The organism is Propionispira raffinosivorans DSM 20765 (assembly GCF_000381065.1).
Lineage (GTDB): Bacteria > Bacillota > Negativicutes > Selenomonadales > Selenomonadaceae > Propionispira > Propionispira raffinosivorans.
Map to the genome: position 1 here is coordinate 57,672 of NZ_KB905845.1, position 103,856 is coordinate 161,527.

The 103,856-nt window shown below is 38.5% G+C and carries 100 protein-coding genes, 6 tRNA genes, 2 pseudogenes, 1 riboswitch and 1 other annotated feature (1 of these 110 only partly in view); of the genes and pseudogenes, 25 read left to right on the forward strand and 83 right to left on the reverse strand.

Going from position 1 to position 103,856, the window contains the following annotated elements; all coding sequences use genetic code 11:
* From thiF to F606_RS0107285, 11 genes are all read right to left on the reverse strand, one after another.
* Nucleotides 1-365, reverse strand: partial view of a sulfur carrier protein ThiS adenylyltransferase ThiF gene (thiF, locus tag F606_RS0107235; protein ID WP_019553218.1) — the 5' portion only. Its footprint begins 238 nt before the window's first position; only the first 365 of its 603 coding nucleotides appear in the window; it begins with the start codon at nucleotides 363-365; its stop codon lies off the left edge, out of view.
* The gene (gene thiH / locus F606_RS0107240) at nucleotides 362-1,465 is read right to left on the reverse strand and encodes a 2-iminoacetate synthase ThiH (protein ID WP_019553219.1); all 1,104 of its coding nucleotides are present in this window, start codon (nucleotides 1,463-1,465) and stop codon (nucleotides 362-364) included. Before thiH ends, thiF begins: the two co-directional genes overlap by 4 nt.
* 1 nt (nucleotide 1,466) lies before the next feature.
* Entirely contained in the window at nucleotides 1,467-2,252 is a 786-nt protein-coding gene (locus tag F606_RS0107245; RefSeq protein WP_019553220.1) for a thiazole synthase, read from the reverse strand.
* Nucleotide 2,253: 1 nt separating this feature from the next.
* The gene (gene thiS, locus F606_RS0107250; RefSeq protein WP_019553221.1) at nucleotides 2,254-2,454 is read right to left on the reverse strand and encodes a sulfur carrier protein ThiS; all 201 of its coding nucleotides are present in this window, start codon (nucleotides 2,452-2,454) and stop codon (nucleotides 2,254-2,256) included.
* Between the two features lie 81 nt (nucleotides 2,455-2,535).
* Nucleotides 2,536-2,645, reverse strand: a riboswitch (TPP riboswitch).
* A 61-nt stretch (nucleotides 2,646-2,706) separates the two neighbouring features.
* Complete coding sequence (locus F606_RS0107255) at nucleotides 2,707-3,825, reverse strand: Nif3-like dinuclear metal center hexameric protein (protein ID WP_019553222.1); 1,119 nt, start codon at nucleotides 3,823-3,825, stop codon at nucleotides 2,707-2,709.
* Nucleotides 3,816-4,505: a tRNA (adenine(22)-N(1))-methyltransferase gene (locus tag F606_RS0107260; protein WP_019553223.1), complete on the reverse strand. Its 690-nt coding sequence runs from the start codon at nucleotides 4,503-4,505 to the stop codon at nucleotides 3,816-3,818. Before F606_RS0107260 ends, F606_RS0107255 begins: the two co-directional genes overlap by 10 nt.
* A 161-nt stretch (nucleotides 4,506-4,666) precedes the next feature.
* Nucleotides 4,667-4,741 (reverse strand) — tRNA-Ile (locus F606_RS0107265).
* An 8-nt stretch (nucleotides 4,742-4,749) separates the two neighbouring features.
* Nucleotides 4,750-4,825: transfer RNA gene (locus F606_RS0107270), tRNA-Asn, on the reverse strand.
* A gap of 61 nt (nucleotides 4,826-4,886) precedes the next feature.
* Nucleotides 4,887-6,011, reverse strand: coding sequence for an RNA polymerase sigma factor RpoD (gene rpoD, locus F606_RS0107275; protein WP_019553224.1), 1,125 nt, complete (start codon nucleotides 6,009-6,011; stop codon nucleotides 4,887-4,889).
* A 55-nt stretch (nucleotides 6,012-6,066) separates the two neighbouring features.
* The gene (dnaG, locus tag F606_RS0107280) at nucleotides 6,067-7,857 is read right to left on the reverse strand and encodes a DNA primase (RefSeq protein WP_019553225.1); all 1,791 of its coding nucleotides are present in this window, start codon (nucleotides 7,855-7,857) and stop codon (nucleotides 6,067-6,069) included.
* A 337-nt stretch (nucleotides 7,858-8,194) separates the two neighbouring features.
* Nucleotides 8,195-9,190: a deoxyguanosinetriphosphate triphosphohydrolase gene (locus F606_RS0107285; protein WP_019553226.1), complete on the reverse strand. Its 996-nt coding sequence runs from the start codon at nucleotides 9,188-9,190 to the stop codon at nucleotides 8,195-8,197.
* A 133-nt stretch (nucleotides 9,191-9,323) separates the two neighbouring features.
* Between F606_RS0107285 and F606_RS0107290 the strand changes: the two genes are divergently transcribed.
* Nucleotides 9,324-9,803: an LptA/OstA family protein gene (locus F606_RS0107290; protein WP_019553227.1), complete on the forward strand. Its 480-nt coding sequence runs from the start codon at nucleotides 9,324-9,326 to the stop codon at nucleotides 9,801-9,803.
* Nucleotides 9,804-9,998: 195 nt separating this feature from the next.
* Here F606_RS0107290 and glyS read toward each other — a convergent pair whose 3' ends face one another.
* From glyS to F606_RS0107325, 7 genes are all read right to left on the reverse strand, one after another.
* Nucleotides 9,999-12,056 (reverse strand): glycine--tRNA ligase subunit beta, encoded by a 2,058-nt coding sequence (gene glyS / locus F606_RS0107295; protein ID WP_019553228.1) that lies wholly within the window; start codon nucleotides 12,054-12,056, stop codon nucleotides 9,999-10,001.
* Nucleotides 12,049-12,933, reverse strand: coding sequence for a glycine--tRNA ligase subunit alpha (gene glyQ / locus F606_RS0107300; RefSeq protein ID WP_019553229.1), 885 nt, complete (start codon nucleotides 12,931-12,933; stop codon nucleotides 12,049-12,051). Before glyQ ends, glyS begins: the two co-directional genes overlap by 8 nt.
* Nucleotides 12,934-13,357: 424 nt before the next feature.
* Nucleotides 13,358-14,113: a DNA repair protein RecO gene (gene recO, locus F606_RS0107305; protein WP_019553230.1), complete on the reverse strand. Its 756-nt coding sequence runs from the start codon at nucleotides 14,111-14,113 to the stop codon at nucleotides 13,358-13,360.
* A 1-nt stretch (nucleotide 14,114) separates the two neighbouring features.
* On the reverse strand, nucleotides 14,115-14,753 hold the full coding sequence (locus F606_RS0107310) for a DUF502 domain-containing protein (protein WP_019553231.1): 639 nt from the start codon (nucleotides 14,751-14,753) through the stop codon (nucleotides 14,115-14,117).
* 97 nt (nucleotides 14,754-14,850) lie between these two features.
* Nucleotides 14,851-15,741 (reverse strand): GTPase Era, encoded by an 891-nt coding sequence (gene era, locus F606_RS0107315; RefSeq protein ID WP_019553232.1) that lies wholly within the window; start codon nucleotides 15,739-15,741, stop codon nucleotides 14,851-14,853.
* A 58-nt stretch (nucleotides 15,742-15,799) separates the two neighbouring features.
* Nucleotides 15,800-16,267, reverse strand: a complete 468-nt coding sequence (ybeY, locus tag F606_RS0107320) for an rRNA maturation RNase YbeY (RefSeq protein ID WP_019553233.1) — start codon at nucleotides 16,265-16,267, stop codon at nucleotides 15,800-15,802.
* Between the two features lie 237 nt (nucleotides 16,268-16,504).
* Nucleotides 16,505-17,314: a hypothetical protein gene (locus F606_RS0107325; RefSeq protein WP_019553234.1), complete on the reverse strand. Its 810-nt coding sequence runs from the start codon at nucleotides 17,312-17,314 to the stop codon at nucleotides 16,505-16,507.
* A gap of 118 nt (nucleotides 17,315-17,432) precedes the next feature.
* Here F606_RS0107325 and F606_RS0107330 point away from each other — a divergent pair, with 118 nt between their 5' ends.
* A complete protein-coding gene (locus tag F606_RS0107330) occupies nucleotides 17,433-17,975 on the forward strand; it encodes a biotin transporter BioY (RefSeq protein WP_019553235.1) in 543 nt (180 codons plus the stop codon).
* Between the two features lie 80 nt (nucleotides 17,976-18,055).
* Here the strand turns inward: F606_RS0107330 and F606_RS0107335 are convergent, their stop codons facing one another.
* The 3 genes from F606_RS0107335 to F606_RS0107345 form a co-directional block, all read right to left on the reverse strand.
* Nucleotides 18,056-19,975 (reverse strand): LTA synthase family protein, encoded by a 1,920-nt coding sequence (locus tag F606_RS0107335; RefSeq protein ID WP_019553236.1) that lies wholly within the window; start codon nucleotides 19,973-19,975, stop codon nucleotides 18,056-18,058.
* A 108-nt stretch (nucleotides 19,976-20,083) separates the two neighbouring features.
* Nucleotides 20,084-20,536, reverse strand: coding sequence for a GNAT family N-acetyltransferase (locus F606_RS0107340; RefSeq protein WP_019553237.1), 453 nt, complete (start codon nucleotides 20,534-20,536; stop codon nucleotides 20,084-20,086).
* Nucleotides 20,537-20,772: 236 nt separating this feature from the next.
* Complete coding sequence (locus F606_RS0107345; protein ID WP_019553238.1) at nucleotides 20,773-22,296, reverse strand: YifB family Mg chelatase-like AAA ATPase; 1,524 nt, start codon at nucleotides 22,294-22,296, stop codon at nucleotides 20,773-20,775.
* Nucleotides 22,297-22,738: 442 nt separating this feature from the next.
* Between F606_RS0107345 and F606_RS0107350 the strand changes: the two genes are divergently transcribed.
* The 9 genes from F606_RS0107350 to F606_RS23145 all read left to right on the forward strand — a co-directional run bounded on the left by F606_RS0107350 (nucleotide 22,739) and on the right by F606_RS23145 (nucleotide 27,786).
* Nucleotides 22,739-23,050, forward strand: a complete 312-nt coding sequence (locus F606_RS0107350) for a hypothetical protein (protein ID WP_019553239.1) — start codon at nucleotides 22,739-22,741, stop codon at nucleotides 23,048-23,050.
* Nucleotides 23,051-23,264: 214 nt separating this feature from the next.
* Nucleotides 23,265-23,792: a nitroreductase family protein gene (locus F606_RS0107355; RefSeq protein WP_019553240.1), complete on the forward strand. Its 528-nt coding sequence runs from the start codon at nucleotides 23,265-23,267 to the stop codon at nucleotides 23,790-23,792.
* 297 nt (nucleotides 23,793-24,089) lie between these two features.
* Nucleotides 24,090-24,344 carry a hypothetical protein gene (locus F606_RS0107365; RefSeq protein WP_033368242.1) on the forward strand — a complete coding sequence of 85 codons (255 nt, stop codon included), beginning with the start codon at nucleotides 24,090-24,092 and terminating at the stop codon, nucleotides 24,342-24,344.
* A gap of 81 nt (nucleotides 24,345-24,425) precedes the next feature.
* Complete coding sequence (locus F606_RS0107370; protein ID WP_019553243.1) at nucleotides 24,426-24,854, forward strand: C-GCAxxG-C-C family protein; 429 nt, start codon at nucleotides 24,426-24,428, stop codon at nucleotides 24,852-24,854.
* Nucleotides 24,855-24,877: 23 nt separating this feature from the next.
* The gene (locus F606_RS0107375; protein WP_019553244.1) at nucleotides 24,878-25,396 is read left to right on the forward strand and encodes a hypothetical protein; all 519 of its coding nucleotides are present in this window, start codon (nucleotides 24,878-24,880) and stop codon (nucleotides 25,394-25,396) included.
* A 192-nt stretch (nucleotides 25,397-25,588) separates the two neighbouring features.
* Entirely contained in the window at nucleotides 25,589-25,945 is a 357-nt protein-coding gene (locus tag F606_RS0107380; RefSeq protein ID WP_019553245.1) for a hypothetical protein, read from the forward strand.
* A 242-nt stretch (nucleotides 25,946-26,187) separates the two neighbouring features.
* A complete protein-coding gene (locus tag F606_RS0107385) occupies nucleotides 26,188-26,697 on the forward strand; it encodes a hypothetical protein (protein ID WP_211210043.1) in 510 nt (169 codons plus the stop codon).
* A gap of 108 nt (nucleotides 26,698-26,805) precedes the next feature.
* Nucleotides 26,806-27,267, forward strand: coding sequence for a DUF805 domain-containing protein (locus F606_RS0107390; protein WP_019553247.1), 462 nt, complete (start codon nucleotides 26,806-26,808; stop codon nucleotides 27,265-27,267).
* Nucleotides 27,268-27,615: 348 nt separating this feature from the next.
* A complete protein-coding gene (locus tag F606_RS23145) occupies nucleotides 27,616-27,786 on the forward strand; it encodes a hypothetical protein (protein ID WP_019553248.1) in 171 nt (56 codons plus the stop codon).
* A gap of 191 nt (nucleotides 27,787-27,977) precedes the next feature.
* Here the strand turns inward: F606_RS23145 and F606_RS22235 are convergent.
* Nucleotides 27,978-28,855, reverse strand: a pseudogene (locus tag F606_RS22235) (IS1380 family transposase).
* Between the two features lie 108 nt (nucleotides 28,856-28,963).
* On the opposite strand from F606_RS22235, the gene F606_RS22240 reads away from it, so the two are divergent.
* From F606_RS22240 to F606_RS0107415, 5 genes are all read left to right on the forward strand, one after another.
* A complete protein-coding gene (locus tag F606_RS22240) occupies nucleotides 28,964-29,746 on the forward strand; it encodes a recombinase family protein (RefSeq protein ID WP_281166759.1) in 783 nt (260 codons plus the stop codon).
* Between the two features lie 269 nt (nucleotides 29,747-30,015).
* Nucleotides 30,016-30,399 (forward strand): hypothetical protein, encoded by a 384-nt coding sequence (locus F606_RS22245; RefSeq protein ID WP_019553250.1) that lies wholly within the window; start codon nucleotides 30,016-30,018, stop codon nucleotides 30,397-30,399.
* Nucleotides 30,400-30,427: 28 nt separating this feature from the next.
* On the forward strand, nucleotides 30,428-30,598 hold the full coding sequence (locus tag F606_RS23625; protein WP_245542095.1) for a hypothetical protein: 171 nt from the start codon (nucleotides 30,428-30,430) through the stop codon (nucleotides 30,596-30,598).
* 8 nt (nucleotides 30,599-30,606) lie between these two features.
* A complete protein-coding gene (locus F606_RS23630; RefSeq protein ID WP_245542096.1) occupies nucleotides 30,607-30,810 on the forward strand; it encodes a magnesium chelatase subunit ChlI family protein in 204 nt (67 codons plus the stop codon).
* 185 nt (nucleotides 30,811-30,995) lie between these two features.
* Nucleotides 30,996-32,225, forward strand: coding sequence for an ArsB/NhaD family transporter (locus F606_RS0107415; RefSeq protein WP_019553252.1), 1,230 nt, complete (start codon nucleotides 30,996-30,998; stop codon nucleotides 32,223-32,225).
* Nucleotides 32,226-32,757: 532 nt separating this feature from the next.
* Here the strand turns inward: F606_RS0107415 and F606_RS0107420 are convergent.
* The 5 genes from F606_RS0107420 to F606_RS0107440 form a co-directional block, all read right to left on the reverse strand.
* Nucleotides 32,758-34,023 carry a TolC family protein gene (locus F606_RS0107420; protein WP_245542097.1) on the reverse strand — a complete coding sequence of 422 codons (1,266 nt, stop codon included), beginning with the start codon at nucleotides 34,021-34,023 and terminating at the stop codon, nucleotides 32,758-32,760.
* A gap of 53 nt (nucleotides 34,024-34,076) precedes the next feature.
* Entirely contained in the window at nucleotides 34,077-34,541 is a 465-nt protein-coding gene (locus F606_RS0107425) for a universal stress protein (RefSeq protein ID WP_019553254.1), read from the reverse strand.
* Nucleotides 34,542-34,546: 5 nt separating this feature from the next.
* Nucleotides 34,547-37,639 (reverse strand): efflux RND transporter permease subunit, encoded by a 3,093-nt coding sequence (locus F606_RS0107430; protein WP_019553255.1) that lies wholly within the window; start codon nucleotides 37,637-37,639, stop codon nucleotides 34,547-34,549.
* Nucleotides 37,636-38,739, reverse strand: a complete 1,104-nt coding sequence (locus F606_RS0107435) for an efflux RND transporter periplasmic adaptor subunit (RefSeq protein WP_019553256.1) — start codon at nucleotides 38,737-38,739, stop codon at nucleotides 37,636-37,638. The genes F606_RS0107430 and F606_RS0107435 overlap by 4 nt, the downstream gene beginning before the upstream one ends.
* Nucleotides 38,740-38,903: 164 nt before the next feature.
* Nucleotides 38,904-39,521 carry a TetR/AcrR family transcriptional regulator gene (locus F606_RS0107440; RefSeq protein ID WP_019553257.1) on the reverse strand — a complete coding sequence of 206 codons (618 nt, stop codon included), beginning with the start codon at nucleotides 39,519-39,521 and terminating at the stop codon, nucleotides 38,904-38,906.
* A gap of 531 nt (nucleotides 39,522-40,052) precedes the next feature.
* Between F606_RS0107440 and F606_RS22250 the strand changes: the two genes are divergently transcribed.
* The 3 genes from F606_RS22250 to F606_RS23340 all read left to right on the forward strand — a co-directional run bounded on the left by F606_RS22250 (nucleotide 40,053) and on the right by F606_RS23340 (nucleotide 42,150).
* Entirely contained in the window at nucleotides 40,053-40,505 is a 453-nt protein-coding gene (locus F606_RS22250; protein WP_019553258.1) for a MarR family winged helix-turn-helix transcriptional regulator, read from the forward strand.
* 345 nt (nucleotides 40,506-40,850) lie between these two features.
* Nucleotides 40,851-41,483, forward strand: coding sequence for a hypothetical protein (locus tag F606_RS20740; RefSeq protein WP_019553259.1), 633 nt, complete (start codon nucleotides 40,851-40,853; stop codon nucleotides 41,481-41,483).
* 217 nt (nucleotides 41,484-41,700) lie between these two features.
* Nucleotides 41,701-42,150, forward strand: coding sequence for a hypothetical protein (locus F606_RS23340; protein ID WP_169558421.1), 450 nt, complete (start codon nucleotides 41,701-41,703; stop codon nucleotides 42,148-42,150).
* 473 nt (nucleotides 42,151-42,623) lie between these two features.
* On the opposite strand, the gene F606_RS0107460 is transcribed toward F606_RS23340, so the two are convergent.
* The 16 genes from F606_RS0107460 to lepA all read right to left on the reverse strand — a co-directional run bounded on the left by F606_RS0107460 (nucleotide 42,624) and on the right by lepA (nucleotide 57,932).
* Nucleotides 42,624-42,911: a hypothetical protein gene (locus F606_RS0107460; protein ID WP_019553261.1), complete on the reverse strand. Its 288-nt coding sequence runs from the start codon at nucleotides 42,909-42,911 to the stop codon at nucleotides 42,624-42,626.
* 274 nt (nucleotides 42,912-43,185) lie between these two features.
* Nucleotides 43,186-43,683: a hypothetical protein gene (locus F606_RS0107465; RefSeq protein WP_019553262.1), complete on the reverse strand. Its 498-nt coding sequence runs from the start codon at nucleotides 43,681-43,683 to the stop codon at nucleotides 43,186-43,188.
* A 6-nt stretch (nucleotides 43,684-43,689) separates the two neighbouring features.
* A complete protein-coding gene (gene floA, locus F606_RS0107470) occupies nucleotides 43,690-44,688 on the reverse strand; it encodes a flotillin-like protein FloA (protein WP_019553263.1) in 999 nt (332 codons plus the stop codon).
* An 18-nt stretch (nucleotides 44,689-44,706) separates the two neighbouring features.
* Nucleotides 44,707-45,366 carry an NfeD family protein gene (locus tag F606_RS0107475; protein WP_019553264.1) on the reverse strand — a complete coding sequence of 220 codons (660 nt, stop codon included), beginning with the start codon at nucleotides 45,364-45,366 and terminating at the stop codon, nucleotides 44,707-44,709.
* 272 nt (nucleotides 45,367-45,638) lie between these two features.
* Nucleotides 45,639-46,091, reverse strand: a complete 453-nt coding sequence (locus F606_RS0107480; protein ID WP_019553265.1) for a GatB/YqeY domain-containing protein — start codon at nucleotides 46,089-46,091, stop codon at nucleotides 45,639-45,641.
* Nucleotides 46,092-46,113: 22 nt separating this feature from the next.
* Nucleotides 46,114-46,293, reverse strand: a complete 180-nt coding sequence (rpsU, locus tag F606_RS0107485) for a 30S ribosomal protein S21 (protein WP_019553266.1) — start codon at nucleotides 46,291-46,293, stop codon at nucleotides 46,114-46,116.
* An 89-nt stretch (nucleotides 46,294-46,382) separates the two neighbouring features.
* Nucleotides 46,383-46,733: a histidine triad nucleotide-binding protein gene (locus tag F606_RS0107490; RefSeq protein WP_019553267.1), complete on the reverse strand. Its 351-nt coding sequence runs from the start codon at nucleotides 46,731-46,733 to the stop codon at nucleotides 46,383-46,385.
* Nucleotides 46,734-46,837: 104 nt separating this feature from the next.
* Nucleotides 46,838-48,130 (reverse strand): tRNA (N(6)-L-threonylcarbamoyladenosine(37)-C(2))-methylthiotransferase MtaB, encoded by a 1,293-nt coding sequence (mtaB, locus tag F606_RS0107495; protein ID WP_019553268.1) that lies wholly within the window; start codon nucleotides 48,128-48,130, stop codon nucleotides 46,838-46,840.
* 3 nt (nucleotides 48,131-48,133) lie between these two features.
* Nucleotides 48,134-48,877 (reverse strand): 16S rRNA (uracil(1498)-N(3))-methyltransferase, encoded by a 744-nt coding sequence (locus tag F606_RS0107500; protein WP_019553269.1) that lies wholly within the window; start codon nucleotides 48,875-48,877, stop codon nucleotides 48,134-48,136.
* Complete coding sequence (gene prmA, locus F606_RS0107505; RefSeq protein ID WP_019553270.1) at nucleotides 48,874-49,818, reverse strand: 50S ribosomal protein L11 methyltransferase; 945 nt, start codon at nucleotides 49,816-49,818, stop codon at nucleotides 48,874-48,876. The genes F606_RS0107500 and prmA overlap by 4 nt, the downstream gene beginning before the upstream one ends.
* Nucleotides 49,819-49,975: 157 nt before the next feature.
* Nucleotides 49,976-51,121 (reverse strand): molecular chaperone DnaJ, encoded by a 1,146-nt coding sequence (gene dnaJ, locus F606_RS0107510; RefSeq protein ID WP_019553271.1) that lies wholly within the window; start codon nucleotides 51,119-51,121, stop codon nucleotides 49,976-49,978.
* Nucleotides 51,122-51,240: 119 nt separating this feature from the next.
* On the reverse strand, nucleotides 51,241-53,094 hold the full coding sequence (dnaK, locus tag F606_RS0107515) for a molecular chaperone DnaK (RefSeq protein ID WP_019553272.1): 1,854 nt from the start codon (nucleotides 53,092-53,094) through the stop codon (nucleotides 51,241-51,243).
* 64 nt (nucleotides 53,095-53,158) lie between these two features.
* Nucleotides 53,159-53,779 carry a nucleotide exchange factor GrpE gene (gene grpE, locus F606_RS0107520; RefSeq protein WP_019553273.1) on the reverse strand — a complete coding sequence of 207 codons (621 nt, stop codon included), beginning with the start codon at nucleotides 53,777-53,779 and terminating at the stop codon, nucleotides 53,159-53,161.
* Nucleotides 53,780-53,863: 84 nt separating this feature from the next.
* Nucleotides 53,864-54,889 (reverse strand): heat-inducible transcriptional repressor HrcA, encoded by a 1,026-nt coding sequence (gene hrcA, locus F606_RS0107525; protein ID WP_019553274.1) that lies wholly within the window; start codon nucleotides 54,887-54,889, stop codon nucleotides 53,864-53,866.
* Nucleotides 54,890-54,993: 104 nt separating this feature from the next.
* Nucleotides 54,994-56,133: a radical SAM family heme chaperone HemW gene (gene hemW, locus F606_RS0107530; protein WP_019553275.1), complete on the reverse strand. Its 1,140-nt coding sequence runs from the start codon at nucleotides 56,131-56,133 to the stop codon at nucleotides 54,994-54,996.
* Nucleotides 56,134-56,135: 2 nt separating this feature from the next.
* The gene (gene lepA, locus F606_RS0107535) at nucleotides 56,136-57,932 is read right to left on the reverse strand and encodes a translation elongation factor 4 (RefSeq protein WP_019553276.1); all 1,797 of its coding nucleotides are present in this window, start codon (nucleotides 57,930-57,932) and stop codon (nucleotides 56,136-56,138) included.
* A 218-nt stretch (nucleotides 57,933-58,150) separates the two neighbouring features.
* Between lepA and rpsT the strand changes: the two genes are divergently transcribed.
* A complete protein-coding gene (gene rpsT / locus F606_RS0107540) occupies nucleotides 58,151-58,417 on the forward strand; it encodes a 30S ribosomal protein S20 (protein WP_019553277.1) in 267 nt (88 codons plus the stop codon).
* 135 nt (nucleotides 58,418-58,552) lie between these two features.
* Here rpsT and holA read toward each other — a convergent pair whose 3' ends face one another.
* The 5 genes from holA to ileS form a co-directional block, all read right to left on the reverse strand.
* Entirely contained in the window at nucleotides 58,553-59,581 is a 1,029-nt protein-coding gene (gene holA, locus F606_RS0107545; RefSeq protein ID WP_019553278.1) for a DNA polymerase III subunit delta, read from the reverse strand.
* A 102-nt stretch (nucleotides 59,582-59,683) separates the two neighbouring features.
* Nucleotides 59,684-62,071 carry a DNA internalization-related competence protein ComEC/Rec2 gene (locus F606_RS0107550; RefSeq protein ID WP_019553279.1) on the reverse strand — a complete coding sequence of 796 codons (2,388 nt, stop codon included), beginning with the start codon at nucleotides 62,069-62,071 and terminating at the stop codon, nucleotides 59,684-59,686.
* Nucleotides 62,068-62,640, reverse strand: coding sequence for a helix-hairpin-helix domain-containing protein (locus F606_RS0107555; protein ID WP_019553280.1), 573 nt, complete (start codon nucleotides 62,638-62,640; stop codon nucleotides 62,068-62,070). The genes F606_RS0107550 and F606_RS0107555 overlap by 4 nt, the downstream gene beginning before the upstream one ends.
* Nucleotides 62,641-62,819: 179 nt before the next feature.
* Nucleotides 62,820-65,297 (reverse strand): leucine--tRNA ligase, encoded by a 2,478-nt coding sequence (leuS, locus tag F606_RS0107560; RefSeq protein ID WP_019553281.1) that lies wholly within the window; start codon nucleotides 65,295-65,297, stop codon nucleotides 62,820-62,822.
* 69 nt (nucleotides 65,298-65,366) lie between these two features.
* Nucleotides 65,367-65,555: a binding site (T-box leader), on the reverse strand.
* A gap of 144 nt (nucleotides 65,556-65,699) precedes the next feature.
* Nucleotides 65,700-68,804, reverse strand: coding sequence for an isoleucine--tRNA ligase (gene ileS / locus F606_RS0107570; RefSeq protein WP_019553283.1), 3,105 nt, complete (start codon nucleotides 68,802-68,804; stop codon nucleotides 65,700-65,702).
* Between the two features lie 527 nt (nucleotides 68,805-69,331).
* Here ileS and lgt point away from each other — a divergent pair.
* From lgt to F606_RS0107595, 5 genes are all read left to right on the forward strand, one after another.
* Nucleotides 69,332-70,174 (forward strand): prolipoprotein diacylglyceryl transferase, encoded by an 843-nt coding sequence (gene lgt / locus F606_RS0107575; protein WP_019553284.1) that lies wholly within the window; start codon nucleotides 69,332-69,334, stop codon nucleotides 70,172-70,174.
* A gap of 114 nt (nucleotides 70,175-70,288) precedes the next feature.
* Nucleotides 70,289-70,364 (forward strand) — tRNA-Thr (locus F606_RS0107580).
* A 12-nt stretch (nucleotides 70,365-70,376) separates the two neighbouring features.
* A tRNA-Tyr gene (locus F606_RS0107585) sits at nucleotides 70,377-70,462 on the forward strand.
* A gap of 19 nt (nucleotides 70,463-70,481) precedes the next feature.
* Nucleotides 70,482-70,557: transfer RNA gene (locus F606_RS0107590), tRNA-Met, on the forward strand.
* A 9-nt stretch (nucleotides 70,558-70,566) separates the two neighbouring features.
* A tRNA-Met gene (locus tag F606_RS0107595) sits at nucleotides 70,567-70,643 on the forward strand.
* A gap of 110 nt (nucleotides 70,644-70,753) precedes the next feature.
* Here F606_RS0107595 and F606_RS0107600 read toward each other — a convergent pair.
* The 35 genes and pseudogenes from F606_RS0107600 to mce all read right to left on the reverse strand — a co-directional run.
* On the reverse strand, nucleotides 70,754-72,040 hold the full coding sequence (locus tag F606_RS0107600) for an S-layer homology domain-containing protein (protein ID WP_019553285.1): 1,287 nt from the start codon (nucleotides 72,038-72,040) through the stop codon (nucleotides 70,754-70,756).
* Nucleotides 72,041-72,125: 85 nt separating this feature from the next.
* Nucleotides 72,126-73,490, reverse strand: a complete 1,365-nt coding sequence (locus F606_RS0107605; protein ID WP_019553286.1) for a PTS sugar transporter subunit IIC — start codon at nucleotides 73,488-73,490, stop codon at nucleotides 72,126-72,128.
* A gap of 333 nt (nucleotides 73,491-73,823) precedes the next feature.
* Entirely contained in the window at nucleotides 73,824-74,660 is an 837-nt protein-coding gene (locus F606_RS0107610) for a MurR/RpiR family transcriptional regulator (protein WP_019553287.1), read from the reverse strand.
* Nucleotides 74,661-74,908: 248 nt separating this feature from the next.
* Nucleotides 74,909-75,811, reverse strand: coding sequence for a VirK/YbjX family protein (locus tag F606_RS20745; RefSeq protein WP_019553288.1), 903 nt, complete (start codon nucleotides 75,809-75,811; stop codon nucleotides 74,909-74,911).
* Nucleotides 75,812-75,982: 171 nt separating this feature from the next.
* Nucleotides 75,983-76,924: a chemotaxis protein gene (locus tag F606_RS0107620; RefSeq protein WP_019553289.1), complete on the reverse strand. Its 942-nt coding sequence runs from the start codon at nucleotides 76,922-76,924 to the stop codon at nucleotides 75,983-75,985.
* 357 nt (nucleotides 76,925-77,281) lie between these two features.
* Nucleotides 77,282-78,151, reverse strand: a complete 870-nt coding sequence (locus F606_RS0107625; protein WP_019553290.1) for a CvfB family protein — start codon at nucleotides 78,149-78,151, stop codon at nucleotides 77,282-77,284.
* Nucleotides 78,152-78,159: 8 nt separating this feature from the next.
* The gene (gene rsfS, locus F606_RS0107630) at nucleotides 78,160-78,510 is read right to left on the reverse strand and encodes a ribosome silencing factor (RefSeq protein ID WP_019553291.1); all 351 of its coding nucleotides are present in this window, start codon (nucleotides 78,508-78,510) and stop codon (nucleotides 78,160-78,162) included.
* 26 nt (nucleotides 78,511-78,536) lie between these two features.
* The gene (locus F606_RS0107635; protein ID WP_019553292.1) at nucleotides 78,537-79,556 is read right to left on the reverse strand and encodes an LCP family protein; all 1,020 of its coding nucleotides are present in this window, start codon (nucleotides 79,554-79,556) and stop codon (nucleotides 78,537-78,539) included.
* Between the two features lie 7 nt (nucleotides 79,557-79,563).
* A complete protein-coding gene (gene yqeK / locus F606_RS0107640) occupies nucleotides 79,564-80,127 on the reverse strand; it encodes a bis(5'-nucleosyl)-tetraphosphatase (symmetrical) YqeK (protein WP_019553293.1) in 564 nt (187 codons plus the stop codon).
* Between the two features lie 111 nt (nucleotides 80,128-80,238).
* Nucleotides 80,239-80,853 carry a nicotinate-nucleotide adenylyltransferase gene (gene nadD / locus F606_RS0107645; RefSeq protein ID WP_019553294.1) on the reverse strand — a complete coding sequence of 205 codons (615 nt, stop codon included), beginning with the start codon at nucleotides 80,851-80,853 and terminating at the stop codon, nucleotides 80,239-80,241.
* 224 nt (nucleotides 80,854-81,077) lie between these two features.
* The gene (locus tag F606_RS0107655) at nucleotides 81,078-82,331 is read right to left on the reverse strand and encodes a glutamate-5-semialdehyde dehydrogenase (RefSeq protein ID WP_019553296.1); all 1,254 of its coding nucleotides are present in this window, start codon (nucleotides 82,329-82,331) and stop codon (nucleotides 81,078-81,080) included.
* 26 nt (nucleotides 82,332-82,357) lie between these two features.
* Nucleotides 82,358-83,485 (reverse strand): glutamate 5-kinase, encoded by a 1,128-nt coding sequence (proB, locus tag F606_RS0107660; protein WP_019553297.1) that lies wholly within the window; start codon nucleotides 83,483-83,485, stop codon nucleotides 82,358-82,360.
* 81 nt (nucleotides 83,486-83,566) lie between these two features.
* Complete coding sequence (gene yhbY / locus F606_RS0107665; RefSeq protein WP_019553298.1) at nucleotides 83,567-83,869, reverse strand: ribosome assembly RNA-binding protein YhbY; 303 nt, start codon at nucleotides 83,867-83,869, stop codon at nucleotides 83,567-83,569.
* Nucleotides 83,870-83,888: 19 nt separating this feature from the next.
* The gene (gene obgE / locus F606_RS0107670) at nucleotides 83,889-85,163 is read right to left on the reverse strand and encodes a GTPase ObgE (protein ID WP_019553299.1); all 1,275 of its coding nucleotides are present in this window, start codon (nucleotides 85,161-85,163) and stop codon (nucleotides 83,889-83,891) included.
* A gap of 140 nt (nucleotides 85,164-85,303) precedes the next feature.
* Nucleotides 85,304-85,594 carry a 50S ribosomal protein L27 gene (gene rpmA, locus F606_RS0107675; protein WP_019553300.1) on the reverse strand — a complete coding sequence of 97 codons (291 nt, stop codon included), beginning with the start codon at nucleotides 85,592-85,594 and terminating at the stop codon, nucleotides 85,304-85,306.
* A 7-nt stretch (nucleotides 85,595-85,601) separates the two neighbouring features.
* A complete protein-coding gene (locus F606_RS0107680) occupies nucleotides 85,602-85,922 on the reverse strand; it encodes a ribosomal-processing cysteine protease Prp (RefSeq protein ID WP_019553301.1) in 321 nt (106 codons plus the stop codon).
* A gap of 9 nt (nucleotides 85,923-85,931) precedes the next feature.
* On the reverse strand, nucleotides 85,932-86,243 hold the full coding sequence (gene rplU / locus F606_RS0107685) for a 50S ribosomal protein L21 (RefSeq protein ID WP_019553302.1): 312 nt from the start codon (nucleotides 86,241-86,243) through the stop codon (nucleotides 85,932-85,934).
* A gap of 147 nt (nucleotides 86,244-86,390) precedes the next feature.
* Complete coding sequence (locus tag F606_RS0107690) at nucleotides 86,391-87,833, reverse strand: Rne/Rng family ribonuclease (protein WP_019553303.1); 1,443 nt, start codon at nucleotides 87,831-87,833, stop codon at nucleotides 86,391-86,393.
* 18 nt (nucleotides 87,834-87,851) lie between these two features.
* Nucleotides 87,852-90,384, reverse strand: a pseudogene (locus F606_RS0107700) (TIGR03960 family B12-binding radical SAM protein).
* A gap of 145 nt (nucleotides 90,385-90,529) precedes the next feature.
* Complete coding sequence (rodA, locus tag F606_RS0107705; RefSeq protein ID WP_019553304.1) at nucleotides 90,530-91,633, reverse strand: rod shape-determining protein RodA; 1,104 nt, start codon at nucleotides 91,631-91,633, stop codon at nucleotides 90,530-90,532.
* Between the two features lie 163 nt (nucleotides 91,634-91,796).
* Nucleotides 91,797-92,075 (reverse strand): cell division topological specificity factor MinE, encoded by a 279-nt coding sequence (gene minE, locus F606_RS0107710; protein WP_019553305.1) that lies wholly within the window; start codon nucleotides 92,073-92,075, stop codon nucleotides 91,797-91,799.
* Between the two features lie 13 nt (nucleotides 92,076-92,088).
* Nucleotides 92,089-92,877 (reverse strand): septum site-determining protein MinD, encoded by a 789-nt coding sequence (gene minD, locus F606_RS0107715; RefSeq protein WP_019553306.1) that lies wholly within the window; start codon nucleotides 92,875-92,877, stop codon nucleotides 92,089-92,091.
* On the reverse strand, nucleotides 92,877-93,512 hold the full coding sequence (minC, locus tag F606_RS0107720) for a septum site-determining protein MinC (RefSeq protein WP_019553307.1): 636 nt from the start codon (nucleotides 93,510-93,512) through the stop codon (nucleotides 92,877-92,879). Before minC ends, minD begins: the two co-directional genes overlap by 1 nt.
* 101 nt (nucleotides 93,513-93,613) lie before the next feature.
* Nucleotides 93,614-95,398, reverse strand: a complete 1,785-nt coding sequence (mrdA, locus tag F606_RS0107725; RefSeq protein ID WP_019553308.1) for a penicillin-binding protein 2 — start codon at nucleotides 95,396-95,398, stop codon at nucleotides 93,614-93,616.
* A gap of 75 nt (nucleotides 95,399-95,473) precedes the next feature.
* The gene (mreD, locus tag F606_RS0107730) at nucleotides 95,474-95,968 is read right to left on the reverse strand and encodes a rod shape-determining protein MreD (protein ID WP_019553309.1); all 495 of its coding nucleotides are present in this window, start codon (nucleotides 95,966-95,968) and stop codon (nucleotides 95,474-95,476) included.
* Nucleotides 95,965-96,888, reverse strand: a complete 924-nt coding sequence (gene mreC, locus F606_RS20750; protein WP_019553310.1) for a rod shape-determining protein MreC — start codon at nucleotides 96,886-96,888, stop codon at nucleotides 95,965-95,967. Before mreC ends, mreD begins: the two co-directional genes overlap by 4 nt.
* Nucleotides 96,888-97,922, reverse strand: a complete 1,035-nt coding sequence (locus tag F606_RS0107740) for a rod shape-determining protein (RefSeq protein WP_019553311.1) — start codon at nucleotides 97,920-97,922, stop codon at nucleotides 96,888-96,890. Before F606_RS0107740 ends, mreC begins: the two co-directional genes overlap by 1 nt.
* 46 nt (nucleotides 97,923-97,968) lie before the next feature.
* Complete coding sequence (radC, locus tag F606_RS0107745; protein WP_019553312.1) at nucleotides 97,969-98,664, reverse strand: RadC family protein; 696 nt, start codon at nucleotides 98,662-98,664, stop codon at nucleotides 97,969-97,971.
* Nucleotides 98,661-99,227, reverse strand: coding sequence for a Maf family protein (locus F606_RS0107750; protein ID WP_019553313.1), 567 nt, complete (start codon nucleotides 99,225-99,227; stop codon nucleotides 98,661-98,663). The genes radC and F606_RS0107750 overlap by 4 nt, the downstream gene beginning before the upstream one ends.
* A gap of 25 nt (nucleotides 99,228-99,252) precedes the next feature.
* Entirely contained in the window at nucleotides 99,253-99,528 is a 276-nt protein-coding gene (locus F606_RS0107755; RefSeq protein WP_033368243.1) for a DUF4321 domain-containing protein, read from the reverse strand.
* A 248-nt stretch (nucleotides 99,529-99,776) separates the two neighbouring features.
* Nucleotides 99,777-101,054 (reverse strand): ArsB/NhaD family transporter, encoded by a 1,278-nt coding sequence (locus F606_RS0107760; RefSeq protein ID WP_026329299.1) that lies wholly within the window; start codon nucleotides 101,052-101,054, stop codon nucleotides 99,777-99,779.
* A 229-nt stretch (nucleotides 101,055-101,283) separates the two neighbouring features.
* Nucleotides 101,284-101,667 carry a biotin/lipoyl-containing protein gene (locus F606_RS0107765; RefSeq protein ID WP_019553316.1) on the reverse strand — a complete coding sequence of 128 codons (384 nt, stop codon included), beginning with the start codon at nucleotides 101,665-101,667 and terminating at the stop codon, nucleotides 101,284-101,286.
* A gap of 46 nt (nucleotides 101,668-101,713) precedes the next feature.
* Nucleotides 101,714-101,860: a hypothetical protein gene (locus F606_RS23345; protein ID WP_019553317.1), complete on the reverse strand. Its 147-nt coding sequence runs from the start codon at nucleotides 101,858-101,860 to the stop codon at nucleotides 101,714-101,716.
* Between the two features lie 14 nt (nucleotides 101,861-101,874).
* The gene (gene mmdA, locus F606_RS0107775) at nucleotides 101,875-103,404 is read right to left on the reverse strand and encodes a methylmalonyl-CoA decarboxylase subunit alpha (protein ID WP_019553318.1); all 1,530 of its coding nucleotides are present in this window, start codon (nucleotides 103,402-103,404) and stop codon (nucleotides 101,875-101,877) included.
* Nucleotides 103,405-103,460: 56 nt separating this feature from the next.
* The coding region (gene mce, locus F606_RS0107780) for a methylmalonyl-CoA epimerase (protein WP_019553319.1) at nucleotides 103,461-103,856 on the reverse strand (396 nt) is incomplete at its 5' end.

Consider the following 103,856-nt stretch of genomic DNA (forward strand, 5'->3'; position numbering starts at 1 on the left):
GGTTTATCAAATGCTTCTATTAAAATACTACAACCATGAAATAACTCGTTGATATTTGCTTCATCCACTTTTTTATGAATAATATTAAGTTCAAGATCCGGATTAATCTTATACAAAATTTCAGCCAAAGCTTCCACCTTTGCTGTTCCGACTTGCTCCAAAAAATAATTCTGCCTGTTTAAATTACTGGTTTCAATTTCATCCATATCAACGATCGTTATTTTTTTAAACCCCGATCGAACAAGCATACTAGCGCAATTTGAACCAAGTCCGCCAGCTCCAGCAATACCAACCGTAGTCCTTTGAATTTTAACAATTTGTTCAGTCGATAAATATTTTTTTAGGCCTGCCTCAAATGCATTCAATACAATCCCTGCCAATCTTTATAAACTGGTTGATAGCCTTCGCTGTAGAGCATCTGCGCCATATCCTCAATCGACCGCGTATCGGAAATATCAAACTGGCTTGAATCTTCACCTTTTGTATGTCCGCCAACAGCAGTGGTCACACCACCGGAAATTTTTGTCACACCAAGCTTCACCAAATGATCCCGCATCATGCGATTTTCTCTGGATGACAAAGTAATACCGCTGCGTGGCATAAATATACGATAAGCAGTAATATACTGAACAAGATTTACATCATTAACAATAACACGCGGTGGAAATCCGGCTGCACAAGGACGCATGCGCGGTGTCGACACTGCAACTTCCACATCTTTATAAACATGTTGCAAATAATCGGCGTGAACACCTGTAAAAAAAGCCTCTTTACGCCAGTCATTCAGCCCCAAAAGTGCTCCGATATTAACATTGCGCATTCCAGAGCGGCAAGCCCGCTCCGGTGCATCCAGGCGAAATTCGTAAATACTTTTCGGACCAGCCAAATGAAGTTCTTTGTATATCGAGCTATCATAAACTTCTTGGAACATTGTCATGCCATCCACACCAGATTGAACGGTTCTTACATATTCTTCTTCCGTCAGGGAATAGATTTCTACACTAATGCTCGTAAAAAATTTTTTAAGGACCTGTACTGCTGCTAAAATATAATCTACCGAACTATATTTTTGTGATTCACCGGTAAGAATCAGGATATGCTTGAGTCCCGTTTCCGAAATTTTCTTGGCCTCCGCTTCGACTTCCGCCATGGTAAGTTGTTTTCGTTCCAGCACATTATCATGGTTAAAGCCACAATAAACGCAAAGATTGTCACAATAATTCGCAATATACATCGGTGTAAAAAGCTGCATTACTTTACCAAAATTTTGGATTGTCATTCTCCGAGCACGCTGCGCCATCACCTCTAAATGACGTTCTGCTGCTGGTGACAATAGCGTTAAATAATCATAACGATTCAATTTTCCTTTACTTAAAACAGACAAAACATCCTGATCTTTTATTTTTGAAAAAAAATCCAGCAAATCCAGATCCTTATACTTTTCCATTTCTTGCAAAAAGCTCATTTCAAAGGACCTCCCCGTCATGTAAAAACCCGGTAAGCGGTGAAGATGCAGCCGCTCCACTCGGCATAACTCTCCCCAAACCAGCCAAATAAGCCATTCGCCCTGCCTGCACTGCTAACTTAAAGGCATGAGCCATAGCTGCCGGATCTGTCGCTACAGCAATCGCCGTATTGACTAAAACGCCTGCAGCTCCCATTTCCATAGCGGCAGCCGCCTCTGAAGGTCTGCCAATCCCAGCATCTACAATAATCGGCAGATCAATTTCATCAATCAAGATTCGAAGCAGTTCAACTGTTTGCAAACCACGGTTACTGCCAATCGGTGCACCCAGCGGCATTACCGCTGCCGCCCCAGCATCTACCAAACGTTTCGCACTCATTAAATCTGGACTCATATACGGCAAAACAATAAAGCCTTCTTTTGCTAGAATCTCTGTTGCTTTAATTGTTTCTTGATTATCCGGTAAAAGATACCGATTATCGGAAATAACCTCGATTTTAATCCAGTCCCCACACCCCATAGCTCGTGCCATATGGGCAATTCGAACCGCTTCATCCGCCGTTCTGGCACCTGAAGTATTTGGCATCAAAATACAATTTTCAGGAATGTAATTTAAAATATTTTCTGCTTCATAGTCACGATCCGCCCGGCGCAGCGCAACCGTAACAATCTGGGCAGCCGCTGCTTCTATCGCCGCTGGCATATCTTTATTGGAAGAAAATTTCCCTGTACCCATTAATAATCGACTCTGTATTTGTGTGTTGCCAATCGTAAATAGATCTCCCATTTCAGCCACCTCCTACAAAGGTAACAATTTCCAATCGATCTTGTGGACTTAAGATAATTTCATACCAATGTTTGTTTGCAATGATTGTACCATTATGTTCAACCACGACTTTTTTAGGCAAAAAACCTTTTCCCACCAAAAAATCACCTAAACTCATATTTTCCTGAATGATATTTTCTTTCCCATTTACTACAATTTCCATGTCAACACCAGCTCTCTTCGTATTTTCATGCCGCCTGAACATAGTGAGCAAAAATAACGCCTATCCATATAGGATAGGCGTATATAATACACATTTGCACTTCCTACGCGGGCATTATCCCGATCAGGTAACAGGTCAGGTGCTTAATAGCCCTTTCTCAGCCCATAACATGAGCTCCCTAGCAATCTATTGTGTTACACAAATTCTCTGTAACAAATTTAGTTTAACTCTTTTTTGCAACTACGTCAATCATCAAATCACAGTAAAAAAATCCCGACTCGTATCATCGGCGGTAATTTCAACCTGCCGGCCTTGTTCTTGCATACAAGAACGTAATCGTTCCGCTAAAACTTGCACCACAGGCATCTCTGTGCCAAAATGTCCAGCATCAATAAGGTGAATTCCCTGTTCAACTGCTTTTTGTGCTTCATGATATTTAACATCACCGGTAACAAATACATCCGCACCAGCATAGGCTGCTTTCCCGATAAATTCAGCCCCGCTGCCGCTGCACAGAGCTACTTTTCTGACGAGTTTATTGCCACTTTTCACAACACGTAATTGGTTTGTCGACAAGGCATTTTTTACCGTTTTAGCAAACTCATCAATAGTAGTGGGTTCGTTTAGTTCGCCAATTCGCCCCATACCTTCCACTTTTCTTTTATTTTTAAGTGAATATACATCATAACCCACCGATTCATAAGGGTGTACCTTCAGCATAGCCTTAACAACTTTATTTAAAATTTCAGCTGGCAAAATGGTCTCCAGACGAATTTCATTTACTGTTTCCAAAACACCACATTTTCCCTTAAACGGCTTTGCCTCAGTAAGCGGTAAAAATTGCCCCGCACCAATTACCGAAAAACTGCAATGTGAATAATTACCAATTTGACCTGCTCCAGCATTGCCAATTGCCGTCTGTACAACGTCCTTATACTCCACAGGAACAAATACAACTAGCTTGACAAGTTCTTCTTCATGGCTGATGTCTAAAGGCTTCACATTCTTCAAAAGTAAAAGTTCAGCCAAAACATCATTCACACCACCACTGGCAGTATCAAGATTCGTATGTGCCGCATATACAGCAATGTCATATTTCAAAATTCTGCTAAGCATGTGACCCAACGGAAGATCCGTTCGCAGATTTTTTATTGGTTTAAAGATTAGTGGATGATGCGCGATAATTAAATCATATTTTTCCTGCACGGCCCGCTCAATAACCGCTTCACTTACATCGAGACAAACCAATATTCTCTCAATATTTTGTGCCGGGCTGCCAATTAACAGCCCAACATTATCCCAGCTTTCAGCAAGAATACGTGGTGCAATCTTATCCATGATATCCATTACAACCTGACATTTTATAGACATTGCATTCGATCCTCCAATTCTTTTATTTTTTCTAAAACAAAGGAATATTTTTCACTTTGTTTTGCCTGTTCACTGTTTGCCATTCCCCTTAAAACACGTTTGCTTTGAAAAAGCAAATTTTCAATGTGCTGACGCAATAAAATATGGCGATTTTGCCAAAGCATTGGACCAATTTCCATTAAAAGGTCTTCTGGCATTGCCGTATACCCATGAACAGCATACATCACTTCATACAAGCGGCCTTCATCAAAAACAAGATCTTCCTCGTTGATTTTCCAGCCATTTTGGTAGAGCCATGAACGCAGAAGTGCTGCTCCATTCATCGGCTGCAAAACCACTCCTTTTAAATCAGCTGTAACACGGGGGCATTTGCTTAAAATATCAATCATCAAAGCTCCCCCCATGCCCGCAATCGTCAGCACATCAACTTCACCTGGCGACAAAACAGTAATACCATCACCAAAACGAACATCAATCTGTGACGATACTCCCGCCGCTAAAATTGTTTTTTGAGCCACCTGATAAGGTCCCGCATGTACATCACAAGCAAAGGCTTTATCCACAATTTTATTTTCTACCAACGAAATAGGCAAATAAGCGTGATCTGTGCCAATATCTGCCACCACTGAACCTTTGGGAACAAATTTTGCCACCGATAATAAACGCGGTCCTAAATTCATTATACTTCCTCCAAATTTTCAAATATAAAAAAATGCAAAGCAGACTCTGCTTTGCATCAAATGTATTACATTGATGGGTAATACCAAAATAAAACTGCTATGAAACCGCTTAATAAGCAGAAATACACGTAGCGAATCTATTACCCAAATTCTTTATAAAATGGTGGGCCCACCTGGGATTGAACCAGGGACCGACCGGTTATGAGCCGGTTGCTCTACCGCTGAGCTATAGGCCCTTAAAAAATGGCTCCTTGAGTAGGACTCGAACCTACGACCGATCGGTTAACAGCCGATTGCTCTACCAACTGAGCTATCAAGGAATATGCCAACATCAGCTATTATACAAAATGACATTTATCATGTCAAGAAAAATTTGTAAATTTATTCAAGAAAATCCTTTAATTTCTTACTACGACTTGGGTGGCGAAGCTTTCGCAAGGCTTTCGCTTCGATCTGGCGAATACGTTCTCTCGTCACACCAAAATTTTGTCCAACCTCTTCAAGCGTTCTTGCCCGACCATCATCTAGTCCAAAGCGCAGGCGAAGTACTTTTTCCTCGCGCGGCGTCAATGTTTCTAAAACCTCTTCCAATTGTTCCTTCAGTAACATAAAGGAGGCAGCTTCAGCTGGAGCCGGTGCATCCTGATCTTCAATAAAATCACCAAGATGGGAATCTTCTTCTTCACCAATTGGCGTTTCCAGCGATACTGGTTCTTGCGCAATTTTCATAATTTCGCGAACCCGTTCTACTGTAATTTCCATTTCTTTGGCAATTTCTTCTGGAGCGGGTTCTCGGCCAAGTTCTTGTAAAAGTTGACGTGATACCCGAATCAATTTATTGATTGTTTCAACCATATGCACAGGGATTCGAATCGTTCGCGCTTGATCGGCAATAGCCCTGGTAATGGCCTGACGAATCCACCAAGTTGCATACGTACTGAATTTATAGCCTTTATTATAGTCAAATTTTTCTACAGCCTTAATCAGTCCAAGATTTCCTTCTTGAATTAAATCAAGAAACAACATTCCACGACCAACATACCGTTTTGCAATGCTGACAACCAAACGAAGATTTGCTTCGGCCAGCCTGCGTTTTGCTTCTTCGTCGCCCTCTTCCATGCGTTTCGCTAAAAAGACTTCTTCTTCTGCGGTCAATAGAGGTACACGACCAATTTCCTTTAAATACATACGAACCGGATCATCAATACTGATACCTTCTGGAATGCTTAAATCAATTTCATTTTCATCGCCGTCAGTTTTGTCAAGTCCCTGAACATCCGTATCATCCGTGTGATCTGAATCAGCAATTTCATCGACAATATCGATACCTTTGCCCGTAAAGATCTCATACATATCATCGATTTCTTCTGGCGACAGCTCTTCACTTTGAAAAGCGTCAACAATTTCCGTATACGTAAGAACGGCACCGCGTTTTTTAGCTTTATTCAATAGCTTTTCAATTATTTCTGCACTGTGCGCCGACAAATGTTGTTTCTTTTCAGCCATTTACATACCTCCTTTCCGTATACTTACACTTATTAAATTTTCCCACTGCTTTAAATCATATTTTGTCAATTTCATTTTTTATTCGCTGACTTTCTGCAAGCTCCTGCACAAAGCCCTCATCCCCCATACGTTCTAATTCATCTGCCTTCAAGCGATGTTCTTCATATAATTTCCTTAAATATGCTAAATGAATTGTTTTTATGCAATCATCCAGTAACTGCAGTCTGTCCTCAGACTCCAATTCATCCAGCAGACAATGTGATAGTTCCGCATTGGCTTTTTCACTCAAATGCGAAGATGCTGTAAGATCATTGATTGTCTTCTTATTTTTGTAGCTGTCTGATAAAAATTGTATAATTTCGCGATGCATATCTGTTTGAAACTCATTCACCCTTAGCTGTGCATCCAAATAAGGCAGAATGCTAGTATCCATCCATACCGTATTGATAACATGACGACCAGCTTGAATTACGGCATTATCTACTTTTTTAGCAATCGTACGCATACTCGAATTTAATGGCTTTACCATTCGCGTACGAGCCAATCCTGAAGATTTGTGTATTTCACTGCGAATGGCTCCTTCATCAACACCTATAACTTGTGATATACGGGTAATATATGCATTCAATTCAACTGCATTATTCATCTCCGCCAATATCGGTGTGAGTTTTTCAACCACCGCTACTTTTCCTTCCAGTGTAGAATAGTCATGTTCACTAAAAGCTCGTTTCATTTGATATTCAACCAACGGCAATGCATCTTGAATCAACTTACGAAACTGTGTTGGTCCATGTTTACGGATATATTCATCTGGATCTTTTCCATCAGGAATTGAAATAACCCTTACATTTGCACCACTGCCACGAATAATAGAAAGAGCCCGAATCGTTGCATTTTGTCCAGCACTATCACTATCATAAGCAAAACGAATTTCTGGTGCATAACGAAGTATTTTTTTACATTGCTCCAATGTAAATGCTGTGCCCAAGGAAGCAACTACATTTTTAATCCCACTATTATGTGCTGTTATAGCATCCATATACCCTTCAACTACAATAACAAAACCGCTTTCTTTAATTGATTTTGCTGCTTGGTCAAGACCAAATAAAAGACGCCTTTTATTAAAAATAAGCGTTTCCGACGAATTTAAATATTTAGGCTGACTATCATCTAATACTCTGCCGCCAAACCCCACAACCCGACTGCGTTCATCGCAGATAGGAATGATAACCCTGTTGCGGAAGCGATCATAGACACCGCCTGATGATCGTTCTGCTGCCAAGCCGGATTCAATTAGCAGTTCATCGCTGATACCTCTTTTTTGAAATGCCTCAGACAATTTGCTCCACGACTGCGGTGCAAACCCCAATTTGAAATCTGCAATAATTTTCTCATTGATTCCACGCTGTAAAAAATATGTCTTGGCCTGTATACCATATTTCGTTTTTGTCAGGCAGGCATGGAAAAAATCTCGAGCCATTTCATGAACTTTATATAGTTTTGCTATTTCACGTTCTCTGATTACTTCCTGCTCGGTTTTTTCCCGTTGCGGCAATGGTATATTCAGCTTATTTGCTTGGAATTTGATTGCATCAAAATAAGATAAATTCTCAATCATCGAAATAAATTTAAAAACATTTCCGCCTGCATGGCAGCCAAAGCAATAAAAAAAGCCTTTCTCCGGCAGTACAGAAAAAGATGGTGTCTTTTCACTATGAAAAGGACAACAGCCCCAATATCGATTTCCCTTTTTCTTCAAAGCCACATATTCAGAAATTGCTGCTACGATATCAGATTCTGAGCGCACACGTTCAACAAAGTCATCATAAATCATATTGCCTTCCATTAAATTCACCTTTCATTGCGCTCTTCGATTTACTTATATGCTGTGAAAACATTCTTCTATTTCAAACAAAATATAAATACTTAAACCTAAATTCGCTAAGATTTTATATTTTCCTGCTTTTTTCAAACAACTTTCACAACTGCATATCTGTGAGTCTATATTTTTTAACCCAATATCTTGCGATTTCATCTTACTCATTGTTAAATATATTCAATATAAATCATCAATATCCTTTTTCCCTATTGACATTCTTTTATAATTTTGTTCTCAGCAAAAAAAAAGAACGATTTTTTAGCAAAATCATTCCCCACGATCTTTCAAAACAATCTGTTGGTTTTTATAAACGAATCGAGATTGGCGGCATAAAAATTTCATTAAATAACTGCACCGAATAACTATCTGTAAGGCCTGCTATATAATCAACAACTACAATTTGTTTACCCCAATTCTCTTCTCGATGCAAAAATTCTTTGGGCAAACGATCAAAATGCTTCATAAAATAAAGATAAAGCTGTTCAATGACAAAACCAGCCTGAGCACGCTCTTTGGCCAGAATATTCGAATGATAAATATTTTCAAACATAAAAGCTCGAAAGGTATTCATGACCTCAACGAATTCCGGTGACATAAAAATATCAGCTTGGTCAATCGATGAAACAATCATATCCGATACCATTGCTGTTATCATCTTAGACGGATCGATTCCTAACGTTTTTTTCACAACGGCCGGCAAATCTCCACTTTTCAACATTCCAGCCCGCATCCCATCATCATAGTCATGGCATAGATAGGCAATACGATCCGCTGTTTTAACAATACGGCCTTCCAATGTTTTCGGTGTTATTTTCCCTGTGTGATTCACAACCCCATCTTTAACTTGGACGGTAAGATTAAGACCTTTACCATCTCTCTCTAAATATTCAATCACACGCAAACTTTGTTCATTATGCGAAAAATGGCCCACTAAACGCTGCATCGTTTCTTCGCCAGCATGACCAAATGGTGTATGCCCTACATCATGAGCTAAAGCAATCGCTTCCACTAAATCTTCGTTAAGCTGCAAACCTCTGGCAATGGTTCGAGAAATTTGTGATACCTCTAAGCTGTGAGTCATCCGTGTACGATAATGGTCACCTGAAGCTATGTAAACTTGGGTTTTATGTTTCAAACGTCGAAAGGACTTCGCATGTAAAATACGATCACGATCTCGTTGATATTTCGTTCGAAACTGACAGTCAATCTCTAGAGTCACTCGCTTTGCTTCTTTACTCTTACTGGCATAGGGCGATAAAATATCATATTCAAGCTGCTCCGTTCGTTCACGTATATTCAACCTTTACACCTCCAATGTCTTTCTTTCATTATATAACATCTATTCTAAGAAAGAAAATTTTTAGTTCACTGTACCTATATTTTTGAAACCTAGATCTGTTATAATATAATCTGAGATAGAAAGGAGTCAATACATGAAATCAATTAAACTGTTTTTTCTTACCTTTACAATCCTAACATTGATGACGGCGGCAGCTTTTGCCAGCAAACCGACCATCACGTCTGATTCAAATTATCTTGATATTAATACAGGCAGATATATTCTTGAAGGCAATGTCCGCATCGCCACAGATTCTCGTATCATTACAGCCGACAAAGCACAAGTGAATATTTCTTCTTTTGAAGTATGGGGGCAGGGAAACATTACCGTTTTGCAAGATGATATTACCTTTACCGGCGATAGCGTTTACGTCAACGGCAGTAAAAAAGAAGCTTCCATTAAAGGAAATGTTGATCTCGAACGAAGTGGTTTATCGATCACAGCCGATTCTGTAACGTATAACTGGGATACAAAAATTGCTGAGTTTTATAATAACGTCAACGTAAATAACAATGGTCAACAATCTTCAGCTACGTATATAAGCTATAACGTAAAAGACAATGCTATTTTATAATATATAAGTTGCCTCTAGCCTATTAGGCTGCCATGAATGGGGGGATAGGGCATCGTTTGCTTCCTACGTAACGCCACGGAGCCCTATCCCCCATTCATGACGATTCCCATATAAAATCTTTAATGCAACTTAATGTTTATAGCAAAAAAGCTTCTCTGTAAAGCAGAGAAGCTTTTTTGCTATAAATATATCACGTTATACGATTTTACTAAAATCTGCCACATGACTTATCAGTTCCAATATGGATTTTAATAAAGCAAGGCGGTTGTTTTTGATTGTTTCATCTTTATCCATGACCATAACACCTGCAAAAAAGACATCAATCGGCGTTGTTAAGTCCATGAGTGCATCAATTGCCCCACTGTAGTCCTGTCCATCCACTAAGCTTTCAACAGCGTTTGCCGTAGATGTATAGGCTTGGTATAAAGCTTTTTCTTCCACCAATGTAAATAAAGATGAATTTATAGAAATCATCGATGCTTTTTTCGCTAAATTCGTAACACGCACAAATGCTTGAATTGCTTTCCCCATCGGTTCTTTGTCGATTTCGAGTGACAGTGCTTTTGCTTTTAAATATACACTGTAAACATCAAAAACACCACCGCTGATAACTGCATCAGCAATATCATAACGAATTTTCGCATCCGCTAAAACATTTTTAATCCGCAAACGTAAAAAATCCTCTACATCAACCAGCATTTTACTTCTTGTAGCTGCATCGGTAATATCAAACAAATCCAGCGAGCAATTCACTAGATCGGCTAAAGAAATTGTATACTTGGCATCAATTATAATATTAACCAGTCCCAAGGCCTGACGACGCAACGCAAATGGATCCTGTGACCCCGTTGGAATCAAACCGCGACTAAACGTTGCTACAATATTATCAATTTTATCCGCAATACTTACAATACGTCCCGCAGTACTTGGCGGCAAAGCATCCCCGGCAAAACGTGGTAAATAATGTTCATAAATGGCAGCAGCCGTTGCTTTCGTTTCACCTTCAAGCAAAGCATATTCCCGTCCCATAACACCTTGAAGTTCCGTGAATTCACAAACCATACCACTAACGAGATCGGCTTTGGCCAGTTTTGCGGCTCGAACAGAGGTCTCTATTTCAACAGCCGAAGCTCCAATTGCTTTGCCGATAAAATCTGCCAATTTCTCCAAACGAGTTGTTTTATCATAAATGCTGCCAAGACCTTCTTGAAATACAACTGTCTTTAATTTTTCTAAACGATCAACCAATTTCACTTTACGGTCTTCATCAAAGAAAAATTGTGCATCATCAAGGCGCGCCCGAAGCACACGTTCATTACCATGTTGTACCGTTTCCAAATGCTCACTGCCGCCATTTCGGACCGTAATGAACAGCGGCATGAGTTTCCCATCAGCTGCTAATACGGGAAAATATCTCTGATGTTCACGCATTGGCGTAATAACCGTTTCTGGTGGTAATAAGAGATATTTTTCAGAAAAGCTGCCACAAAGTGCAGTTGGATATTCTACCAAAAATACAACTTCTTCTAAAAGTTCTTCCGTTATATCAGCTTTTCCGCCTTTTGCAGCAGCTAATTCTTCAATTTGCTGACGAATCATACTGCGACGAATGACCTGATCCACAATAACAAATTGTTCTTTAAGCAATGTTTCATAATCCGCCGCCCGCGTAATCGAAAAATCGCCTTGACTTAAGAAGCGATGACCGCGTGAGATACGACCAGAAGATACGTTAGCAACCGTAAAATCAATAACAGCATCATCAAACAATGCCACAATCCAACGAATCGGACGAACAAATTTTACATCAAGATCTGCCCAATGCATATTTTTAGGAAAGTTCAACCCATTGATTAAATTTGGCAAAACTTCCGGCAGCAATGCTTCTGTATCGTGACCCTTTTCATGAACAATTGCATAAACATAACCATCTCTAACTTCAAGTGTCTTAACATCAACTTTTTGACCACGGGCAAACCCTTCACAAGCCTTGGTTGGATTGCCTTGCGCATCAAAGGCAATTTTTATGGAAGGGCCTTTATTTTCACTTTGGATATCTGCCTGTTTTATATTGAGGCCTTTCATTATAAGTGTCATACGGCGTGGGGTTCCAACCGTACGAATATCTTCATAGGAAATACGAAGATCTGTAAAAATCTTCTTTGCCGTATCGGCAATTTGCTGTAAAATTCCCGGCATAAAATGTGCAGGAACTTCTTCCGTACCAATTTCTAATAATAAATCTTTATTCATGCTCTTTACCTCCCTTTAGCAATGGGTAGCCAAGTTCCTCACGCTGTTTCAAATAACACTGTGCACAAAGTTTTGCCAAGTTACGAACTCTGCCAATAAATGCCGTACGTTCCGAAACACTAATAGCACCACGAGCGTCAAGAAGATTAAATGTATGCGAACATTTTAATACATAATCATAAGCAGGATGAACAAACCCAAGCATAATGATACGAATTGCTTCTTTTTCATATTTATCAAACAAATCAAACAGTAAATCTACATCGGCAAGTTCAAAATTATAGGTTGACTGTTCAACTTCGTTTTGATGAAATACATCCCCATACGTATAGCCTTCCGCCCATTCCAGTTCATAAACATTTTCCTTACCTTGAATATACATGGACAAACGTTCTAAACCATATGTAATTTCGACCGATACCGGCTTTACATCAACACCACCAACTTGTTGGAAATACGTAAACTGCGTGATTTCCATGCCATCGAGCCAAACTTCCCAGCCTAATCCCCAAGCTCCTAGTGTTGGTGATTCCCAGTTATCTTCAACAAAACGTATATCATGTTCTGCTGGATTAATCCCTAATTTAGCCAAACTTTCCAGATATAATTCTTGAATATTATCAGGCGATGGTTTCATAATCACCTGAAACTGATGATGTTGAAACAAACGATTTGGATTTTCACCATAACGACCATCAGCTGGACGTCTCGATGGCTCTACATAGGCTACATGCCAAGGTTCTGGACCTAAAACACGTAAAAAAGTCGACGGATTCATCGTACCGGCACCTTTTTCGATATCATATGCTTGTGTTAAAATACAACCCTGCTCAGACCAAAATTTTTGCAAGGTCAGGATTATTTCCTGAAATTTCATAAGAAAACTACCTCCTCATTCTTGTTTTGTGCTGCTTGTATCAGTGTATATTTGAAGATGAAACAAACAATGAATTGAATTCGTACGGTTTTGGGCAACAAAAAAACATCTCCATCCCGTAACACAAATGTTACAGGGACGAGATGTTATACCCGCGGTTCCACCCTGATTGGCTTTCGCCCACCTTCGTCTATTGTGAGTTTTACTGGCAAAATGCTTTCTTCTCACTGCTCCAAAACGCCGTTCACTCTTTTTTTAGCGGACTCACACCATCTCCACTTCGCTTTTAGTCAAGAGCTACTCTTTTTTTCATCGCATTCATCTCTATCATATCTTCAAAAGACTATTTTAGTGTAACAAATCACGCGAATCTTGTCAATCAACTTAACGAGCTGAAAAATATTATCGCCTGTCTTTTTTAACATTACATTTTTTTCGCCCCGGGAAGCATTGACAATTGATGAATAAAGGCCAGCGACTTCAATGGTTTTTCTAGCAGGTTTTGCAAATAAAGCAGTAATAACGTTTCTGCTAAAACCAAATCTCCTCCGCTTACACTAAAGACCGGCGGCTTAAGCCAATCAAGTTCCCGCAACTGATAAATAAACATTCGCAGTTTATCTGAAAATGCATCGGATCCTGGCGACTTGCAGTCACTACATAAAACGCCACGCTGTTCGAGTGAAAAAAATGCATCCCCTTTAATCGGTGTACCACAAACGACGCATGTATCAAAATTCAACTGATAACCCGTATAGTCTAAAAATTGATAAGCCACCGCCAGCGCTACAATGCGAGGATTGTGTTTGGAAAAAGCCGCATAGGCTTGTAATAACTTATCGAATATTTGTGGTTCAGGATGGCGTTCCGGACACAAACCCAAGACCAATTCAGCAACAAACGTCGCATACGCCATAGCATCTAAATCTTCGCGCAAAGCCTTAAAGGATAGTTTCATTTCACATTGCCGAACGATATCCAGCCGCTGTCCTTCCCCCAGCTGCACATCCAAATAACTAAACATTTGCATCCCGCCGGCAAGGGCGCTGCGCGGACGCCTGCAGCCATAAGCGGCTGCTTTTATAATTCCCAAATCTCTGGAAAAAAGAGTAACCATTTTATCCGCTTCACCCCAATTGTGGACGGATAAAATTATAGCATCTGTCTTATACTGCGCCATGTTATTTTTCTTCTATACCTTTCTTTTCAGCGTTTGCTTCCATATCTTCTACATAATTTTGTTCCGTGCCGTTACTTTTCGGCATCACAGCTCCAGCCGTCAGCATATATTGCAGCGCCGACTCGCCGCTGATATTCAAATAAACTGCATCTTTTTTCGGAACAAAGATATTGCTTCCCGATGTCATGTTAAGACTCCAGGGAATAAACACGCAGATATATTCATCGCCCAGTTGATTTTGCAGCTCTTTGGGTACATCCGCCATAACAAAGCCCATTGCCAAGACCCCGGAATGAGGATACGGCACCATAACAACATGATTGAATAAATTTTTCGATTCAAAAACTGCTGTAGACAAATGCTTAACACCATTATAAATAAGTTTTACAATAGGAATTTTATTCACAAGACTTTCGCCATAGCCGATTATTTTTTTCAAAACCCAATAAGATGACAGCCAGCCCACGAGAAGAATCATTGCCACAACCGTAATCAACCCTACTCCGGGAAAATAAACCGGCAAATAACGGCCAAGAACACCATCCGTAAAAGATAAGATCTCTGTAATAACAAAAATCGTAATAGCCAGCGGTACAATTAAAATCAGTCCATTAATAAAATACTTCGATAGTGGTTTCATTTGCCCAACTCCATTTTCATCATACAAAATGGGCTATTTCACATGTTTTTACTTATTGACAAATAAAACATATAAAAACAGCCCAGTCTACTTTATTTTATTCGAAACCAAAACTCTTCAGAGCACCATCTCGATTACGCCAGTCTTTTTTGACTTTGACCCAAAGATCCAGATAGATTTTCGACCCTAACAATGTTTCAATATCGCGACGTGCCAAGGCACCGATTTCTTTTAAAAGCGTACCTTTTGCACCAATGATGATACCTTTTTGCGAATCACGTTCTACGTAAATCGTAGCACGAATATAAACATCCTCATTTGACCGTGTTGTCATTTCATCAACATCCACCGCAATCGCATGCGGTATTTCTTCTCGGGTTAAAATAAGTACCTTTTCCCGAACAAGTTCCGCAACAATAAGGCGTTCAGGTTGATCTGTAACCATATCGCTTGGGTAATACTGCGGACCTTCTTCTAAATGTTTTTTGATTTCTACAAGTAAGCCATCTAAATTTGTTTTTTCTTTAGCGGAAATTGGCACAACACCAATGAATGGATATTTTTCTGTATAGCGCGAAATAATCGGCAAAACTTGCTGTTTTGTAATCTTATCAAGTTTATTGACTACCAAAATAACTGGTTTATTCGTTGCCTGTAAACGTTCTAGAATATATAATTCACCTGCACCCAAATCCTCTGTGGCATCAACCACAAATAAAATGACATCCACTTCTTTTAAAGTATTTTCCGCGGCATGCAGCATATATTCGCCTAATTTATGTTTTGGCTTATGAATCCCCGGTGTATCGATAAATATAATCTGTGCATCATCTTGCGTCAATACACATAAAATTTTATTTCGTGTTGTCTGTGGTTTATCGGACATAATGGCAATTTTTTGTCCAATTAAACTATTGATTAATGTTGATTTACCTACATTTGGTCTGCCAATAACCGCAATAAATCCTGATTTATGAATTTTTTCCATATGATCGCCTCTTCTTTTTCTTATATTTTAATGAAACATAGCTTTGCTTAGGCTGTAATTAAGATTCACGACCAATCCCCAATTTTGCCATAACGTAATCTTCTTCTTTTCGCATCTCAGCCCGATCAACTTCTTCCATATGATCATATCCTAAAAGATGCAACATTCCATGCACTGTCAAAAATGCTATTTCACGTTCAATACTATGCCCATATTCAGCCGCTTGTTCAGTGGCACGTTCCACCGAAACAATAATATCCCCCAGCATGTTGATACTAGGTCCATCAACAATATCCGGTTCCTCCCCTTCATTTAAAGCGAAAGAAAGCACATCCGTCGGACGATCTATATTCCTGTATTTCATATTCAATTCATGAATATACACATTATCGGTTAAAGTAACACTTACTTCCGCTGTTTCCAATCCATACAGTTCACCAACTTTAATAATAGCATCTTTAACTATCGTTTCAACCGATGGACTACTTTTAATTTTTTCTGGATACGTACTGATGATGATTTCCATTTCTTTAATTTCCTCTCGACATTTATACAAAAACGCAAAATCATAATAAATTCCAGCATTTTTGCTCCATTTAACATAGGGATTCTTTCGATAAAATTTTCGTACAACGAAACTTACCCGTACTTTAATTTTACCTTAAAGCAAATAAATGTAAAGTTATATTTTTGTAAGCGACCATATCGTATAGTTTCCCAGCTTTATAAAACCATGAAAACGAGTTAAAAACAAAAAAAAATTCTATAGTTCACTAAAAAAGCAGCCAGCTTCATCAAGCAATCGTTCCACGGCCAAACTACGATTGGTTTCAACTAACACCTCATCCCTAAGCGAAATGGACCAAATACGGTTCCAATCACTGCGGATTTTAAAATAAACAAATTGCCTTTCAGGATCAAAAACCATACTACATTGCGTTGGATGCTGCGAATGATCCTGTCTTGCCGTTTGCAAAATATGAAATGCCTGTTCAATTGGGTCACCTAAATTCGCTTTATCCAGTAACTGGTGAACAATGTTATATCGATCTGCTCCCTGACATCGTGCATCGATATCTTGTGAATTTTTATAGATTGTATTCGCGAAATTTGTCATCACCAGTCTACTGCCCGTTATTTTCTGCTGTTGAAGTTTACCATCCACACACTCCAAAATGCTCGCCTGACCCTTGCTGTTGGCATACATGTTATGAACCTGAAAACTTGGCGGCATAAAAAAGCCTTGTGATCCATCAAGCGCCATAATTTCCGTTAGCTTAATCTTCCTATATAAATAATCGTGAAATAACTGCATCCCGTTTAACTGCTGATTTGATTGACGAGGCAGAACATTCTTTTTTTTACCAATAAAATGCATTTCCTGCAAATTAACAAATTCTCCGGTATCCGTCATTCCAACAAGTGGTGAATATTTTTTAAAATACCGGATATAAAAACAAATAAATTTACCAGAAACGGTCTTTTTTAAGCAAACTTTCATTTCAATAGGAGCAAAATCAAAATTCATAGCATAAATAGGCCTTTCCCAATAAACTGCAAAACAAGTACACATAAAATATCCTCCCAAGCAAGTCGTTAACCATATAATATATCTTTGTTGACGAGATGTAAATAAATCGGTATACTTTATCTCGTACTTATTTTATACAAATGACGAGGAGTGTATCTTTATGAACCAATCTGCTCTAACCAATTTAATTTATCCTGCATTTTGTGCAGCACTTATATCCGTTATGGGATTCATCTCCATCCCACTGCCATTTAGCCCTGTACCAATCACAGGGCAAACACTTGCCATCATGCTGACAGGAACCTTATTAAAACCGAAGCTAACCTTTTGGAGTCTCACCATCTATTTATTACTCGGTGCCGTCGGACTTCCTGTTTTTGCTGGATTCAGTGGTGGAATTGGAGCTTTTACCAGCCCTAGCGGTGGTTATTTAATTAGCTATCTCCCTGGGGCTGTCTTGATCTCTTTGCTAAAAGGGTCCAGTAATACACTAGCTCGATTAGCTCTGGCAAATCTGCTTGGTGGAATCGGCATCGTTTATCTGATCGGTGTCCCTTGGCTCGCCTGGATCACCGATATGTCAATGGGCAAAGCACTAAGCGTTGGCTTCCTTCCTTTTATTCTTGGTGACCTTGTGAAATTATGTATGGCTGTCCTGATTGGTCAAAAACTTCACCGTCATTTAGAACAACTGCATAACTAATAAAGACAGTGAATGCGAGCTATATTCTAAACGATCTCACATTCACTGTCTTTTTATTTTAACATCATATTACCTAATTTTTAATGCACTGCACCATATTTCCCCTCTTTATAGAGCGTACTGGCACCTTGATACCACGTAATTGCCTCTTTCAGCAAATCGGAATCCGGTGCTTGTTTAATATACTCACCAGTTTCATAATTGATTTGATAAAATGAAACTTGTTTTTTTGGTTCTAAGACAATCAATTTATCGCCTTTCCCATAAGCAATATTCTGGTAGGTACTAATAAAAATGCGTTCCTTATTTTCCGGCAGCTTCATGACATCGTAGCCCATAAACCGTGAAGTATAAGAAAAATCAAGCAATCCTAGCAAAGTAGGAGCAACATCAATTTGACTCATGAGCCGATCCACGCGCCCCGGTTTGATCAATTGTGGTGCGTAAACGATCAATGGAATATGATATTTTTTGATTGGTACTTCTGTATTGCCGGCACTTGATGCCTGATGATCCGCAACAATAACAAAGACTGTATTATTAAACCAAGGATGTTTTTTGGCCTCAGCTAAAAAATTTCCAATAGCCCAATCTGTATATTTAACCGAACCATTGCGACCGCCTGGAGATGGTATATCAATCCTGCCATCTGGATAAATATAAGGACGATGATTTGATGTAGTCATAATCATCTGGAAAGTCTTCTCACCATTGGCATACGCTTTATCAAGGTTTTCAACCGCTTCGCCAAAAACAACTTCATCCGCTACACCCCAGACAGTTTCGGTCATGATTTTTTCTTTTGGAATACTCGTACGATCTAGAATCTGATAATTATTCTTTTCATAAAAATCATTCATATTATCAAAATAACCATACCCGCCATAAATAAACCAGCTTTTATAATCCCGACTGTTTAGTACCGATCCTAAAGAAAACATATCTGCATTATCAGGACGACGAACAATCGATTGTCCCGGTGTCGGTGGAATGGATAAAGTAAGCGCCTCAAGGCCTCGAACCGTCCTCGTTCCAGTAGCATAAACTCTAGTAAACAGTAGCGAATCCTGCGCAATTTTATCTAAATTGGGCGTCAACCCTTCTTTATTACCAAAAATGCCCAAGTAATCTGAACTCAAACTTTCCACGGTAATTACAACAATATTTGGATGTTTTTCCGGTCCCGCCGCCGTTATAACTTTTGTCAAGTCACCTAAATCTGAACTACTATATTGACTGTTGCTTTCCTGTAACAGTCCTCTGAGTTCAGGATCAAGTTCTTCTTTCGAAATCGTTTTATAATAACGATCATACTCAAGTTCATTATTACGAAATGCTGATAAAAATTCATAGGAACCATTACCGGCCAATTCATTATTAAGAACATTGGTACTCACATTTTTCCAATTTGCAGAAACTGCAAAAAATACGAGTATTGGGAATAGTAGAAAAATCCCGAGGATACCTAACCTTTTTTTAAACGAAATGCTGGTCGTCCAGCACAAAGATTTTTTCCAAATAAAAAATGTTAGGATACTAGCACAAATCGCCATGCCACTGAATAATGCTTTAAGTGGATACCCCTCACGAATCATCCCCATTAATTCTTGTGTATAAACTAAATAATCCACGGCTATAAAATTGAATCTAGCCTGGAATTCAGCCCAAAAATAAAACTCGGTAATCCCCAATAACAACATAACAACCGTCGAAATCCAAATGAAACACGTAAGAATTATTTTATTGCATTTACCAGCAAAAAAACGTTGTGGCACCAAAGATACATAAAGAATCAATGGCAATAAGGCTTGTCCAATAACGACTAAATCAAAAAAGCCGCCAACAACAAAAACCTTGCACAATTCCCACGGCGTCGCGACAATCGTATGATAAGAAAATAATGTCAAAGCAACACGCAATACCATTCCTAAAACAAACCATAAAACTCCTGCTGTTATTACTACTGAAAACCGACCAAATACACTTTTATCAAAATTCATCAAAATCCCCCTGTGGTATTAAATCTAAATACTGTACATTGGCAGTATTTTCTAAAAATAAATAAGACGATTTATTATAGCAAACTTTTATGAAAAACAGCAGAGAACTTATTTATATTCCATTTCATAACCACTTTGCACAAACCCATATTTTTCATAAATACCTCTGCCTTTTTTAGTGGCTTCTAATGAGATTTTACGAACACCATGTTTTTGTGCCGCTTTAACCAATAAATCTAAAATCTGCGTTGCAACACCTTGTTTTCTATATAAAGGAGATGTATACATATTTATAATATAAGCACATTTTCCCGATGGATGGTTGTAGGTTGGCATAATTTCGTAAAAACTGATGCCCCCACAGCCAACAAACCCCGTTTCAGTATGTGCCACATATATGACATGCCGCTCATCCGCAAAACAATTTCCATAATATCGTGCTGCTTCTTTTTCCACGAGCGACATATCCACCATATCCGAAATTTTATAATCTGTTTGTAGTGCCTCGATGCATATCGTAGTCAATCCAGCCTTATTCGGCTCTATAAATACGCTTGCCATGAATGAATTTCCAACTTTCTTTATCCTTCATAAAAACTTTCTACTACATAAATATGTTGCGATTATTTTTCATCAGGTTGTATTTTTAAATTTCTATTCAGTGTAACACATTTTTATGCTCAAATGCTTATTTTAAAATTTCATAATATATATAATGTATTAAATAAATGACATCCAGCCTATTAGTCTCCCAAGCTAAAAGCGGGCATCGCTAAACGAAATAACTATTTTATTTATTATATCTGTATTAGATTATTCCGAAGCTGTACAGCTTCAGCTGCATGGTGATCGGTAATTTGTTCAGAATGATCTAAATCAGCAATCGTACGTGACACCTTAATAATCCGGTCATATGATCTTGCACTTAGACTCATCTTTTTAAAAACCAACTCTAAAAGTGATTCTGCTTCGGGAGTCAATGCACAGTGCCGCTTAAGCATCGCGTGACTCATTTGCGCATTACAGAAAATTTTATTTTTTTTGAAGCGATTTAGCTGCACACAACGTGCTGCCTCAACGCGACTACGAATAACAATCGAAGCTTCTGCTGGTTTTGTTTCTGTTAGTTCTTTATATTCGACGCGAGGTACTTGAATATGTATATCGATTCGATCTAGCAATGGACCAGATATTTTTTTTGTATATCTTTTTATTTCATTAGCGGTGCAGGAACAAACATGTTCAGAATCTCCAAGAAATCCGCAAGGACAAGGATTCATGGCAGTGACGAGCATTAGCGATGCAGGAAAGGCGATGGATGCATTGACCCGCGAAATCGTCACCATGCCATCTTCCAGTGGCTGACGGAGCACTTCCAGTGTCGACTTGCCAAATTCCGGCAGTTCGTCGAGAAAAAGTACCCCATGATGACTCAATGTAACTTCGCCCGGTTTGGGAATTGTTCCCCCTCCAATCATTCCAGCACTGGATATCGTATGATGGGGACTACGAAATGGCCGATTTGTAATAAGCCCCTCGCTCTGTCTTAAGAGTCCGGCAATACTATAAATTTTTGTTACTTCTAATGCTTCTTGATTGGACATCGTTGGTAATATAGAACTAACACGTCTGGCCAACATTGTTTTCCCTGCACCAGGCGGACCAACCATCAAAATATTATGACCACCGGCAGCGGCTATTTCCAAAGCTCGTTTTGCGACAAATTGTCCTTGAACATCGGCAAAATCTTCGGCAAAACTATCGATTTCGACTGGATCGGCGATTTTTTTCAAAGCGGGTTCTACTACTTTTTCTCCTGTCAAAAATGCAATCAATTCCGTTAATGTTTCAACAGCATAAACCGTCAATCCTTCCACCAGCAAAGCTTCATTGATATTTTCTGGAGCCACAAAAATGGTCTTGATTTTCGATTCTTTACAATGAATAGCCATTGGCAATAGTCCGTGTATGCCACGCAATTTCCCTTCAAGTGATAGTTCTGCGGCAAACATACTATTTTGGCAAATTGTCACAGGAACAATGCCATAGGCTGCTAATAAACCGATAGCGATAGGTAAATCAAGACCAGAACTATCTTTTTTTATATCAGCTGGAGCTAGATTAATTGTTATTTTTTCTTGCCGCAATTTTACCCCTGAATTTTTAATCGCCGTTCGGACACGTTCTTTTGATTCCTTGACTGCAGCATCAGGCAAACCGACGATTTCAAAGCCAGGCAGCCCATTGGCTATATCTACTTCTACCTGAATAAGAATCCCATTCACACCAAATGTTGTTGAACCATATGTTTGAGCAAACAATGAAAAGCCCCCTCAGTCAGTCATTTCCCGCATACTTAAAGATCCTTCTTAAATACGATATCTTTTGTAAAATCTTATATACATATTTATATTCGTAAAAAAATTGCATGCACCTTGTTATAAAATGATATTTTTTACAGAACGTTCGCTCAAGCGGCAGCAACTGAAAAATTTAGTTAATCTAGTTTGTGGCTCACATTCTAATAATGTTTCAAAGGTAAAAATGGATTCATGTCGAATAAATATAATTTGTTTCACCTTTTACTCTGCTGAGTTTGATTGTTTTGTCATTTGATTATTTCGGCAAGTTTAGGGGGAAAGTCCTTTTTTAGTAATTAGACCTCCTCGATTTATATAAGGCCATGAATATTAAATTTACTCAATTATTAAAGGAAATAGTTAATCCATAATTTTAAAATAATAACAGAGGTGCTGATAAAGTATGATTGAATTCTATATTTCTTGTAAGTTAAAAGAAGGAGGCGCAAAACAGCCTTCTTTAATCGCCAATGCAATACGAAAATGTTTATTTGATAATCAGATGATAACTTCCGGAAGGCAGTTTTATATTTATGTAAATGCCGAAAGATATAATTTTCAGAGTTGTAACACTGCAACTGTTTTACAATTCTTATGTAAAATTGACAGAACCACCGATTTAACTCTTGATGAACTAAATGTATTATTGGAACCTGCTTTTAAAATTTTAAGCGAAAAAAATGGACTGGATAATTTTGAAATAAGTAAATCATAAGAAGATTAACTTACAGATAATCTGAATTTAAGTTTATGCCAACCTATTCATGCACGACAAGTAAGGTCTTTTAGGGGCAAGTCGAATGAATAGCTTGTTGTTTTATTGCCACGGGTGTTGCTTGCCCCTACAGGATTGGGACGCATATTTTATAAATTCTGTATTGAATAATTTCACTTTATTAACCGTGATTAAAATATATAAGGAGGATTTTATGAGTTGTTTGACAGATAATATTTTAACTCGAAGGAGCATTCGCGCTTACCAAGAAAAGCCCGTAAATTCCGAAGACATAAAAACCATCTTGACTGCTGCAACATGGGCTCCATCAGGTAATAACTTACAGCCTTGGAAATTTGCCGTCATAATAAATGATAAAGCTCTTATTAAAAAGCTTTCCGCTTTAACTATTTATGAGCATTGGGTACAAACAGCACCTTGCCTGATTGCTGTCTTTTTAGATCCAGAAAGTTCAGAAGGATTAGCTATCCCTAAGCTTCACATGAAACATGTTCAATCTATTGGTGCTGCAATTCAAAATATGCTTTTAGTTGCAAACGACCTCGGTCTTGGAACGTGCTGGATTGGCGAAATATTAAAAAATGAAAAAACTCTTAAAAATATTTTAAAAGTGCCTTTAATGTTGGAACTTATGGCTGTTATATCTGTGGGATATTCGGGGAGTATAATACAAAAAGGAAAACGTAAAGAAGTCGATGAAAGTGTTATTTGTTGGAAATAAGATAAGAATTTCTATAAACCAATTAACAATAAGGAGATTAAATATTCACACATATAGAAATGAATTTTTCAGCGGCAGTGATTTTAGGCAGCGTGCTATTGGTTTTCACCTTGGGAAAAAGTCCTTTTTTTCGTATTGATCGAGCGGGGTAGCTATTATTGGTCTATTTGTCATTGTCGGTGGCGTAAAAGCTAGTGGCTTAGTGGTTCAAGTACAAACTTTGCTACCAATGGAACAAATGAATAATCTTAGCTTTTTTGCTTTGTCAGCGTTGTTTTATCAAATCTCGTCAGCAATGTGCCAGTAGTACTTTTACTGCAATATTATATTCCAGTGGGTAATGCTGCACAAAAATGGCAAACTTTGGCTTTGTTTTCTACTCTTGCGAGAAATCTTATAATTTTTGGTTCAATTGCAAATTTAATTGTCGTTGAAATAGCTAAAAAGAATAAAATTATCATTACAGCAAAAGAGTATTTTCGTGTAGGGTTTCCTTTAACAGTAATTTTGACATTTTTATGCTTGCTCTGGTTAAATTTTTTAGCGAAATAGAGCTCTACGTATAAAAAGATAGCTGCCTTTCTTATGTAAACAAAATAATATTGCCACACTGAGATAGTGGGAGATGAAAATATGATTCAAGAAGAGTACATTCGTGAAAAAGTACATACCTATTATTGGTATGAAGATGTTAATTGTGCAACAGTTATGCTTAAGATATTGGCAGAGTTACATGACTTAAAATTAGACCTGCAAATAATCAATTCTGCTATTGGTATGCATGGTGCTGGTGGTTTTGGTGCGCAGTGTGGCTTAATAGAAGGTTCTTTGATGTTTATAGGAATCTGGGGTAAAGAAAACGGACTATCAACAGAAAAAATAGTTGATTTATGTTATGGTTTCGCAAAAGATTTCGAACAAGAATTTGGCAGCCTGTTATGTAGCAAATTGCGTCCTCAAGGATTTAATACAGATAACCCTCCACATCTGTGTGAAGGGTTATCAAATAAGGCTGTAAAATTTACTGCTGAATATTTAAAGGACAACGCTAAATTTTTATAAGTTCAAAAGAAAGAAGGTATAAAATGAAACGCACACTCTTTTTGGTTATAATATTTATGGCAATTTTAAGCAGTATTTGTTTTGCAAATCAATATGATGATAGTCCAGACCAGTATACAAAAATTGATTCCGGCGCAACTTTTAATACCTATCTGGATAAAGCTTCTATCAAATCTGTAAAATACGCCCAACCCTACTACACGATTCGATGCAATAATATCGAATTTGATCAAACTGACGGCATTACGGCTAAAACTACAGTAATATACTCTTATGATTTCAATACAAAAAACATACAGATACAAATCCCTAAAAACATTGCTCAAAGTGAAGATGGCAGCCTTTCATATAACTCAGTTCGTGATGAACCACCGATTGATGTTGTCCCTGACAGTTTGTCATTTAAAGAATCAATCATGTTGTTTAAACAATTGTATGGTGAGAAGGCTGCGAATGCATTCCTTAATGCTCCGAATAATAAATCAAAATTCCAGTCTAATGTGAATGATACTGACAATCTTCCATCTGGTGAGATAGTATAATTTTTCTTACAGATAAGCTGAATTTAAGTTTATAAAAGCCTATCCTCGCACGACACGTAAGACCTTTTGGATCTATGTAAGTCGATTTGGATAGGCTTTTTTTATAAAAAAATTCTAAAAAGATGCTTATTAAAGAAAATAATCAATCTAGAATCTAGAATTTAAAAATAATAACAGAGGTGCTGATAAATTATGATTGAATTCTATATTTCTTGTAAGTTAAAAGAAGGCGGAAACAAGAATCCTCCTGCAATTGCAAATGCTATACGGGAATGTCTGTTTGATAATCAAGTCATAACATCAGGAAGACAGTTCTATATTTATGTAAATGCCGAAAGACATAATTTAGACAGTTGTAAAAATTGTCCAAATAAAGTTTGCGTCAGTAAGGCCGTTCTTTTGAACTTCTTATGTAAAATTGACAAAGCCCCTGATTTAACCCTTGATGAACTAAATGTATTATTGGAACCTGCTTTTAAAATTTTAAGTGAAAAAAATGGACTGGTTAATTTTAAAATAAGTAAATTATCACGCCTTGAAAGCGTATAAATAAAAAAGCCACCCCGAAGGATGGCTTTTTGCTTTGACTAGTTATATCGATAACGGATATGTGTTTTAGGTACCATAACCCTTGATGAATTTATGTACAAACAATACGTGATTGAGCTCTTGGAATCTGTTGAAAGATAAAATCACGTTTAACATAAATATAAAATAAAAAAGGATTTGATAAGTTGAAAAGGATTTTATTGATTATTATTTTATGCTTTACCTTATTTTCTAATACATGTATGGCTGAAGATTGGATAATGATCGTCAGATCAGAAGATGCCAAGACCTATATTGATTTCGACAGTATTCAGTATGAATCTATTATTGTTGGAAGTACACATACGTTAATATATTACAAAAAATCTATTTTTACGGAATATGGCAAGAAAATTTTTCTTGATAGCATAAGTCCATCAGAAAAAGAAAAGCTTCAAAATGTTTATGCCTCGATTGAATTATGTGGTATTAGTTTAGATAATGAACATAAAATGATAGGTTCCGATTACCTAGATGTATATATAGATTCAAACAAAAATATAATAGCCAAATATCCCCATACTCCAAAATGGGAAAAATTGCAAAAAGGTTCTATGCAATATGACATAAATACTTATCCATTAAGTTATGCTTATAATAATTTTCAAAAAGTAATGGATCGAGGATATGCTGATAAACAATCAAAAAAAGCTACTACAGTTCCAGAAAAAACTGATACCAGAAAAGCCTCCAGCATTATATCTAAAGAATAAAATTAAAGCTTCGCCTTGATTATCGTTTTAATAATACAAAATTACAAACAACTTTAACTTATATTAGAAATTTGGCATTATAAAAACAAGGATGTGTTTATAGTATTTATGGAAATATTTAAAAACTTCTTTTCTTTCAAGGGAAGAATTGATCGTAAACAATTTATTATCGCAACAATAATCATTGCTGTGATCGACTTTATTTTAGAATACAAAAATGTCCATGCTTATAAAAACGACATGAATATTTTTATTGCTATTGGGATAGCAATTTTATTACTAAACATTGTACATATATCTTTTATGGTTCGAAGAATACATGATTTAAGCAACGCTCATAGGCTTTTAGTAATTTTATCTACAGTAATAACAATTTTTGTAATATTAATTTTAACAGTAGCACTGTCTTTTTATTTCTTATCAAAAGACGACTATATTATACCATTGGCACTTGGAGTTATTATTTTCCTGACCGCATGTTTTTTTAAGACTATATTTGTATTATATCTAACTATAAAAAAAGGCTCACCAGGTAAAAACAAATATGATATTGATGCTGAACTTAAATAAAGCATATACATTACAAAATAAAAGCTCATAAATTTTATATTTGATATTGAAAATCATTTACATATATGGTATATTATATTCATGCTTTTCATTAAGCTCTCCAAATATAAAATACACAGCAAAAAACGGCTCGTGATACTCAGGCGAGCCGTTTTTTGCTGTGTATTTTTAGTACTTATAAATTTTAAACCAATTGATTCTATTGTCACATTAGGCCATTAACCAACAAAATTGCTACTGTTTTCCCAATTATTAAAAAAATTAATTGAATTAATCATTAAGTAGTATTAGCTTATAATAAGCGTAGTCCTAAAGTACTATTCCTTTTACATTTAAAGGGAGTATCTTATGTCTATTACTTATGATCGCCCTACTCTGGACGAAGAAAAACGGTTTATGGCAAAACGCATTCGCAATTGGATTATGAAGCCGGAATCCGATCCAGAACTAACGGAGATTGTAAGAGCCGATAAGATCGAGGCTTTAAAAGTGTTTTTAGCTGACGAGACAGAGAAATAAATTAAGAAACCTATTCATGCAAGATGAGCAAGACCGTTGGGGGATTTATGCAAGTCTAAGTGGATAGGTTTTTATTTTAATTAAGAAGGTGTATTATTTTATATTACCATTTACAGTAGACAACTCCCGTCTGTTCTAAAATCTATTTTTTACTTGTCAAAGAACAGGTTCGTTCTATTCTAACTTGGGTCTTAGTCGATCAATATTTTTAAATGTTTCATAAAACTCACGAATATACGGACAGCTGCTGCAAAGATTTTCAAGAATTTCAATCGAATTGTATCTGCACGAAACTTTTTCATTTTTCCCGGCAGACATAAGCGGCGAAACCAGTTAAAAAGGTTGTATGCCAACATACAAATCTGCAAACGATTTGAATTAACCAGATAGAATGGCTACTCATCATAGCAAAACCAAATTCATTTTTGGATTTTTTAATGAAATTTTCCATTCGATCGCGATTGCAGTAAAACCTTACTAAATCCTGTGGCGACAATGCCATATTCGTCACAATGAATGTATGACGAACAAAAAGTTCTTCCGGACGTTTTTCTATTTTACAAATAACGCGTCTAGCGTAATTCCAGCTTCCTGCCTGATACGAAAATTCACCATAAAGAGCTACGAATTGATCAGGGTGAACAGCCGCCTTCGCAGTTACCTCTTCTTCCAAATGGAAAGCCAGTTCTCGCAGTAAGCGATTGTTCTTGAGTCGTATTGCATAAGAGCAACCATTCGATTCTGCTTGTGTATAAAGTTCCGGCGTAGCAAAACCACTGTCTCCACGGAGAAACAGTTCCGTATCTGGATACTGGTTGAGATATTCATCAAGAAGCGGCTGCAAAAACTTCTGAACTCCTGTTGAAGAATACGTATTGCCCTTGCGTAATTCAATTTTTAGTAAATCCCCTGTAAACCCGTCATAACAAACCAGTGGGTGCTAACCATGTGCCGAGTAATGGTAGTTAAACGCTTCTCCCTCTTGCTTTCCGTAAGTTGGAAGAAGTGTCGAATCCAAATCTAGCAGAATTCTTGGTGGCTGGCCAACGGAGTAAATTCGTTTACGCAAAGCACATGTAATTTCATGAAGCTGTTCCCGTGTTATTTCATCTAGACGAGATGAGCGGCCTGTTGGCTCAGAGCTTGTACGTGACGCTCAAAACAAGTGTTTTGATACATTCTTGTCTATAAGCTTGATCGCCTTGGAAGAGCAACCAGAGTAATTTTAAACGTTATCTATGATTTTGAAAAGTATGGCGTAAAGTTAAAATCAATGACTGAACCATTTGATACTGGTGATGCATCCGGTCGTTTTCTTCTCACAATATTAGCTGGTGTCGCTGACCTTGAACGAAGTAATATAATCGAAAGAATGTGGCTCGGCGCAAATCGATCCACCCGAGAAGGAATTTGGCTTGGTGGCATTGTCCCCTATGGATATTTCAAAAATGATGAAAAATACCTAGAAATAAATGATCATATTATGCCATCGTGCGGCATATCTGAGGCTGATATAATTCGGCTAATATATAAACTAACCATTGAAAATAAAATGACCACTATAAAGATTGCAGACCACCTTAATGCCCTTGGACTTCCCCCATCTTATTTTATAGACTCACCGGCAACTGGCAGACGAAAAAAAGAAACTGCTGGTATATGGCGCCCAGGTCGTGTACTCAATATGCTAAAAAGTACAACATATAAAGGCATTCACCAATATGGAAAACGCTCTGCTAAGCAGCGTGAAATAATTGAGCGGAACATTCCGGCTATTATATCACCCGAAGATTGGGAAGAAGCTCAAAAAGTCATTCGCGCACACTATATTTTTTCTCGTCGCAATGCAAAACATATTTACCTCTTAACAAGTTTAATCAAATGCAAAAATTGTGGTTACACTTATCAATCTGCATGCAGCAAAGGTGCATCTTACTACCTGTGCGGCGGTCGAAGCTAATGGCGAGCTAAAGGTAGAGAAAAATGTTATGGCCGAAGCATCAATATGCCATGGTTAGATAATTATATATGGAATGATTGCCTGAAATATATTAATAATCCAGATACAGCAATTGAAGAAATCGAAAAAAACAATACGACTAAGTCCAAACCTCAAAACATAACTGATGAAAACTGCTTCTTGATACGCAACTCGATCAAAAAGAATCTGAAAAAAGCCGCATCTTAGATTTATTTCGAAGGCAGCTTATTAGTTTAAATGATGTTGAATTGCAGCTAAATAAAATTTCACAAGAAAAAAATATAATTCAAGAACGCATCACCACTATAAAGGAAAAAGAAAAATGTGTGTCGAATGTATTTGCATCACAGGCCTCTGCTAAAAAACTTTTGAATCACTTGAAAGATAAAATAAGCTCTACCGAAAATACAGTAGAGTTTAAACGCGAAATCATTATGTCGATTGTCGATAAGATTACGGTTGCCACAATTGACGAATCAAGAAAATCAAATATGAATATTACAATCCATTACAAATTTAACAAAAACGAGGAAAAATCAGTCTTACCTGCCCATGTTGTTGACGACACGCTTGTCCTTGTGGATTTCTTGGGGATTCTGAGCATGCTTGTTCCTGTAACGCTAATGAAATAAAAAGATATACAAAAAAATATCTGGTCCATTGCTAGATCGAATCGATATACATATTCAAGTACCTCGCGTCGAATATAAGGAACTAACAGAAACAAAACCAGCAGAAGCTTCGATTATTATTCGTAGTCGCATTGAGGCAGCACGTTGTGTGCAGCTAAATCGCTTCAAAAAAATAAAATTTTCTGTAATGCGCAAATGAGCCACGCGATGCTCAAGCGGCACTGTGCATTGACTCCCGAAGCAGAATCACTTTTAGCATTGGTTTTTAAAAAGATGAGTCTAAGTGCAAGATCATATGATCGGATTATTAAGGTGTCGCGTACGATTGCTGATTTAGATCATTCTGAACACATCACTGATCGCCATGCAGCGGAAGCTGTTCAGCTTAGGAATAATCTAATACAGATATAATAAAACAAACTGATTATTACCGAAAAGGAAAGCATACCACCTTCCGGTGGCAAGGCCTTCAGTAAGCACGCGGCACAGAACGACACAGATACCAGATTCAAACGAACAAACCCGATGGTCAATATCCTAAGAGCGGATGACCACAACAAGGGCAGATGGATAAATCGTATAAAGGAGATTAAATATTGACACAGATAGAAATGAATTTTTCAGCGGCAGTGATTTTAGGCGGCGTGCTATTGGTTTTCACCTTGGGAAAAAGTCCTTTTTTTCGTATTGATCGAGCAGGGGTAGCTATTATTGGTGCGGTTGCCATGATGGGACTCGGTATTATTTCCTTTGACGATGCAGTAAAAACCGTTGATTATCGAACGATTGTAATTTTATTTTCTATGATGGTGCTTGTAGCAAATTTAAAAATTGCCGGATTTTTTGAATTTATTGGGCAGCACGTTTTAGAGAATGTACATTCGAAGAAACTTTTATTGCTCGTTGTTATTTTACTTAGCGGTGTTTTGTCAGCATTGGCCATCAATGATATTATCTGCCTACTATTGACACCTGTAATCATTTTTATATGCAATAAAGGAAACTGTGATCCCTTGCCGCATTTAATGGGGTTGGCTTTGGCTTCTAATATTGGCAGTGCTGCTACTTTTTTAGGAAATCCGCAGAATATTTTAATTGGTAGTTTATCAAAATTGACGTTTATGGAATATTTTAAAGTGGCCATTCCTATTGTATGCATCGGACTACTGCTTACCTATCTGTTCCTTGCAATGGCTTATAATAAAAAGTTGCAGGGTAAGCTGGATCACAGCTCTTTTCAAGCCCCTTATGTGAATACCTATTTAATAGGGAAAACCGTTTTAACCTTATTTTTTGTAATTGGATCCTATATAGCTGGTTATGATATTGTCTTAACAACAAGTTTAGGGGCAGCATTTTTACTGATTACCAGGAAAGTTAAACCAAATAAAGTTTACACAAGCATAGATTTTAACTTACTGGTTATTTTTATTGGTCTATTTGTCATTGTCGGTGGCGTAAAAGCTAGTGGTTTATTGCTTCAAGTACAAACTTGGCTACCAATGGAACAAATGAATAATCTTGGTTTCTTTGCTGTGATCAGCGTTGTTTTATCAAATCTCGTCAGCAATGTTCCAGCAGTACTTTTATTGCAATATTATATTCCAGTCGATAATGCTGCACAAAAATGGCAGGCTTTGGCCTTGTTTTCTACTTTCGCGGGAAATCTTACAATTTTTGGTTCAATTGCAAATTTAATTGTTGTTGAAATAGCTAAAAAAAATCAAATTATCATTACAGCCAAAGAGTATTTTCGTGTGGGTTTTCCTCTAACAGTAATTTTGACATTTTTATGCGTGCTCTGGTTGAACTTTCTAGCGAAATAGAATAGAAAGCCCTACGATGAGCAGCAATTTATTTGATATCGGATAACGACCTCTTAAAGGACAGAAATTTACTTTTCCCGCTAACAATATGAATCGTTAATCAGCCATTTTTCATACATTTCCCAATTAATCTTTAACCTGAATTATTCATGACGTTTAAAAATACCATATCTATGTATAATTTTTCTCAATAAGAATTAAAATTTGACATTTCGCTTTGTCAGTCGATTTAAAAAGATTTTCAAGTAATTGATTGAGTCCCAATTAATCTACAAATTCATGAAAAAGCAAGAGACTGGCATCTGAAGATAAATTGGCACCGTTGAATTAGATTTTAGAATTCACCTAAATAGTTAAGGATTAATTATTTATAAATCCACAAAAAATAATAACAAAATAGGCACCATTTTTGTAAAATCGTAATTTATAAAAAAACGATCAGAAATCAGGTGCCTACAATGAATTATTGAAATGCTGACAGCGCGAAAGTGAACGAAATAAAGTCGCTCTTCCTCATGCCATCGTATCTTTCTTACGCTCTTATTTCTACTTTTTTGCCAATAGCTCTATCAAGTTTTGCTTTATTTATATTGTAATCATATAGTGAATCTATATAATTTGTCTTCGCCTGATCAAGTGCGAGCTCGGCATCCATGACATCTAAATTCGTATCAACTCCTGCGCTATAGCTTTTTTGAGAAATATCTAAATTTACATTTGCCTCTTCGATTGCAACCTTGTTCGTTGTAATTCGTTTTTCGGCTTTCCTCATATTTAAACAGGCATCACTAATTTCTAAAGCAATATTGTCTCTTGTCTGTTGCTGTATATTTTGGGCAGAAAGAATGCCTGATTTTGCTGCCTTGATTTTTGCATCTGTATTGCCTGAATCAAAAATATTCTGTTTTACTGTCAGCATGGCAGTCCAGTCTCGATTATCGGTTCCGGCAAAATCATCATCATCCCAAGCCATCGTTCCCCTTATGCGCACATCCGGACGCTGTGCACTTCTAGCAATATTCATTTGCTTTTCCTGAATTTTGACTGCAATTCCCTGCTGTGCCATTTCCGGACGATTTTCCAAGCCTTCTGCTGTCATTTCATCTAAATTTAAATCATATTTTTGATATCCAAGCACATCAAGCAGCCTGATATCCGTATCCAGCGACAATCCCATTGTTTTATTTAGACTACGAATGGATAAATCATAGTCACTCTGTGCCTTGACCAAATTATTTTCCGCATTCGCCATACGTACTTTCGTCTGTACTACATCATGCCATGGCACTACTCCAGCATTATACATTTGCTGTACATTATTTAGATGCTGATTAAAATTATCTACCATTTGATGAGCTATATCCAAAACGGTTTTCGCTTTTAATGCCTCATAATATTTCGAGTCAGTTTCAAGTTTAAGATTTTGTTTTGTTGCATCAATTTCAAGTTCAGATGCATTAAGTGATAGTTTCGCCTGATCGATTGTGTTTTCAAGACGTCCACCAGTATACAGAGGAATGCTGGCGGATATTTCATTGCTATAATAATTATATGGTGAAACAGCTTCCAGGGTGGCCTGCCAGGTGTGCGGTGCTGTCGAGCGCATATCAGTATGCTGATAGTCAAGGGATATTCCCTTGCTGCTCTTTGCCTCTTTTACACCCCAGACAGCCTGTTCTTTTTGTGCCTCTACGGACTGTAAAAATGGATCATTTTTCAGTGCAAGTGCAACACTATTATCTAAGGACAAATTAAGTTCTGCCGACACATGTTGACAAAAAGATAATGCAATCAACAAAAAAAATGATTGTTTTTTTAAAAATCGAAACCTCATCTCTTGTAAAACCCCTTCTATTTTATAATTAAAACCGAACACTGTGCATTCGCTGTAACATATTTACTTACACTTCCCTGCCATATTCCAGAAAGGAAATTTAATCCTCTACTCCCAATGACAATAACATCATAATGATTACGCTGGGCAAAATCTGTAATAGCAATCCCAGGTTCACCAATCTCATAATACGTACGCCTGCGAATATGCTTAGGAATTAATTTTCCTGCATCTTTTAGCATACTTTTAGCAAATGCCACAGGATTAGACCTAACTTCATGGGGTACTTTATCGCCATGAATTTGTTTTTGCAACGGAGTTTGCTGCGAAAAAGTCAAGATATATAAAATACTGATTGTTGCCTGAGATAATTCTGCCATATCAACAGCAGCGGCTATAGCCCGACAGGAATTTTCCGAACCGTCTATCGGAACTAATATTTGTTTATACTGTATACAAGACTTTGTATCTGGTTGATCCATAGTTATCATCTCCAACTTGCTTTAGTTTGTTGACCTTCTTTACTTGGTTCCGCTTTATACCATGTTGCATACATAACCGGCAGTACCAATAAGGTCAATATTGTAGCTCCGGCTAAACCGAAAGCAATAGCAACAGCCATAGCTCCCCACATAACGCTTGAAACCAATGGAATCATAGCCAAAATCGCTGCTGTTGCTGTAAGTAAGATTGGTCTGAATCGCATAATTGTAGCATTAATAATTGAATCCCAAAGTGTTTGACCTGCATTAAGCAATTGATCAATCTGGTCAATAAGAATTACCGAATTACGCATGATAATTCCTGCCAACGCTAAAATTCCCAATTGAACAACAAATCCCATTGGTCGTCCTGTTAAAATCAAGCCTATTGACACCCCGATAAGTCCTAATGGTGCAGTTAAAAGTGTTAATACCATCTTGGGAATGCTCTGCAATTGTGTCATCAAAATAAGCATAATTATAATGAACATAGCCGGTATAGGTACAGCGAGATATTTAGATGCCTTAATACTATTTTCCATTGAACCATCAAAGTCAATACTGTACCCAAACGGCAGATTATCGCGAACATCTTTTAACTCATCATATACCGCTTGTGTGACATCATTTCCCGTTACTCCTGATTTTACTTCTCCCTGTACTATAATCATCGGTTTGAGATCATAGCGATAGATAAGTCCCTCTTCCGCTTCATAGTTTATTTTAGCAATCTGATCGAGCGGAACATACGTACCATTTACTGTACGGATATTCAGGTTTTTAAGATTTGATGGATCGTTTCGTTCCAAATTTTCAGAACGCAAAAGCATCTTGACCGTCTTATCTGTTTCTCTAAATTCAGCAATAGACGTACCCGAAACATTTGTCTGTAAAGCCCCTTTTATGGTTTGACTTGTAATTCCGAGAGCCCTCGCTTTATCCTGATCAATAGACAGATGAATCACCTTTGATTTTTCATCCCAGTTAAGTGCTGTCTTAGCTATCCCCTGGTTTTTCATCATTACGTTCTGTACATTTTCAGCAATTTCCCGTACTTTATCAACATCATAACCTCTGACCCTGAGCATAACCGGATACTCAGCCGGCGGTCCATTGCTGAGAAGTTTTGTATGGACGCGTATCCCCGGTAGATTTTTCTCTGCATTTTCTTTTATTTTTGCATCCAGTCTGTCTCTGGCTTCCTTGTTTTTAGCAACAATAACAAACTCGGAAAAATTTGTTTTATTAAATACCGGCTCATAGGCCAATACAAAACGCGGTGCTCCTTCACCAACATGATAGGTGTAATAATCAATATCTGCATCACCCTTGAGCGTCTGAGCAAATTGATTTGCTCCCGCTTCGATATTTTTTAAAGAAGCCCCTTCTTGTAATTGCAGCTGTACGATAAGTTCCGGTCGCTTTGTCGCGCCAAAGAATTCCTTTTTTACATGCCCCAGAAGCGCGCATGATCCTATAAAACAAATGAGTGTTACGATAAGCACCTTTTTACGATGCGTTAAAAATAAAATTAGTATTTTTTTGAACTTATTATAAAATCTGCTATCATATACAGACTTTTCAGGTTCACCATCTTTGCTTTCAATGGGTTTTACCTTGATAAATTGATATCCCAATAATGGTGTTACTGTACCGGCAACAATCCATGAGATAAGCAGCGATGCCGTTATAACCTGGAAAATTGACCCTACCGCTTCGGCTGCACTGCCAGGCGAAAAACCAATAGGAATAAACCCTGCACAAGTAACCATGGCACCACATAATCTTGGATAAGCCGTAGATGTATAAGCAAAGCACGTTGCATTAAACCGTGTCCAGCCTTGCTCAAGCTTTACGGATATCATTTCAATTGTAATAATTGCATCATCTACAAGCAGCCCCAGTGCAATAATTAGAGACCCCAGCGAAATATTCTGCAAAGATATGCCGTCTAAATACATAAACCCAAATACCGCAGCAATAACCAGAGGAATACAAAGTGCAACGATGATTCCCGAATGTACTCCCAGACTCGCAAAACTAACAATTAAAACAATGATGATGGCTTCAGCCAACGAATGAACAAATTCATTAATAGACGAGTCTACAACCTTTGGTTGATTCACTGTCTGATTTAGTGTTAAACCGGCTGGCAGTTCCTTTTTTATCTGGGCAACAGTTTTTTCTAAATTATCCCCCAGCGTCAAAATATTTCCACCAGACTCCATTGCAAGAGCAATACCAATGGTCGGCTCACCGTTATAAAACATTTTCGGATCCTGCGGTTCTGCATAACTGCGTGTTATTTTTGCAATATCACCCAAGCGAAAAGTTTTGCCATGTGCAGAAATAGGCGTATTACTAATGTCCTCTGCATCCTCGAACATTCCTGTAACTCTCAGGTATAAATCATCTGAATGTGTTTCCAGCATGCCCGCTGGAATCATTGAATTTTGTCCTTGCAATGTCTGCGCAATCAGATTCGGATCAATTCCAAGCTGAGCAAGTTTACTGTTTTCAATTTCAATATAAAATTTTTCAGTCTGAACACCGATAAGCTTAACTTTACGAACACTCGGCGTATCCAGCAGCATGCGTCGAATTTTTTCTGCTTTCTCACGTTTTTCTTCATAACTATAATCATTGCCCGTCAATGTATAAACAACACCGTAAACTTCATCAAAACGATCATTGAAGATTGGTTCCAACGCGCCTTCTGGTAAAGTTCCCTTCATATCATTGACCATATTACGAGTTTCCAGCCATAGATTACGTATTTGTTCCTTTGGAACGGTATCTTTTACATTTACATAAATTACAGTCTGCCCCGGCATAGAATAACTTTTCAAATAATCCAAACCAGGAAGATCCTGTAACTTCTTTTCAATTTTATCTGTTACCTGTTCTTGCACCTCACCAGCAGTTGCACCTGGCCATGGCACACTGATGACCATTTGTTTGATTGTAAAATCAGGATCTTCCAACCGACCAAGATTTTTATACGAAAATATCCCCACGACAAAGAGCAGCACCACAAAGAAATATATATATTGTTTATGGTTTAGAGCCCATTCCGTTAAGTTGAAGCTTTTTTTCATAACGAGTCACCACCGGATTTTACTTTTTGACCTTCTGTCAGCATATGTACACCTTTTGTTACAATGCAGTCACCTTCTTGTAAGCCAGATAAAACTTCAACAGTATCAGATCCATAATTACCAACCTGAATCGGGCACAAGGAAAGTTCATCATCTTTAATTTTCCAAACTGCCGGAGTTTCGCTATTTTGATAAATTGCATCAATAGGAATTTTCATCAAATTACCACCGCTCCGCGGTATACTTACGGTTGCCGTCATGCCAAGTTTCATGTCAGCTGGTGGACTTGGAATACTAATCCGCACTTTAAAGGTCCGTGTGCTTGGATCTGCCATCGGTGCAATTTCTCTGACAAAACCACTTACACTTTCATTGCCTAAAGCCCAAAAATTCACTTTAATATCCGGTGCCTGTCTTAAATCTTCAATACGATTTTCCGGCACATTAATTTCTATTTCACGTTCACCATCTTGTACTAAAGTGACAACAATCTGTCCCGGACTTACCACTTGTCCGACTTCGGCGGAAATACTCGATATGACACCTGATTTATCAGATTTCAGCAAACTATAGTCCCTCTCATTAACACTCTGCGCGTATTGCGCCTGTGTCTGTCGTACTCTTGACGCACTTACATTATAGGCATTAACATATTTATCATAGGTTGCCTGACTGATAACTCCTCCATTAACTAATTCCTGATAGCGGCTTAAATCGCTCTGTGCAAGTTCCAACTCCGATTGTGCGGAATCAACCAACGCAGAATTGTTATTTACTGTTTGCACAATATCCTTAGCATCAATCTGCATAAGCACATCACCTGCAGTTACTGAACTTCCCAGCTGTACATTTCTACTGACAATTTTCCCCTTTACCTGAAACGCCAGTTTACTCTCATAACGTCCTCTAACTTCCCCAGAATATGTATATTTTTGTGTGGCAGCATTTGCAGCAATTGTCATCGTATGTACCACAGTAATTTCTTCCTTGGCTACAGGTACTTCATCTTTTCCTCTCAACAAAAATATCACTGCAAATCCTATAATTACAGTACCTAACAAAACAGCTGCTTTTTTTCTCTTTTTTAAAATATTCAACATCTTCGTTTTACCACTTCCTATAGTTATATATTCCCCTATACTATTCAAAAAAACCTTTATAAATGGCCCTAATAATTATTTGACCGTGGTCAAATAATTAATTGAAAAAAACGCAACTCTAAACAAATTTTTAGAATTACGGTTTCTCTCGCATATTTTTTATTTTATAAATTAAAATGAATCGATCCTTCCTTGCTATGCAATAGATTTTCAATCATATTTTCTGTCATTCTTAGTCGCATTTGCAACATGTCACCAGGTAATTTTTTATAAAACATTTCAATAAGAAAACCTAAAATCAATATAAGAAATTCAAGTACAGCTTCTTCCTGTTCAACAAAGAACTCTTTTTTTTTCTTGCCTTCCGCAATAACTTTTTTCCCCATATTCATAAACGAATTTCCACAATAAGAAGTTACTTTTTCTTTAATATACAAGTTTTTCTCATCATAAAGAATACTTAAAAGTTCACCATCTTGATAAAAAACTCCATAAATTACTATCTCAAACATGCGTCCAATTTTCTCAGATGGCATAATGCTCTCTGAATCAATCATCTGTTTTATTTCACTTAAAAACAAATCTGAATGACGCTTCAGCAAGACTTCTAACAATTCCTCCTTCGATTTAAAGTAATAATAAAGCATACCTTTCGCTACACCCATTTCTTTAGCAACACCACTGATTGTAGTTTTACGATAGCCCATATTAATAAAGCATTTTTGTGCAACATCTAAAATTTCATTAATTCGAATTTCAGGGTCTTGTGGTGTTCTTGCCATCCTAATTCACATCCATACACTATATTTTGACCACAGTCAAATTATAGTGTATGGATACCATTTTTGTCAATAATTTTCCGTATTAAATTCAATTATTGTTTTGAGAAATCAGGAAAACATGATGACATAGCTTTGCCAAAACAATAATTTCATATATAAAAACAACGTACACCTAAGTACTTTTCGTTAGAAAATTTCGAGTATACTACTAGCTATATAGAATGCATTAAAGAAATTACATCCAGCATTCTGCCCGGAAGGGGGTATAGGGCATCGTTTGCTTCCTACGTAACGCCACTCAACCCTATACCCCCTTCCTGACGATTACCACATAAAATGTTTAATGCCATATATATAGATTATATTAATGCTTGAATTTATTAGCGTTAAATTGAACTTAATAATTTACGTGAATACTTCAAGTTTAATATAGACGATAAAAATTTTACAATATATAATATAAATAATGTTGTGTCGTTTCAATTTTTTAATTTAAAAATCACGATTCGTAGAAAGAAGGTCACTATTTGTATGGAATATGTTGATCGTAAAGAACTTTCCGCTAGATTTATTGATTCTTTTCATGCCTTTAATAGTAATTTTTTTCAAAAAATAAACTATCCTATAGCAGCTAATCACTGGATATCGTTATGTGTTTTAGATTCTTATGGACCATTGACCGCCACGGCATTAGGCAATCACTTATCTATTTCAAAGCAACAAGTACTTCAAATCATTAATAAATTATGTAAAGATGGTTATATTAGCCGTCAAACAGCTCTTAGTGATCGACGCTACAAAAATATTACACTGACCGAAAAAGGTCATAAAATTATTATGAACGAAATAAGACTATTAACATTGGTATTTGAAAATAAAATTGATATTTTAGCAGATTTAGAGCTCACAAAATTTGACGAAGCAATAAAAACATTTGTACCTTTGTTTGAGAAAATATATATAATTAATAAGGAACCTACGTAGCAAACGAAAGGACTATCCACTAAAAAAGAAGTATCTAAAAATTGGATAATAACCATTATTTTAAAATTTCAATTGAACGAATCATTCAATATTAATAGAATAGAATAAGTGTAGTTCTAAAATGTTATTTTTATGGCAAAACTCATTCGCAACTGAATTGTTGAACCGGAATCCGATTCAAAACTAACGGAGATTGTAAAAGTCAGTAACCCAAAGCCTTTAAAAGTGTTTTTAGAATACAAGTAAATCAGTACATGACAACGTCTAACTAAATACTTTAAGAATACAATTTAATTTTAAATAGTATTACACAAAAATTTTAATTGTGAGAGGAAGCTAATCATTATGAAAAAAATATTTATTAAATTATTTCCTATTTTACTTTGTACTACGATATTATCATTTATATCAATTGCCCCACTCTTCGCAGCAGCAGATACTACTACATCAACTACTCCGACTATGGCAACAGCAGCTTCAACCAAACATGCATATATCCCTGGAAAAACCAGGATTGTACTAGCATTACTTAATACAATAGATTCTAAAACAGCACATACTGGAGACATAATAAATTTTAAAACATTAGATAATGTTAAAATTAATGGTGTTATCGTGATTCCTGCAGGGACAATTGCGAACGGAAAAATAACAAAAGCTGTATCTGCTGGATCTTTTGGTAAAGGTGGCAAACTCGAGTTTTCTGTGACATCTATAAAAACTCTAAATGACATAGACGTCCCATTATCATGTAATGCCTCTTATGTCGGAACGAAACAAATTCAAAGCAGCAGTGGTATAAGTGCTGTCGGAAGTGCGGTACAAAATTTATTTTCAGGTGGCAACAATGTCCAGTGTTTGATGGGAATGAGCATTGACTCAATTGTTGCCACAGATACTGATTTAAATATATCTATTTCCGATTTATCGAGTACAATGCAAACATTTAAAGAACATGATGTAAATATCACCCTATAAGTCGCCCCCAGCCTCCCTTTTCCACGTCTCCAATTAAGCACGCAGCACTTATTGCAATAATATAAAATTGAAACGGCTGAGGATATTCAAAATGCACTGAAAAGTTTACTTGATGCTTCTATCAATTGACCGAACTTTCAACTTAATATTTGTCGAAAAATGCCGATATATTATTGGGTATATATAAAATCTAAAGTAATAAAAAGAAGGTGTATGTGTGATGTCAATATCAATCAGTACCCAAGCAGCTCCGGCAACTCAAGCAGCTCCGGCAGCCCAAGCAACTCCGGCAGCTCAAGCAGCTCCGGCAGCTCAAGCAACTCCGGCAGCTCAAGCAGCTCCGGCAGCTCAAGCAGCTCCGGCAGCAAAAGCAGCCCCGGTAGCCAAAACGAGTTCGACAAATACGACAAATGTATCAACTACGGTTACTTCAACTGATCCTTCTGTTTTGCAAAACCAAATAAACAAACTTTCAAGTGCTATAACACAATTACAGCAAAGTGGTGGAAGTGCAAGTCAGATCCAAAAGTTTCAACAAGCAGAGCAAACCGCTAAAAACCAAATCCTAAAGCAAACCCGTTTAGAGGAAGCAAAAAAAGCAGCTGAACAATCATCCAATATTCAAACAGCAGTTAAGGAAAATGGGGGTCTAGACATTCAAGCTTAATTTTTGAAAGTTGATAACTACAAAATTGGAGTTTCATGCTCGTTAAGATGGCATTCTTGATTTTGTAAAAACTCAATTTGGTGTAAAAGAATATATGATTTTTTCAAAGGGGAAAACAGTCAATAGGCTGTTTTCCCCTTTGTTTACATTATACTGATAAACTGGCCCTCTTGCGAGGCGGTAAAAAAACACGCCATTACCATCTGATACTGGCGATGCATCAGGTCGTTTCCGTCTCATAATATTGGCTGGTGTTGCTGACCTGAATGAAACAATATACCAGAAAGAATGTGTCTCAGTGCAAATTGATCCGCCTGCGAGGTAATTTAGTTCGGTGGTATCATCCCGCTTTCACCCGTTAAACTCCTCCCATGGCAGCACACCACAAAAAAGCGAGGTGTCACGCTAATTTCTTAGTGTGACACCTCATTTATCTATTTCAGTAATTAGTTGAACAAAACATTACCACAAACTCATAATTCGTGAGCTGGGCTAAGGGAAACATTTTCGCCGTCTGAACCATTGGTAGCATTACTTTGATTGCTGCCAGTACTCATTACATGAGCTACACTTGTTGATGTGTTTTGTTCATCCTTGTTAGTGACTTGCTTACCATCATTACTGCTACCATAAACAATACTCATATTTACGGTTGCTTGGTCTAACGCAGATGCATGCACTGCCGTATTACTAAAGCCTAAGCCAAAAACTGCTGCTGCCATAAGGCCACTTACTACTAATTTGTTTAAATTTTTATTCATGATATTTACTCCCTTTATTTCCATAGGTATATGGACTCTTTTTATATTTTAAGCAACTATCGAAAAACATTCTGTAAGTTCTCTGCGATAGCTTATGTTATATATATTACAGGTAATATGTGAAGATGTTGTGAAGAACTTTTGAAGATATTGTGTCTTTTTTATAGAACACGAAGCTCTTCTATCTGTCAAAACCAACACGCCTGATCAAATGAGAAAAAGCGAAACCTGTATGTGCATCACATACGAGTTTCGCTTTTTTATGGAAAGTTTCTTATTTATTTTTCATTTGATTGAAATAAGGATTTGGTACCGTTTGATAGGCTTTAGGACGTTCCAAAATTTGCGCGTAAGCCATCGCACTTAAAATCACATTTGTATGAATATCCGTCGATTGCTGATGATGCTTAACGGTTGCTGGTACCTTGGTTTCTTGTTCATACTGAGCATGATCTTTTGCTTTTTGTTCATGTCTATGCTCTAAATAATAAGCATATTTATTTTTTTCAGTCGCTATTGGCGGGCTTTGCACGATTACCTCAGGTTCAATATAAACACCTTCGGTTTCACGCTGTGGTGCGCCTTTTATTGGAGGAATGACGATATCGGGTTCATTTTTCTTTCCGCCAAAATCAACATCAATCCGGCGATTTTTCGGTGCTGATCTCGTTGGTACTGGCGGAACATGTTTTCCTTTTTTCTTATTACTTTCAATAGCATCGTTAATGACCGCAAACGCCACAAAAGCAATGACAATTAATACCAGTTCCATATTATCTTATTTCACCGGTGGCGGATTTTTAAGCTGTCCATCAGAACCAGCTTGGCTGATTGCTTCACGCATTTGCGTATCCGCATTAATATTTTTCAAATTATAATAATCCATCACACCAAGTTTACCTTCACGCAATGCGGCCGCCATCGCATGAGGAACTTCTGCTTGCGCTTCAACAACTTTTGCTTCCATCTGCTGGGTATAGGCTTTCATTTCCTGTTCGGTTGCCACAGCCATAGCACGACGTTCTTCTGCTTTCGCCTGAGCAATACGTTTATCTGCTTCTGCCTGATCCGTCATCAATTCAGCACCGATATTACGACCTACATCCACGTCAGCAATATCAATGGATAAGATTTCAAATGCCGTTCCGGCATCAAGCCCTTTTCCGAGTACTGTTTTTGAAATATCATCTGGATTTGCCAAAACATCCGTATGACTATTCGCTGACCCTACGGTCGTTACAATACCTTCACCAACTCTGGCAATAATAGTCGGTTCCCCGGCACCACCAACAAGGCGGTCAATATTGGCACGAACGGTAACTCGTGCTTTAATTTTAAGTTCAATCCCGTTTTTAGCAACTGCCGAAACAATCGGTGTTTCAATCACTTTCGGATTGACGCTCATTTGTACGGCCTGCAACACATCACGACCAGCCAAATCAATGGCTGCCGAACGTGCAAAAGGGAGTGGTATTTCGGCACGGTGAGCCGCAATCAAGGCATCGATTACCTTGTCTACATTCCCACCAGCTAAATAATGCGCTTCCAATTGGTTTACCGATACATCAATACCAGCTTTATTGGCTTTAATAAGTGGTAAAACGATATTCGATGGCGGTACACGCCGAAGCCGCATCCCCACCAATGTAAAAATTCCAACAGACACGTTAGCGGCAAGCGCTGAAATCCATAAACCTAATGGCACAAAATGCAAAAACAACATGACAAAGGCTACTACTACTAATAATAAAAACCCAGATCCTAAAATCACATCCATAAAAACACCCTCCTCTACTTAACTTTGTTCATTTTCTACTTTCATTTTTTTCCGAACGACAATTCGACTGCCATTGACCATAATCACAGTAATGGCTTCACCTCTTTTGATATAAGTCCCCTCAGAAACCACATCAAAAGGCCCCTCCTCAATAATGGCAGTTCCAGCTGGACGAAGTTCCGTGAGTGCTATACCATTTTTACCTAATAAATAGGTATAGTCTTTGGCACTCACATAGCCGCGTGTCGCCGTTGAAGTATCCGTCAGCAGAACTTTTTTCCACAAACGGCTCGATGGCAGCTTTTTTAAAATCAATGCAAACAGGATGATTGCAATCACTACAGCCAGTAAAATAGCATAAATTGCTTCACTCGTACCGCCGAGAGACAACACTAAACTATAGAGCATCGCACCAATACCAATACCCGCAAAAATCCCTGCTCCTGGCGTCAGCATTTCAATGCCAATGCATAAAACCCCACCTAAAAATATTGCTATTTCATAAAAGCTGACCAGTCCATTTACATATTGACTGCCGAAAAACACAGCCGCGGCAACAATCCCCAGCAAGGTTCCCAGTCCCATACCACCAGTTTTTATTTCAACTAAAACCGCTAAAAACATAATGGCTACCAATAAGATTTGAACTACCGGCAAGCCCATCACTTCAATTTGCATAACATGACTCCTTCCCGTTCAGCTACTGAACCAATTTGATCTCTATTTACAATCTATATAGAACTCATTTCACACATATATTTAATTCCACAAATTCCTCATGAATCCCTGCATTTTCGAAAGATAAGCAGTGAAAAAAACTGACATCGTGTAAAAACGATGTCAGTTTTATGAAAAGCATAGCGACTGCCAGCAATTCTATGAAATTTTACAACACCCCGTCAAACAAGATGAGGTTCGTTCATTGCATCTGTTTAAAACAGTCTTTATTCTTATAGATTCAACATTTCGCGTACAATGGTATTCACAAGCTTACCATCTGCACGACCTTTAACTTTAGGCATCAAGAGTGCCATTACCTTGCCCATTTCTTTTTGTGATGAAGCACCGCTAGCCGTTACAGCTTCCTTAACAAGGCTGCGAATTTCATCTTCAGAAAGTTGTACAGGCAGATACGACATCAATACTACAATTTCAGCTTCAACTTGCGCAACAAGATCTTCGCGATCTCCTTTTTTGAATTCTTCAATAGAATCTTTACGCATTTTGACTTCTTTACTGATGATATCAATTACTCCATTGTCATCGAGTTCTTTTTTACCATCAATTTCGACTTGCCGAAGTGCAGACCGAACCATACGAATTACAGAAAGACGTTGCTTTCCTTCTTCTTTCGCTTTCATGGCTGTCTTCATGTCTTCAGTCAATTGTTCTTTAAGTGACATTAAAATTCCCCCGAAACGAAAATTAAGCTTTAAATTTGCGTTTGCGCGCAGCTTCGGACTTCTTTTTACGTTTAACACTAGGTTTTTCGTAATGCTCACGTTTTCTAACTTCAGCTAAAGTACCAGCTTTTTGGCAAGTACGTTTAAATCTGCGGAGTGCACTATCGATTGTTTCGTTTTTTCCAACTTTAACTTCTGACATCTATTTCTCCCCCCCTCCACTTGACATGGGAGTGTACTGCTTAACTACACCTAAATATTATACATGAACTAGGGTTTTATTGTCAACTCTTAACCTGGTGGCCATGTCATTGATCTTCCACCTAACAAATGAAAATGGAGATGCGGCACCGTCTGTCCGCCATCGGCTTTGGTATTGACCACGACACGAAATCCCTTTTCATCCACGCCTAATTCTTTAGCAATCTTCGGAATTACTTCACCCATAATATGGGAAAGCAATCCTTGATCTGAAGCAGCAACATCCAGGAGGTTAGCAATATGCTTTTTTGAGACAACCAGCACATGTATAGGTGCCTGTGGTTCTAAATCCTTAAAAGCAGCAACAGATTCATCTTCATAAACAAACTTGGTTGGTATCTCCTTGTTTGCTATTTTACAAAAAATGCAATCAGTATGCATAATGCACCTCCTTTCGGTAAAAAAATCTTTCCAGATACAGTTTATACTGTATCTTTGTTTACTTCGGCTTTTTTTAGCATATTCCTGCTAAAAAATAAATTTTATCAACAAATTTTTCCCCATAAACCATCACGATATATTTTTTCAATATGAACTTGATAAATTTCGCCACAATCAATTCGGTCATTGACATAAACGCGAATATAATTTCCTGTAAGTCCATCAAAAACCCCATCATGATTTGCTTCAAATAAGACAGAAACATCCGATCCAATAAAACCTTCATGAAAAGCTGCCGCCTTCGCATCTGCCATTTTCTGCATGATATGAACTCGCTGTTTTTTTACAATTTCGGGAACCTGATTCTTCATCGTGGCAGCTGGGGTGCCAGCCCGTTTCGAATAAGGAAAAACATGCATCTTGGCAAAATTCATAGATTTCGCAAATGCCAGCCCCTGTTCAAACATTTCATCTGTTTCACCAGGAAATCCAACAATAATATCCGTTGATATCGCAATCCCTGGTACAGATTCTTCTACATACGTAATAAGCCGTCCAAACTCCTCGGTTGTATAGTGACGGTTCATTGCTTTCAAAATGTCATCCTGCCCTGCTTGCAGCGGTAAATGAAGATGCGGGCTAAAGCGATCATCAGCACAAATCAAATCAAATAAATCCTTTGATAATTCAATAGATTCCAGTGAACCCAGCCGCAATCGTTTTAAGTTTGGTATTGTTAAAACAAGACGTGCTGCATCAACTAGATTGATATTGCCCAAAAAATCACGCCCATATGCCCCCAGATGAATTCCCGTTAAAACAATTTCTTTAAAACCCGCCTCGACTAATTTTTCTGCCTCGGCTTTAATACTGCTTAATTTTCTTGAGCGCAGTGGGCCACGAGCATACGGGATAATGCAGTACGAACAAAAATTTGAACACCCCTCTTGTATTTTAAGGAAAGCCCGTGTACGTCCCGGCATATCAAATAAAGGTATATCTTCAAATTCTGTGGCTTGCATAATATCCGTAACATCTGTGATCAGATTATGTTCTGCGGCAGCGCGTTCAACAAGATCAACTATTTTGCTTCGTTCTTTCGTACCAATAACAACATTCACGCCATCAATAGCTTGAATCTGTTCTGGAGCAATCTGTGAGTAACAGCCTGTTACTGCAATAATTGCTTTGGGGTTAAGCCTTTGGGCACGACGAATCAGCTGTCGTGATTTTTTCTCGCCCAAATGCGTAACCGAACAAGTATTAATAATATAAAAATCGGCTTGATCCGCAAAAGAAACCGTTTCGTAGTTTCTTTTTTTGAATAAACCTTCCATGACTTCAGTTTCAAATTGATTTACTTTACATCCTAAAGTCGTTAAGGCAACTTTTGGCAAAACTTACAAACTCCTTCCACCTAGATCTCCATTTTCATACATAACGATGCTCACAGCTGCTAATGATGCTGTTTCGCTACGTAAAATACGAGGTCCCATCGTCACTGTATGAACTCCATTTTTTAGACAAAGCTCCACCTCTTCTGGTGTGAACCCACCTTCGGGGCCAATCAAGACAAAAAATCGTCGTGCTGTGTTATGTCTTAAAAAATCACGAATTGGAACATCCGCCTGACCTTCATAGCAAATAAAGGCTGCTGTATCTGGATCTAAGTTTTCTAATACTTCTTTTAATCTAACAATCGGCTCTACAACCGGTTGTATCGTACGTCCGCATTGTTTTGCAGCCTCATCGGCAATTTTCTGCCATTTGGTCCTTCGTGCTATTTGTTTTGCTGCATCATATTTAACTACACAATTCGTACTGATGACTGGCACGATTGAACTTACACCAAGTTCCACAGCTTTTTGAGCAATAAAATCCATTTTATCCGCCTTGGGCAGACATTGTGCTAAAACAACCTCAATGGGAGCTTCTGTATTGGCATCCATTTGTTTAAGGCATTTTAGGGTTATCTCCCCATTGGCAAAAGCAATAATTTCAGTCTCAGCAATCATTTGTGAGGCATCCACCACAACCAGCTTCTGACCAATTTTAGCGCGCAAAACATGCATAATATGATGTCCATCTGTACCACTTATTTTGATTTCATCCGCTAGCAATCCATCAATAAAGACTCGTCTCACACTGTCGGTCCTCCATTACGAATTACCATAGCAGCCCAGCCGCCTTCTTCAAGCACCCGATCAACCAAAAGGCCATGTGCTATAACGGCTTCCGTAACATCACCAAGACGATCGGCAATAATACCGCTGGCAATCATGGTACCGCCTATTTTAAGTTTGTTGGGAATATCATCCAGTAAAACAATGATGATATCAGCAATAATATTGGCAATGACGATGTCCGCTTTTCCTTCAACACCTTTTAAAAGATCACCGCGACCAACCGAAATGATTGAATCAGCCTGATTGATTGCAACATTTTCTTTCGCAACCGTAACAGCAACCGGATCAAAGTCCACCGCTGTGACTTCAGTAGCCCCTAGTTTAGCAGCAGCAATCGCTAAAACTCCAGACCCCGTACCAACATCAAATATCTTCATGCCGCCGGTAACGATTTCTTCTAAAATCCGAATGCACATAGACGTAGTTGGATGTGTCCCCGTCCCAAATGCCATGCCTGGATCAAGTTCGATAACTATGTCATCCGGGCTTGCCATATATTCTTCCCATGATGGCTTAATTACGATGATATCACCAATTTTTTCCGTATGAAAATATGTTTTCCAGTTATTAGCCCAGTCTTCATCTTGAATTTCACTATAAGAAATATCCCCTGCACCTTTATCAATATTATGACCTGCTAAGGCATCGACTTCTTTTTCAAAAGCACGAAGTTTATCATCCAATTCTTCGTCCATTGGCAAATAGGCTTTAACCGTAACAACTTCTGTATTCGTTGCTTCGGGGATATCCGTATAATCCCATATTCCTGAATTACGATATGTATTCACCAGTTCAGGATCTTCGATAACGACTCCTGAAGCTCCCAGATCATGAAAGATTTCCGCGATCAATTCCGTTGCCTCATGCGTTGTTCTTATACTAATTTCAGCCCATTTCACTATGCAATCTCTCCCTTAACAGTTATTCCAATCTTCACCTAAAACAAGCAAGGCCGAGGATATCCCCGGCTGCTTTTTTGCATTTCTTATTTTATTATATTTCAAAAGCAAAGTTTAGACCAGTACTTTTCTGAACGAATTCTATGTCCTGTTGCTTTTATTTAAAGAATTTTTTCAAATTATCGGTCCAACTCTTTTGCTCTGGATTGATATTTTCACCGCTGGCTGCACCAAACTCTTTTAAAAGATCTTTTTGTTTGCTGCTTAATTTTTGCGGCGTCAATACCTTGATTTTCACATGCTGATCGCCACGACCAGAGCCGCGCAGGAATGGAATTCCCTTGCCTTTTAGACGCAGAACAGAGCCCGACTGAATACCTTCTGGAATCGTCATTTCAACTTTTCCATCCAATGTCGGCACTTCAATTTTATCGCCTAACGTTGCCTGAACAAACGATACTGGCACTTCACATAGTACATCTACACCATCGCGTTTGAATAAACGATGCGTTTTGACAAAGATATACACATATAAATCGCCAGGACCACCGCCACGAATGCCAGCTTCCCCACCTGCTGAAACACGAATTCTCGATCCATTGTCCACACCTGCGGGAATTTTAACACTGATTTTGCGTTTAACGCGTTTCGTACCTTTACCACCGCAATCTTTACAAGGAGTTTTAATGATTTTCCCTGTTCCCTCACAGCGATCACAAACACGCGAGTTGACAATCCTGCCAAATGGCGTATTTTGTGCATACTGTACCTGTCCATTCCCATGACACTGTGGACATTCTTCTGGTTTTGTGCCAGCTGCGGCACCAGAGCCATTACAGGTTTTACATTCTTCGGTACGCGGAATATTGAGTTCCACTTCTTTACCAAAGGCAGCTTCTTCAAAGGCTATTTCCAAGTCATAGCGTAAATCACTGCCGCGTTCTGGTCCCGGTCGACGTGAACCACGACCTCCGCCATTACCGCCGAAAAACATGTCAAAGATATCACCAAATCCGCCAGCTTCCGCTCCGCCGCCAAAGCCGCCAAATCCACCAGCACCACCGCCGCCTGATCCATCAAATGCTGCATGACCAAACTGATCGTATTGTGCTTTTTTCTGCGGATTAGATAAAATTTCATAGGCTTCATTTACTTCTTTGAACTGTGCTTCCGCTTCTTTTTGATTATCCCGATTCAAATCAGGATGGTATTTCCGGGCCATTTTCTTAAAGGCTTTTTTAATTTCAACGTCTGAGGCACCTTTTTCAACACCTAAGACTTCATAATAATCGCGCTTACTCACTTCGCACCACCTAAACTCCTATATATGTCAAATTAACCGAATAACTCCGACTAATACTCAGCCGGAGTTATTGGATTTTCTATTTACAAATTTTTCTTCAATTGCTTTCTGGAAGTCTCTTATTTTTTGTCTTTTTCATCATCAACGACTTTGTATTCCGCATCCACTACATCGTCATCTTTTTTGCCAGCAGCTTGCCCAGCCTCAGGAGCTCCCTGACCTTGTGCTGCACCAGCTTGTTCAGCTGCCTGATATGCTGCTGCACTCATTTCGTAAAGTGGTTTTTGCAATTCTTCCGTTGCTTTTTTGATTGCTTCAAGATCCGTACCTTTTAAAGCTTCTTTTACAACTTCAGCTGCTGCTTGAATTTTTTCTACTTGTGTTTTATCGGCTTTATCGCCTAAATCTTTAATTGTTTTTTCGGCTTGATATACTAAAGAATCTGCATTGTTACGAGTTTCAACTTCATCTTTATGCTGTTTATCTTCCGATGCATGTGCTTCGGCTTCTTTAACCATACGGTCAATATCTTCCTTGCTCATGCCGTTGTCGGAAGTAATCGTGATTTTTTGTTCTTTGCCTGTACCCAAATCTTTTGCAGATACATGAACAATACCATTGGCATCAATATCGAAAGAAACTTCAATACGAGGCACACCTCTTGGTGCTGGTGGGATATCCGATAATTCAAAACGTCCCAATGTTTTATTGCCAGCCGCCATTTCACGTTCGCCTTGCAATACATGAATATCAACCGAAGGCTGACTATCCGCAGCAGTAGAGAAAACCTGACTTTTTGAAGTAGGAATCGTTGTGTTACGTTCAATAATTTTTGTGCAAACGCCACCCAATGTTTCAATCCCCAAAGAAAGCGGTGTTACATCTAATAATAAAACATCTTTTACTTCACCGACAAGAACCCCTGCTTGAATAGCAGCACCAATTGCTACACATTCATCGGGATTTACACCACGATGCGGTTCTTTGGCAAGATTTTTCTTGATGGCTTCCTGAACAGCAGGAATACGGCTTGAACCACCAACAAGGATAACTTTATCAATATCACTTGCAGTAAGACCTGAATCTTGGAGTGCTTTACGGGTAGGTTCCATTGTAGATTCGACAAGACTGGCTGTAAGTTCATCAAATTTCGCTCTTGTAAGCGTAAGATCCAAATGTTTAGGACCATTCGCGTCTGCTGTAATAAACGGCAGATTTATATTTGTGGAAAGTACAGTTGATAATTCCACTTTTGCTTTTTCAGCAGCTTCAATCAGACGCTGTGCCGCCATTTTATCTTTCGAAAGATCCATACTGTTTTCTTTTTTGAATTCTTCAACCATCCAGTTCATAACAAGCTGATCAAAATCATCACCACCAAGGTGATTGTTACCATTTGTAGCTTTTACTTCAAATACACCATCACCAAGTTCCAAAACGGAAACATCAAATGTACCGCCGCCAAGGTCAAATACTAAAATTGTATGTTCTTCGCCTTTATCCATTCCATAAGCAAGCGCTGCTGCTGTTGGTTCATTGATAATACGAAGTACTTCTAAACCGGCAATTTTACCCGCATCTTTTGTTGCTTGACGCTGGCTGTCGTTGAAGTAAGCTGGCACTGTAATAACAGCCTGTGTTACTGTTTCACCAAGATACGCTTCAGCATCTGCTTTTAATTTTTGTAAAATCATTGCTGAAATTTCCTGTGGTGAATAATTTTTTCCATCAACGGTTACTTTATAATCTGTACCCATATGACGTTTAATCGATGCAAACGTACGATCTGGATTTGATACAGCCTGACGTTTTGCTAATTGTCCAACTAAACGTTCATCTGTTTTCGAAAAACCAACAACGGATGGTGTAAGACGGCTGCCTTCTGTATTTGTGATAACAGTTGGTTCGCCACCCTCCATTACAGCCACAACTGAATTTGTTGTACCTAAGTCAATACCTATTACTTTTGACATGTAAAATTCCTCCTACTAATACTCATAATTGATTTTGCGATCATTTATTTTTATTTATCTAAAATTAATTAGCAACTACCTTAACCATACTTGGTCTGATTACCCGACCATGAACCGAATAACCTTTTTGCAGTTCTTCAGCAACAATATCATCTTCTTTATCCGCGTCTTCGACACGCATAATAGCCTGATGGAAATTCGGATCGAATTTTTCACCAACTGCTTTTATAGATTCTAGTCCATTTTTTTCAAGTGCTGCAAAAAATTGTTTATATATCATAGAAACACCTTCGCGAAGCGATGTTTCATCAGCTGATTCTACACTGATAGCACGCTCCAAATTATCTAAAAGCGGCAGCAAATCTTTAATTAAGCCTTGAACTACAAAGGTTGATAGTTCTTCTTTTTCTTGACGTGTACGACGACGAAAATTATCGAAATCAGCCTGCAGACGTTTTACACGATCTGCATGTTCCAAAACATCTTTTTGTTTTTGTTCCAGTTCAGCTTTCAATGTTTCGATTTCACTATTTACTTCCGTAGTCACTTCATCGGCCGTCAGTGTTTCTTGCTCGACAACTTGAGCTTCCTGCTGGTCTTCTTTCTCGGCCTTATCAATTTCTTTTTTCATCTCATCCATTATTACAGCATCTTTTTTCTTCAGTTCCTCTTTGAGAAATGCCATCTTAAAAACCTCACCTCTTTTTATCATTCAACTTAATTACTGTGACTTCTCATTTTATATCGTTTCTTTACAAAATGCCCTTACTTACCAACCAAACTCTTGTAAAACCTGTGATAAATTCTCATTCATAAAATCAAGCAAAGCGATCGTCTTCCCGTATTCCATACGAGTTGGTCCCAAGACTGCAATCGTACCTAAAAGCTCGCCATCTAAATGATACGTTGCGCTAATAATACTGCAATCTTGAATGCCACTATATTTATTTTCATGACCAATCGAAACACTCAGCCCATGACTTGTATTAGAATGTAATATATCACATAAGAGTTGTTCTTCTTCTAGCATCAATAAAATATTTTTGACTTTTTCAACATCACGAAACTCGGGTTGATTTAAAAGCTGCGTTGTACCACCTAAATAAATCCGCTCTTTTTTATCAACCATTAAAGCCTTATCAATCACATCCATCGCCGCATCAAATAAAGATGTATCCATGATATCATCTCTTATTTTACGCAAAGTAGCAGATGTGATCGAATCCATCGTGTGCCCCATTAAATGTTTATTTATGACAATAGCCATACGTTGAAAATCTTCAAACGCAGCACCAGATGGCACAAAAATAATTTTATTTTCAATAAACCCTGCATCTGTCATAATAACAACAATCACACGTTTCGAATCAAGCGGTAAAAATTGCAGACACCTAAAAGCAGCTTGTGATAACTGCGGTGCAAGCACCAATGAAACATTTTTTGTCATTCTTGATATAAGCTTTGCCGTCTCTTGAAAAACTTCTTCAACACGCTTTACTTTTGCCTTATACCAATTCCTGATTAGTGTAATTTCATTCTCCGTCATCGCCGCGGGAATCAATAAGTCATCGACATAAAAACGATACCCTTTTGACGATGGTATACGACCTGATGATGTATGAAGCTGTTCTATATAGCCGAGTAATTCCAAGTCGGCCATTTCATTGCGAATTGTCGCCGAGCTTACACCCAGATCATACTTGCGGGCAATTGTCCTAGAGCCAATAGGTTCTGCGGTGGAAATATAATCGTTAATAATTGCCTGGAGAATACGTTGTTTGCGCTCGTCAAGCATTTTTCCACCTCCTATTGTTAGCACTCTAAACTAGTGAGTGCTAATGTCTAATAAAAATGTACCACTCTTCCGGCAAAATGTCAACATTGTAAATCGTTTTTTTGTCATGTATCCAAAAGAAATTCAGCAAAAACCTGATTGCCATATTTCATACCCAATGCTGTCAAATAAACAGATCCGCCATCAACCGCCAGTAAATTTTTCACTTGCAGTTTTTTGATGACATCACCATATACCGTAAAAAGCGACTGACCAAAATTGTCCGCAAATTTTTCACACTCAATGCCCCATTTTGTCCGCAACGCTAAAAAACAGAATTCTTCCATTAAAACAGTGCTTGTCATGTCCTCTTCCGTCTCAGCTACGAGTTTTCCACTATTTACTGCCGCGATATAGGCTTTCACATCATGGGTATTGGCATAACGACAACCATCAATATAAGAATGTGCAGCCGCGCCAAGGCCAAGATAGGGCTGATTTTGCCAATACTTCAAATTATGCTGGCTATAGCACTTTGCTTTCGCAAAATTAGAAATTTCATAGCGTTCATATCCGGCCTCTGGCAAGACTGCCATAATTCGATCATACATCTGTTCCACAAGTTCTTCCGAGGGCAGTTCCAATCGACCTTGCTTTTTTTGCATAGCAAAAACGGTTCCGTCTTCTACAATTAAACCATAAATTGAAATATGTGCCACTCCTAAGTCCATAGCTATTTGCATGCTTTTTTCGAGCATAGCTAACGTCTGACCAGGCAACCCATACATCAAATCAAGGTTGATATTCGTAAATCCAGCAGCTTGTGCCAACAAAACAGACTGACGCGCTTCTTTTGACGTATGAATTCTGCCGATTTTGGCAAGCAGCTTATCCTCAAACGTCTGAACACCAAAGCTGATGCGATTGAGACCCGCCTGCCGGAGAGTTTCTAACTGTTGCTGATTCACCGTACCAGGATTTGCTTCGATACTGCATTCCATAGCCTCACTAAAGTGAAAAGCCTGCTTTACAGCTGCGAGAATTCGGCTCAGCATACCGTCTGACAATGTGGTGGGCGTACCGCCGCCAATATAAAGTGTATCAATGACCGCACAAGGCAAAAGAGCGCCTTGTGTAAGAATTTCCTTACACAAAGCGTCCGTATAAGCCTCTTTTAAATCTGCTATATTTGCAAAAGATGGGAAGTCACAATAAAAACATTTCTGCAAGCAAAATGGTATGTGAATGTATAGTCCCAGCTTCATAATCAATCAATCTTCAAAATCGCCATAAAAGCTTCCTGTGGAATTTCAACATTCCCCACCGACTTCATGCGTTTCTTTCCTTCTTTTTGTTTTTCTAACAGTTTGCGCTTACGCGTAATATCGCCGCCATAACATTTTGCCAACACATCTTTGCGCATAGCTCGTACAGTTTCCCTAGCAATGACCTTGTTACCGATCGCTGCCTGAATTGGAATTTCAAACATCTGCTGGGGAATAATCGCTTTGAGTTTTTCCGCTAGCTGACGGCCGCGCGAGGTTGCCCGATCAACATGAACAATCGTTGACAAAGCATCAACCGGTTCGCCATTTAACAGAATATCTAATTTCACCAGTTTTGATGTCTGATAATCGGTAAGTTCATAATCGAGCGAAGCATAACCACGCGTCGATGATTTAAGACGGTCAAAATAATCATAAATAATTTCACTCAAAGGAATATGATATTTGATAAGGACACGATTCACATCAAGATAATCCATATTCTTAAATTCACCGCGTTTATCTTGTGAAATTTCCATAACCGCACCAACATAATCATTTGGTACAATAATCGTTGCCTTCACAAATGGTTCTTCAATATGGTCAATTTCCGTAAGCGGTGGCAGATTCGCCGGATTATCAATTTTCAACAAATCACCATTGGTTTTATAAACATGATAAATTACACTCGGTGCTGTCGTAATGAGTTTTAAATTATATTCGCGTTCCAGTCGTTCTTGGACAACATCCATATGCAAAAGCCCTAAAAACCCGCAGCGATAACCAAAGCCAAGTGCCATCGATGTTTCCGGTTCAAATAATAAAGCCGCATCATTTAATTGAAGTTTTTCGAGTGCATCCTTCAAATTATCATAATCCGAACTATCCACTGGATACAACCCGCAATAGACCATCGGATTAATGCCACGATACCCCGGCAATGCTTTGGCGACTGGATTATCAGCATACGTTACGGTATCACCAACACGCACATCTTTTACATTTTTGAGGCTTCCTGCAACGAAGCCAACTTCACCGGCACTAAGTTCGCCCACATTAACTGGAGCTGGTCTGAAACAGCCTACATCCGTAACTTCAAAAACTTTTTGCGTAGCCATCATCTTCAGTTTCATACCAGGTTTAATGCTGCCATCCATCACACGGATCAAGGCAATAACACCTTTATACGCATCAAAATAAGAATCGAAGATCAAAGCACTAAGTGGTTTGTCTCGATCTCCCGAAGGAGCTGGAACTTTCGCTACAACCTGATCTAAAATTTCTTCAATACCAATCCCTGCTTTTGCACTGGCAAGAACTGCATCGGATGTATCCAGTCCAATTATATCTTCAATTTCTTTTTTCACTTTTTCTGGATCAGCACTTGGCAAATCAATTTTATTAATGACCGGAATAATTTCTAAATCATGTTCCAATGCCATATAAACATTCGCCAAAGTCTGTGCCTCCACGCCTTGCGCTGCATCGACGACGAGCAAAGCCCCTTCGCAAGCAGCCAAACTGCGTGAAACTTCATAGGTAAAATCAACATGCCCCGGTGTATCAATCAAATTAAGTTGATACATCTGTCCATCTTTGCCTTGATAATCAAGCCGTACGGTCTGTGCTTTAATCGTTATACCCCGTTCGCGTTCAAGATCCATGGTATCAAGAACTTGTGCTTCCATTTGACGTTTTGATAAAGTTCCTGTATATTCAATCAAACGATCCGCAATCGTTGATTTGCCATGATCAATATGAGCGATAATAGAAAAATTACGAATATTTTTAGTTTGCATTTTTTCCTCCTACGAGCTAATTACGAATACTATTTATAAGTATATCATTTTATCCAATCTCCCCGCAAGTAAATAGATAGCTTTTAGCAATTGCCGCTACGCTTTGTTTCAAATATAGAATCACTCCAGCCGTCTTCGCTTCGGAAAATTAGGTCTTGATTTTCCGAAGCCATCATGCTAGAATTGTTAGGTAACAAACCATTAAGGAGGTGAATCACTTGCCAAATATTAAATCATCTATTCGTAGTGTAAAATCTGACGCTGAACGTCGTGCCAGAAACTTTTCTGCTAAATCCGCTGTTAAAACTGCTTCCCGTAAATTAATCGAAGCTATTGAAGCAGGCAATGCAGATGAAGCTAAGGCCCTCCTTATTACTGCTAGCAAAACGATCGATCAGGCTGCTGCTAACAACGTTTTTCATAAAAACGCTGCTGCTCGCAGAAAGTCCCGTTTAGCTCGTAAACTTAACGCTTTAGCGAACTAATTTTACATGATGTGATAAAAAGCCTGTCCTAACGGACAGGCTTTCTTACGTTTAGCAAAATTTTGCCTAAAAAAGCCATCACTGATTTTTACTAAAATAAAAAATAAAAGCAAGTGATGGCTTTTTTATCTCGGTTCACATACATAACTCAATGACAATTTGATCCAGAAGAGCCACATTCGCTTGCCCCGATTTTAATTTATAATCAGCCTCTGCCAAATTCAGCAAAGCTTTTTTTAAAACAGGTTCCGTAAACTTCAAACTTTTCATACCAACTTTTTCAGCAACAAAAGGAACGAGCCCCAACGGTGCTGCCAGTTGTTTGCCCTTATATCCTTTGGCCTGCAGAGTCTTTGCCTGCCAGAGCTGACGCGTGTGACGCGTCAAAAGTGTCAATATCGCCAGAGGATGAATCCCGCCCGCTAATTGCTCAGATAATAACAGAATCGCCTTATTTATATTTTTATCACTAATGGCATCGAGCATCGAAAAAATCGATACTTCCGGAATACTCGATAAAACCTGCAATAAATCTTGTTTCGTAATTAACTGGCGATCGGTATAAAGAACCAGTTTATCGAGTTCCTGATCTAAAAACCCCAAAGAAATTTGATTCATCACCCCAGTGATTTCAAAAAAATACGTATACGCTTCACGATCAAACTGTTTATTGATTTCAATGAGTTTTTCCTGCAGCCAGTCTTTGATATTCCAGGCCCTAATAGCCTCTACCTCAGCGGCCATACCAAACTTTGCAATTGTTTTATAAATTTTACGACGTTTATCCGCTTTGTCTGGTGTTTCCAAAATCAAAACGCTGTAAGGCGGCATATTCTCTAGCAGATGCATAAATTGCTCTTCCACTGGATTTGCCGTTTCCTTTGTCTTAGCTGCTTTTTTCTTTTCCTTAAACAAAGTTGTACCACGAATCAAGATTACATTTTTGTCTGTAAAAAAAGGTGCTGACTCAATGAGATTCATCAATTCATGTAAATCAATATCACCATTAAATCGCTGCAAACCATCTCGATTTCCATCTGGCAATAATTTTCTCAGCAAAGCTTGTTCTATTTTATCGGTCAAATATGTTTCTTCACCTGAAATCAAATACACCGATTTCAGATCATTTTTTTTAATTGCTGTCATTGCTTCAGCATAATTCATTTATTTCTACACCTATCTATTCCATTTCGTTAGGAAATGCTGTTTTCTGTATCATATAATATTTTATCGCATTTGTAAAACTAAGCTGCCCCCTAAAACCAACTAACCCCCGCCCCGAAATGTACGAACATCTAGCCGTTTACCATCACTAGAAAAAACGATTGCACCAGCTTCATCCGTTCGCCAAAACCGAATATGATTCTGTGCTAAACGATCTAAAACCACCTGATCGGGATGACCAAACTTATTATCGGCTCCAACGGAAATGACACCGTAAGCGGGATGAACTGCATCCAAGAAGTCTTGACTCGAAGATGTTTTTGAACCATGATGTCCGACTTTAAGCACCGTACTTTGCATATCAGCAGCCCTCGCTATCATCTGTTTTTCTTCTGCCTCTGTTAAATCTCCCGTAATCAAAAAACTATACTGACCATAACTGACTTTGATAACATTGGAGACTTCATTGCCCGTGCCGCCTTGCACGGCATCCATTGCATGAATGATTTCCAGTTTTACTTGATCTAAAAAAATGGTTTGTCCTTCATACGCCGGAATCATCGCTCGGCCGCGCTCATTTTCCAAGCCCATTTTAAATACTTGCGCATATTCCTGCCGATTTTCACGACCCGTTATAATATGATCGACCGGAATTTTACGCAAAATAGAGCCCGCCCCGCCTGCGTGATCAACATGAACATGGGTCAAAATTAAATAATCAAGTTTTGTAACCCCATAATGACGTAAGTAAGGCAAATCGACTCTTGAGCCTATATCAAAATCACTATTTAATATACCACCGGTATCAATCATAGCGGCTTTTCCTTGTGGTGACACAATAAGAATTGCATCCCCTTGCCCAACGTCAATAAAATGAACAGATAGGGGCTGCTCTTTGCTATATTGCCAAATAAAAACTGCAATTCCCAAAAAAGAAAGCAAACAAAGCACCTGTTTATAATGCTGCCAATCCATTCGCTGGCAGACTTCTTTTGCCTTGCCATATTGAACCCAACCGGCCAGACAGAGATAGTAAACGATACCACTTGCAATACCACCGGATGGTAAATAGATACTCCCACCAGGAATACGTGCTATGAAGTTAGTGATTTCATAGGCAAATCCAATGGATAAACTGCAAAGCGCAAAGAGTATATTTTGTGCTACGGGCAGAATCAACCCGAAAAGTCCCGCGGTAAGACCCAGAACAATCACGTATTCTAAAATCGGCACCACCAGTAAATTTGCGAGCAGCGAACTCACTGACACCGAGTTAAAATACCAGGCTAAAAAAGGTAAAACCATGATTTGCGCTGCCAAGGTTATAGATAAATTCGCCGCCAGCCACTTTGGCAAAAAATCGAGTTTGCCTTTTAGAAACGGGGATAAATATAAAAGTCCGCCGGTCGCCGCAAACGACAATTGGAAACTAATATCATAGATGAGCTGTGGCTTTAGCAAAATCATCAAAAAACCTACTAAGCTCAATATCCGCCTGGCATCCGCTTCACGCTCAAAGGCCAAGGCGGCAAAGGTCAATATTCCCATAATAGCGGCACGAACCGCTGGTGAAACACAACCTGCCAATACTGTATACGCTAAAATAACCAACGTAATGAAAACTGCCATTAAAGATGATTTTAAACGCAAAACACCCCCTAGCCAAACCAAAGTTCCAGCCAATAAAGTAATATGGGACCCCGATACGGATAAAATATGAATAATACCCGTTGCGGTAAAAGAATCTAAAAGTTCTGGTTTGATTCCATCATAGCCACCGAACAGCATTGCAAATAGAACGGCTGCATCTTCCTTGGACATTACTTTTTCCATAGCTACCCGTAACGTTTTGCGCAATTCATCCGCTTTACGCAAAAAAGGATGTACGTTTGCTTCGGTAATCTTAACATCGCTTTTCCCTAAATTCAAACGTGCTGTAATGCCCTGCCGCTGGGCTGAGGCGACTGTATCAATGATTCCTGGATTTTGGTAACCATGCAGAGCCTTAACCACCCCACTTGCTGTAATAACATCACCAATTCTGCCCACGGGCTTTGTCACTGGTTGTGAAACGTACACATATATACTTCCATCAGCAAAAACGGGAGCCTTGTTTTTGCCAACGGACTGAACTTCAATGATATAACGAATTTTTTCACTATCATCTGTTCCTACGGTAATCCTGGGTGCCTCGGCAACAACCCCTTGGATTTGAACCGACTCATTCACAAAACGGCTAATATTGTTCTTTGACACCAATAAAGACTCACTGCATACTATAAATCCCAAGCAATAAAACAGCAAACATAATCCATAAGCAGCAGATTCTTTGGCTTGATAAAGCCCCCACATATCGTAAATCAACAAAATAACAAAACCAGCCACAACACACCAAACAGGCAGTCTCAGCTTCCCTGCACAAAAAATGCCCAGCACCAAAAAAGCAATGAGCAAATTAATAAATACCAGCTGATTTTGACCTATTTTCATAAAGACACCTTGTCTTTTAGTTTTTCAAATTTAGCCGCCCCCATGCCATGGACTTTCTTTAAATCTTCAATTGATTGGAAAGGACCGGAAATTGTCCGATATTCGATAATACGCTGCGCCATTGCTGGTCCTACGCCAGGCAGACCATCTAATTCTTTGGCATCGGCAGTATTGATATTAATAAGCTTAGAAGAACTGCCTGCTGTCCCTGCTTTGCTCTGAACCTCATTCCCCGATGTATTGGCCGCCAGTCTTTCGGGTACAACAATCTGCATACCATCTTTTAAAACTTGTGCCATATTGATCTTTCCAGCATCGCCACTCGCCAGAACACCACCGCAAAGGTTCACCGCATCGACAACTCTTGCTTTTTCTGGCAGTTTTACCACCCCCGGTTTATTGACAGCACCGGACACATAGACTGTAATCTCAGCTGCTGGCAAATCATCTTTAGCCGCTGCATCTAACGTAATAGCTGTATCTTTTTCATAATAACCATACAAACTTCCACCAATGATCAGTACTGCCAAAACCAAAAACACCGCCATGGATCGTTTGTACATTGGCATATAACATCCCCGCTTTCTCTAACTGACTCTTGCTTTTTAAAATTGTATATACTTCCTTCGTCATGAAATTTTAAAATCCTATATAAAACAGATTTTTTCTAAAGACCTCGCAATATATCCGGAGCGACAAAAATACCGATTTCAGGCAAAACTGCCATCAATCGGTATTTGATCATTTTTTATTTCACAACAATATTCACCAGTTTTTTCGGAACACAAATCACTTTCACAATCGTTTTCCCAGCGATGTAATCTTGTACATGCGGTTTTGTCAGTGCCGCTTTTTCCAAATCTTCACGACTTAAATCAGCCGCTACCACAAGTTTATCACGTACCTTGCCGTTGACTTGCAAAACAATTTCGATTTCATCAAGGATCGTTGCTTTTTCATCATAAACAGGCCATTTGGCTTTATGCACACTGCCATCGGCGATGATGAGACTCCAAAGTTCTTCCGTCATATGCGGTGCAAAAGGAGCTAATAATTTAAGCAGATCAACAATTACTTCATGAACCAGACCCGCATTTAGGTCTTTTTTGTCTTTAACATTATAAAAAGCGTTGACGAGTTCCATAATGGAGCTGATTGCTGTATTAAAGTTAAACCGCTCGCCAATATCTTCTGTCACTTTTTTAATCGTAACATGCAAAATACGGCGTAATTCTTTTTCATCTTTGGCCAGAGCCGCTATATCGTAATCTACGACATTTTGTTTCATAACATCTTCAAATTCACTAATAATACGCCATACTCTTTTTAAGAAACGATACGCACCTTCAACGCCTTGGTCATTCCATTCCAGATCACGTTCTGGCGGTGCCGCAAATAAAATAAAGAGACGCGCCGTATCCGCACCATACTTACTAATGATTTCTTCTGGCGAGATAACATTCCCCTTCGATTTGCTCATTTTCGAACCATCTTTAATGACCATCCCCTGCGTCAGAAGATTTTTAAACGGTTCATTAAAGTTAACCAACCCGGCATCTTTTAAGACTTTTGTAAAAAAGCGTGAATATAAAAGGTGCAAAATAGCATGCTCGATCCCACCAATATATTGATCAACTGGCATCCAATAATTTACTTGTTCATCACTAAACGGTGCTTTGTCATTTTTAGGATCTGTATAACGCATGTAATACCAAGATGAACACATAAACGTATCCATTGTATCGGTTTCACGCCGTGCTTTACCACCACATTTTGGGCAAGTACAATTGACGAAATCTTCCGCCTGGGCAAGTGGCGAAACGGAACCTGTCGCGAAGTTCACATTTTCCGGTAATTTAACTGGTAAGTCCTCTTTTGGCACTAGAACTTCGCCACATTTTGGACAATAAATAACCGGAATCGGTGCACCCCAATAACGCTGCCGTGAGATCAACCAATCGCGCAAACGATAATTAACACGTTTTTGGCCCACTTTTTGTGCTTCAATCCAGTCAATAATAGCTGGTTTTGCTTTTTCGCTGTCCATTCCAGTAAATTCTCCTGAATTCACCAAAACACCAGCATCAACATAAGCATGATCCATTGATTCTAAAGTCAAAGTACCTTCTGGATTATTGACAACCAATTTTTTCGGAAGATTATACGTATCGGCAAACATCCAATCACGTTCATCATGTGTAGGTACGCCCATAACGGCACCTGTACCATATTCATAGAGAACATAATTCGTGATCCAGATTGGCACCCGTTCGCCATTAAACGGATTTACAGCATAAGCACCCGTGAACATACCTTCTTTGGCCGATTCACTCGATGTACGTTCCAATTCTGTCAGCTTACGAACCCGTTCCATAAAGCTGCGAATTTCGGCTTCATTTTCCCGGCCTTTAATTAGTTTTTCCACTAAAGGATGTTCTACTGCCAAAACTACATAAGTCACACCAAAAACGGTATGTGGACACGTCGTATATACAGGAATTTTCTCGGAAAAATCTGGTACATCAAAACTAAATTCGGCACCTTCACTGCGGCCAATCCAATTTTCCTGCATCGTTTTAACACGTTCCGGCCAGCCTTTCAGTTCTTTAAGATCTTCCAAAAGCACATCCGCGTAATCCGTAATCTTAAAAAACCATTGTGCTAAATCTTTTTTAATTACTTCAGAGTCACAACGCCAACAATGACCGTCGATAACCTGTTCATTCGCCAACACTGTATTACATTCATTACACCAGTTAACCGATGCTTTTTTCTTGTAAGCGAGCCCTTTTTCATAAAATAGTTCAAAAAACCATTGTGTCCAACGATAATACTCAGGACGGCAAGTCTCTACTTCACGATCCCAATCATAGGAAAGACCCATTTCACGCTGCTGACGTTTCATATTTTCAATATTTGAATAAGTCCAGTCTGCAGGCTGCACACCGTGTTTGATTGCTGCATTTTCCGCTGGCATACCAAATGCATCAAATCCCATTGGATGAAGTACATTGTAGCCCTGCATTGCCTTATAACGAGCAATTACATCACCAATCGAATAATTTCGTACGTGCCCCATATGTAAATTGCCCGATGGATACGGGAACATTTCCAAGACATAATACTCTGGTTTATTACGGTCAAGTTCTGTTTTATAGGCATGATCATCAGCCCATTTTTTCTGCCATTTCTTTTCAATCCCTTGCGGGACATAACGTTCTTCCATGTTTTTTCCTCCTTAAAATTCAAACATGTGCTTGCTGCATAAAAAAATAAACGTCCCTTGGCTTATAAAGCCAGGGACGAATTTATCGCGGTACCACCCTGATTGACGGTCTTGCCGCCCTCTCTTGATTTTAACGCAATCAACGGCAGCATGGCTGCGCCTCCGCAGTGAGTTCAATCAGCCTATGTATTGGCTTGCAGCTGCCGCCAACTCTCTGACACATAGTCCTAATCTACTATTCTGTTTCCTCAGCTTTATAAATATACAAAGTTACACATCTTTTTCTAGCTATTACTGACTAACATTATAGCGTATAGAGTAATTGAAAGTCAAGATTCTACTGCGTTTCCCTAATGAAAACAAGATCTTCGCCGAAACGAAGATCTTGTTTTTAAATTTAGCTTATTGAATTCCTAATTCGACTTTTTCACCATTAATATTCCATTCTTTCGTAAATCCGACCATGCTGCCTACATGGATTTCATTACCCAGAACAATATCTTTGATTGTCGCTGCATTCGCCGTCATGAGTTTCGCAATTTTTTCATTGCCATTTACATAAACGTCAATACGATCCATTACTTCAAATTTATTATCTTTACGCATCGTCTGCAATTTGCTGATGACTTCACGAACAAAACCTTCTTCAAGAAGTTCCTGACTCAATGTCGTTTCCAGTGCCACAATGACACCATTATAGCGATCGGATACATATCCTTCAGTCTGTGCCATCGAAACTTCCATATCTTCCGCCAGTAAAATCACTTCACCCGTTTTGATGGTAAGCTTTAATTCGCCCGTTTTATCAAGTTCTTCTTTAGCTTCATGACCATTGACAGTAACAAGAGCTGCTTTAATCTCGCCGATTTGTTTACCAACTTTTGGTCCCAGAACCTTAAATTGCGGTTTAAAACTATATGTTAAGTATTCTTCCATATCGTCTTTAAACGTAACCGCTTTAACATTCAGTTCTTCTTCCACGATTTTTTTATAAAAATCATTTAACTCAGCCGCAGCTTTTACGTACATATTGCCAATCGGCTGACGATTTTTGATATTTGCCGTATTTCTTGCCGAACGCCCCAGTACCACGATTTCAAGTACAAGTTCCATATTTGTTTCTAACTCTTTATCAATCCATTGTTCGTTGACAGTTGGGAAATCACAAAGATGGATGCTTTCCGGTGCGGCCGCATCAATACCACAAACAAGATTTTGGTACATATCTTCGGTCATAAACGGAACCATTGGCGCAGCCGCTTTGGCCACGGTAACCAGTGCTGTATAAAGAGTCATATAGGCATTGATTTTATCTTGCGTAAGTTCTTTCGCCCAGAAACGTTCCCGACTTCTTCTTACATACCAATTACTCATTTCATCAACAAAACCTTGCAGAACTTTTGCTGTTTCTGTTACTTTATAATTTGATAAATTATCATCTACTGTTTTAACCAATGTATTAAGACGCGATAAAAGCCATTTGTCCATAACTGGTAATTTATCATAATCAAGTGTATATTTACTTGCATCAAAATCATCAATATTGGCATATAAAACAAAAAATGCATAGGTATTCCACAGGGTGCCCATAAATTTACGCTGACCTTCCGTTACAGCTGCTTTATGAAAACGATTTGGCAGCCACGGAGCACTATTTTCATAGAAATACCAACGAATAGCATCTGCTCCATGTTCCTGGAGTGCATCAAACGGATCTACAGCATTACCCTTTGATTTACTCATTTTTTGACCATTGGCATCTTGTACATGTCCTAAAACAATGACGTTTTTATAAGGCGCTGTATTAAACAATAATGTCGAAATAGCCAGCAATGAATAAAACCATCCACGAGTCTGATCAACAGCTTCCGAAATGAAATCCGCTGGGAAATTTTCTTTAAAGATATCTTGATTTTCAAACGGATAATGCCACTGGGCAAACGGCATGGAACCAGAATCGAACCAACAGTCAATAACTTCGGGAACACGTTTCATTTGTTTGCCGCACGCTGGACACGTAATGGTCACATCATCAATAAACGGGCGATGCAATTCGATATCTGCTGGACAATTATCGGACATGGATTTCAGCTCTTCAATCGAACCAATCGAATGCTGCTTTCCACATTCACATTCCCAAACATTAAGCGGGGTTCCCCAATATCGATTCCGACTGATTCCCCAGTCTTGCAGGTTTTCGAGCCAATCACCAAAACGGCCTTTGCCAATACTTTCTGGTATCCAGTTAACCGTATTATTGTTGCGAATCAAATCTTCCTTAACATCTGTCATCTTGATGAACCAAGATTCTCTTGCATAATAAATGAGTGGTGTATCACATCTCCAACAATGTGGATAACTATGTTCAAAATCTAAGACTTTAAATAAAAGTCCTTTCTCTTCCAATGCCTGCAAAATCAACGGATCAGCTTTTTTACAAAAAACACCTTCCCAATCCGTTTCTTTGGTCATTTCACCCTTGCCATCGACAAATTGAACAAATGGGAGATCATAGTTACGACCGACTCTTGAATCATCTTCCCCAAAAGCTGGTGCTGTATGAACCACTCCGGTCCCATCACTCGTTGTAACATACGTATCGCAGGTTACAAAAAAAGCTTTTTTCGTAACATTGGCAAACGCAAACAATGGTTCATACTCTTTATATTCAAGCTCTTTACCCTTAAACGTTTCAAGTACCTGGTATTCACCATCAAGAACCGATTCTAATAAAGCTTCTGCCATATAATAAATTGTTTCATTGTTTTTTACTTTTACATACGTAATATCTGGATTCACACAAAGTGCCACATTTGACGGCAATGTCCAAGGTGTAGTCGTCCAGGCTAAAATGTAAGCATCTTCACCTTTTACTTTAAACTTGGCAATCGCCGATTTTTCTTTCACATCTTTATAGCCCTGCGCAACTTCATGGGAAGATAGCGGCGTTCCACAGCGTGGACAATATGGTACGATTTTATACCCTTTATACAAAAGGCCCTTTTCCCAAATCTGTTTCAGCGCCCACCATTCGGATTCAATAAACGAATTATCATAGGTTACATAAGGATCATCCATATCCGCCCAAAAGCCAACGGTGCTGGAAAAATCCTCCCACATACCTTTATACTGCCAAACACTTTCTTTACATTTTTTCACAAATGGTTCAATACCATATTTTTCAATCTGTTCTTTTCCATCGAGTCCCAGCTGTTTTTCAACTTCTAGTTCAACCGGTAGGCCATGTGTATCCCAGCCAGCTTTACGACGAATTTTATGACCTTTCATGGTCTGAAAACGAGGAATCATATCCTTGATAACTCGAGTCAAAACATGACCAATATGCGGTTTTCCATTCGCTGTAGGCGGTCCATCATAAAATGTGAACGCTGGCGAGCCTTCACGCTGTTCAATACTTTTTTTAAAGATATCTTTTTCTTTCCAGAAATGTTCAATGTTTTTTTCACGATCAACAAAATTAAGATTTGTTTCTACTTTCTTATACAATGCATTTCCCCCTTAAAAATAAAGCTTTCATCCTACATAAACAGGATGAAAGCTTTCGCTAAACTAAAAAAACTTCCACCCCAAAACAGGATGAAAGCTGAGCTGTCATTATACCACCTATTTCACATACAATCATATGCAACCCATATAACGGTGGGTCCCGGCACAGCCTACTTGCAATTTCTTTCAGCCTGCAATTCCAGAGTGATGTTCCGCTTTAAACGACTCATACCGACCTCACACTACCGCCGGCTCGCTTGAATTTTAGTTCAAAGCCTACTGTCTCTATCAACATTATTATGATATTTAATGTACTGCCTATTATCGTATCACATGGACTTAAAAATATCAAACAAAATCGCAATAAACTTTACCGAACGAAAGGGCTGTAAAATTGCTTATTTCCACTATATCTCTTATAATAATAACATGAAACTGGTCTACATGATAATACCGCTTTTACATATAAACTATCTAAATATATTTACGTAACCAGCACGAATTTCTAAAAGGAGGTTTTTTTCTTTATGCATCAATATTTATTTTTCATTGGTGATTTTCCAATTCGCGCCTATGGACTTGTTTTAAGTCTCAGTATTATTCTGGCAACCGGTGTTGCTTATTTTCTTGCTAAACAAGATGGCCGTTGGCACAATCACATTGCCGATCTTGGCATATATTGCGGTCTTGGTGGCATCCTTGGTGCACGGCTTTGGGATGTTTTTTTCTTTGACTGGGGCTACTATCAAAATCATATAACAGAAATTTTTAATGTCTGGCAAGGCGGCATGGCAATTCAAGGCGGTGTTGTTTTAGGTTCAATTGTCGGTATCATATACACCAAACGGCATAATATTGATACCTGGGCTATGGCCGATATTATGGCACCAGCCATTATTTTAGGACAAGCAATGGGTCGCATAGCAAACCTCTTAAATGGCGATGCATTCGGTGCACCGACCGGCACTGCATTTGGTATCATCTATCCCGCAACAACCCTTGCCTATCAAACCTATGGCAACCAGCCTTTGTGGCCGGCTGAAGTATGGGAAGGGCAGATTGATGTCGTAATTTTTGCTTTGCTCCTAATTTTCCGTTCTAGCAAACATGCCAAAGGGCAAGCTTTTATTTTATATACAATGCTCTATTCTCTCGCGCGTTTTTTCCTGGAATATCTGCGCGGCGATTATAATAATCTTGTTTGGGGATTATTTAAATCCGCTCAGATGACCAGCCTGCTGGTTTTTCTAGTTGGCTTTATATTATTTATCTATGTTGGCTGGCAAGAAAAAAAAGCTTCCCCCGCACTTGCTACGATTGATAAAAATAAGCCAAAGAAAAAAATTAGGACGAATACAAAATCCAGTTAATAAAAGGTATAAATGGAACGTCCTAACTTAAATTCAATCGGATAAATAAAAAACATAAAAAAAGCATTGACATTTATAGGTGTGATGCTTATAATAAATATAGTTCTTAAGCGCGCTGGTGTAGCTCAATTGGTAGAGCAGCTGACTTGTAATCAGCAGGTTGGGAGTTCAAGTCTTCTCGCCAGCTCCATTGCACAAGAATGGGTAGGTGCCCGAGTGGTTAAAGGGAGCAGACTGTAAATCTGCCAACTTCGGTTTACGATGGTTCGAATCCATCCCTGCCCACCAAATTTCATATTGTTTTTATCGCGGGGTGGAGCAGTTGGTAGCTCGTCGGGCTCATAACCCGAAGGTCACAAGTTCGAGTCTTGTCCCCGCAACCAATTTCAATCGGCGGCGTAGCTCAGTTGGCTAGAGCATGCGGTTCATACCCGCAGTGTCCGGAGTTCGAATCTCTGCGCCGCCACCATTAAGTAATGTAAGCACACAGTATTGTGTGCTTTTTTTGTTATAACGACATAAAACAAAAAGCAGCCCAGAATAAAAAATTATTCTGGGCTGCTTTTTATTTTACTTTGCTTAGAAATGGAAATCGATCTGCGTACGGAACAAATTACGATCTTTCGTCCCGACTACCTGATCCTGTTTCGAATAGAAGGTTTCCCATTGAACGTTTGTAAACGGTACATACGTTACACCAAGAATCCAGCCTTTTACATTATCAGGCATCGAACCCCATTCATCATCATGCGATATATCACCATATGGTGCCAGTTTGAAATACCGGAAATAGGAGCCAAATGACCCTACTTTTTTAAGATCAGTGCCTTTATAATCCAATCTGTATTCCTGTGATGAATTATTATTTTCAGCATTTGTTCTAGAATACGTTGCTGTCAATTTTAAATTGTCAACCAGCTGCGTGCGCAAATCAATAGAACCCCATCTGCCTGCACCATAAATATCTTTATCTTTATTAGCACCAATTGCGATATTTGTTTCTAAATTGTGTCCTAATTTTCCCGCAAAGTTCATACCATATAGATTCATGTTATCCTGTACATTTTGATCTGTTGTCCCAATCCATTGTGTAAGTCCACTTTGTCGAGGCCGTAAATTAAAAACGCTTACTTTCCAATCAGGCGTAACATTATAATCCAGCATCACGCCATCCGCGGCATGGCCAAACAGAACATTCTGATAACCAAGACCCCACCATTTTGTCCCCAGAGTTACGCCAACAGCGCCAACCTTACCTTCTGCCCATATTCTTTGAATGGTTCCATCTTGGTCGTCACTACTATGCGATTTAGCAGTTGGACGCCAATCCTGATTTGCTGTATAGCCTTTGCGTGTTTCACTTTGGAAATGCGCATCCCAGTTTTCATCAACTTTCATCTTGCCTTCAAAGTCCATGTAAAAATGTTTATTATTATTTTCTGACCCGAATGTGCTTCCAGTGCTAGAATCATCACTATCATATTTCGCCCGTACAAAACCACTGAGCATAACATTATCGACTCTCTTATCAAGGGCAGTATATTTAGCATCAAGATTTTTCATTTCTGATGCGTATTCTTTTTCTAATTTTTCGACCAAGGCTTGGTCGGCGGGATTTGCTGTTTGCAAATGATCTACGGCTCTAGCGACAACAACCGCCATTTCATAACGACTCATCGATCGGTCCCCAGCAAAGGTACCATCACCATTTCCTTCAATAATACCGTCTTTTGTTAATTGATTGATGGCAGCATAACTCCAATGGTCTTTCGGAACATCAGAAAAACTGTTTGCTGCAGCAAATGCTGAACTTGTGATACCAACCGATAAAGCCAAGGCGATTACTGTACTCAATTTTTTATTCATTTCGCTAACCCCTTTTAAGAAATTTATTCATATTTTTTCACAAAATATCATCATAAGTCTTTTCTATTTTCAGTGAGTCACTTGCTTATTGCGTTTTCAGTTGCAAATTTTCCTTATTATCAACAGCATCGGCTATATGTTTTTCAGCTTTCTCTGCATCCAATTCTTCTTGATAATAAACATTATCTTGTATTTTCATGAATGGGAAATATACTACCGTAGCCATAGCCACAATCGCAATTTGCACCACAGCCCCTTGCCAGCCTGCTAACAAAAAACCTGCAATTACAGTTGGCGTCGTCCACGGCACCTGCACCGCTGAAAACGGTGACATGAACCCAACTGCAATTGCCGCATAGGTCATAATCATCGCAATAACTGGAACACCGATAAACGGAACAATGAAATATGGGTTAAATACGATTGGCAAACCAAAAATGATTGGTTCATTGATATTAAACAGTCCTGGTATAAAAGCGAGTTTTGAAATTGATTTCATCTGTGCTGACCGTGCTGCTATAAAGGCTGAAATCAACAAGCCCAATGTAATACCACAGCCACCACTTTTGATAAATACATCCGATACTTGGATTGTAATGATTTTTGCCTGCGGATTGCCAATGAGCGACATCCCAGCATCTAATAAGTGCTGATTGTCAATCGCATTCGCTGTAAGTATTGGTCCGACTACACCACCAACTATGTTAGGTCCATGAATTCCAGCCCAGAAAAGAATACTCTGGATTCCGGCAATAATGACACCAGCTACCAGATTATCCGTGAGATTTTGTAGAGGCGTCTGTAATACCTGAAAAACAATTTCTGGAAAAGTAAGTCCTGCAATAGCTTGACAGAGAAAAAATACAAAAGCGGACCCTGTAAAAATAAGCAAACCCGGCACCAGTGCGGCAAAGGCTTTTGTTACGCCATCTGGCACGCCAGCTGGCATTTTGATTCCAATATGATTTTTCTCACAGTAGCAAAAAAACTTGGCAACCAATAAGCTGACAATAATAGCCGTAATAACACCATTACCACCCACCCAGCCTTTTGGTATAACATCATTTACTACATCGCCAGCTTTTGTTAAAACCGAACCTTTTGTAACGATCAGGAACGATCCTAAAGCTAATAAAGATGCAGTTATTGCATCGCAGCCTTCTGCTTGACAATATTTATAACATATTCCCAGTACACACAAGATTGCCAAAATTCCAAAAGTTGAACCAGCAACCTGATTCAATGGTGCAGCCCAATCCGCACCAAACTGACCTTTCATTAAATCGCTGTATCCGCCAATTGGCAAATTGGCAATCAACAAGAATACAGAACCTGCCAAAGTTAACGGAAGCGTGAGAATAAAACCATCTTTCAAAGCCGCGACTGCCTTAATTTCGGCAAATCGAACCATATAGTCCAAAAACTTATCAAATAATTCCTGCTTACTCATATTTGATTTTCTCCTCCTACACCGCCTAAACGGTTTTTTATGTTTTAGCCATATACAAACCTTTTATATGAAATAATCAGCGAATACACATCCCTCCAGATGGTTCAGTAAGTTTTCCTTGATCAAAGGTTACTTTCTGTTTCTATTCGTATGTGTTTATATCTTATAAGATTAGTAAAAATATACCACATGAAAAAAAGCCGTTCAATCGTTTGAACGGCTTTAGGATATTTGTTTCAATATATGTAGTTGTTCTATCCAATTCGTTGTATCATTCGTCCAAATTTTCACAAAAATTGAACAATAACCTGTAAATTATATTTATAAGAATATTCAAACTCTAAATATTTTTTCAAAAAATTCATTACGTGACAACGTGCTTTCATAATGTTTGGCAAACAAAACACTAAATAAAACATCAAACATATACTTCGCAGCACTAAGAAAAACCATCGTTCCCAATTCATTAAACTCCCGCTCCGATGATACCCAGAGAGTTTCATCACAAAGTTTTGTTAAACTTGATGGCTTGACGGCTGTAACTAAAATTATTTTTACCTTACGCGTTTTCAATATTTCAGCGATCTCAATTAATTTTTTATTTTCACCCGTTCGGCTTATAATAAAAGCAACATGGCTCCTCGGTGAAGCTAACGCTTGTACATACTGCGCATTTACAGCTGAATTTACCGTTGATAATTTTCCGGCATGTAAAAAACAATAACAAGCAATTTTAGCAATCCGTAAATTGTTGTCCATTGCATAAAAATCAATATGCTCAGCCTGATCAATTAAGTGGATCGCCTTAATAATCTGCCCAACATTAATCTCATTTTTTGTTTCCTGAATTGCCTCAATTTCAATACGCGCGACTTTATCTAAAATGGATAGAATAGAATCTTTATTCGTAATGGAATTTTCATAAAATCCCGCCGGTGAAGAAACACGCATAGCCTCACTCGTAAACTTAATCTTAAATTCTGCATATCCTTTAAGACCGATTTTTTGTGACAATCTAACGACTGCGGCTGAACTCGTATAGGTTTTTTCCGCTAAATCACGTGCTGATAAAGAAGCAACTTCTTGATAGTGTTCCATGACATAGTCGATAATGACCTGCTCGGTTGGTGAGAAATTCTCTTTTGCCTTTAATATATCTAACAGCTTCATAAGTTACTCCCTTCTTATGCTCATAATAAAATTTAAGCTATATTGCACACCGCTCCTCTTTTTAGCGAAATATTTCCGCTAAACAACATACTAATTTTATTTTCTTCCTCTATTCTACACCGATAAGCGTAAAAGATGCAATCCATCGAACCTATGCTGTTGATTAACTCCGAAAAAGAAAAAATACAAGTAATGAATTGCCAAATAAAACAAACAATTCATTACTTGTATTTTCTATTTTATACGGATTAAACTTGCAAATAATGCGTAAGATTTCCCGTCACCTGTTGGGCTATCTCATCTAACACAACATATCGTTTACGATATAAATTACGTTTTTGCGATTTAACTTCATCAATGGTTTTACGTTTTTCCAGCAGCGGAAGTTCAAAAAAACGTTCATCCGCACTTAAACCCCCTCCAGCTTCTTCCCAAAAATCATCGAGGGATGTCTTCAATTTTCTGTCTAAACGTACATGTGTATTCGTAAAAAAGCCAAGATTTGAGATTGCTTTGATTCGATTCACCCCGATTTGTAAAGCTACTAGGCGTAATGCATATAAAATTAAATTTTTCGGTCGATACCCGAAAAAATGTTTTGTTAAATCACGAATACAATCTGCCCCTCCAAAGCTGCCCTGTAAGGCCCCAATCCACAAAACTGCATTCTGTTTTTCATCTTGACTAAATCCAAATGTAATATGATAAATCCGCTGTTTCCCTAAAGCAAGCTCAATACTCAGTAATCCTTCTTTTCGGTCAACATACTGAAAATTCAGGGCAATGCTTAATGATTCCTGCTTATAGTCCGCTTCCCACAAGACAAGCCGCTGATCATAGTATATTTTTTCTAACGCAGCCGCCTGAAAGTGTCGCAGACAAAATGAAAAATGATTTTTAATTAAAAGAAATCGTTCCTGAACGGTTGATTGATGATAAAAAACATGACGTGTTAATTGTTCAAAAAAGATAGGATTCCCTCTCACAATATTCTGTAAAACCACATTTTTTAGAAAAAAAACCTTTAATTCTTGAACTTGTTTTTGATGCAGGCAGGCTCTCACAATAAAAACCAGTAAACGTTGTAAATTAAAATCACTTGTATCCCGATGATGATAAATTTGTCGGCCTAACTCAATATATTCTCGCATCTAATTACTACCCCACTATTCCACATTATGCAGTACTTCCTTTTTTACAGTTTCTTATTACAATGCTTTATTGTATACTTAAAAACTGAAATTTATCTGAATTTGCTGCAAAACAAAAAATAAGCACAAAAAAACAGACCCGAAAAGAGGTCTGCTTTTTATGCTATGCGATTATGCTTTTTCTGTATCTTTCTTACTATCAAAAATCAACTTATCTAACAAATCAATAAGCTGTCCAATTTCCGGTTTTGAAATCTGTCCATTTGCCCCAAGATTATCCCCTTTACGACGCATTTCTTCGTTGATTAAAGAAGAAAATAAGATAACCGGTACATTTGCCAGAACTTCATCTTCACGAATCAATTTAAGTAAACGATGGCCATCCATTTGCGGCATTTCAATATCAGATATCATGATTTTCACCTGATCTTCAATCGGACCTGGTTCTTTTGCTAAAATAGACAAATAATCCCAAGCGGCCTTACCATTATTAAAATCTTTAACAAATTTATAGCCAGCTTCATGCAGTGTTGAAACAAGAAGGTCGCGAAGCATTGGTGAATCTTCCGCCACCACGATATGCATATTTTCTCTGCTTTCCTTAACAACCGTCGTTCCATTATTAAACGTTGTAAGTTTTGCATTGATTTCCGGATTAATTTTTGCAATGATCGTTTCAAAATCCAGCAATAACACAATCTTATCTGGCATTTTAATAACACCGACGACCATTGAATCTTCACCAACTTCTGGTGATGGCTCCATATCTTTCCATGAAATACGATGAATCCTCGACACATTATCCACTAAAAATCCAATATTATAATTATTAATCTCAGTGACAATGATGTTTTTTGGTTCTTCACTTCCTACAGCATTCAAACAGCGTGGTAGATTAACCAACGGCATTACACGACCACGGAGAGTAAACAAGCCATCCACAAAAGGATGTACTTGCGGCATTTTAGTAACAGGCACACGCGTAATGACCTCACGCACTTTCGCCACATTGATACCATAATTTACTTCACCAATACTAAACTCCACAATTTCAAATTCATTGGTACCCGTTTCTAAAAGAATTCCTTTTTTTTCCGCATTTCTATCTGCCATAGAATCGCCTCCACATTTCTAGTAAATTCAATTTTATTATAATATAAAAATACACATCATTAGCAAATATACCTATTAGCACAATATTCGTTGTCGCCCGCCTAAATCCTGCCTAACTGTCTCTATTGATTGAAAAGTTTTTGCAGCGGACTTTATAAAAAGTTTTTGACAGCAAACTTCATGAAAAACAAACTATATTTATGTATAAAAATATAGTACAGACCACAATGTAAAAACTCGCTGTCACTTTGTCAAAAAAGGACTATAGGGCACCTTAACGCTGCTCAACCCTATAGTCCCCACCTACTCCAAATTTAAAATTCGTTATATTTTTTCAAAAAACATAAACTGTTAGTTTCATAGTAAATAAGTCCAGCCATCTTTTTGTTGAATCAAACCCTGTCGGAATAAATGCCCCAAAGCACGTTTAAAAGCAGCTTTGCTGATTTGGAATTTATCTTGAATTACTTCAGCTGAAGAAGCATCACTATATGGCATTTTACCACTGCGGGCAGTCAATAATTTCATAATTTTTTCCGCATCAACCGAAATCGCCTGTTCTTTTATCGGACGCAGTGATACATTGATACGTCCATCTTCACGAATAAACGTCACACGTGCATCGACTTCTTCACCAACACGTGGTCTGGTTGCTAATTCTTTATTATCAGCAAACGCAATAAAGCGCTCATCCGTAAATAAAAAAGCACCTTGATCCGTATAATTATAAACCGCGCCATGGATCATATCACCGATTTTAAGATTTTCAACCGGCCTTGATGCTCGCCGCATTTCATCTTCAACGACCATGGTAACCGCAAGACGGCCCGACTTGTCCGTATAAAGCTTAGCCCATACAACTTCACCAATTTGTGGTTTTCCACGCATACCAGCATAAGGCATAAAGATACCACGTTCTGCCCCTACATCGAGGAACGCTCCATCCTTGCTCACATTTATTACACCCAAGCGAGCAATTTGACCTTCCTTCATTTTGGGTACACGCATACTGGCTGTCAAGCGGCCTTTCGGATCGCGATATAAAAATACTTTAAGAACATCCCCGATTTTTACAGGTCCAGTCTGCTGCGTTTTATGAAGTAAAATATCATCCGATGTACTACCTGTCTGTGCATCCAAAAAAGCGCCCATTTCATGCAGCCGAGCTACTTTGAGCTCCGCTACCGTACTCGGCTTAAATTGAATTTCTTGTTTGTCTTCTTCCATAATGTCCTCTAATCTTCATAAGGTTTAAATGGTGCATTGCCCCACAAACCTTCTAAATTATAAAACTGACGATTTTCTTCAGTGAAAATATGGGCCACACAATCGCCATAATCAAGCAAAACCCATCCGCCTTCACGGTGGCCTTCTTTATGCAGAAACGGCACGCCCTGCTCTTGTAAGACGTCTTCAATGTGATCTGCTATCGCCTTTACCTGTGTTGATGTGTTAGCACTGCAAATTATAAAATAATCCGTATTCACCGTAAGTTCTTTCATATCAAGTGTAACGATATCACTTGCCTTCTTGTCACTAGCCGCCTGGGCAATTACTTTACTCATTTCTTCTGTTGAACTAAACATATTTTATTAATTTCCTCCTAATATATCTATTTATTACTTGTCTCTATATCTTTATCATTTATTTCATTTTTAAACATCGCATCGATTTGTGCCTGAATTCCGCTTTGATCCGGCAGCCAATAGTTAATCATGTCAACCGTTGTCATCGTGCCGGGTAAAATATCGGTCATAACCTTTGCTGCAAAAAGCATCTTTATGATTGCTTCCATTTGCGAAATATTTAAAAGTTCAATGCTTGTGGTCACTCGATATTTCAAGATATTCACAATTTCCGGCAATTTCCATATCGTATCAAAACGAACTATTTTTGCATAGAATTCTTTTAAGAATTTTTGCTGTCGCCGCATTCTGCCGATATCCGAAAGTTCATCACTGCGGTAACGCAGATATTTTTGAGCTTCATCACCCGTTAAATGCTGATAGCCTTGTGCTAAATGTATCTGCAAATCTGCATACGGATCATCATAATCCATATTGGTTTCAACATACAAATCAATACCGCCCAGTGCATCAACTAATTCAGCAAAAGCTTTTGTGTCAATCGCAATATACTCCTGAATCGGAATCTGCAATAACTTTTCCGTCGTTTTGACAGCCAGCTGCGCACCACCATAAAAATAAGCTTCATCGATTTTTTCTTCACGGCTTCGTCCATCAATCGAAACAACCGTATCGCGTGGAATCGATAAAAAATGAATGCTTCCATCTTTGTGAGAAATTGCCGCTACAATCACTGTATCCGAACGCTGACCAGACTCACTTGCCTCGCCGGCCGCATCATTATCAATTCCCAAAAGCAATATATTTGTATAGGCTGCAAATTTCGGATCCTGTGCTTTTTTCTTAAGTTCCTGCCTCGTTTGATAATCTGCATACAACGACGAATAGTTGTCATAGGTTCCTTTCAGAACAAAAAACAAACTATATAACCCCCAACCTAATAAGACCACCACACTGATTAAAACAATGATAAAGACAAAGAGTCTACCCCAACGAATTCTTCGTGTTTTTTTCATTTTTTTCTTTTTATATCGCGTATTTTTCATGAAACCCTTATCCCTTTAATAAGATTTCATTGCGTGCAAGCACTGTATCTGGGTGAATGATACTATTTTTCTTCAAAACAAACTGCATGGATTGATTAAATGCCAGCAGCATTGCTTGATCAAGATTTTCTTCAGCGAGACGCCGTAAGATGGCAAGTTCAGGAAAATCACGACCAGGCTCAATCATATCGGCTAAATATATAATTTTATCGAGCTTTGACATGTTCGCACCACCGACAGTATGAAAACGAATCGCTTGCTTTATGTCGGGATCTTTTATTCCATAAGAGTCTTCCAGCATGTCAGCACCAAGTGCCGCATGCAGCAAAATAGGTACATGCCGTTCTATTTCCGAAAAAAAAATCTGTCTTTTATTCGCTTGTTCAATCATTTCATTTATGGTAAATTCCCTGGCGCAATCGTGCAGCAGACCAGCTATTTCTGCTTTTTCAACGCAAACTCCATAACGTTTTGCCAATTGTCCAGCTGTCATGGCTACACCTAAAGAATGCTTATATCTCTTTTCTTTCAATCGCTTCGATAAAAATTCTTTCATTTCTGCAATTTTCATATAGAACACCTTCTTATTCGTCTAGAATTCGCTAAATCTTGACAATTTCCTGTTTAAAACAACAACAATTGTGCCTCATCACAAAAAAGAAAAGTTTTCACTCGCAGGGCTTCACAGATACAGACCTTCCTTATGAATATATTGTTCAACATTTTCCGGTACAATATATTTTATCGAATATCCTTTTTTAATACGCTCCCGAATATCTGTGGAGGATATTTCGAGTTCCGGGGTCGCTAAACGATGAATTCGTTTTTCCCCGAGCCCACCAAAATATTCTTTTATATTATCAACATTTGGTAAACAGCCCTGCCGCGTAGCAGCGATAAACTGACATATCCCCAAAAGTTCTTCAATACGATCCCAAGTAGGAATCTCCTGAATGGCATCTGCTCCTGTAATAAAATAAAACTCAGTCCCTTTGCCAAACCGACGAATTAACTCATAAATTGTATCAATTGTATAAGATAAACCTGGTCGATTCATCTCCAAAGACGATACCTCAAAATGAGGATTTGAGCAAGTTGCCAGTAACGTCATAATAAAGCGATGAATTGCTGGCGTAACATGTTGGTCTTGTTTGTGCGGCGGATTCGCAGCTGGTATAAAGATAACTTTGTTCAAATGATATTCATCACGTACAGCTTCTGCCGTCATCAAATGACCCACATGAATTGGATCAAATGTACCCCCCAGAATGCCGATGCGGTGTTTCTGCTGTGACATAAAAAATGCTCCTAGTCATAATATTTGCCTATTTCTATAAGCAACGTTATCGTTGTATCTTATTTAATTTCCACAAATCCATTTTATAAACATAAACAGCACTGCACTAATAAGCCCTATAAGGAAAAAAAACTGAAGATAATCAAAAAAGTCATGGTTTCCTTTTGGTGTTTGTATATATTGATACAACGTCTTCATACAGCCCCAAAAATATTTTAACCAATTCATCGAACTTGGCCTTCACCCGAAATTAAATATTTTGCACTGGTAAGTTCAGTTAGCCCCATTGGACCGCGAGCATGAAGTTTTTGTGTACTAATTCCTATTTCTGCACCAAACCCAAATTCAAAGCCATCGGTAAAGCGTGTCGATGCATTTACATACACGGCAGCGGCATCAACATATTGTTGGAATTTACGTGCATTCGTATAATCCTGCGTAACAATTGTTTCGGAATGTTTTGTATTATATTTTGCAATATGTGCAATCGCCTCATCAAGATCAGTAACTACTTTAACAGATAAAATCAAGTCCCCATATTCCGTCTGCCAATCTTCTTCTGTTGCTGGCACAAGACCTCCATAATACGATCTTGTTTTTTCACAGCCACGAACTTCGACACCCTTTTCTTTCATTGCATCAATAACCAATGGTAAAAAATCGCCAGCTATCGCTTCATGCACGAGTAGAGTTTCCATCGAGTTACAAACAGAAGGACGGGATACTTTTGCATTGATAGAAATATTTTTAGCCATTTCCAAATTTGCTGAAGCATCAACAAAAGTATGACAAACGCCTGTACCAGTTTCAATCACCGGAACCGTACTATTCGTGACAACAGCCTTGATAAGACCGGCTCCCCCACGCGGAATGATTACATCCAGATACTGATTCAAATTGAGTAAAATTTGTACAGCTTGTCTATCGGTGGTTTCAATAAATTGAATAGATCCCTCAGGAACTCCTGCCTCATAGGCAGCTTTGGTAATAACCGAAGCAATAACTTGATTCGAATAAATTGCCTCTGACCCACCACGTAAAATAACAGCATTACCTGATTTCAAACAAAGCCCCGCCGCATCTGCCGTAACATTTGGTCTAGCTTCATAAATAATGCCGATTACACCAAGCGGTACGCGAACTTTTCGAATTTCAAGACCGTTTGGTCGAAGTGTCGATCCAATTCCCTGCCCAATTGGATCAGGAAGCATTGCTGTTTGTCTTAGTCCTTCTGCCATTTGTAAAATTCGTTCCTCATTCAGCATTAGACGATCCAGCATCGAGCGACTCATCCCCATTTTTCGGGCAGCGTCGATATCCTTTGCATTTTCTAGTAAAATTAAACTGCTCCGAGCTTCCAAAGCGGCTGCCATAGCATGTAATGCCTGATTTTTTGCTTCAGTCGATAAAACAGCCAAAGCAAAAGCTGCCTGTTTTGCCTGAGCGGCTTTGATTATGATTTTTTCTTCTAAGCTCATTTTCACAAAACCTCCAAAACAATCAATTAACTCATTAATACCATATTATCACGATGAATCACTTCTGCGTAGATTTTTCCTTTGAGAATCGCAGCAAACTCGGTTGTTTGTTTACCAATAATCTGCCTGAGTTCTTCAACTTTATAGTTCACAATACCACGAGCAATTTCTCGCTGGTCTTTTGATAAAACACGCACCGTGTTTCCTTCTATAAAATCCCCCTCAACAGAAAGAATACCAGCTGCTAAAAGGCTAGAACCCTCTTGCAGCATTGCCTTCTCACAACCAGCATCCACGATAATGCCTCCGGTAATTTGTTTGCCAAAAGCCAACCAGCTTTTCCTTACTTTCAAATGCAGTTCTCTGGCTGGAAACACCGTTCCTAGTTTTTTTCCAGCCAAAATATCACGAACAATCCCTTCACGTGACCCAGAAGCAATCAACATCGTGACACCGGCATTTACAGCAATTTTAGCTGCCTGTAGTTTGGTAAACATACCGCCAGTACCAAATTTTGAACCAACACCACTAGCCATAAGTTCAATCTCAGGTGTTATATCCTTTATTTCAGAAATAAGTTGTGCCGTTTTATCTATTTGTGGATTTGCTGTGTATAGACCTTCAATATCGGATAAAATAATAAGTACATCGGCATCGACTAATGTTGCCACCATCGCTGACAAAGTATCATTATCGCCTATTTTGAGTTCATCCACAGCAATCGCATCATTTTCATTAATAATTGGAATGACACCTATCTTGAGAAGTGTCAATAAGGCATTGCGGGAATTCATATACTGTTTATGCTGCAGAGAATTTTCTTTTGTCAAAAGTACTTGAGCCACAGTTTGACCATATTCGCCAAAAAGTTTTTCATACATATGCATTAAAATCCCCTGACCGACTGCAGCTAAAGCTTGCTTTTCCGGGATCGTTTTAGGACGATCTCTACGCCCCATACGATCCATACCAGCTCCAACAGCCCCGGAGGTCACTAAAATGATTTCTCGACCTTGATTGACCAAATCTGACAATTCACGCACAAGCTTTTCAATTCGGTTAAAATTTAATTTACCATTTACATACGTAAGCGTACTTGTCCCAATTTTTACAACAATTCGCTTCGTTTTGCTTAATTCTAATCTCGTCTCCATTATGTTTCCCTCACAACTCTTACTGACTTAATCAAACTCCACGCAAAGGCATCTTCTTAAACCATAACCTGCCAGGTAATCTTATGGAAGTTCAATTTTGGGTCTATCAAAATTTTTCTTATATAAAAGCCCATTACGACCAATTACTTGTACAAGATCCGTATCTGTTCGTTCAGCAAGCATCATAATCACATCTTTTGCCACTTCAGGGCAATTCTGCAAAACGCGCACTTTAATTAATTCTCTAGCTTTTACTGCATCAATCGCACTTTCAACAATCGATGGTGTAAGACCTTCCTTGCCAATTTGCACAACAGGATCAGTAGTAACCCCCAATGCACGTAAAAATCTTTTTTGTTTTCCATTTAATGTATTTCGAATCAAAAATTTTTCCTCCTAAAAACTATTCTTTATATTCAAATTCCATATCCATAATATGAACTGTATCGCCTTGCTTTACACCACGCTCTTTGAGTTTTTGTTCAATTCCTTTAACACGCCAAATATATTGGAAACGGCGCAATGCTTCATCATTATTAAAGTTCGTCATTGCAACCAATTTTTCAAGAGCTTTACCGGATACAACAAATTCACCTGACATATTACGCGAAATCGTAATATCTTCTTCAATCGCCGGTTCATAGATTTTCACTTCTTCAATAACTTCTGGTTCTTCAACATATTCGTCGAGCATTTGTGAAACACATTCCATCAACGCTTGCAAGCCATCATTGGTAGCAGCTGAAACCGGGAATATTTTTACACCTTCTGCTTGGGCCAATTTCTGAAGTTTTTCATAGTTTTCTCTAGCTTCCGGCAGATCCATCTTATTCGCCGCAATAACCTGCGGACGTTTTGCAATGCGTTCACTGTATTTTTTAAGTTCGTGATTAATTTTATGATAATCCTCAACCGGATCTCTGCCTTCTATTCCTGATGCATCCAAAACATGGATAATGACCTTGGTACGCTCTACATGGCGTAAAAAATCATGGCCAAGTCCAACGCCTTCAGCAGCACCTTCAATCAACCCTGGTATATCTGCCATAACAAAACTATGTTCTTCACCTAAGCTTACAACTCCCAGTACCGGGGTAATTGTTGTGAAGTGATAGTCTGCTATTTCCGGTCTCGCAGCAGAGACCATCGAAATAATACTTGATTTACCAACACTTGGATAACCAACCAAACCAACATCTGCCAATAATTTCAATTCCAGCAGTAAGTTTTTAGCCTCACCGGGCTCGCCAAATTCCGCAAAAGTCGGAGCTCTGTTGGCACTCGTTGAAAATTTCGCATTACCACGACCGCCACGGCCACCTTTAGCAATCACAACTTCTTGACCGATTTCGGTCAAATCTGCCAAAACTTCGCCAGTCGCTTCATCTTTTATAATTGTCCCCTGTGGAACCTTAACATAGCAAGGTTCTCCAGCATGGCCATAACAATTTTTAATCTCGCCTTTTTCCCCATTTTTACCAACAAATTTATGATGAAAACGAAAATCAAGCAATGTATTCATATTGTTATCCACAACAAAAATAATGTCTGCCCCACGTCCGCCATCGCCGCCGCTTGGGCCGCCTTTTGGCACAAATTTTTCGCGGCGAAATGCGGATTTACCATGGCCGCCATCGCCAGCTTTTACGGTTACTTTTGTTCTATCTATAAATTGCATATATGTCTCCTTTAATCTCTTCTTTGTGATGTATAAAAAGCTGGTATTAGACCAATACCAGCTTTTTATACATCACAACAATCTACGCTTAGCAGAATAAAACAATACCTGCGTCTATAAAAGGCGCAGGTATCAGTTAATTACATAGCTTCTTCCACAGCATAAACACTAATTTGTCTGTTATAACGGCCTTTGCGTTCAAAAGCAACTTTACCAGAAACCTTAGCGAATAACGTATCATCTTTACCGATACCAACGTTTTGCCCTGGATGGAAGTGAGTGCCTCTTTGGCGAACTAAGATACTACCTGCTGTTACAACTGTACCAGCATGCTCTTTTACACCAAGACGTTTCGATTCACTATCACGTCCATTACGCGTACTACTAACACCTTTTTTATGGGCGAATAACTGTAATTCAAAATTAAACATACTCATTTCACCTCCTGTGCTCTAAAATGTGAATACTCTTAGGATTTATATTTTCGATCTCTTTTAATCCTAGAATCATTGTTTCCAAAATAGCATCTGTCAGATCATCCGGTGCATCTTTCAAAACTGTATACAAATCGCCGCTTTTAACACGATAATCCATATCACGATGCAAATACTGTCCCAGCCCTAAAAGTGCTGTCTGCGCAAGTGCAGAAACTGCTGCACAAACGATATCTTGTCCGTAGTCAGCGGTATTAGAATGACCTTTTACCTCAAACCCGGTTACATAACCTTCCGATTGACGAAAAATTTGAATTTTAATCATCTTATTAAATTAAGCTTCAATTTTTTCGATAACTAATTTTGTGAAAGGTTGACGATGACCCTGACGACGACGATAGTTTGATTTTGCTTTGTATTTGAAAACTAAAATCTTTCTATTTTTGCCCTGAGCTTCAACCTTAGCTGTTACTTTAGCGCCTGCAAGAACAGGTTTGCCGATAAGTACTTCGCCATCTTTTGCAATGGTAAGAACTTCGTCAAAAGTAACAACATCACCTTCATTTGCTACTATTTTTTCAACAGTGATAACATCGCCTTCTGCAACACGATATTGTTTACCACCCGTTTTGATAATTGCGTACATAATTACACCTCCCTATAAAATACTCGCCGATTACGGTATAGTCAAAACTATTTTTACAACCTCATCGTGCGGTTTGGGAAAACACACATACATGTGCTTACATCATAAAATTCTATCATAAGCAAATAATCTTGTCAATCTCTATTATTAAGAGTTCAATTGTAAGATAGAATAAACCTCCGGATGCATACCTGGGATTTTTTCTATTTGTATTTTAAAACCAAGTTCTTTGCCCAGAGTTTCCAATATTTTTGATTGATCTAAAACCGCCACTACTCGCTCATGAACCTGAACGAGATAGCCATTTTCTGCATGACGGTTTTTTTCCATACGCCTTAAATCTCGGCTGATTTTAATACTCAATGTTTCTGGTGACTCCACAAGACCGCGACCATGACAATATGGACATTCACTATAAATAATACTTTCAAAATTTTGGCGCGATTTTTTACGCGTTATTTCAACAAGCCCTAATGCCGTAATGTCAACCACATTTGTTTTCGTTTTATCCTGTCGTACTTTTTTCTCCATAAGTGCCAGAAGCTGTCCTTTTTGGCTAGCTGTTTCCATATCAATAAAGTCGATAATAATAATACCGCCAATATCGCGCAAACGAATCTGTTTCGCAATTTCTACAGCCGCTTCCATATTGGCTTGAAACACGGTATCTGCTAAATTCGCCTGACCAACAAACTTACCGGTATTAACATCAATGGCGGTAAGGGCTTCGGTCTTATCAATGACAATAAATCCACCTGATTTAAGTTCGACTTGCCGTTTTCCCAGATTCTCAATTTCTTTTTCAATTTGATACATCTGAAAAACCGACTTACTACCCTCATATAATTCTACTTTATCAATGAGTTCCGGCGATGTATATTTGAGTAAATCCAGCACTCGCACATAAGCATCTTTATTATCAAGTACCATCTTATCTATATTTTCCGTAAAATAATCCCGCACAATCCGAATAACAAGATCGGCATCACGGTATAACAAAGTAGGTGGATTGGATACTTTATTTCTTGCCATGAGAGAACTCCATAGTCTGGTAAGATATTCCACATCTTTTTGCAAAGCTGTCTCACTTTTACCCGCTGCAACGGTTCTGACAATCATCCCCATCCCAGTCGGACAAATTCGTTCGGCTATCTCTTTCAATCGTTCACGCTCAGTTTCAACTTCGATGCGTCTTGATATTCCAATATAATCCACAGTTGGCATCAATACGATATTGCGTCCTGGCAGCGTTAAATGGGTAGTAGCACGCGGACCTTTTGTACCAAGCGCATCCTTGACAATCTGAATTGGCAGGTTTTGCCCTATATGGATTTTTTCATGACTTGAGATGGCCTGCACCGCTTCTTTTGGCAGTCCATCCCCAATATATAAAAATGCATTTTTTTCCTGCCCGATATCAACAAAAGCTGCCTGCATTCCCGGCAATACGTTTTGTACCCTGCCTTTATAAATATTGCCAACTAAGTGGGCGCTTTCCGTCCGCTCTACTGAAATTTCTAAAAGATCGCCATCTTCAATAATAGCGATTCGAGTCTCTTCTGGAACGATATTCACAATAATAGACTTCATCGCTTCATCTCTCCCAATCTATACCAGATCGATCGGGGTTTGCCCCCCGGCATATAATCCTGTACGATGAATCAAAGCCTCATCTTCCAGAATCGGCATCGAAAATTGTGTTTTAAACACCTGTAAGATTTCACCTGGTTTCACACTGCCTGCAGGTGTTATTTTCGTCTTCATCGTAAAAACAATCATTTCATTTACAAACGTGACCTGTACTGCCTCTTGCATGTACTGCTTTATTTCAACTTCTTTACAAGATTTCGGTGTTCTGCGAATATACGTAACGGCTTGTGCCAAATTATAAGCTTGCATTGCCTCACAAATAGCTGTTTGGTCCCCGGTCAGCGGTATTTTCACATTATATTCGGCAAGATCAACAATTGCCATCATTGCCTTTTGTTTGCCCTCAAACATTTTTGCCCGCAGAAGTTTTACCCCTGGTGGCAAGGCTTGACGAAGTCTATCGCAAAATACATTTTCTTCTACAGACTCTTTCAGTTCAATATCCATATATTCCGCAGCACTTGTTACACCTACCGCCAATGCAGAAGCAAACGAGATTTTCATATGCGGATTGAAGCCCTCCGAATAGGCAACCGGCAATTTTGCCCGACGAATCGCCCGTTCCATAATGGATGCATAATCAAGATGTGATACATAACGAATTTCATCGCCCTTGGTAATCTCCGTCCGAAATTTAGTCATGACGCTTCCCCCAATCCACTACTTTTACATCAAGATTCGGACAAACTCCACAAGCACTGCATTTACCATGCCGGCAATCTTCTGTAAGTTCTTCTTTTAAAGCATGATGATATTCTCTAAGCAAAAATTCTTTATTAACCCCAGGCGTTACATGTTCCCATGGCAAAAGTTCATTTTTGCTGCGCTCCCGCTGATTGTAAAAAGCTGGATCAATGCCACAAGTTTCAAAAGCTTTCATCCAGATATCATATCTAAAAAGTTCTGACCAGCCATCGAATTTTGCACCTTGTTTGAACGCTTCATAAATAACTTTGCTGAGACGACGATCACCACGCGTAATAGCTCCTTCAAGATAGCTGATGTGTGCATCATGGTAGTTAAACTGAATCGCACGATCACGGATATGCTCTTTTAAAAGTTTCTGTTTTCTGGCAAATTCCTCCTGCGTATTTTGCGAAAACCATTGGAACGGTGTATATGGTTTTGGCACAAAACAAGCCACACTGACCGTGACTCGCGCCCCACGTTTACCAGTAACCTGCCGATATAAGTCAACCACTTTCTGTGCCAGTCGAGCAATCCCAATAATATCCTCATCTGTTTCAGTCGGCAGCCCCATCATAAAATACAATTTCACGGTATTCCAGCCATTTTCAAAAGCACTCGTTACGGCTTGTTCAAGGTTTTCTTCCGTCACACCTTTATTAATAACGTCACGCAGCCTCTGGGTTCCGGCTTCCGGGGCAAATGTTAAACCACTTTTCCTGACCTGCTGCAATTTATGAGCAAGTTCGATCGAAAAACTGTCTATACGCAGTGAAGGTAAGGAAAGTGCCAGTTTTTCCTTTTTAAAATCTTCCATAATATCTGTCACAAATTCGCCCAAACATGAATAATCCGCTGAGCTAAGTGAGGTCAACGCCATTTCATCATAGCCTGTCGATGCAACGAGTTGTTTTGCCAGGGCGCGCAGTTTCTCTGGTGTGCGTTCACGTACCGGTCTGTATGAAATCCCCGCCTGACAGAAGCGGCAGCCTCTTGTACAGCCACGAAAGAGTTCTAACATGATCCGATCATGCACAATATCAATATAAGGTACCACAGGGCTTTCGACAAAAGTAACCTCATCCATATTTTTTACAACTCTTTTTTGAACCAATGGGCGCGCTTCTGGATAGATAGGCAAAACAGATTCAATTAAATTCTCATCATTATACTGTACCGCATAAAAAGATGGTACATAAATTCCGTCCAAAACCGCAAGTCGTTTCAACAAACCTTGCCGACCCTGAACACATCCATCTTTTTTCCATTGAATAAAGCACTCGACGACTTCAACAATGATTTCTTCACCTTCACCAATAATAAAAAAATCAAAGAATTCCGCAATAGGTTCCGTGTTATATACACATGGTCCGCCACCGACAATAAATGGATCGGTATCCTTTCGTTCCAACGCAAAAAGTGGTATATTGGCTAAATCCAGCATATTTAAAATATTAGTGTAAATCATTTCATACTGCAAAGAAAAACCGACAAAGTCGAACTGCGACAGTGGCGTAAATGTTTCCAATGAATACAAAGGGATTTTATTTTCCCGCATTTTAGCTTCCATATCAATCCATGGTGTATACACTCGTTCAGCAGCCGTATCCTCACGCTTGTTCAAAATCTCATACAATATTTTCAAGCCCAGATTTGACATACCTACTTCATATACATCGGGCAAAGCAAGCGCAAACGTACACTGCACCTGTGCATGATCTTTTTGTACTGCATTAAATTCATTGCCTGTATACCTTGCTGGTTTATTGACCGCATGAATCATTGCCGGATCAAGTTTTACCATATAATTTAATAACCTCCATTATCTATTCAAAATTAAACATAAACTATCATACCGACTATTTGATCTACTCTATATTATAGCTTGAGCAAATAAGTCTAAATTCCCCATACGAGAAATAGGGCACCATGCTTAGCACCCTGTTTATTTAAAATAAGATTTTTTGTCTTCGCATATAGATATTCAACAAAATACCAATTGACATCATATTAGTCGTAAGAGAACTAACACCATAACTCATGAGCGGCAGAGGAATACCGGTAACCGGCATAATACCAGTTGTCATCCCAACATTCACAAGCACGTGAAATGCGAGCATTGATGAAATCCCCACCGCTAACAACATTCCAAAATTATCACTAGCCTCACGGGCGATTTTCACCCCACGATAAAGAAGAATGAGATATAGAATCAGCAAAATAGCCGCTCCAACAAAGCCAAGTTCTTCACCAACAACTGCAAAAATAAAATCTGTGTGGTTTTCTGGCAAAAAATTAAGCTGACTCTGCGTGCCGCCAAATAACCCTTTTCCAAAGAGCATGCCGGAGCCAATCGCAATTTTAGATTGGATAATATGATATCCTGACCCTAACGGATCTACATTTGGATCCATAAACACCATGATTCGCATTTTCTGATAATCTTTTAAAAAGTGCCATAAAACCGGCAAACAGGCAATACCTGCACCAAAAATCATTGCCAGTAAACGCAAGTTGACCCCCGCCGCAAAAATCATACCAACAAAGATTGCTAAAAAGACGAGAGAGGTACCTAAATCCGGCTGCTTCAACACAAGCAGAAACGGTACTCCTAAATAAGCTGCAATTGGCAATAAATCCTTAAACGTATTAAGTTTGCCAATTTTATCTTCCAATATTGCTGCTAAAGAAATAATCATAATTATTTTTGAAAACTCCGATGGCTGCAATGTAATCGGTCCAATTTGTATCCAACGTTGTGCTCCTAGAGCCGATTGTCCAAGCACCATAACAGCAACCAGCATAATTAAATTGAAAATATAAAGACGATTTCCATAATGCTGCAACATTTTATAATCGAAATTCAATAGAAAAAAAATCAATAGACCATTAATGATTGCGAAAATCCCCTGCCGCTGCACAAACCAGTAGCGTTCATCACTTGGTGTATTGATATGCGTAGCACTCCCAATGATAACTAAACTTATAACAATGATTGCAGCTACTGTGGCAATCATTGTTATATCCAATCTTCGTAACAATCTGTTATTCATAATAATTTACCCTTTAGGTCCCCCTGTTATTTTCGTAAAAAAGAGTTTTTCTTTTTTACGCGTACAAAATATAACGTAAATGCACAACCCAAAATGGTCTTTTACGCATTTCGCAAAAGACCATTGACTACAAAAAAGTCACAATTTCGCCTGCATGTTTGATTCATCTTCGGATACCAGAATTATGTTTCATTCTATTTACCGGAATATTCGCCACGAGTGCTACGGACGTTTCATCATTAGCCAAGGTGATTTCCATATCCTGCTTGTTTATTTCCATATAATTTGAAATCACTTTTATGATATCATCTTTCAATAGTTTCATTACTTCCGGTGAAATATTGGCTCTGTCGTGAATCAAAACTACTTTTAACCGATCCCTAGCTACTTCTTTTGATGATTTATTTGTCTTACCAAACATTTTTATAATCGATTCCAACATCCCATCAACCTCCTTACCAGCCAAAAACGCGTCGCAATTTCACCAAAAATCCATCTTCCAAAAACTCCATAAATGGAATTTCCTCACCACAAATACGTCCAACAATATTACGATAAGCTTGCCCTGCCTCAGAATTACGATTTGTAATTACAGGGTCACCTCGATTCGTTGACGTAACAACCAACTCATCATCTGGTACTTGTCCTATACATTTAATCGATAAGATCTCATCAATATCATCCATATCAAGCATATCACCATTTCGCACCATTTGTGGACGAATGCGATTGACAATCAGTTCAATGTCTTCCTTATCAGCTCGCCCCAGTTCGCCAATAATTTTATCGGCATCACGCACAGCTGATATTTCAGGCATCGTCACAACAATAGCCCGATCTGCGGCAGCAATTGCCGTCTTGAAGCCCTGTTCAATACCAGCAGGGCAATCAATTAATATATAATCAAATTCACTGCGAAGCTCATTACAAAGCGCTATAAGTTGTTCTTCATTCACTGCCATTTTATCTTTAACCTGTGATGTTGGCAGCAAATAAAGTGTATCATATTTTTTATGGCGAACCAGTGCTTTTTTATATGTAACACGGCCCTCCGTCACATCAATCAAATCATACATAATTCGATTTTCAAGCCCCAGCAATAAATCTAAATTTCTTAGGCCTGTATCTGTATCAATCAATACAACTTTTTTGCCTCGCTCAGCAAGACCTACCCCCAAATTTGCCGTCGTCGTCGTTTTACCAACGCCGCCTTTTCCAGAAGTGATAACAATAACCTCACTCATTAGCCAGCCCCCAATCTATGTACCGGTTCAATCACAATCATTTCATCTCGTATGAAAGCACGTTCCGTACATTTTGTTTTTTCTATGTGGTCGGGCGCCCTGGCAACCAATTCTGCAATACGAATCTGCATTGCCATCATATGATCAGCAATAACAAACGCATTTGAATCACCAAATGCTCCTGCATGGACAATACCGCGACACACCCCTTGAATATCAATATTCCCACCGGCGATAATCTTAGCACCGGGATTTACATTTCCCTGAATCACTATGGAACCATTACAAATAATCTCTTGGCCGCCGCGGACTGTTTTATTAATAATCGTCGTTTCCCGTATTCCCGGAATTTCAGCTTCTATTTCTTCCTGTTTTCTTGAAATTGATTTTTGCAGAGAAAAATCCACAGCTTGTAATGTTATCCCGTAACGTTTAAATAACAAGCTCAGTTCGGCTTCCTGCTCTTTGGTGAGCCGATTTGCAGCTACCTTGATGATTGTTCCTTCTGAAAAAAAATTAAGTGCAGACTCCAATTTTTTTTTCAATTGATCCCTAATGTTACCAAAATCCGCTGTTTCGTTTAAAATCAGTTGTAATCCAACCCGACTGCCTTTAAACATCACATCTTCACTCATAAGTACTCCCACACTTTATTTGTACAGTTTATAGTATTTAAAAGATTACTTCGCTTTTTTTTGACATATTCCTGCTTTTTTTTAATTTGTCAATATATCAATTACTTTTGTGCTGCATCCTCTGGATTTACAATACCAAATGCCGCCTCTAAAATTTTTTTACCAATTGGCACCGCCGACTGTGAACCAAAACCCCCTTGTTCAACGAGAACCGCCACTACAATATTGGGATCGTCAAATGGCCCATACGCAATAAACCAACCATGATCTTTTCCTTGTGAATTTTCAGCTGTTCCGGTCTTCCCTGCAATTTTAACTGGAAAATCTTTACCGAACGAAGATGCCGCAGTTCCGACCGTTGTAACTTCCCGAAGTCCATCTTGGACAAGTGCTATGATATCTGGACTGACATCAAGCCGCCCTAGCTCTTCCGGTTTAAAATCTTTCAGTACCTGCCCATTTGGATCGGTAATCTGTTTTACGAGATACGGTTTATAGCGAATGCCACCATTGGCTATTTCACTCATTACAACAGCGATCTGCAGTGGTGTTACCAAATTGAACCCCTGTCCAATGGCAGCATCAAAGGTTTCCGATAAATACCAATCATCATCAAAAACTTTTCGTTTATAGGCGCGGTTCGCCACAAGACCATCTGATTCATAAGGCAAATTGATGCCAGTTCTAGCTCCCAAACCAAACATGCGGCCATATTTCTCCAGTTTATCAATACCTAAACGATTACCCATTTCATAAAAATAAACATTATCAGAATGAGCCAATGCCATTTTAAAGCTAATCCAGCCTAATGCCTCGCCTTCGGAGTTAACCTTGGGAATAATCCAGTGACGTCCCGAGTCAAAGATCATTTCGTCCGGACCTACCTTCCCTTCTGATAAAGCAGCTGTCCCCGTGATAATTTTAAAAGGAGACCCTGGCGGATATTCACCAGTAATTGCTTTATTATCAAGAGGAAAATTGGGATTATCATTAATCATCTTCCAATCTTTATTGGAAATGCCGCGGGCAAAAAGATTTGGATTGAAAGCTGGCCTACTTACCATTGCTAAAACCTCACCTGTTTTAGGATTAAGTACTACGGCAGCGGCAGCTTTCGCATGAATTTTGAGCAGCTGTTCATCAATCGCTTTTTCAGCGACTTTTTGAATCTTCTCATCAATTGTCAATGTTAAATTCGCACCAGGTATCGGTTCTTTTCTGCCTAAAATCTGTACTGGTTTACCTGTAACATCGACTTCAACTTGTTCACCACCATCTGTACCGCGTAATTCTTTATCATAAACTTTCTCCAAGCCGAATTTACCAATAATATCACCAGAGCGATACCCTTCGCCTTTACGTTTTGCAAGTTCGTCATCACTAATTTCGCTCACATACCCAAAAGCATGGGCCGCCATATCCATATTTATATAATTTCGAATAGGCTGTACTTCAATGACAACCCCCGGATACGCCTCTTTTTGTTCTTCAATAATTGTAAGAACTTCCGGCCCAATATCTGTTTTTATACGAATCGGATCAAAACCACTATGCTGATCAATTTTCTTGTGAATTTCTACTTTATCCACCTTAAGTAGTGTAGATAATCGGTCTATTACATCTTCAGAAATCGGTGCTGTCAGTGGAAGTAACGATACCGTAAACCCTGGACGATTTGACACAAGCAACGTTCCATTTCTATCATAAAAAATACCACGCGGTGCCATAGCTGGAATCAGCCTGATGCGGTTACCATCAGCAAGTCCAGCATAATATTCACCATCATAAACTTGTAAAAACCCGAGTCTCGCAATCAATACAAAAATAACAACCATCACTGTAATGGATAGTATTTTCAATCGTCCTTTAAAATCTTTCGTGACCACCAGTATCCCTCTCCCATAAACCTAATAATTAAGGCACCCAGAAAACAAGGTGCCTTAATTATTATTCAAAGAATTTTAACGTTTTTCTTTTACCAATTCACAAATTTTATAAACGAATTTATGCACTGGAAAAGCAAATATTACATTATACAGCAAGAGCGGTAATAATATATGCTCCATATGATGCATCAAATTAAACCGATAACCTAATAATACCATAAGCACGGCTGAAATGAAATAATTTAAACTTGTTGCAATTATCATTGACATAATAGGCAAAAAGAAATTTTCTTTAAATACTTTATGCTCAACAAGTCCAAATGCATAACCTAAAATCATTTTACAAAATGTATTCATCCCAAAAAAAGTACCCGAAGCCAAATCCTCCAACAGTCCGGCCGAAAAACCCATCAAAAATCCAAACCGACTTCCCCGCAATAAACTAAAAGAAATAACCACAATCAATAAAATATCAGGACTAACACCATTATAAGCAATGATCGGTAGTAAAGACGACTGCAAAATATATAAAACCACTAAGCAAATGCCCCAAATGAAACACTTCTTCATTTGGTATCACCTGCTGCTGAATCTGACTCAATCGCAGTTTGTTCAGGTACTGTCGGTGCAAGCGGTGCGGGTAAGGCTTCCCGCGAATTTATAATCACGGCTACTTCTTCTAATTTTTGAAAATCAACGGCTGGTTTTAATATAGCATATTTTAAAAGTCCGCCCTCATCATTGTCGATTTGATCAACAATGCCTACAGCAAGTCCTTTTGGATATACACCGCCAAAACCAGATGTAACAATTTGATCACCTTCGACAACATCCGCATCACGAGGGATATTAACCATACGGGCCATCATTTTATCATCTTTATTGCCTTGAACAATGCCTGCAACTCTCGATTCAGGCCGCTGTACAATCGTCCCAACGGCAGAACGAGGATCTAAAATCAGTTCAACTTTGGCCGAAGAAGAAAAAGCTTCCACAACATTTCCTACAAGTCCTTGAGACGTAATGACTGCCATATCTTTTTTCAAACCATCGTTTGTCCCACGATTAATCATAATCGTATTGGTCCAAGTAACTGAATCCCGAGCAATAACAGTTGCAATCACAAGATCAAACTGCGTTGATGCTTGTTTATAGGCAAGCATCGTGCGCAGTCTTTCATTTTCCGATGCCAACTCATTCGACTGTAAATTTAAAGCACGCAATTGTTCTACTTCTGATTTCAGCATTTTATTTTGTTCATAAACCGTAGCAATCTCCCATACTGATGAAGTCACATAACGAATTTCATTGTTTACTGTACTAATCAAGCCTTGAAATGGCGCCAATGTTGTCATTACAATCCGTTCGCTGAGCGGAAATTGGTATCGCCCACGGGCCGCAAAGAAAATCAGACAAAATACGCTGACCACAACAAAGATAAGTATCCATATTTTTTTATTTGAATTTGTCTCTTTTCTTACTCTATTCATTATCTTAACTTTTTAGGTGTCATTACAACACGTTTCAAAAGTTCTATACTTTCTAAAGATTTGCCAGTTCCTTCACCAACACAAGACAATGCATCTTCGGCAACGAGTACTGGCATACCCGTTTCATGACTCAACAATTTATCCAAGTTGCGTAAAAGAGCACCACCACCCGTCATCATAATTCCATGATCCATGACGTCTGCCGCAAGTTCTGGCGGCGTTTTTTCAAGAGTTCCTTTTACAGCCTCAATGATTTTCTGGATTGGTTCACTGAGCGCTTCTTTAATTTCACTCGACTTGATCGTCAATGTTTTAGGTAAACCACTAACCAAATCCCGGCCACGAATATCCATCGATGCATCACCAGTTGGAACAATTGCTGAACCAATCTCAATCTTGATTGCTTCCGATGTACGTTCACCAATCATTAAATTATATGTTTTTTTGATATATTGACTAATTGCATCATCCATTTCATCGCCGCCAATACGAATAGAACGACTCGTCACAATACCACCAAGAGAGATCACGGCAATTTCTGTCGTACCGCCGCCAATGTCTACTACCATACTTCCCATAGCCTCTTCCACTGGAAGTCCCGCGCCAATTGCTGCAGCCATTGGTTCTTCAATCAAATACGCTTCACGAGCTCCGGCCTGCATCGCAGCATCAACAACCGCTCTTTTTTCAACTTCCGTAACGCCAGACGGGACACCTATTACTACGCGAGGCCGCACAAAAGATTTTGTATTCATCGCTTTTCTGATAAAATATTTAAGCATTGCTTGTGTTACATCAAAATCAGCGATTACGCCATCTTTCATTGGTCTTACTGCAACGATGTTACCAGGTGTACGACCAATCATTTGTTTTGCTTCTTCACCAACAGCAAGAACCTCACCGTTATCACGCTGAATAGCAACTACAGAAGGCTCACGAAGCATGATCCCCTTCCCCTTTACATGCACTAATGTATTTGCAGTACCGAGGTCGATACCCATGTCATGCGACAAACCACCAAAAAGATTCCACATTTTTTACATAAACTCCCTTCAACATATAAACCATAATCAAATACTATTATTCTATCATACCTTTTTCTTTTAAGCTAACATATTTGTTATCTCCTATAATAATATGATCCAACACCGGAATATCCATGATAACTCCTGTTTGAATCAATTTTCTTGTTACACAAATATCTTCCTTACTGGGGCTCGGATCACCACTCGGATGATTATGAATCAAAACGATTGCCGCCGCCGCATGGTACATCGCTTCGCGAAAAACCTCACGCGGATGGACAATCGACGCACTTAAACTACCAATAGAAACCGTATGTACTGCCAAAACATGATGTTTCGTATTCAGCAGCATTACGATAAAATACTCTTTGGTTTCATAACGAAAACGAGGCATAACATAATCTACAATATCACGAGGTTTCTCAATAACAGTCCGAAGCTCAGCCGTCTGTTCCGCAAGGCGTCGGCCAAGTTCAATCGCAGCCAAAACCGTAACTGCTTTCACCGTACCAATACCCTTAATTTTACTAAATTCATGGGGCGACAAATTAACAATAGAGGCCAATCCTCGTTCTTTATATTGCGCCAGCAGCTTTTCAGCTACATGAAGCACAGAATCTTCTTTTGTACCGGTTCGCAATAGAATCGCTAATAATTCTGCATTATTTAACGACTGAGCGCCTTTTGCCAATAACTTTTCTCGCGGTCTTTCTGCCACGGGTAAGTCCTTAACCATAGGCATGTTATTCATCGTAAATCAAGACCAGCTCTCTTAGCAAGTTTTAACAAATTATATAAAGGCAGACCAACTACATTGGAATAGCTTCCTTCAAGCTGTTTCACAAAAGCTGCTGCATAGCCTTGAATTGCATATGCTCCGGCTTTCCCCATTGGTTCTCCAGTCGCTATATAGTCTTTAATTTCAGCATCTGTCAAAAGACAAAATGTCACATTTGTTTTTACCACATCATACCAAATTTCTTCACCTTTCGCCAAAACGATACCCGTATACACTTGATGTGTATTTCCTATTAAAGCTTTAAGTATCCGAAACGCATCTTCTTGATCAACCGGTTTCCCATAAACATGTCCGGCAAATGAAACAATCGTATCTGCCGCCACTACAGGAAGAACTATATTTTCTCGCTTGACCACGTCTTTGGCTTTAGCCAATGCATTGTTAATAACCAATTGTTCCGGTGGTATGCCCGCTCCATTATTTTCTGTAACAGCACTCGGCACACAATAAAATTCACAACCAATTTGTTTTAACAATTCCTGACGACGCGGCGATTCTGAAGCTAATATAATCAAAATACAACCTCCCAAGAATTGTTTGTTAATATTTTCTAAAAAGAAAAACAGCCAATAAAACACCAAAAATGCTCATAAGATTTGGCGCAAAAACAAGGCCAAATGACAGCTGAATAACATATAAATTTATATGCACTGGACTTAAATCAAGGATGGAATATGTTTGTACCAAATAGGGAACAATGCCATTCAACGCTGTTATTTCTTTCATTAGCTCTCCTAAAATACCGCCTAAGACTGCTCCTATAACCACAAACAATACACATATACCAACACTTTTTGTTGACCCACGCAATATCATAGCCTCCAATCACCAATGGGTTCATGTTTAATACTCTTACCGAATTCTATAATTTCTATTTTGTATACAAAAATCCCTGCAAAATAAAAATTTTTCTCAAAAACACTTACGCAGTGAGTATTCATCTTGTATCAATCAAACGATATTATATCACATATACCTTTGAATAAGCCATGAAAAATAGAAAAAACCTACATTTTAATATTTCTACACACCCTTTTTGCAAAACCAAAATTCGTTTCTTGCTTTTACATTAAATAGCGCAAATATACATACACGGTCGATAAACAAATTGTTAAAATCATGATAGGAAACCCTACTTTAATATATTGAATAAATGAAATCTTATAACCCGCTTCTGCCGCCATCCCAGCTACGATAAGATTAGCTGAAGCGCCTACGATCGTCCCATTCCCGCCAAGGCAAGCTCCTAGGGCCAAACTCCACCACAAAGGTTCTAAATTTGTTACTCCCATTGTTCCCATATTTTGAATGAGAGGAATCATAGTGGCTACAAATGGAATATTATCTAAAAAAGCTGACAAGATTGCACTAGCCCATAAAATCAGCAATGAACTTTTTGTTATATCACCACCTGTTAATTCCATACCTTGTTCGGCAATCCATTTAATAGCCCCAACCTCTATCAAACCACCAACAGCGGCAAATAAACCAATAAAGAAGAAAATTGTTGTCCATTCTACTTTATCAAAAGCTTTCTCAATAAATTTATGGTCCCGCTTGCCAATCAACAGTAAAATAAATGCACCACCTAAAGCTACTAAAGAGGATTCCACCTGAAAGCTCTGATGTGTAAAAAATCCAAGAATTGTAAGCGTCAAAACACCTAAACATTTTTTTAACAGCATTGGATCTTTCAGTACCTTTTTTTCATCGAGCATCATCAATTGCGCTTTAAGCTGCGGTGTAGTCACGAGTGAATCACGATATAACATAATCAAAACAAGAATCACAGCCATTAAATTAATGAAAGCGATTACTGCTAAATTTTCAATAAAAGCTAAAAATGTCAATTCCGGAACTGCACTCCCAATCATGATGTTAGGTGGATCGCCAATCAGTGTAGCCGTTCCACCAATGTTTGATGCAATGATCAACATAATTAAATAAGGAATTGGCTTAACCTTAAGTTTATTCGTTATGCTTAGCGTTACAGGCACCATCAACAAAACCGTCGTAACATTATCAAGAAATGCGGAAAATACAGCTGTAATAAACGCCAAGTAAAATAAAATACGGACTGGCTTCCCTTTTGCTTTTTTGGCAGACCAAATGGCAATATAATTAAAAAGCCCCGTCTGTCCCGTTATTGATACAATAATCATCATACCAATCAACAACCCAAGTGTATTAAAATCAATATGCTGTAAAGCTTGTTCTTGCGTTAAAACACCAGCTGTAATCATCAAAATCGCCCCCAGCATTGAAACAATAGTCCGATTTATTTTCTCTGATACAATAAATACATACATGCTAATAAAAATAACAGCTGCTACAATTGTCATATTTTCCATAAAAACCTCCACTTTATTACGATTCCTTTATAAATATATATAAAGGAAAAAATCCACGTTAATGCGTCAATTTACCTAAAAAAACACAAAAAGGAGCCTGGTTTGACCAGACTCCTCCAAAAAACCTTACTATTCATTTACATATAGTATACCAAAAAATGAAGACAAATAAAAGGCCATATACGAAATTATAGCGTATATGGCCTTTTATTAAAGAAACTTAAGCAATAATAACTAAAGCTTCACCAGGTTTTACACTTTGACCAGCGGCAACATTAAATGCTTTTACTGTACCAGCTGCTGGAGCTGTAATTTCATTTTGCATTTTCATAGCTTCAAGAATCAATAAAACGTCGCCTGCTTTGACAGCTTGACCTTCTGCCGCAACAAGTTTCACGATTTTACCAGGCATTGGTGCATTCACTGCTGTTTCACCAGCTGCGGCAGCCACTGCTGCCTTTGCTGCTGGAGCTGGAGCTGCTGCTGCTTTAGGAGCTGGAGCCGCTGTTTTAGGAGCTGCCGCTTTAGGAGCCGGAGCTGCTTTCACTTCTTCAATTTCAACATCGTAGGCAGTACCATTAACTTTAATATTAAATTTTTTCATTTTTATTCCTCCAAAACGATAAATTAAATTTATTTAAATAACGATTTTACATTGAATTACGGCGACCAGCCATAACCCAAGCATCACTGCGTGTAATACGCACAGCAACCACTTTTTTACCAATCATCATCTGCACTGCAGCTGAAATAGCGGCAATTACTTCTGGATTGATATTTTGTGCATCAATTTTCATTACAAACCTTCTCCTTATAATGGAATATTGCCATGTTTTTTAGCAGGGCTATCTTCGCGTTTGCTAGCAAGCATGTTCAATGCCGTAATAATACGAGGTCTTGTTTCACTTGGTTCAATAACCATATCGACATAACCACGTTCCGCAGCTTTATAAGGTGTTGCAAACTCTTCAACATATTCAGCAGTTTTAACAGCAACATCAGGATCTTTACGGAAAATAATATTGGCCGCACCAGCAGGTCCCATAACAGCAATTTCAGCTGTAGGCCAAGCCATAACCTGATCAGCACCCAGTTCATGTGAGCACATCGCAATGTAAGATCCGCCATAAGCTTTACGTATAATAACTGTAACTTTTGGTACAGTTGCTTCACAATAAGCATATAACATTTTTGCACCATGACGAATAATACCGCCATATTCTTGATCCGTACCTGGTAAGAAACCTGGTACATCTACAAGATTTACGACTGGAATATTGAAGGCATCACAAAAACGAATAAAGCGAGCTGACTTATCGGATGCATTGACATCAAGGCAACCTGCCATTACTGCTGGTTGATTCGCAATAATACCAACGGATCTACCATCAAAACGAGCAAAACAAGTAATGATGTTCTGCGCGAAATGTTCATGAACTTCATAAAAATCGCCATTATCAACTAAGGATGTAATAACATCTTTCATGTCATAAGGCATATTAGGATTATCAGGAATAACCGTATTTAGACTTTCATCCATACGAGATGCATCATCATCCGTTTCAACAATTGGTGCGTCTTCCATGTTATTGCTCGGCAAGAAACTCAACAGATAACGAATCTGATTTATACAGTCTTCTTCATTTTCTGCAGCAAAATGAGCCACACCAGAAGTAGAATTATGAGTCATTGCTCCACCAAGTTGTTCTGCTGTAACTTCTTCTGCCGTAACAGATTTTATAACAGCCGGACCCGTAATAAACATTTGGCTCGTATTTTTCACCATATAAATAAAGTCAGTGATAGCTGGTGAATATACAGCTCCACCAGCACATGGTCCCATGATTACAGAAATCTGTGGAACAACACCCGATGCTGCTGTATTTCTAAAGAAAATATTTCCGTAACCACATAATGCATCAACAGCTTCTTGAATACGAGCACCGCCTGAATCATTGATTCCAATAACTGGCGCTCCCATTTTCATAGCCAAATCCATAACTTTACAGATTTTAGCTGCATGCATTTCGCCCAGTGACCCACCTTCAACTGTGAAATCCTGTGCATATGCATATACGAGACGGCCATCAACCGTACCATAACCGCTTATAACTCCTTCGGCTGGTAAATCTTTCTTTTCCTGACCGAAGTTCGTACAACGATGTTTCATAAACAGATCTAATTCGACAAAAGTATCTTCGTCAAAGAACATATTAATGCGTTCACGAGCTGTCATTTTACCTTTTGCATGTTGTTTTTCAATACGAGCAGCTCCGCCGCCCTGCATGATCTTTTCTTTGGTTTGATTCATAAGATCAATCTTTTCTTGAACAGTAGCCATTATATACCTCCTACAAAAACTAGCGTATCTTTAAAAATACAAGTTATGTGTAAATTTTATTTATTGCGTTGGCAAAGTTCAACTAAAATACCACCGGTAGATTTTGGATGAACAAACGCAATACTTGATCCGCCCGCACCATAACGTGGTTTTTCATCAATCATACGAACGCCTTTTGCCAATAAATCTGCAATCGTTTGTTCAATATTATCAACGCGAAGTGCAATATGCTGAATCCCGTTTCTGCCATTATTTTTTTCAATGAATTTTGCAATTGGACCATCTGGAGACGTCGATTCCAAAAGTTCTAATTCGCTGTCACCGGATGGTATAAAGCAAACTTTTACTTTTTGTTCTTCAACTACTTCTTCGCCTGTTGCTTTAAGACCAAGAATATCTGTATAGAATTTTTTTGCTTCTGCTAAGTCAGCAACAGCAATACCAATATGATC

Excerpts from the sequence above, each read along its gene's own strand:
- thiH (WP_019553219.1), bottom strand. The coding sequence starts at position 1,465 with ATGAGCTTTTTGCAAGAAATGGAAAAGTATAAGGATCTGGATTTGCTG.
- F606_RS0107245 (WP_019553220.1), bottom strand. The coding sequence starts at position 2,252 with ATGGGAGATCTATTTACGATTGGCAACACACAAATACAGAGTCGATTA.
- thiS (WP_019553221.1), bottom strand. The coding sequence starts at position 2,454 with ATGGAAATTGTAGTAAATGGGAAAGAAAATATCATTCAGGAAAATATG.
- F606_RS0107255 (WP_019553222.1), bottom strand. The coding sequence starts at position 3,825 with ATGTCTATAAAATGTCAGGTTGTAATGGATATCATGGATAAGATTGCA.
- F606_RS0107260 (WP_019553223.1), bottom strand. The coding sequence starts at position 4,505 with ATGAATTTAGGACCGCGTTTATTATCGGTGGCAAAATTTGTTCCCAAA.
- rpoD (WP_019553224.1), bottom strand. The coding sequence starts at position 6,011 with ATGGCTGAAAAGAAACAACATTTGTCGGCGCACAGTGCAGAAATAATT.
- dnaG (WP_019553225.1), bottom strand. The coding sequence starts at position 7,857 with ATGGAAGGCAATATGATTTATGATGACTTTGTTGAACGTGTGCGCTCA.
- F606_RS0107290 (WP_019553227.1), top strand. The coding sequence starts at position 9,324 with ATGAAATCAATTAAACTGTTTTTTCTTACCTTTACAATCCTAACATTG.
- glyS (WP_019553228.1), bottom strand. The coding sequence starts at position 12,056 with ATGAATAAAGATTTATTATTAGAAATTGGTACGGAAGAAGTTCCTGCA.
- glyQ (WP_019553229.1), bottom strand. The coding sequence starts at position 12,933 with ATGAAATTTCAGGAAATAATCCTGACCTTGCAAAAATTTTGGTCTGAG.
- recO (WP_019553230.1), bottom strand. The coding sequence starts at position 14,113 with ATGGCGCAGTATAAGACAGATGCTATAATTTTATCCGTCCACAATTGG.
- F606_RS0107310 (WP_019553231.1), bottom strand. The coding sequence starts at position 14,753 with ATGAAACCACTATCGAAGTATTTTATTAATGGACTGATTTTAATTGTA.
- era (WP_019553232.1), bottom strand. The coding sequence starts at position 15,741 with ATGGAAAAAATTCATAAATCAGGATTTATTGCGGTTATTGGCAGACCA.
- ybeY (WP_019553233.1), bottom strand. The coding sequence starts at position 16,267 with ATGGAAATCATCATCAGTACGTATCCAGAAAAAATTAAAAGTAGTCCA.
- F606_RS0107325 (WP_019553234.1), bottom strand. The coding sequence starts at position 17,314 with ATGTGTACTTGTTTTGCAGTTTATTGGGAAAGGCCTATTTATGCTATG.
- F606_RS0107330 (WP_019553235.1), top strand. The coding sequence starts at position 17,433 with ATGAACCAATCTGCTCTAACCAATTTAATTTATCCTGCATTTTGTGCA.
- F606_RS0107335 (WP_019553236.1), bottom strand. The coding sequence starts at position 19,975 with ATGAATTTTGATAAAAGTGTATTTGGTCGGTTTTCAGTAGTAATAACA.
- F606_RS0107340 (WP_019553237.1), bottom strand. The coding sequence starts at position 20,536 with ATGGCAAGCGTATTTATAGAGCCGAATAAGGCTGGATTGACTACGATA.
- F606_RS0107350 (WP_019553239.1), top strand. The coding sequence starts at position 22,739 with ATGATTGAATTCTATATTTCTTGTAAGTTAAAAGAAGGAGGCGCAAAA.
- F606_RS0107355 (WP_019553240.1), top strand. The coding sequence starts at position 23,265 with ATGAGTTGTTTGACAGATAATATTTTAACTCGAAGGAGCATTCGCGCT.
- F606_RS0107370 (WP_019553243.1), top strand. The coding sequence starts at position 24,426 with ATGATTCAAGAAGAGTACATTCGTGAAAAAGTACATACCTATTATTGG.
- F606_RS0107375 (WP_019553244.1), top strand. The coding sequence starts at position 24,878 with ATGAAACGCACACTCTTTTTGGTTATAATATTTATGGCAATTTTAAGC.
- F606_RS0107380 (WP_019553245.1), top strand. The coding sequence starts at position 25,589 with ATGATTGAATTCTATATTTCTTGTAAGTTAAAAGAAGGCGGAAACAAG.
- F606_RS0107385 (WP_211210043.1), top strand. The coding sequence starts at position 26,188 with ATGGCTGAAGATTGGATAATGATCGTCAGATCAGAAGATGCCAAGACC.
- F606_RS0107390 (WP_019553247.1), top strand. The coding sequence starts at position 26,806 with ATGGAAATATTTAAAAACTTCTTTTCTTTCAAGGGAAGAATTGATCGT.
- F606_RS23145 (WP_019553248.1), top strand. The coding sequence starts at position 27,616 with ATGTCTATTACTTATGATCGCCCTACTCTGGACGAAGAAAAACGGTTT.
- F606_RS23630 (WP_245542096.1), top strand. The coding sequence starts at position 30,607 with ATGCTCAAGCGGCACTGTGCATTGACTCCCGAAGCAGAATCACTTTTA.
- F606_RS0107425 (WP_019553254.1), bottom strand. The coding sequence starts at position 34,541 with ATGGATCAACCAGATACAAAGTCTTGTATACAGTATAAACAAATATTA.
- F606_RS0107430 (WP_019553255.1), bottom strand. The coding sequence starts at position 37,639 with ATGAAAAAAAGCTTCAACTTAACGGAATGGGCTCTAAACCATAAACAA.
- F606_RS0107435 (WP_019553256.1), bottom strand. The coding sequence starts at position 38,739 with ATGTTGAATATTTTAAAAAAGAGAAAAAAAGCAGCTGTTTTGTTAGGT.
- F606_RS0107440 (WP_019553257.1), bottom strand. The coding sequence starts at position 39,521 with ATGGCAAGAACACCACAAGACCCTGAAATTCGAATTAATGAAATTTTA.
- F606_RS22250 (WP_019553258.1), top strand. The coding sequence starts at position 40,053 with ATGGAATATGTTGATCGTAAAGAACTTTCCGCTAGATTTATTGATTCT.
- F606_RS20740 (WP_019553259.1), top strand. The coding sequence starts at position 40,851 with ATGAAAAAAATATTTATTAAATTATTTCCTATTTTACTTTGTACTACG.
- F606_RS0107460 (WP_019553261.1), bottom strand. The coding sequence starts at position 42,911 with ATGAATAAAAATTTAAACAAATTAGTAGTAAGTGGCCTTATGGCAGCA.
- F606_RS0107465 (WP_019553262.1), bottom strand. The coding sequence starts at position 43,683 with ATGGAACTGGTATTAATTGTCATTGCTTTTGTGGCGTTTGCGGTCATT.
- floA (WP_019553263.1), bottom strand. The coding sequence starts at position 44,688 with ATGGATGTGATTTTAGGATCTGGGTTTTTATTATTAGTAGTAGTAGCC.
- F606_RS0107475 (WP_019553264.1), bottom strand. The coding sequence starts at position 45,366 with ATGCAAATTGAAGTGATGGGCTTGCCGGTAGTTCAAATCTTATTGGTA.
- F606_RS0107480 (WP_019553265.1), bottom strand. The coding sequence starts at position 46,091 with ATGTCACTTAAAGAACAATTGACTGAAGACATGAAGACAGCCATGAAA.
- rpsU (WP_019553266.1), bottom strand. The coding sequence starts at position 46,293 with ATGTCAGAAGTTAAAGTTGGAAAAAACGAAACAATCGATAGTGCACTC.
- F606_RS0107490 (WP_019553267.1), bottom strand. The coding sequence starts at position 46,733 with ATGCATACTGATTGCATTTTTTGTAAAATAGCAAACAAGGAGATACCA.
- dnaK (WP_019553272.1), bottom strand. The coding sequence starts at position 53,094 with ATGTCAAAAGTAATAGGTATTGACTTAGGTACAACAAATTCAGTTGTG.
- grpE (WP_019553273.1), bottom strand. The coding sequence starts at position 53,779 with ATGGCATTTCTCAAAGAGGAACTGAAGAAAAAAGATGCTGTAATAATG.
- hrcA (WP_019553274.1), bottom strand. The coding sequence starts at position 54,889 with ATGCTTGACGAGCGCAAACAACGTATTCTCCAGGCAATTATTAACGAT.
- hemW (WP_019553275.1), bottom strand. The coding sequence starts at position 56,133 with ATGAAGCTGGGACTATACATTCACATACCATTTTGCTTGCAGAAATGT.
- lepA (WP_019553276.1), bottom strand. The coding sequence starts at position 57,932 with ATGCAAACTAAAAATATTCGTAATTTTTCTATTATCGCTCATATTGAT.
- holA (WP_019553278.1), bottom strand. The coding sequence starts at position 59,581 with ATGAATTATGCTGAAGCAATGACAGCAATTAAAAAAAATGATCTGAAA.
- F606_RS0107550 (WP_019553279.1), bottom strand. The coding sequence starts at position 62,071 with ATGAAAATAGGTCAAAATCAGCTGGTATTTATTAATTTGCTCATTGCT.
- F606_RS0107555 (WP_019553280.1), bottom strand. The coding sequence starts at position 62,640 with ATGCCAATGTACAAACGATCCATGGCGGTGTTTTTGGTTTTGGCAGTA.
- leuS (WP_019553281.1), bottom strand. The coding sequence starts at position 65,297 with ATGGAAGAACGTTATGTCCCGCAAGGGATTGAAAAGAAATGGCAGAAA.
- lgt (WP_019553284.1), top strand. The coding sequence starts at position 69,332 with ATGCATCAATATTTATTTTTCATTGGTGATTTTCCAATTCGCGCCTAT.
- F606_RS0107600 (WP_019553285.1), bottom strand. The coding sequence starts at position 72,040 with ATGAATAAAAAATTGAGTACAGTAATCGCCTTGGCTTTATCGGTTGGT.
- F606_RS0107605 (WP_019553286.1), bottom strand. The coding sequence starts at position 73,490 with ATGAGTAAGCAGGAATTATTTGATAAGTTTTTGGACTATATGGTTCGA.
- F606_RS0107610 (WP_019553287.1), bottom strand. The coding sequence starts at position 74,660 with ATGAAGCTGTTAGATATATTAAAGGCAAAAGAGAATTTCTCACCAACC.
- F606_RS20745 (WP_019553288.1), bottom strand. The coding sequence starts at position 75,811 with ATGCGAGAATATATTGAGTTAGGCCGACAAATTTATCATCATCGGGAT.
- F606_RS0107620 (WP_019553289.1), bottom strand. The coding sequence starts at position 76,924 with ATGGCAGATAGAAATGCGGAAAAAAAAGGAATTCTTTTAGAAACGGGT.
- F606_RS0107625 (WP_019553290.1), bottom strand. The coding sequence starts at position 78,151 with ATGGAAGAAGACAAACAAGAAATTCAATTTAAGCCGAGTACGGTAGCG.
- rsfS (WP_019553291.1), bottom strand. The coding sequence starts at position 78,510 with ATGTTTAGTTCAACAGAAGAAATGAGTAAAGTAATTGCCCAGGCGGCT.
- F606_RS0107635 (WP_019553292.1), bottom strand. The coding sequence starts at position 79,556 with ATGAAAAATACGCGATATAAAAAGAAAAAAATGAAAAAAACACGAAGA.
- yqeK (WP_019553293.1), bottom strand. The coding sequence starts at position 80,127 with ATGAAAATTGCAGAAATGAAAGAATTTTTATCGAAGCGATTGAAAGAA.
- nadD (WP_019553294.1), bottom strand. The coding sequence starts at position 80,853 with ATGTCACAGCAGAAACACCGCATCGGCATTCTGGGGGGTACATTTGAT.
- F606_RS0107655 (WP_019553296.1), bottom strand. The coding sequence starts at position 82,331 with ATGAGCTTAGAAGAAAAAATCATAATCAAAGCCGCTCAGGCAAAACAG.
- proB (WP_019553297.1), bottom strand. The coding sequence starts at position 83,485 with ATGGAGACGAGATTAGAATTAAGCAAAACGAAGCGAATTGTTGTAAAA.
- obgE (WP_019553299.1), bottom strand. The coding sequence starts at position 85,163 with ATGCAATTTATAGATAGAACAAAAGTAACCGTAAAAGCTGGCGATGGC.
- rpmA (WP_019553300.1), bottom strand. The coding sequence starts at position 85,594 with ATGTTTAATTTTGAATTACAGTTATTCGCCCATAAAAAAGGTGTTAGT.
- F606_RS0107680 (WP_019553301.1), bottom strand. The coding sequence starts at position 85,922 with ATGATTAAAATTCAAATTTTTCGTCAATCGGAAGGTTATGTAACCGGG.
- rplU (WP_019553302.1), bottom strand. The coding sequence starts at position 86,243 with ATGTACGCAATTATCAAAACGGGTGGTAAACAATATCGTGTTGCAGAA.
- F606_RS0107690 (WP_019553303.1), bottom strand. The coding sequence starts at position 87,833 with ATGAAGTCTATTATTGTGAATATCGTTCCAGAAGAGACTCGAATCGCT.
- rodA (WP_019553304.1), bottom strand. The coding sequence starts at position 91,633 with ATGAATAACAGATTGTTACGAAGATTGGATATAACAATGATTGCCACA.
- minE (WP_019553305.1), bottom strand. The coding sequence starts at position 92,075 with ATGTTGGAATCGATTATAAAAATGTTTGGTAAGACAAATAAATCATCA.
- minD (WP_019553306.1), bottom strand. The coding sequence starts at position 92,877 with ATGAGTGAGGTTATTGTTATCACTTCTGGAAAAGGCGGCGTTGGTAAA.
- minC (WP_019553307.1), bottom strand. The coding sequence starts at position 93,512 with ATGAGTGAAGATGTGATGTTTAAAGGCAGTCGGGTTGGATTACAACTG.
- mreD (WP_019553309.1), bottom strand. The coding sequence starts at position 95,968 with ATGAAGAAGTGTTTCATTTGGGGCATTTGCTTAGTGGTTTTATATATT.
- mreC (WP_019553310.1), bottom strand. The coding sequence starts at position 96,888 with ATGAATAGAGTAAGAAAAGAGACAAATTCAAATAAAAAAATATGGATA.
- F606_RS0107740 (WP_019553311.1), bottom strand. The coding sequence starts at position 97,922 with ATGTGGAATCTTTTTGGTGGTTTGTCGCATGACATGGGTATCGACCTC.
- radC (WP_019553312.1), bottom strand. The coding sequence starts at position 98,664 with ATGAATAACATGCCTATGGTTAAGGACTTACCCGTGGCAGAAAGACCG.
- F606_RS0107755 (WP_033368243.1), bottom strand. The coding sequence starts at position 99,528 with ATGATATTGCGTGGGTCAACAAAAAGTGTTGGTATATGTGTATTGTTT.
- F606_RS0107760 (WP_026329299.1), bottom strand. The coding sequence starts at position 101,054 with ATGACAATTGTAGCAGCTGTTATTTTTATTAGCATGTATGTATTTATT.
- F606_RS0107765 (WP_019553316.1), bottom strand. The coding sequence starts at position 101,667 with ATGAAAAAATTTAATATTAAAGTTAATGGTACTGCCTACGATGTTGAA.
- F606_RS23345 (WP_019553317.1), bottom strand. The coding sequence starts at position 101,860 with ATGAAAATTGATGCACAAAATATCAATCCAGAAGTAATTGCCGCTATT.
- mmdA (WP_019553318.1), bottom strand. The coding sequence starts at position 103,404 with ATGGCTACTGTTCAAGAAAAGATTGATCTTATGAATCAAACCAAAGAA.